Source organism: Tenacibaculum sp. M1.3A, assembly GCF_057732375.1.
Genome location: NZ_JBYJEF010000002.1, coordinates 403,700 through 519,042, shown reverse-complemented (window position 1 = coordinate 519,042; position 115,343 = coordinate 403,700). Strand labels below are relative to the sequence as shown.

The window sequence follows — 115,343 nt, the reverse complement described above, 5'->3', positions numbered from 1 at the left end:
CTTACAAATCATTATCAACAAAAAACCCGTACATCTCTCCTACTCAAAACATACAGCAAACCAACAAGAAATACGATGTCTTTGCCGGAATAAGAGGAAAGTTAGATTTTCAGTTTAGTTATAATTTAAAAGCAAGTTATGCCGATATTGAAAACAATGCTTTTTTTGCTTTAAACCAATCAAAATCTAACGGAAATAACATTGCAGGAACAGATGCTTTTTCTTTCTCGGGATATGATTACGGAAACTCATTTAACACCACGTACGATGATATTAAACAAGTATCTTTCTTTGGTGAAATTGCTTTCGACGGAATTAAAAACTTAAGTGTAGGTTTAAACGGTCAATTCAATAAATTTACATTAACAAACGAATTAGAAGCTTGGAACGCTCCAAAAATAAAAGGAGAGCTTTTCGGTACTTATAAAACAAGAAAGTGGTATGCAGGTGCTAACTTCTTTTTTGTCGGCCAACGAAAAGGAAAATTATACGAAGTATTGCCTTCACAAAATTTCTCGACTGTAGACTTAGATGGTTATTTTGACATTAATTTTAATGGTGGTTATCATTTTAACGACTCGTTTTCTGTGTTTCTAAACCTTAATAATTTGCTAAATAACAGTTACCAAAGATTTAATAATTTTAATGTACAAGGTTTCCAAGCAATGGGAGGTTTAACCTGGAAATTTGATTCACTTTTCTAAAAAAACAATCTAAATATTATTAAGCCTAACTATTTACAAAGAATAGTTAGGGGTAACTTAAAGCAAACAACTACAAATCAAAATCTTTACGATCACTTTACGATTAAAAATATAAAACTTACATTTATGGCACTTTAAAACAGTGTCATAAATGAAAAAATTATCACTCTTATTAATTTCAGGGTTGTTTGTAATTTCTTGTAAAACAGAAAAAAAAGAAACACCTTTAACTTCTAATGTTTTTTCTGTTGAAGAAAAAATAGATTCAACTCAAATAAAACACTTATTCAACGCTGCCTTAACCGAAGGGAAATCTTATGAATGGTTACAAGACTTAACTTCGAATGTAGGTAGCCGTTTATCAGGTTCAGAAGGAGCAGCAAAGTCTGTTGTTTGGAGCGAAAAATTAATGAACGAAGTTGGTTTAGACTCTGTTTGGTTACAACCAGTTATGGTACCACATTGGGTTCGCGGAGAAAAAGAAGTTGCAAATTATAGCTTTAACGGAGCAGAAGTTAATGTTCCTGTTTGTGCTATAGGAGGTTCTATTGCAACACCAACTAACGGAATTACAGCAGAAGTTATCGAAGTAAAAAACTTAGAAGAAGCTGAAAAATTAGGAGATAAAGCCAAGGGTAAAATAGTTTTCTTTAATGGTGCTTTTGACAATACTTTAATTCACACTTTTAAAGCCTACGGCGGATGTGTTGGTCAGCGTTTTGGCGGAGCAGCGGCAGTTGGTAAATTCGGTGCAAAAGCAGTTATCGTTCGCTCTATGACAAACGGAATAGATGATTATCCGCATACCGGATCAATGGGTTATGGAGATATTCCTAAATCAGAATATATTCCTTCTGCAGCAATTAGCTCAAGAGCTGCCGATAACTTAAGCAAGCATTTAAAAGAGAATCCAACACTTAAGTTTTACTTAAAACAAAGCTGCGAAACACTACCTGACGCTCCTTCACACAATGTTGTTGGAGAAATTAAAGGAAGTGAAAATCCTGATAAAATTATGGTTATTGGTGGGCATTTAGATTCTTGGGATTTAGGTGATGGCGCTCATGATGACGGAACAGGAATTGTACAATCGTTAGAAGTAGCTTACTTATTAAAAAAGAACAACATTAAACCTAAAAACACTATTCGTATTGTATTTTTCATGAATGAAGAAAACGGTTTGCGTGGTGCTACAGAATATGCGCGTTTAGCAAAACTGAACAACGAAAATCATATTGGTGCTTTAGAATCTGATTCTGGAGGTCACACGCCTAGAGGTTTCTCTATCGATGCCAATGACAAGAATCTTCAATTATTACAAAGTTGGAAAAAACTATTAGCTCCTTACGGGTTACATGATATTACAGCAGGCGGAAGTGGTGCTGATATTGGTCCTTTAAAAGACGATCATGTTACTTTAGTTGGATACCGACCAGATTCTCAACGTTATTTTGATTATCACCATGCCGCTAGCGATACTTTCGATAAAGTTAACAAACGTGAACTAGAGTTAGGAAGTGCATCAATGGCAAGTATCGTATATTTAATGGACAAGTATTTATATAATAACGAAACCATAAAACCATAACGGATGACAATTTTAGTATTAATTCTTCGTGTAATTTTTGGTTTATTCTTTGCTTACATAGGTGTTATGCATTTTTTAAAACCACGTTTTTTTAATGGTTTTATTCCCAAACCACTTCCTAAACTAGCTGTAAACTATGTTGCAGGTTTTATCGAAGTTGCAATCGGAATAGGTCTTTTATTTAATGCTACTGCAAAAAATGCAGCTATCGGTTTTTTTGTTTTAATGATCATTTTTTTACCATTACATATATGGGATTTATGTAAAGAAAAACCTGCTATAGGATCTAAAAAAATTGCCATTATACGCTTACCCACACAATTTTTACTTTTATATATCGCTTATTTAATATATTCAAATTCATGAGAAATTCATTATTAATCATTGCTATTTCAATCGCTATTACCTCTTGTAAGCAACAAGAAAAAGTAGACACGATTGTTATTAATTCAAACACATATACCGTTAATTCTAATTTCGATAAGGCTGAGAGTTTTGCGATTAAAGACGGTAAATTTATCGCTATAGGAACTAATAAAGAGATACAAGATAAATACACCTCATCAAAAACTATCGATGCTGAAAATAAAGCTATATACCCTGGTTTTATTGATGGCCATTGTCATTTTTACAGATTAGGTTTACAGCAGCAAAAAGTAAACTTAGTCGGTACAAAAAGTTACGATGAAGTATTACAGAAGTTAGTTGAGTTTCAAAAAGAAAAAAATACCACTTTTATAACCGGTCGTGGTTGGGATCAAAATGATTGGGAAACAAAAGAATTCCCTACAAAAGAGAAACTAGATGCTTTATTTCCTAGTATTCCTGTGGCAGTTCGTAGAATTGACGGTCATGCAATGTTGGTAAATCAAGCTGCAATCGATTTAGCAAGTATTACAATTGATACTAAAATTGATGGAGGTGAATTCTTTAAAAAAGATGGAGAACTTACAGGTGTGTTAATTGACAATGCAATGAATTTCATTGAAGTGCCAAAACCGAATAAACAAGAACAGATTCAGGCTTTAAAAGACGCTGAAAAAATTTGTTTCGATTTAGGATTAACAACCGTTGATGATGCTGGTTTAGACAGGCAAGTAATTGAATTGATTGATAGTTTACAACAAACAGGTGATTTAAAAATGCGTATGTACGCAATGATTTCTAACAATAAAGAAAACTTAGATTATTACCTTAATAAAGGTGTTATTAAAACTGATAAATTACATGTTCGTTCGGTAAAAGTATATGCAGACGGAGCTTTAGGTTCTCGTGGAGGAGCTTTAAAAGAGGAATACTCTGATAAAAAAGGGCATTTTGGTGCTTTGGTAAATTCGTACGATGATCTTCAACGTTTAGCTAAAAGAATCGCTAGTTCTGAATATCAAATGAACACGCATGCCATTGGTGATTCTGCTAATTATGTAATGCTTAAAGCTTATAATAAATTCTTAAAAAACAAAGACAATCGTCGCTGGAGAATTGAACATGCTCAGATTGTTGATTTAAAAGATTTTCATTTATTTAAAAACATCATTCCATCTATTCAACCAACACATGCTACAAGTGATATGTATTGGGCAGAAGAACGTGTAGGTTCTGAAAGAATTAAAGGTTCTTATGCTTATAACGATTTATTAAAACAACATGGTATGGTTGCTTTAGGAACCGATTTCCCTATTGAAAACGTAAGTCCGTTACATACCTATTACGCTGCAACTATCAGAAAAGACTTAAAAGGATATCCAGAAAAAGGGTATCAAATGAACAATGCATTATCTAGAGAAAATGCCTTGAAAGGGATGACTATTTGGAATGCTTTTGCTAATTTTGAAGAAGCCGAAAAAGGAAGTATTGAAGTAGGTAAACTTGCTGATTTTATCATCTTAGAAAATGATATTATGACTGTTAAAGGCGACAAAATACCTAATACGAAAGTTTTAGAAACTTTTGTAAATGGAGAAAAAGTAAATTAATTTTTTATCAAACTATAAAAACTCTTTTATGAAATCTTATTTTTATACAGCATTAATCACCCTATTATTTATATCGTGTAGTGAAGATTCTATAAACTACGATGCTAAAAATGAGGCTGATATTATTGAATACATCGCAAATAACAATTTAGATGCTAAAAAAAGCGATTCTGGCTTATATTATGTTGTAAGTAATGAAGGCTCGGGCACAAGGCCTGTAAGCAACTCTAATGTAACCGTTGCGTACAAAGGTTATTACTTAAATGGTAAAACATTTGACCAAAGTGTTAGTGCTGGTATTTCTTTTAACTTACAACAAGTTATTAAAGGATGGACAGAAGGAATCACTTATTTTAAAGAAGGCGGAAGCGGTGTTTTACTAGTTCCTTCTAAACTAGGATATGGTTCTTCTACAACAAAAGGAATACCTGGTGGATCTGTTTTAATATTCGACATCGAGCTTTTAAAGGTTAATTAAAACGCATCTTTTTATATAAAAACTAGTCATCTTATTAAAAAATCATGACTAAATTACAACGTAAACAAGAATATTACAATCAATTAATACTCGCTAAAAAGGCACTTAGAAGCAATCGATTTAAAGTGTCTTTTTATCGTTTAGAAAATACTAATATTTTAGGTCAAAAACATTTATATAGACATGCGCTATCACATTACTGGATGCTTGTTTTCGGAATTAAGACAATAAACATTAAAGAAATAGCAGGTCAGTTCACTAGACTTTTAGCCGCTATTTTATTTACAAATATTTGGATTCCTAAAGGAAATACAGGTGGTTCAAATATTTCACTAATAAAATCAATACCCATTAGAAAAGAGCTACAAAAATACTTCCCTAAATAACTGCATCTTTTCTGATATTTAAAAGTCTATTACATGAATTTAAGAATTAAATATCATGAAATATAAAAACGAATGTACGTGTAATTGTTATGGTTGTAAAACAGGTAATTGCTCTAATTGTACCTGTGAAAATTGCTCTTGCAAAAACTGTAACTGTTAATAACATTTTTGTAAATTTATAGAATGACAACAAATCAAATTTACATAAAATATGCTGATGACGTTAAATATTTTATCTTAAGTAAGGTAAAGGATGAAACGGTTACTGAAGATATTTTACAAGACACGTTTATTAAAATACACACCAAACTTCATACTCTAAAAGACATTACTAAGCTAAAACCTTGGATATTTACCATTGCTAGAAATTCTATAATGGACTATTTTAAAAGCAATAATAAAACTTTTGAATTGGCTAATTCCGAAACAGAAGCAAGCATAGAAACAACCACACATACCGAAAAAGAATGTTTACGTGGTATCTTAGATAGTCTACCGAAAACATATAGAGATCCTTTATTTTTATCAGATATTAAAGGCTTGAAACAACAAGATGTTGCTAATATCTTAAAACAGCGTTTACCTACAACTAAATCGCAAATTCAACGTGCTCGTAAGCTAATAGCACAAGGCTTTATGGATTGCTGTGGATTTGTTTTAAACGAAAACGGCAAGTTAGTTGGTGAAATACAAGACAAAGGTGATTGTAAAGTTTGTGGTTAGGAAATTGCGCTATTTTTAATTCTTTTTTTAATAACTTTACTACTAATTTAGTAAATACTGCTCTTCTTGTTAACACTCAATAATACCACATCAAAATGAAAAAATACATACTACTTTTATTCATAAGTTTTTTAATTTTTAGTTGTAATGAAAAAAAAGCAATCAGTTCTATAAATCCAGAAAACTGGTCTAAAAGGCATGTAGATATAAGCACCAAAGACTCTCTTGAATACGGAAAATCGTACTTATCTATTTATTCACAAATTTATAGTAGTTCAGAACACAAAACACATAATTTAACTGCAATGATAAGCATGCGAAATACTAGCGACACTGATACTATATACTTATTAAAATCAGAGTATTTTGATACACATGGGAAATCTCTTCGCACCTATTTTAATAAACCAATCTATTTGAGCCCGATGGAAACTACCGAAATAATAATTGACGAAATAGATGTTGAAGGAGGAACGGGATCTAACTTTATAATCGAATGGAAAATTCCAAAAAACTGTCCTGAACCTTTGTTCGAAGGTGTAATGAACTCAACTATGGGACAACAAGGTTTATCTTTTACAACGCAATCAAAAAGAATAAAGTAAAACGATTATTTACTTGTAAAACAAATTTTTAAGTGCAACCACAAACTATTGTAATTAAACAAATAAATATTTCTGAAGCATTACCTATTCGTCACAAAATTATGTGGCCTAACAAGCCAATAAGCTATGTTAAATTAGCAGATGATGAAAAAGGAAAACATTTTGGATTGTTTGTAAACGAAGAAATAGCGTCAATTATTTCTTTATTTATATTAGATAACGAAGTACAATTCAGAAAATTTGCCACATTAATTGAATTTCAAGGATTTGGTTACGGGACCATGTTATTAAAAGAAATTATAAAATTGATGAAGAAAGAAGGTGTTAAGAAATTATGGTGCAATGCTAGAGTTGAAAAATCAAAATTCTATGAAAAATTCAATTTAAAAACAACAACCAAAAAGTTTAAAAAAGGTGGAATCGAATACGTTATTATGGAGCTTACTCTTACCTAAGCACACAAGTGTAAATACTTTCCTAAATCATATATAACTAAAAAATCGAGCTGTTTTAACTTAATCAGCTGTCAAAAACAATTAAATATCTAGGCCTCTTTTCAAAAATTCTATTTAATACTTATTTACTTTGTGAAAGTTTGTTTTTTATAATATGTTTGAAAAAAAGAAAAAATCAACAAATTATGAGTAATAACAACTCCAAATTAGATATTTTAAGTAACGAAATATCAATAATGATTCAAAATACCACTAATAGAAGTGATCATAATAAAAAAAAGTCTTTTAGAATTTATATTGGTATTGCTATTTCTTCTGCTTTAATTACCTTTTTAGTAGCTATAGCTAATGATGTCCCTAAAAACCTAAGTACTCCAGTAAAATTTATGACACTCTTTTTTAGTGCATTAACAACAATTTTGGCTTCTTGGGACGGATTTTACAACCATAAGCAACTTTGGGTTAATTACAGTGAAACTAAAGATCTTTTAAAAGAATTACAGTTAAAAATAAAATTAGCTTCCGAAGAAGATAAAAAAAAATCACTATTCATCACATATATACATCAAGAATATCAATCTATTGTTAACAAAAGTAATTTTAAATGGAAAGAATTAAGATTAGATGACAGAATGAGTTAAGCATCCCACCTTCTAATCTATATAACTAATTTTTTCTTTTCTTAGAACCACTCTTAGCCTTAGGAGCTCTATAGTTTTTACTTTTACGCTGATTGAAAGGAACCGCATCATCAAAAGTATTTTTTGTTTCTTTTGCTGATTTATTTTTCTTCCAAGAATTATTTTCAGGTAATAAAACTTTCAATAAATCTTGTCTTCCTACTTTGTTAAGTGTATTACGAATCCAATCTTTATTTTCTTTCTTATACCAGAAGAAAAACTTGTGTTGATCTTCTTTTTCTTTAGCTGTTTTAGGTGTTTTCGTTGGCTTTAAAGTGTACGGATGAAAACCACTATAGTAAATTACCGTTGCAACCGTCATTGGCGTTGGCGTAAAACCTTGCACCTGCTCTAACTGAAATCCCATCTCTTTTGTTTCGGCTGCTAAATTTGCCATGTCCTCTTTTTCACAAGCAGGATGATTAGAGATAAAGTAAGGTATTAACTGTAATTTTAATTTTTTCTTTATATTAATACGGTCAAAACGCTCTTTAAACATATGAAAATATTTAAATGATGGTTTACGCATCAATTTTAAAACAGGATCAGAAGTATGCTCTGGCGCTACTTTTAATCGTCCAGAAATATGTTTTGTCATCACCTCTTCGGTGTAGTCATCTAACTCTTTCGGATCTGCGTTTTTATTAAATTCAGGCACTAACATATCGTGGCGAATTCCACTTCCAATAAACGATTTTTTTATCTTCGGATGCGCATCAACGGCTTGATATAATTTTGTTAATGGCTTGTGTGAAGTATCTAAATTACTACATATTACTGGCGATATACAAGAAGGCGCAACACATTTATCACAGATAGATTGTATTTTCCCCTTCATCTTATACATATTTGCAGATGGCCCACCAATATCAGATAGATATCCTTTAAAATCATCCATTTGGGTAACTTTATCTACCTCTCTTAGAACAGATTCTTCACTACGACTTGCTATAAATTTTCCTTGGTGTGCAGAAATAGTACAAAAACTACATCCTCCAAAACATCCACGATGAATGTTAATAGAAAATTTTATCATTTCAAAAGCCGGAATTGGCCCTCGCTTATTATATTTTGGGTGTGGCAAACGTGTAAAAGGTAAATCGAAAGATCCATCTATTTCCTTTTCCGTCATTGTAGGATAAGGCGGATTTATCATCAACTTTTTATCTCCTACTTTCTGAAAAATACGACGTGCATTTAACTTATTCGACTCCTGCTCTATTACTTTAAAGTTAGAAGCAAATGTTTTTTTATCTTTTAAACAAGCCTCGTGAGAATTAATCTCTATGTCTTCCCAATTTTTATTCTTCGGAATTTCTTCTCCTTTATCAACAAAAACAGCTGTTTGTTTAATTGTTTTTAAGCTAGAAAAAGGCACTCCTTTTTGCAATAGTTCTACAACTTCACGCAAAGGTTGTTCTCCCATTCCGTAAACCAGCATATCTGCTTTAGAAGTTTCTAAAATAGTTGGTAACAACTTATCCGACCAATAATCGTAATGTGTTACTCTTCTTAAAGAAGCTTCAATACCACCAATTAAAATTGGAGTATCTGGAAATTTATCTTTTAATATTCTAGAATATACTGATGTTGCATAATCAGGCCTAAACCCTTTATCTCCGTTTGGTGTATACGCATCTTTATCTCTACGACGCTTACTTGCCGTATAGTTACTCACCATCGGATCCATACATCCGCCAGTTACTCCAAAAAATAATCTTGGTTTACCTAACTTCTCAAAATCCTGTAAATTATCGTTTACACTAGGCTGTGGTACAATTGCAACTCGCAATCCGTAACTTTCTAGTATACGTCCAATTACTGCAGGACCAAATGATGGATGATCTACATATGCATCTCCACTAAAAAGAATTACATCTAATTCTTCCCATCCTCTTAACTTAACCTCCTTATTTGTAGTCGGTAACCAATCTGAAACTCGTCTTATTCCCATGCGCTGCAAAGGTACAAGGTTTTTAGCAATAAAGTCCTCACTTTTAAACAAGTAATAACGTTTCGTTTTTTTCAAATTTTTCGATCTTATATCTAAAAAAAACACTTATTCTTTAACATTTTATTAAGAATAACAATAATTTGATTTAATTAATTTCGGAATTCATAATTCAAGCAAAATACAATGGCACAAAAACTACTTTCAAAAATATTGATTGTAATCTTTTTCTTAAGTTTCTCTGTAAATTCGGAAGCACAACGTAAAAAGAAAAAGAAAAGCGAAAAAAAAACAACAGATACAAAGCCTAAAAGCAAGCCAGATAAAAATGCAATTAAGCCTTATGGTAAAGTTGTAACAAAAAAACATAAAACGGATACCGGTTTATTTAAAGTACATTCAAAAGACAATAATTACTTATTTGAAATTCCAGATTCTTTATTAAATAGAGAAATGTTAATGGTTACCAGAATTGCTAAAACTGCAAGCGGAATTGGTTTTGGTGGTGGTAAACAAAACACACAAGTTTTACGTTGGGAAAAGAAACATAAAAAGATTTTATTACGTGTAGTTTCTCATAATGTTGTGGCCGATTCTATTTTACCAATTCATGAAGCGGTTACAAATTCAAACTTCGAACCTATTCTTTTTGCTTTCCCTATAAAAGCCTTTAGCAAAGATTCTACTGCCACTGTTATTGATGCTACACCTTTATTTTCTTCGGATGTTAAAGCAATCGGATTTCCTCAGTTTAGAAGAAAAGCTTATAAGATTACTAAAATGGATAAAGATCGTTCGTATATCGAACGTATGAGTAGTTACCCTCAAAACATTGAAGTTCGCCATGTAAAAACATACGTTGCAGGTAGCGCTCCATCAAACTCAAGTGTTGGTGCGGTTTCTTTAGAATTAAGTAATTCAATGATTTTATTACCAAAAACACCTATGAAGCGTCGTTATTTCGATGAACGTGTTGGTTGGTTTACAAGTTCGCAAACAGATTATGGTTTAGATACTCAAAAAAGTAAATCTGTTACTTATTTAGACAGATGGCGTTTAGAAGTTAAAGACGAAGATTTAGCGAAGTTTAAAAGAGGTGAATTAGTAGAGCCTAAAAAACAAATCGTTTATTATATTGATAGAGCTACACCTAAAAAATGGAGTAAATACATAAAAGAAGGAATTGAAGATTGGCAAGTTGCCTTTGAAGCTGCCGGTTTTAAAAATGCAATTATTGCTAAAGATGCCCCTACGAAAGAGGAAAATCCAGATTGGAGCCCTGAAGATGTTCGTTATTCTGTAGTACGTTATTTAGCGTCTCCTATTCCGAATGCAAACGGACCTCATGTTAGTGACCCTCGCTCGGGAGAAATTTTAGAATCTGATATCAACTGGTACCATAATGTAATGACTTTATTACATAACTGGTATTTTATTCAAACTGCCGCTATCAATCCTGAAGCTAGAAAAAACAAATTTAAAGATGAAATTATGGGGCGTTTAATACGTTTTGTTTCCTCTCACGAAGTTGGTCACACATTAGGTTTACCTCATAACATGGGAAGCTCTGTAGCATACCCAGTAGACTCTTTACGTTCTGCTAGTTTTACTAAAAAATATGGTACAGCACCATCTATTATGGATTATGCGCGTTTTAACTACGTTGCACAACCTGAAGATAAAAGCGTTGCTTTAATGCCTAACATCGGACCATATGATAAATATGCAATGAATTGGGGATACCGCCCTATATTAAACACAGCTGCTAAAGATGAAAAAGAAATTTTAAATAAATGGATTACTGATAAAAAAGGAGATCCTATTTATAGATTCGGACATCAACAAGTAAGAAATACAATCGATCCTAGTTCTCAAACAGAAGATTTAGGTGATGATGCTATGAAAGCAAGTGCTTATGGTATTAAAAACTTACAACGTATTTTACCTAGGTTAGAAGAATGGACTACCGAAAACGGTGAAGATTATCAAGAGTTAAAAACAATGTATGGTCAATTAGTTGGTCAGTTTAACAGATATATGGGACACGTAAGCTCTAATATTGGTGGGGTTTATGAAACCTTTAAAACTGCCGATCAAGAAGGCGCTGTTTATACGCATACACCAAAAGAACATCAAAAAAGAGCGTTAACTTTTGTGAATAACGAATTGTTTAAAACGCCTACTTGGTTAATCAATCAAAACATTATATCTAAAACGCAATATTCTGGTTCTGTAGATGAAATTAGAAGTTTACAAGTACGTACTTTAAATAAAATTTTAAAGACTGGTCGTTTAACTCGTTTAATTGAAAATGAAATTTTAAACGGTAACAAAGCTTATAGTATTGTAAATATGATGAGTGATCTTAGAAAAGGAGTTTGGTCTGAATTATACAGCAACAAAACAATTGATGGTTACAGAAGAAATTTACAAAGAGCACATTTAGATCGTTTATACTTTTTATTAAACAAAGCTAAAAATCAAAATGGTGTAAGAAGAAACGGTGGATATTTTAAACAAACCGCTGTAAACATTAGTCAGTCTGATATTAAAGCAGTTGTTAGAGGCGAATTAAAAAGAATCCAAAAAGACATTAAAAGAAGTATTCCTAACGCTCGTAACACAATTACGCGTTACCATTTACAGGATGCTAATGATAGAATTAATAGTATTTTAAATCCGAATAAATAATAAATACAACACCCCGAATTCGTTAAAAAACATCAGTAATATATATTACTGGTGTTTTTTTATTCCTTAAAAAAGAATTGCTACTTTTATAATTCGTTAATAATCAACAAAACCGTATGAAACACTTTTTAAAACTTGCTTTTTTACTACTTTTTATAGTAAGCTGTACTAAAAAAGATTTAAAACAAGCAACCACTCAAGCTCCTAAAGACACTTACGTAGCTGATAATTTCACAAAAAAAGAAGTAACCATTAGCATGCGAGATGGTGTTAAGTTACACACTACTATTTACACACCTATAGACACGAGTAAAACCTACCCGATTTTAATGCAAAGAACACCTTACAGTTCTAGGCCTTATGGAGACGGTAAATTTAAAACCAAAATTGGCCCGAATACCATTTTAATGAAAGAAGGGAACATTGTGGTATATCAAGATGTTCGTGGTCGTTGGATGAGTGAAGGTGTGTACGACAATATGCGTGCTTATATTCCTAACAAAACACCAAAGCAGGCTGATGAAACTACCGATACTTATGACACCATTGATTGGTTAATTAATAACACGCCGCATAACAACGGTAAAGTTGGTACTTGGGGAATTTCTTATCCTGGGCATTACGCTACCGTTTCTACTATCGATGCGCATCCAGCTTTAAAAGCTGCATCACCACAAGCTTGTATTGGCGATTTCTTTTTTGATGATTTTCACCACAACGGTGCTTTTTTATTGAGTTATTTCAGAGCTATTTCGTTATTCGGTACTTACAAAGATCAACCAATGGATTCTGCTTGGTATTCTTTTCCTAAAATGGATACACAAGATCAATATCAGTTTTTCTTAGATAAAGGACCTTTAAAAAACCTCAACGAATATTTTCAATATGATAAGTTAGATGTAGCTACAACTGAAAACAAAGACAAAATCGATGATTTTTTCTGGAAAGAAATTGTAGAACATCCAAATTATGATGAAACTTGGCAAAGCAAAGGAATTATTCAACATTTAGATAAAGTTCCGTCTACCGTAGCAACCATGATTGTTGGTGGTTTATTTGATGCTGAAGATTTATATGGCCCTTTAGAAACTTATAAGGGAATCGAAAAAAATCAACCAAATAATTATAACACGTTAGTTTTTGGTCCTTGGGATCACGGCGGATGGGCACGAAATAAAGTAGCCAACAAAGTTGGAAACTATTATTTTGGAGATTCAATTTCGTTAAAGTTTCAAAAGAATATCGAAACTAAATTCTTTAATCATTTCTTAAAAGGCGACGGTTCTAAAAATAGCGGTTTACCTGAAGCATATGTTTTTGATAGCGGTAAAAAAGAATGGAAATCATACGATGTTTGGCCTCCAAAAGAAGCAAAGAAACAATCGTTTTTCTTATCATCAAATCAAGAATTAACAGCATCAAAGAAAGACAATTCTAAAGTTGATTTCATCAGCGACATTAAAAGACCTGTACCTTATTCTGAAGATATTAAAACAGTTTTTACCCCAAGAAAATACATGACCGACGATCAGCGTTTTGCTGCACGTAGACCAGATGTTTTAGTTTATGAAACTGATGTTTTAGCTGATGATTTTACGTTAGCTGGAGATATTTTAGCTAAATTAAAAGTAGCAACAACAGGTTCTGCTGCCGATTGGGTTGTTAAAGTTATTGATGTACACCCTGCAGATTTAAAAAACGACAACAAAGAAATGCAATCACATTTAAAATTAAGCAATTACCATATGATGGTTCGTAGCGAGGTTTTACGTGGTCGTTTTAGAAATAGTTTTTCGAATCCGGAACCGTTTACACCTAACAAAAAAACGGATGTAAATATTAAATTACAAGACGTATTTCACACCTTTAAAAAAGGACATAAATTACAAATACAAGTACAAAGTACATGGTTTCCTTTAATCGATTTGAATCCGCAAACTTATGTAGACAATATCTATAAAGCCGACGCGAAGGATTTTAAAACACAAACACATTCAGTTTTTTCAGATTCTAGTATTGAATTTACGGTATTAAAAAAATAATGATGGCTACAAATCATACCGACGTATTAATTATTGGTGCCGGATTATCGGGTATTGGCGCTGCGTGTCATCTATCAAGAAAAAACCCTAACAAGAGTTATAAAATTCTTGAAATGAGAGCCGAATTAGGCGGAACTTGGTCGTTATTTAAATACCCAGGAATTCGCTCTGATTCGGATATGTATACCTTCGGATATTCTTTTAAAACATGGGATGCTTCTAAATCGTTTGCCGATGCGCCCTCTATTTTAGAATACCTAAACGAAGCTACTGACGAATATAAAGTACGTGATAAAATATGTTATAACGAAAAAGTGATTTCCGTAAATTTTGATACTAAAAAAGCAATTTGGACGGTAATTACTCAGCATCAAAAAAGTAACGAAGAACATACTTATACTGCTAATTTTTTATTTTCATGCAGTGGTTATTACAGCTATAAAAATGGCTACACACCCGATTTTGAAGGCGTAACTAATTTTAAAGGAACGATTATTCATCCGCAGAAATGGCCAGAAAACTTAGATTACACTAACAAAAAAGCAATTGTTATTGGTAGCGGAGCAACAGCTGTTACTTTAGTTCCAGAAATGGCTAAAAAAACAGCGCATGTTACCATGGTACAACGCTCGCCAACCTATATTGGTGCGTTGCCTAATAAAGATAAAGTTGCTGGTTTTCTAAAAAAAGCACTGCCTAAAAAAACGGCTCACAAAGTAATTCGTTTTAAAAACATTCTCTTTTCGATTGCTTTTTACAACACCTCTAAAAAGTTTCCGAATTTTATGAGAAACTTTATAATTAAAGGAGCGAAAAAGCAATTAAAAGGTTTTCCTGTCGAGCCTCATTTTACTCCGAACTACAATCCGTGGGATCAACGTTTTTGTGTGGCGCCTGATGGCGATTTATTTAAAGCCATAAGAGAGAAAAAAGCATCTGTTGAAACCGATCATATTGATTGTTTTACCGAAAATGGATTGCGTTTAAAATCAGGAAAAGAACTTGAAGCTGATATTATTATTACCGCTACAGGTTTGCAATTAGTTGCCTTTGGTGATGCTAAAATTAGTGTTGAGAATGTTCCTTTTAATCCTTCGGATAAATTAACTTATAAAGGTTTAATGTTAAATGACCTGCCTAACTTTATCTTTTTTGCGGGTTACACCAACGCTTCTTGGACCTTAAAAAGCGATTTAACAAGCGAATATGCAAGTCGACTTATTAATTTAATGGATAAAAAAGGACACAAAGTTGTGGTACCTAAAGTTAGTGATATGAATATGGAAACCGTACCACTTATTAATTTAAACTCGGGTTATATTCATCGTTCTACAGCAAATCTACCAAAACAAGGAAGTAAATTTCCGTGGAAATTATATCAAAATTGGATTTATGATTATTTTACATTACGTGTAAAATCGGTTAAAGATGATACTTTAAAGTTCAATTAATAGCTATTTTTAAATTAACTTAAATATCTTTTTCTAAACCTCGTAATTAAAATTACGAGGTTTTTGATTACTAAGTTAGTTTTATTTATATTTTAAAAGTATAACTTCATTAGTCCTTGATATTTAATTAAAAAAGAATATCATAATTAATTTTAAAACATAACCTTATGAATAAAGATATTTCAAATACCTTTTTAGATAAAATAAAAAAAGACATAAGAAGTCTTTTAGAAAAAAAAGACTTCTTATGTGAAAATACTTCACAAGGAATTTTAGAACTATCAGATCACGGATGGTATTTAGGGTATGATACAATGCCTTTAACTGCTTTAGAACTTGATAAAAAACTAAAAAAAGGATATTTAAAAGAAGTTGACGATATCTTAAGTCAATACTATGAAGAAACACTAAATTTTATAGAGAAAAGAGTCGTTTCTCTAAATCCAAATAGAGAGTCTATAATAAAAGAAGCTTTTGATAATCATAGAAATAAGAAATATCATTCTTCAATTGTTTTATTACTAACTCAAGTAGATGGTTTATGCTATGATAAGCATCAAAAATATTTTTTTACTAATAACACAAAACTAAGTAGAAAAAATATATACAAACCACAAGTAGAAGAAAAAATATCGGAAAGAGAAAAAAGAATTCTTAATGGTTTTAAAATTCCTCTACAACAATCAACAGGAATTAACGAACATACTTCAAATCTTTCAAAATTTCCTATTAGACTTAATAGGCACGATATATTACATGGAATGGATTACAATTATGGAACAAAAATAAATTCACTTAAAATTATTTCTTTATTAAATTATATAAATGATATTGTAGTACGTGAATAAAAGTTAATGTAACCTGTAAAAATTAATACAGAATCCACCTACAACATCCTCAAAAAATCATTTCTATCAATTTCACGAGCACCTAAACTTTCTAAGTGTTCGTTATGTACTTGGCAATCTATGAGTTTGTAATCGCCTTTTTTGGCTAAGTGAATAAAAGCAACTTTACTCATATTACTTGCTTTGCTAAACATACTTTCGCCACAAAAAACACCGTTTCCGGTATCAACTCCGTATAAACCAGCTACGAGTTTATCATCCATCCAAACCTCTATAGATTTTGCGATTCCTTTTTCGTGCAAATTAATATAAGCATTTTCCATATCGTCGGTAATCCACGTTCCTAACTGATCATTTCTATCAATATGGCGACAATTAAAAATCACCTCTTTAAACGCTTTATTTTCGGTAATAGCAAAACCTTCTTTTCGCAATACTTGGCGCATCGATTTAGAAACTTTTACCTCTTGCGGAAATAAAACCATGCGTTCTGGTGGCGAATACCAAACAATTGGTTCACCTTCATTAAACCATGGGAAAATTCCGTTTTTATACGCATGTATTAACCTTTTGGCAGATAAATCTCCACCAAATGCCAAAACACCATCTTCATTTGCGAATTCGTAAGGCGGAAACACTATTTCTTCAGGTAACCAAATCATATATCTAATTGTAAATTTTAATAAACGCTGTCAATTCGAGTGAATTTCACGATTAAAATGAGTGAAATTTGTATCGAGAATAAGAGTTTCACTTAAAAAACTAGTTCTCGATACTATTTTATATCGTTTTCACTTTATAAAACCACTCGTACTGACATTACTAAAACCATCGTAGTTAAGTTAATTATAATTGCAAAGATAGCATAGTTAATATCAGAATAACTGATAAAAAAACTGCTTTGATTTCATTTTTTATAATTCTTGCAGAAATAAAAACGTATCAATTCAATTTTGCATAATTTTGCAACATGGTAAAAGAACTTCAACTACGCGTTAATTTAATAGAAGAAAAGAAAGAAGATATCTTAAAAAAGAAAGCTTCTAGAAAATTAGACATCGCTATTACGAATATAACTACTGTAAAAGTGTTGCGTAAATCTATCGATGCGCGTAAAAAAGACGTGATTTTTAATTATAAAGTAGCGGTTTATATTAACGAACCTTTACCAGATACTCCTGATTATCTTTTTGATTATCAAGATGTATCTAACGCAAAAGAAGTTCATATTATTGGTTTCGGGCCAGCAGGAATGTATGCTGCGCTTCGTTGTATAGAACTTGGTTACAAGCCAATTGTTTTAGAGCGTGGTAAAAATGTACAAGATCGTCGTAGAGATTTACGTGCTATTAATCAAGAGCATTTTGTAAATGAAGATTCTAATTACTGTTTTGGTGAAGGTGGTGCCGGAACGTATTCTGACGGAAAATTATATACCCGTAGTTTAAAACGTGGTGATGTTCGTAAAATATTCGAAAATTTGGTACACCATGGTGCTGCTGAAGATATTTTAATTGATGCGCATCCGCATATTGGAACTAACAAATTGCCGAAAATCATTCAGAATATTCGTGAGAATATTATAAAATATGGTGGTGAAGTTCATTTTGATACCCGTGTTACCGATTTTGTTATTAAAAACAGTAAGCTACAAGCCATACAATTGCAAAACGGAAATGAAATGACTGTGAATTCAGTAATTTTAGCAACTGGGCACTCGGCAAGAGATATTTACGAATTGCTTGATAGGAAAAATATTTTATTAAAAGCTAAATCATTTGCAATGGGAGTTCGTGTAGAGCATCCACAAGAAATTATAGATCAAATTCAATACAACTGCTCAGGCCAAAGAGATGAGTTATTACCTGCCGCAGCATATAGTTTAGTACATCAAGTAAATGAAAGAGGCGTATATTCTTTTTGTATGTGTCCTGGTGGATTTATAGTGCCGGCTGCAACTGCAAACGGAGAAGTTGTTGTAAACGGAATGTCGCCTTCGCGTAGAAATAACAAATTTGCCAATTCAGGAATTGTTGTTGAAATTAATATCGACAAAGACTTGTACAAATATGAAAAATTCGGAGCGCTTAAAGGTTTAGAATATCAGAAGGATTTAGAAAAATTAGCTTTTAACGCTGGTGGAAAAAGTCAGGTTGCCCCTGCCCAACGTTTAACCGATTTTGTAGAAGGTAAATTATCATCTAGTTTAAATGAAACTTCTTATCAGCCAGGTTTAAACTCAGCACCAATGCATTCTTTATTGCCAAAGTTTATTGGTAGTAGGTTGCGTAAAGGTTTTGATGCTTTTGGAAGAAAAATGCACGGTTATTATACTGCCGAAGCAAATATTATTGGAGTTGAATCTCGTACCTCATCTCCAGTAAATATCCCTAGAAAAGAAAGCTTAGAACACCCACAAATAGAGGGTTTATTTCCTTGTGGAGAAGGTGGTGGTTATGCAGGCGGAATTATATCAGCAGCAATGGATGGAGAGCGCTGTGCTGAAGCTGCAACTGCTAACTTATAATTAACGATATTTCTTTGATTTATTTCTAATTACCTTGTATTTTTGCATTCTCTAAAAGAGACCCAGAGAAACTAGGAGATGAAAGTTAAGAAAAGAAGAAATAAAAAGAATGTAAAACCACATGTTGAGCGGTTACACAACTACTACCAACGTACTGGTTTTTACATGTTTATTTGGGAAAGTTTAAAAAAAGCTCTTTGGCCAATAGTAGCTGCAGTTTTAGGTATATTTTTATTTAATAAATATGTTTACAATATTAACGACGGTTTACAAACGGTTACCGAAACTTTTTCTAGACTAGGTGTATTAACTACTTTTTTCATTTCTGAAACAATACTAGGTTTAATACCACCAGAAATTTTTATTGCTTGGTCTAAAAAAACAGCAGATCCTGTTTTAAACTTATCATTATTAGCAACACTTTCTTATTTTGGTGGATTAACTGCTTATTTTATAGGGAGAGCTTCTTTAAAAATTGCTTCTGTAAAACTTTACTTAGAGGTTAAAATGGCTAAAAACCTTAAAAACACCAGTAAATGGGGTGGCTTTTTAATTTTAGTAGGTGCATTATTACCATTGCCTTTTGCAATTAGTTGTTTGACAGCAGGTATGATTAAATATCCTTTTAAAAACGTAGTATTATTTGGACTATTTCGTTTTTTACGTTTTGCCATTTACGCTTGGGCCATTTTTAAAATGGTTAATTAAAACAAAAAATATATTATTACTATGGGATTATCTAACAACGATATTTTTAAAAAATTAAGAGTAGCTCACAAATTTCGTGATACTGATATTATTGAAATCTGTGCTTTGGTTGACTTTAAAGTTTCTAAAGGTGAGTTAGGTGCTTTTTTTAGAAATGAAGAGCATCCTAAATATATGGAATGTGGTGATCAAATTCTTAGAAATTTCTTAAACGGATTAGTCATTCACTTAAGAGGACCAATGCCTAAAAAAGAAAAATAAAAATTACATAATATAAAATAATAAAAGCCTTCTGATATAATTATCAGAAGGCTTTTTCCCTTAAACACATTTTTAGTCTCTAGCTAATAAATGATACCTCAAATATATATCAACTTAGCTGTGCAACAAAAGGGATATCCGCATTTAAAAGTGTGGTTTTCCGTAAAATGCAAAAAGAGAGCCTTTAGCTCTCTTTTTTATATGTATTCCTTTTTTATATTAAAAAGGTAAATCGTCTGGTTCGTTAGCAGATAAATCTGGTGCTGGTTGAAACTGATCTACAGGTGGTGTATTTTGAGAAGAAGCTTGTGCTAAACTCTCAATTCTCCATCCTTGAATAGAGTTGAAGTACTTTGCAACTCCTTCTGGGTTAATCCACTCTCTACCTCTTAAGTTAATAGATACTTTTACATCTTGACCAACAGCATAACTATTTAAAACATCACATTTATCCTGTACAAATTCAATCATAATCATTTGTGGATATTGCTCATCTGTAGTAACAACTAATTCACGTTTTCTAAACCCACTTGCTCCAAATGTTTGTGTTTCGTTAATTAATTTAATCTTCCCTATAACTTCCATATTCTTATCTATTTAATTAAAAGCACTTTCCAAGCACTTTCTACATCATTACTCTTTAAATAATCTTGTGCAAATGTATGTTTTTTTTCAGTTGAAAGCGAAACATATTTTGGGTGTTCTTTCGCAAAGTTATTAACAGTTTCCTCATTTGGTAGTTGTTCCACATTACCTAACATCCCTAAATTATTACCTGTTAAAACAGCACTATTTCTAATTTCAATCGGTATTTGATCTACACCAATTCCTAAAGTTGAAATTGGTTTTGCTATTTCAAAAAAACCATCTCTTGCTCTAGAGTAGTAGTTTCCTCCTGCCCTAGCAACTAAGTCTATTTTATGTTGATCTATACTTCCGTCTTCAGCTAAAACATTTTCGTTAATATGTAACTTAACCACTTCGCAAACAATTAAATTTCCTGCGCCTCCTTCGGTTCCTGTATAAATAATATCGGTTACTTTACATTCAAATTGTACTGGCGATTCAGCAACTCTAAAAGGCTTTACTTCATCAGAAGGTAGCATTGTAAATCCTGCTTTTTCAAACTCATTTACACCTTTCGGATACATCGTACTGCTTAACGACATTTGTTGTACAATATTATAATTCACCACATTAATAACCACTTCTCTTGTTTCTTCAGCGTTGTCTAACGTGTGTTTTGTTTTATTACCTCTTACACTTCGTGCTGGAGAAAAAATTAACATTGGCGGATTGGCTCCGAAAACATTAAAAAAACTAAACGGTGATAAATTCGGATTTCCTTCTTTATCAATAGTACTTGCAAAAGCAATAGGTCTTGGTGCTATAGCGCCTAATAAATAACTATGTAATTTACCTACAGGTAATTCTTTAGGATCGAGTGACAACATATATATTCTTTTTAGATGTAAATATACTACCGTTTTACAAATTAAGTTATTGTATAGAATAGTTTATATTTGACTAATGACATTTTTTAAGAATACTTATTGGATAAAACGCCTTACTGTTTTAGTATCTATAGTAATCGTTTCGTTTATTTTATGGAACACTTATGTTTTTTTTCAAAAATTTAAGGAAGAAGAAAGGGGAAAAATAGAAATATTTGCTGCCGCCTTTAAAGAACTTGCCTCTAATCCCGATTTAAACGAAAACACCAACTTAATAAACAAGGTTTATGAAACGATTGAAAACATTCCTACAATTCTTGTAAATAAAGATGGAACAATTGATTTATATAGAAATTTAGATATTGTTAAGTCTAAAGATCTTAAATATCTTCAAGAGCAGTTAGCGCTCATGAAAGATCAGAACGAGCCTATTATTATTGAGTATTTCGGAATTACACAATATCTTTATTATCGAAATTCCGATTTATTATACAAACTTAAATACTATCCGTTAGCATTACTTTTAATACTTGGTCTTTTCTTAACCATTGTTTATATGGTGTATAAATCGAGTAAAGTTGCCGAACAAAATAAACTTTGGACAGGTATGGCCAAGGAAACTGCACATCAAATAGGCACACCGTTATCTTCCTTATTAGGTTGGATTGCTATTTTAAGATCTGAAGATGTAAACGAAGAATATATTGTTGAAATTGAAAAAGATGTTGATCGTTTAAGTACCATTGCCAATCGGTTTTCTAAAATTGGCTCTCTTCCTAAATTAAAAAAATACAATATTGTTTCAGAAACACAAGCAGCCTTTAATTACTTAAAATCTAGAAGTTCTAAACAAATTAATTTTTCTTTTTCTTCGGATAAAGAAACACTTTTGGCGTTGTTAAATATTGAATTGTATGGTTGGGTAATAGAAAATTTAATTAAAAATGCCATTGATGCTATGCAAGGAAAAGGTAGCATTTCACTTGAAATTAAAGAAACCAATAAATTTGTTAAAATTGTAGTTACCGATTCTGGTAAAGGAATTGCAAAATCTCAATTCAAGCAAATATTTAAACCAGGTTTTACCACAAAAAAACGTGGTTGGGGCTTAGGCTTATCGCTCTCTAAACGCATTATTGAAGATTACCATAGCGGAAAAATAATCGTTAAAAAATCTGAAATAAACAAAGGAACTACTTTCGAAATTATGTTAGACAAAGTTTAAAATAATTACTGCTGCTTTGTATCCTCTTCTTTTACATTAACCCGAACTAGTTTCAAGTTCTCCTCATAACCTGGTTGTTTGTAATACTGATGTGATTCTGAAATAAATTCAGATAAAAGCGCTGATACTTAGTTTTGATTCAAATTAGATATTTCTTTTAAGTTTAGTTTTCTTTAAAATCCTTTCTATAAGAATACCCATAAAACACACCTACAGTAAGCCAGATTATCGCTCCAATTAATACTCTCTTTAATATTATTTCCTTCTCTGTAATAAAAGGCAATAATAATTCTCCTACTAAAAACAACTTAAAAGCCATTTTTAATCCTGCTTTCTGCCATTTTTGTAATTTCATATTAACTAAAATTATTAGAAATGTTTTTTGCTATGGTAACAAACTCATCATTTGTTAATTTTTCTTTTTCTATAAATTGAATATCAGCCATGGTGTTTAACGGAATTAAATGCACATGTACATGCGGCACTTCTAATCCGATTACACTCATTCCAACACGTTTACAAGGAATTGTTTTTTCTATCGCTTTTGCTACGCGGTAAGAGAAAGACATCAACCCGCTATATTCTTCTTTCGTTAAATCGAAAATCTTATTTTCTTCTCTCTTAGGAACCACCAAAGTGTGTCCTTTTGCATTTGGATTCACATCTAAAAAAGCGATAAAACTTTCATCTTCTGCGATTTTATATGAAGGAATTTCTCCTAAGATTATTTTGGTGAAAACACTTGCCATAATTTTTGTTTTTTTTGTAAAACTATATATATTTAATTCAAAACTCAATATCAGTACTTCTTTCTAAATTTATTTCAGAATCTCATATAATAAAACAGCTGATCGTAATGAGAACCTGAAACAAGTTCAGGTTCACGTATTAATCAAAAATAAAAAAAGTGCTGCAATTGCAACACTTTTATCAATAAATATTTTTTTAAAAAAAAGAGGTTATCTAGAAATCTCCATAATTTCAAATTTCATTATTCCGTTAGGCACCTGAATTTCGGCGATATCTCCTACTTTATTACCTAACAATCCTTTTCCTATAGGTGAATTTACTGATAATTTTCCGTTTTTTATATCTGTTTCAGAGTCTGCCACCAAAGTATAGGTAAACTCCATACCGTTTGTAGTGTTTTTTAATTTCACTACTGAATGAATCAATATTTTAGAAGTATCTAATTGACTTTCATCAAGAATACGCGCACTTGCTACTACATTTTTAAGTTGTGCAATTTTTGTTTCTAATAACGATTGCTCTTCTTTTGCCGCATGGTACTCTGCATTTTCACTTAAATCTCCTTTATCTATAGCATCACCAATTTCTTGAGAAACTCTTGGTCTTTCAGTATGCTCTAAATGTGACAACTCATCTTTTAATTTCTTTAATCCTTCTGCACTATAATATGATACTTCACTCATAATTTCTAAACTTTAAAAATCTCATACCGATTAGGAATGAGATTGCTCTACAAATATACAAAATATTTGTAAATTCGTACCGTTACCTATATAACTCTATTTTAAAATAATGAAAAAAACACTTTACCTATTTATTATAATAATTACTTTGGGGTGTAGCGACAATACACCTGTTAATAATTGTTTTAGAGGAATAGACATGAATGCTATTATCGACTTAACATTACCTGAATTTCAGGGTTTACTGGTTCCTAGTGGTAGCTCTCAAAACACAATTCAAGGCCGTAATGTTTTCCTTTTTAGAACAGGTATTAATGGTTATAAAGCTTTCGATCAGCAATGTCCTGAAGTTACTTGTAACTCTTTAATGACTTTTAACGGCGTGCAAATTACATGCCCTTGTGACGAAAAACAATACAACTACTTAGCAGATGGCGCACCAATTGATAACGAAGGCTGCTCTGCCCTAATGTATCTTGTTACTAAAGTTAGCGCTTCGCAATTAAGAATATCTCGTTAATTGTATTTATACTATACTTTAGATTCTTATTTTTGCGATAACAACAACACACTAAAATATTTATCTTGAAAAATTATTTTTCTTCAGACTTTAAATTGGGCGTTCTCGGTGGCGGACAATTAGGTAGGATGTTACTTACCGAAACTCAAAAATTTGATATTCATACCTTAATTTTAGATAAAAATCCGGAGGCTCCTTGCGCACAAATATGCAATGAGTTTCATCAAGGAGATTTATTTGATTTTGATACCGTTTACAACTTCGGTAAAAAGGTAGATTTATTAACAATCGAAATAGAAAATGTAAATATTGATGCGCTCGAAAAACTACAGGCAGAAGGTTTAACTATTTATCCGAAGCCCGCTAATTTGAGAATAATTCAAAATAAAGCACGCCAAAAATTATTTTACAAAGATCATCAAATTCCTACTGCCGATTTTTCTCATTATGCTTTTCTAGAAGAGCTAAAACACTCTTATGAAAACAATATTATTGAGTTTCCTTTTGTATGGAAATCTGCACAATTTGGTTATGATGGCACCGGTGTAAAAGTAGTTCGCACTTATGAAGATTTACAATCATTACCCGAAGGAGAATGTATTGCTGAAAAACTGATTCCTTTTAAAAATGAATTAGCCGTTATTGTTGCCAGAAATTCTAATGGATCAGTAAAAACATACCCTGTCGTTGAAATGGAATTTCACCCAGAAGCAAACCAGGTTGAATATGTAATTTGCCCTGCAAGAATAGATTCTAAAGTAGCAGAAAAAGCGAGAGAAATAGCGTTAAAAGTAGCAAGTACTTTCGACTTCGTCGGATTATTAGCTGTTGAAATGTTTCAAACCAATGATGATAAAATCATAGTAAACGAAGTAGCACCAAGAACACATAATTCAGGGCACTATTCAATTGAAGCTAGTTATACAAACCAGTTCGAACAACATGTACGCAGTATTTTAAACCTTCCTTTAGGTAATACAGAAAGTAAAGTTGCCGGGATTATGGTAAACTTAGTAGGAGAAGAAGGTTATACAGGAGATGTAGTTTATGAAAACATGACTGAAATCTTAAAAATAGACGGAGTAACACCACATATTTACGGAAAAAAAACAACCAAGCCTTTTCGGAAAATGGGGCACGTTACTATTGTTAATAAAGACATTAATGAGGCGCGAAAAATAGCGCAACAAGTAAAAGAAACAATTAGAGTAATATCTAAATAATACGTCATTACGAGTATAAACGAAGTAATAATATAACAACAAATTATTTCATCATAGAACGCTCGAAATGATACAAAACATAAAAAATCAAGCTGAATTTATTTCAGCTTCTCACCCAAATTAATGAGATTCTGAAACAAGTTTAGAACCTCATTTTAAAACATAAATTATGGTAGGAATTATAATGGGAAGTGATTCAGATCTTCCAATCATGCAAGAAGCAATCGATATTTTAGAAGGTTTTGATATTCAAATAGAAGTAGATATTGTTTCTGCTCATAGAACACCAGAAAAATTAGTTGATTACTCTAAAAACGCACATACTCGCGGTATAAAAGTAATTATTGCCGGTGCCGGTGGTGCTGCTCATTTACCAGGAATGGTAGCAAGCATGAGTCCGTTACCTATAATCGGAGTTCCTGTAAAAAGCAGAAATTCTATTGATGGATGGGATTCTGTTTTATCAATTTTACAAATGCCAGGTGGTGTTCCTGTTGCAACTGTTGCTTTAGATGGTGCTAAAAATGCAGGTATTTTAGCGGCTCAAATTATTGGTGCTTCAGATAAATGCGTTTTAGATAAAATAATCGCATACAAAGAAGGCTTAAAATTAAAAGTTGAGCAAGCTTCAGAGAGAGTAAGAAAATAATCATTTGTCTCATCGAGCGCAGTCGAGAGGTTCTATTTAGATCTCGACTGCGATCGACCTGACATAAACATTAAAAAATGAATCCACTTTTACAAGATTTTAATACGCCTCCTTTTTCTAAAATTGCAAATGCAGACTATATACCTGCCATTGAAGAAGGAATAAAAATAGCCAAAGCAGAAATTGATTCAATTGTAAATAATACTGAAGCTCCTACTTTTAATAACACCACAGTAGCTTTAGACTTTTCAGGCGAAAAACTAAATAAAATCACCTCTATTTTCTTCAATTTAAACTCAGCAGAAACTAATGATGAAATTCAGAAAATAGCACAAGAAATTTCTCCTTGGCTAAGTGAATTCAGAAATGACATCACATTAAATGAAGCGTTGTTTAATAGAGTGAAAACTGTTTTTGACACGAAAAAAAACTTAGATTTATCTCCTGAACAACACACGTTATTAGACAAACAATATAAAAGTTTTGCTAGAAACGGAGCTAACTTAAACGAGACTGATAAAACTGAATTACGTAGTATTGATGCTGAATTATCTAAACTATCATTAAAATTCGGAGAAAATGTATTGGCAGAAACCAATGCTTTTGAAATGCATTTAACTGATGAGAATGATTTATCTGGTTTACCAGAAAGTGTAAAAGAAGCGGCTAAGGAAATAGCAGCGTCAAAAGAGAAAGATGGTTGGGTTTTCACTTTAGATTACCCAAGTTATATTCCGTTTATGACCTATGCAAACAATAGAGAACTACGTAAAAAATTAGCAATTGCTGCTGGTAAAAAAGGATTTCAACAAAACGAATTTAATAACGAAGAAACTGTTTTAAACATTGTAAAACTTCGTCATAAAAGAGCCAATTTATTAGGCTATAAAACACACGCTCATTTTGTTTTAGAAGAACGAATGGCAGAAACACCTGGGAAAGTTTTATCTTTTTCTAACGATTTATTAGCGAAAGCAAAACCTGCCGCAAAACGTGAATTTGATAATTTAGCCGCTTATGCTAAAAAATTGGATGGCATAACGCAACTTCAAAAATGGGACGGTGCTTATTACGCAGAAAAATTAAAGAAAGAACTATTTTCTTTAGATCAAGAATTGCTAAAACCTTATTTTAAATTAGAAAATGTAATTGACGGTGTTTTTGAAATTGCAAGTAGATTATTCGACTTACAATTTGAAGAAATCAACTCGATTGACACCTATCATGAAGATGTAAAAACGTACAATGTTACCGATATTAACGGAAATTTTGTATCGCATTTTTATGCAGATTTTCATCCGAGACCAGGAAAAAGAAATGGTGCATGGATGACCTCTTATAAATCTCAACAAATTAAAAATGATGTTAATGAGCGTCCGCAAGTTTCTATCGTTTGTAATTTTACTAAACCAACTGAAACAAAGCCTTCTTTATTAACTTTTAACGAGGTTACTACGCTGTTTCATGAATTTGGTCATGCTTTACATGGCATGTTAGCAAACACAACGTATAACAGTTTATCAGGAACTTCGGTTTCTTGGGATTTTGTAGAATTGCCTAGTCAGGTTTTAGAAAATTGGTGTTACGAAAAAGAAGCTTTAGAGTTATTTGCTAAACATTATGAAACCGGTGAAACGATTCCGATGGAATATGTTAAAAAGATAAAAGAATCGGCAAGTTTTCATGAAGGTATGCAAACCTTACGGCAGTTAAGTTTCGGTTTGTTAGACATGCAATGGCACGGTGGTGAATCAGCTGAAACAATTACTTCTGTTAAAGAATTTGAAACAAAAGCTTTTGCTGACACGCAATTATATCCTGATGTTGATGAGAATTGTATGAGTACGGCATTTTCTCATATTTTTCAAGGCGGTTATTCTGCTGGATATTATTCTTATAAATGGGCAGAAGTTTTAGATGCTGATGCTTTTGAGTATTTCTTAGAAGAAGGAATCTTTAATAAAGAAGTTGCCGATAAATTTAAAAATAATGTACTTTCTAAAGGTGGAACCGAAAAACCAATGGAGTTATATAAACGCTTTAGAGGAAAAGAACCAAAACCAGATGCGCTTTTAAAACGTGCTGGACTTTTAGGATAAAATGTCACTTCGAGCGCAGTCTAACTAACTTTACAATTGTAACATTAAAAGTTCTCGACTGCGCTCGAACTGACACTAATTTATAATTACTTGTTCTTCTCTTCAATCCACTTGCTCATGTATTTTGTAGCTTGTAAGGTTTGATGCTGCAATAAACTTCCAAGAAAATTTTGTTGACGATGTTCAATTAAGTTTTCTTGGATTTTTTTTAGTTGATTTATAAAAAACGGTTCAATATTATTTTTATCATAAATAGCATTGATAATTGCTATTCCGTTTAACTGAAACTCTTCCCATAATTTCTCATTAGAATATAATGTAATCGCTTTGTTAGAAAATGCTTCAAAATCATCCTCTATAAAACCATTCCAATCGAAACCATCATGCATTCCTTCTGCTCCGATATTTGTTGTTACACTTGGCGTTCCGCATAGCATCGCTTCGGTAAGTTTCCCTTTTATTCCTGCTCCAAAACGGATAGGCGCTAAAACAACTCTGGAGTTTCTCACAACTTGCATGGCATCTTCAGCAAAGCCTTTTACGATAAAACCTTCTTTTTTATTATGTAACTGATTTATTTGTTGCGTTGCATACGCTCCGTAAATATGAATTTCCGTTTTCGTTAGTTGCTTTCGAATCGATTTCCATAGTAATTTAAGTTGTAAAACAGCATCTACATTTGGTTGATGAAAAAAGTTGCCTATAAAAACAAAATGCTCACGTTCTTTAAAAGGCTTCCAGTTTTCAATAACCTTATCATCAATTTTATCTAATAAAAAAGGAAGATGATAGAGTAAATTTTCATCAATCTTAAAAACCTCTTTAAGTAATTTTACTTCATAAGAAGAAATAATTAAACTTAAATCGCATCGCAATATCGATGCTATTTCTCGTTTTGCATCCGTAGAGTTTAACAAAGCATCCGTAGAAAAAATTGCTCCTTTTTTTAATTGTTGATGACGGGTTTTACGCAAAAAATGTAAATCTTCAGTATCCAAAATTCTTAAAGCATCCGGACAATTTTCTGCCACACGCCACCCGAATTGTTCCTCCATCATAAAACGATCAAACAGCACCATAGACGGATTTAATTCAGAGATATAATCATCAAAAGAAGTATTATTCAATTCAATTGAAACTTCATTTACACCTAACTCAGTTAAATGAATTGCTTTTTCACTTTTTTGTGCTGGCGAAGCAAATGTTATTTTATAATTATTCTTTAAAAACAATTCAATTAATTGCAACATTCTACTTCCTGCCGCAGAAGAACTTGGCTCTACCCAAACATACCCAATAATTAATAGTTGTTTCATATTGGTTTCAAAGTTAAAATAATTAATGTTATTTATTGATAAAAAGTAATCGAAAACATACTTCAGCAAATCAACTATTATGTGTAATTTTGCAGTTATTATTCTGAAAAACAAAATATAAACTGATAAAACGTTAAATTTTATCAGACAAACATAAACAATAAAAACACGACTTATGAAATACGATTTAATCGTTATTGGTTCTGGTCCAGGTGGATATATTGCTGCCATTAGAGCCGCTCAATTAGGATCTAAAGTAGCTATCATCGAAAAATATTCAACTTTAGGTGGTACCTGTTTAAACGTAGGATGTATTCCTTCTAAAGCTTTATTAGATTCTTCTCATCATTATTACGATGCTGTACATCATTTTGAAGAACACGGAATTACTGTTGAAAAGCCTTCTTTCGATTTCGGAAAAATGGTAGACCGTAAAGCTAATGTTGTAGAAACTACCACAGGCGGAATTAAATATTTAATGGACAAGAATGATATTACTGTTCATGAAGGTCTAGGTTCTTTTGAAGATGCAACACATGTAAAGGTTACTAAAAACGACGGAACTTCTGAAGTTATTGAAGGTACAAACATTATTATTGCTACAGGTTCTAAACCATCTACATTGCCTTTTATCTCTTTAGATAAAGAGCGCGTTATAACATCAACAGAAGCTTTAAAACTTAAAGAAGTACCAAAACACTTATTAGTAATTGGTGGTGGAGTAATCGGTTTAGAATTAGGTTCTGTTTACAAGCGCTTAGGTGCTGATGTAACTGTAATTGAATATGCTCCGAAAATTACACCTACCATGGATGCTGACATTTCTAAAGAACTTCAAAAAGTTTTAAAGAAACAAGGTATGAAGTTTAACACCAGCCATGGTGTTACTTCTGTAGAAAGAAACGGAGATGAAGTTGTTGTAAAAGCAACCAATAAAAAAGGTGAAGAAGTTACTTTTAACGGAGACTATTGTTTAGTTGCTGTTGGTCGTAAAGCTTTTACAAAAGGATTAGGATTAGAGAAAGCAGGCGTTAAGCTTACTGACAAAGGAATGGTTGATGTAAATGAGCATTTACAAACTAGTGTTTCTAATATTTTTGCTATTGGTGATGTTGTTCGTGGAGCAATGTTAGCGCATAAAGCTGAAGAAGAAGGTGTTGTTGTTGCTGAATTTTTAGCAGGACAAAAACCACATATCGATTATAACTTAATTCCTGGTATTGTGTATACATGGCCAGAAGTTGCTGCTGTTGGAAAAACAGAACAAGACTTAAAAGATGCTGGTGTTGCCTACAAAGCTGGTAAATTTTCTATGCGTGCTTTAGGAAGATCTAGAGCAAGTGGAGATACTGACGGATTTGTTAAAGTATTGGCTGATAAAAATACGGATGAAGTATTAGGAGTTCATATGGTTGGTGCACGTGTAGCCGATTTAATTATGGAAGCTGCCGTAGCAATGGAATTTAGAGCTTCTGCTGAAGATTTAGCAAGAATATGTCATGGGCATCCAACATATTCAGAAGCTGTTAAAGAAGCTGCAAAAGCTGCTTGGGACGGAAAACCTTTAAACGCTTAACACAAAGCTTTAAAATATATTTTTAAAAAAGCAATCTCGTTTGAGATTGCTTTTTTTTGGTTTATTATTATTATTGCCAATAAATAAATTGTTACAAACTATAAAACTTGAGTTATGAAAACTAAAAAAATAAATTACTGGCATGTTTTAATCGCTTTTATAGCCATTATGCTAATAACTGGCTATGCTTTTGACCTTGGAGAAGCTTTGGGAAAAGCGATGGCTAGTTAAAGCTTATTAGCTAAGAAGAGCTCCTAAAAATAGATAAGTTATAACTTTATAATAAAGCACAAAAAAAATCCGAACTCAATGAGTTCGGATTTTTTATATTTTAACTTTTCTGACTACTGAATTCCGTAAAAAGAACTCATGTTATCTTCAATATTAGAAGCTTTTTTAATTGCTTCATACATTTGAAAAGATTTGTTTTTTCTTTCGTTTACTAAACGTTTTCTATAAGAATCGTAATTTGGCAAAGCTGTTGGTAATGTTTTTGATGTTACCTCAAAAGCAAATACCCCTTTATCTCCTGCCACGTTTTTAACAACAGTGTTTTCTTTAGCGTTTAACATTGCCCCTACTACTTTAGGCTCAAACCCTACACCCGAAATTGTTGGTGATTGTAAGTTAACATCTGCAGCATTTTTAACATTTACATCTACAGATTTAGCTATTTCTGCTAACGTAGCTCCGCTAATTTTAGCTTCTATTAATTTTGCTTTTCTTTGGTTTGTTAAAATAGGACGAACTCTTGAAATTGCTTTTTCAACTGGCATTAAACCTTTTTCAGTTTTACCTGTTAAAACAGCTACTACATATCCTCCATCAACATCAAAACGCTTAGAAGCTCCTTCGTTTACCTCTGTATCAAAAGACCAAGTAATAATTTGTCTTTCGTTACCAATTCCTGGTACAACTTCATCTAAAGGTTTTAAACCAACTGCTGGCTGAGAAACTAAATTCTTTTCTTTTATAACTTCATCAAAGTTTTTACCGTTTGATAAATCTAAAGAAAAAGTTTCAGCATTTTGAAAAATTGCATTTTCTGTAGCTTCTGATGCTTCAATCTTACGTGCAAATGTTGCTAATTTTACAACTGTTTGAAAATTCTTCTGACCATCAACTTTCATTACGTGAAAACCAAATTGAGATTGTACAACGCTCATATCTCCTTTTTCGCCTTCAAAAGCAAAGTCTCTAAAAGCTGGCACCATTCTGTTGTAACCGAACCAGTCGTAGAAACCTTCTTTGTCAGCAGAACCTTTATCTGAAGAAAACTCTTTTGCTAAAGCTCCAAATTTAGATTTGTTAGCTTTTAAAACAGTTAATAAACTATCAGCAGTATTCTTAGCTTCTTCTTCTGTTTGTGTTACCGTTGCATCTGCACTAGCTGAACCCACAAAAGGAATTAAGATATGACTTGCCTGAGCTGAATCTGGTAATTGAACAACCTTTGTAATTTTAGATAATTTAAAGTGGTTTGCGTCTTTATATGGCCCGAAAACATCGCCTTCTTTACCATTAAAAATTTCTTCAGCAATTACTTGTGGTACTTGAACCTTAAACTTGTAATTGTTATCTAAAGCGATATCAGAATCGTTTTCTGATAAAAACTCAGCATAATTAGTAGTGTTCTTTAATCCTTTAACAGCTATGTTAGCACCTGTTACTGAATCTTCAATTAACTTAGCAACTTCTGCTTTAACAGCAACTTCATCTTCAGCTGTAGGTTTGATATCAAACTTTACAAATTTAATATCTCTAGATGCTGTTACCTGAAATTGATTTTCGTACTTACTTATGTAATTTTTAATGTCGCTTTGTTTTAAAACAACTAAATCATCAGCAATTGTAGTATAAGGTACGTAAACATATTTACCAGAAACCTTTGTGTTTTCAGTTAAATATTGCGCTTCACCTTCTTTTAAAGAAGCTCCTAAACCTGCAGATACTAAAGTATCGTATGCTGCTTTTTCAAGTTCGTTCTTTAAAGAAAACATATAGTTTTGCCAATTACTCCAATCAGCTCCGTTTTCTTCTTTAATAGTTGCTAAGAACTCTTTAAGTTTATTTTTATCTAAAAGACCTGCACTTTGAAATCTTGGGTCGTTTTGAATAAACGGAGTTTCATACAATCTATTCATTATATCAGCATCACCAACAGTAACTCCTGCTTCTTCTAACTGAGTTTTGTATATTTTTTGTCTGATAATGTTATTCCAAACAGTTTTTGCTGCTTGCATTTCAGAAACGCTATTGCCTGTTTGTGCTTTATAAGCATCTAAAGCTTCTGCAAATTCTTGGCGTGAAACAGCTTCACCGTTTACTTCACCAATTTCATTTACTTTACTCGCATTAAAAAAATCTGATATTGTAGAAGGGTCTAATACAAAAGCAAAAAGTGCTAAACCAATTACAAGAATTAAGAACATTGAACGTTCTCTAATTTTCGATAAAATTGCCATACGTTATTTATTTTATTTACAGTGAGCGAAAATACAATTTCATAGTAAACAAAGCAATGTTTTTTTAAGCTGTTTTTTTTTGATTAAGAATCTATGCAGAAAAGCACGTTTTAATCTTCTATATCGACCACCTTTAAGTACAGATCATCAATTTTTGTAGCGCTTACTTTTAGTATTTTAATATAAAATTTATCGATGTGTAAAATTTCATCTTGCTCAGGTATCGTTTCGGTATGATCAATAATAAAACCACCCAACGTTTCATAAGCTTCTTCTTTAGGTATATTTAAATCGTATTCTTCATTTAAATAATCAACTTCTAATCGTGCAGAAAATTTAAATTCTTGTTCGCTTATTTTTTCTTCTAATAATTCTTGACTATCATGCTCGTCTTCAATCTCACCAAATAATTCTTCTACAACATCTTCTACTGTTATAATTCCTGATGTACCACCATATTCATCAACCACTATTGCAATACTTTTTCTTTTCTTTATTAAGCCATTTAAAACATCGTTAATAATCATCGATTCTGGCACAAATTCTACCGGTAATAATATTGATTTAATAGAAATCGGATTTTTAAATAATTCGAAAGCACTTACATAACCTAAAATATCGTCAAAAGAATTTTTATATACCAAGATCTTAGATAAACCTGTTGCTATAAACATATTTTTTAGATTCTCGACAGACTCATGTATATCAATTGCCATAATTTCTGTACGAGGCACCATAATTTCTCTGGCTTTTACCTTGTGAAATCCTAATGCATTTTGAAAAATTTGGATTTCTAAATCAATTTTATCCTCGTCGTTTCCCCCATCTAGTTGTTCAGAAATATAATTCCCTAATTCTTCTTTACTAAATTCTTTTTTAGCTTCTGCTTCTCTTATTCTAAAAAAAACAAATAAGAAAAAATCTGAAATCTTGGTGATAACCCAAGTTATCCCGTAAAACAATAAATAAAAAACATACGCTGGTACCACAAAAAGCTTAAGCATTTCATTTGCGTAAATTCTAAATATAGTTTTGGGTAAAAACTCTGCCGTTACTAATATAATAAGGGTAGAGATTATTGTTTGTGTAAAAAGATTTAAATCATCTAACAAATAATTTATTAATGTAATATTTGTAGGCAATGCTGTTTGAAACCAATTCATTAACAACTGCCCCATAAAGTAACTATATATTACCAATGCTACATTATTACCTACCAACATCGTTGTTATAAATTTCGATGATTTTCGGGTAAGAATTGTTAATATTTTAGGTAAAAAACCTTCTCTCTTTTTCTCTAGCTCAATATGTAATTTATTAGCTGAAACAAAGGCTATTTCCATACCAGAAAAAAAGGCTGAAAATAGTATAGAACTAAGAATTATAATGATTTCAAATTCCATTAACGTTGTTGATTTCTCTTTTCAACTTTTCTTCTAAAATGACGTTTAAAGAAGAATATTAAAGTTATAAAGATACCAAATCCAAATCGAATAAGCGCATCTTGTTTGCTTGTACTCCACTGAAAGGCTCCTTCAATAAAAAACAATGCACCAATTACTAGGTAACCGTACTGTAAATACTTCCAAAATGTATTCATTCTATTTTATTTTTGATTCGTTTGAATTTCACCTGTAATGTCTTTTGCTATCCATTTTGTAAGGCTTTCTTCAGATTCAAAACCAAAACCATTAACAGTATCTCTTAATGTTGTTAACCTAAAGCCATCTTCAGTAAAAAAGTAATGTTCTTTTTGATCCCAAAACAATTGATTGGTTTCTAACTTTCTGTTTCCAGAATGATTTAAGATTACCACATTTCCTTTAATTTCAGAAACACCCGTTTTACTATATGATAACGCATAGTTACCGGTGATTGTAGTAGAGTCTTTTCCTGTTTTATCAATAGTAACAATTTTTATTCCTTTAGGAAATTCGCTATATGGATGCTCCTCTCTATTAGAAAAATCATAAAAAAGAGATGCTTTTGTTTTTGAAGTAATTTTACCAGAATCTTTTTTAATGTGATAAATATTTATTGCCTTTCCTACAGGCATATTTTTATCCGCTAAAAAATCTCGTACTTCTTGTTTTGAATTTACACAAGAAAAAAGCATTGCCACCAAAAAAATGGCAGCAATGCTTTTATGTATATTTATTGAGTATGATTTCATCTAACTCTATTATGGTACACGAACTGTTTCACCAATCCAACAACCAATTTTATGACTAGCTCCTGAAGCAATACCTTTTTGAAATATTAATTTCTTTGATGGTACATTTTTAGTATAACTAGAAATATATCTATTCGCACCACAACCTGGATCAACTCTTTTAGCTTTTAATGCTTTATTTAAAGCTGCTACGTAAACCATTCTTTTTTCAAATTCATCACTACCACAAGAGTTTGCACTATTCTGATATAAACTTGCAATAAATAAGTACGCTTTACCCATGTTTGGGTTATATCTTAATGCTTCGTAAGCTAAAGATCTTGCTCTACTTCCGCTAGTATTCTGCGCTTCTCTTAATTTATACTTTGCCTTTACAAAAGGATCTGTTTCTAAATCAAATGCTTTCTTTTTCATTTCAGCTGCACCACTTCTATCTCCATTTTTAGCCAAAACCCCAGCTAAGAAGTTGTAAGCATCAGAAGACTGTGTAGTTTCAGCATAAGCATTTGCTAACTTCTCAAATAAAGGATCTGTTTGACAACCTTTGTTATACATTCTAGAAACTGCTCTTTTTAACCAAACACCATCTGTTTTTTTACCTTCAAAATCTCTAGTGTAAATAGGAATTAATCGTTCACAAGTAGCTATTTTAGAAATCATAGCATCTAAACCACCCTCAACCTGTCCTAAAGAACTAGAGTTGATTGTAAAAGCTTTTAAATTTCTTTTCTCTCTAGCACTAATAGTCCCTAAAGAATCCTTTTCTTGTAATTTAGCTACTTTCTTGTTATAGTCCTCTAATTTCTCTTCTACAGATTCCATTACATCATCATAAGTATCAAATACTTTTTGAGGATCGGTATCTTTATTTACCTCTGCTATAGTTTCAAAATATCTAAAGATATTTTTAACACCCATATCTTTAGGTGAAATATCATATGCTTTTTTTAAGATTTCGAAAACTTCTTCGTCTGTTGCTAATTTATTTTCAATTAAATAACTTGCATAATCACTATGTAATTTTGCAGCTCCATTTTCAGGGAAGTTTACTAATCTTGTTTCATAAACTTTCTTTGCTAATACAGGGTCTTTTAATTTCTCTGCTACTCGCTCTCCATACTTGTATATATTAACTGACAGCTTAGGGCAGTTGGTTAATAAATAATCTAAATTTTCTTTAGCAGCTGCATACTTCCCTGTAGTTGCATCACCTTTAAAAAGATTATACTTTACGTTACATTCTTGACTAGCTTGTGCTTTAACACCATTTACGGCTACGAACAAAAATAAACCTGTTAGTAAATACGTAATTTTTTTCATCTTGTATCAGTTTTTTTTATTAATCTATTTCTCTTTTCTGGAACCAATTAAGGTCATTTAATGATAAACTTAATCTAACATTAAAATACTCTTCTTTTACTAAGCTATTGCTTGATGTTCCTTTTTGCCCATATTCAAATCCAATATTTACATTAGATAATTGTCTTGGCAATGGTAATCCTAACCCAACATTTATGCCAAAGTCGTTAATTGAAGTAAAATCATTTGTAGTCTTAACTAGCAAACCGGTTTCCTCAAAACGCAAACCTGCCCTATAAGTAACTCTATCCCAATAACTTGATATTGAATTTACTTTTGGAATATAATAACCTCCTATTGACAATTTATTTGAATCATCATATTTGTAACCTCCACCATCTGAAATTAATGAGCTGTTACTACTTAACGCACTTTGAAATTGCTGGTTAATACCTACATACCATTTGTTCTCCTTTCCTAAACCTACTCCGAAAACAGTTTTTACAGGAATGTTTATATCTCCGCTTACAGCTCTATTAAAAAGTTCATCTCTTTGAATATCTTGTCCAGAAAACGAATACATTCTTTCGTTACCATTTGCAGATAAATCGCTATTTAAAGTAATTGATGCCCCAGTAAAAAAGTTTAATTTATTCTTCAACTCTCTTCTGTATTGAGCACCTAATTTAAACTGACCTCCTCTTATATTTACAGACTCTTCATGCTTTGTGCCTAAAGCAACATCAGCTCTTTGATTTATAATGCTATTATCAAGATTACCAAAAATATACCCTGCTTCAATACCTAACGAAAGTCCCTCTAAAACATACATACCAAAACTAGCATATATTTTATTAGTACCTCCTTCTCCTCTAAATAGGGTAACCTCTTCATCATTCTGATTATTTAATAAAGAATAACCAACTGATGAAAATGGTTGTAACCCAACAGAAACCCCTGCTTTTTCCCCTAACGGAAAACCTAAAGAGATATAACGCAAATTGGTTGACTTACCAGATTGTGATGCATTTCCTTCTTTTATAGTTAGAAAACTCATATTTCCTCCTATACCATATGTAGCCGCTCTTAAATCTGCATTTGAAGCTGGGTTTGTAAAATTTAAGTGGTGATTATCTTTTAATGCAACTCCAATACCTCCCATAGATGCTTGCTCTACAGTAACTGCTTCAAAATTTTCTCCAATTCCAAAATAAGAATAAGGTGACGCACTATTTCTTTGTGCTGATATTGTTACTGCGCTAAGCACAAGTATTCCTAATATAAATCTCTTAATCATTCGTTAAATTATATGTCAAAACGGTATGTAATCCTTCCAAAACAAAATTTGGATGGGCAAATATGCCACTTTTTAATTGCTTAGCCAAGAAATATGTGTCTCCTCCTGTTAAAACAATTGTTAAATCTCCATACTTTTTTTGATATTGATTGATAACGCCTTCAATTTCATTAATTACGCCGTTTACAACACCCGAATGTATTGATGTGTTTGTGTTTGTGCCTATAAAACTAAATACTTCACTCAACCCTAGCAATGGTAATTTAGCTGTATAATCATGTAATGCCTTATACCTCATTGAAATACCTAAAGAAATTGCGCCACCTAAATATTCGTTTTTATTATTGATAAAATCGAAAGTAATGCAAGTTCCTGCATCAATAATTAAAACATTTTTTTGTGGATATTTTTCTGCTGCTGCTGCTGCTAATGCAATTCTATCAACCCCTAAAGTTTTTGGTGTTTCGTATTTATTTATAAAAGGAATTTTAATATCGGAGTTTAAAAAGATCGGATTTAACAAATCAGTGATTTCTTTTAGTGATTTTTCTGATATATTAGACACAGAAGACACAATAGAACTTGAAATTGAAAAAGTTTTAATAATTTTTTTCAATTCAAATACAATTTCTGCCTTGCTAAAAACAAAAACTTCTTTGATTGTATTCAACTCAAAAACAGCTGCTTTAACTCTTGTATTGCCAACATCGATAATTAAATTCATCTTTACATTTCTTAGAATTCAAATTTACAATACATTTTTTTTAAAACAAATGCTTTGTATAATTAAAAAACGGTTGTATATTTGCATCCGCTTAACGAAAGTAGCAAACTGGTGCCTTAGCTCAGTTGGTAGAGCAAAGGACTGAAAATCCTTGTGTCCCTGGTTCGATTCCTGGAGGCACCACTATAATTTTCTCAATTTAATTGTGAATTTTATTTTGTTACTTAAATAAGCATTCAACGGTGCCTTAGCTCAGTTGGTAGAGCAAAGGACTGAAAATCCTTGTGTCCCTGGTTCGATTCCTGGAGGCACCACCGAAAAAACCCGAACATTTGTTCGGGTTTTTTGTTTTTGAAACATAAAAAAACTCATTGTTATAGCAATGAGTTTTTAAGTTTTATTTTAATCTGAATTGCATTTCTACGGGTAAATGGTCTGAAGCTTGCTCAAAATCATTCAATACTTTTCCACTTACATATTCAATAGAGTTTTCTGTATAAAAAATATAATCTATTCGCTCGAAAGGATTTTTACTATTAAATGTATTTGAAGGATTTACAGCGTTAAAAGCTGCGTTTCCTATTCCGTCCATTTTAAATATTTTTTGAACTGCTGAATTCTCATCTCTTGCGCTTGAATTAAAATCGCCTAATAATATTGTTGGATATTTATCTTTATATTGATTAAACAGCTCTAAAACATACTCAAACTGACGCACTCGTGTTGACTTATCAAAAGCCTCTAAATGAATGTTTATTAACACCACTTCTTTTCCTTCTAGAACAACTTTTACAACTTGCGCCAATCTTTCTAAATACAAAGCGTCTCTATAAAAAGGATTGTCTGGTACACGTTCTAAAACAATGCGTTCGTACTCTTTTAATTTATATTTACTGATAATTGATTGCCCTGAGATTACTTTTCCGAAATGCATGCTTGGTGGCCAATACGGAAAAGGTACATAACGCTCATCCCAATTTACACCTCTTGCCGCATAATTATATCCTAAATTCATAAACGCTTCTTCCTGATCTACGTTATAAGATCTTGAAGCCTTATAGTCAATTTCCTGAAAAGCAATAATATCCGGATTTACTTTTTTAAGTTCACTTTCTACCTTTTGCTGATTTTTATCAAACAACTCTTTTGGTTTTGCTACCGGTAAGTTATTTGTCATTCCACTTAAATAACCAACATTATAAGTTACAATACTATATATTGAATCATTTTTTACAACTGGCGAGTTTTCTTTTTCTATTAATTTAGTATACTCTTTTTCATCTATTGATGGTGATGATGCCCAGAAAAAAAAGAGCACAGAACCTACAAACATTAATAAAAGCAGCTTTAATAAAAATTTGACTGTATTTTTCATAAAAATTAAAGAAATGTTAAAGTTACTTTCAAATTTAAACTTTTTTAAAGAAGCATAGTCATAGATGTATAAATAATTAAAAAACTTAAATTTTATAAATATGAAAAAATTAGTAACAGTATTGGTTTTAGCAATTGGGTTTACATTAACAACTCAAGCTCAAAAAGGAAAAAGAAGTAACGTAGCGCAATTAACTGTGCAACAACAAACTGAGTTAGCGGTTAAGAAAATGACTTTAAAGTTGGATTTAACAGCTTCTCAGCAGCGAGATATTGCTCCTTTATTAACTGAAAAAATTGCAAAACGTAAAGAAATGCATCAGAAAAGAAAGGCAATGAAGGAAAGTGGCGAAAAAAGAGCCAAACTATCTACCAATGAACGTTTTGAAAAACAAAATAAAATGCTTGATGCTCAAATTGCTTTTAAAGCTGAAATGAAACGTATTTTAAACAAACAACAATACGAACGTTTCGAAAAAATGAGTGCAAAGAAAAAGCATAATGCTAAAAGGAAAACGAAACACAGAAAAGGTTTAAAAAAAGAACATAGAGAAAACCAAGAAAAATAATATTGATTGATAGTAGGTTAGTTTTGATTAAAAGCTCAGTTTTGGAAACAAAACTGAGCTTTTTTATGCGTTGTTGTGAGGTTTGCGTTAGGGATTGAAGTGACATCCTTTTTTGAGGCACGAAAAAAAGATATAACGTAAAGCCCGACCTTTAGGTAACGCCCAACGACTACTCTTTAAACCAACTTGAATATTTTACGTAATTATTAGCAATTCGATCGATTTCTCCTGAAATTAATTCTTTAGAAACATCTTTAATTTTTTTGGCTGGCACACCGGCATAAACACTTCCGCTTTTTACAATTGTATTTTTAGAAACCACGGCACCGGCTGCTATTATCGAGTTTGACTCTACAACACAATCATCCATAATTATGCTACCCATACCTATTAAAACATTGTCGTGAATGGTACAACCGTGCACGATTGCATTATGCCCAACAGAAACGTTATTACCAATTGTTGTAGGTGATTTTTGATAGGTTGCATGGATTATTGCGCCATCTTGAATATTTACTTTATTACCCATTTTTATATAGTGTACATCGCCTCTTATTACGGCGTTAAACCAAACGCTGCACTCTTTTCCCATTTGCACGTCGCCTACAATTGTGGCGTTTTCTGCTATGTAACAATCTTCAGGTATTTGAGGAGATTTACCGTTTACTGCTTTTATAATTTTCATTCTTTTTTATTTAAAATATGATAATAAATTTGCTTTTTTTGATGCGGATACCATTACTTCTTTTCCGTTAGATAAAAGTACGCTTCCGCCCTTACCTTTTTTATATTTTACAACTTCGTTTACGTTTACCAAATACGATTTATGCACACGTACAAAACCACTTTCTTTTAAAAGATCATCAAAGTGTTTTAAGGTTTTACTAACTACTTTCTTCGTGTTTTCGAAATAGATTTCGGTGTAATTATCATCTGCCTTGCAAAATAAAATATCTGTAACTGAAATAACTTCAAAACCATCTTGTTGCGGAATCGTTATCTTATTTAAATTAGCAATGCTTTTAGTCGTTAAAACAGTATTTTCTAGCGTTTGTTCTTTTGTTTTAATTTCTTCAACTAAGTTTACTGCTTTAATCAATTCATCTATAGAAATAGGTTTTAATAAATAATACGTTGCTTGATTGTTTAAAGCTTCTATTGCATAATGATCGTAGGCGGTTACAAAAATGGTTTCGAAGGTTTGGTTTTCTATTTTCTCTAACAAATCAAATCCGTTTCCGTAAGGCATTTCTACATCTAAAAACACCAAATCTAATTCGTGTTCTTCTATTAATGCTTGTCCGTCTTTTATATTATCCGCTTCTCCTAACAGCTGAACATTTGGGCAATATTTTGCTATATAATTGCGCAAAATATCTCTACCAATAGCTTCATCTTCTATAATGATTGCTTTTAACTTCATCTTTAATTTTTCTTTAAAATCAATTCGACTTTTGTTCCGCTTCCGTCTTCAAAAACATTCGAAACTGTAACATCAATTTTATCTTTGTACATACTATTTAAAATAGCAATTCTGTTTTCGATAGTACTTATTCCTTTCGATTTTTGCTTTAGCTGATGCTTTGTTTTCATTTCCATCGATTTCTTTCTACCAACTCCGTCATCTTGCACTGTTATTAAAATCGCATTCGCTGTTTGCTGACGCATAGAAATTTCTAGGTTCCCTTTTTCTTTTTTATAACGGAGTCCGTGCCAAATAGCATTTTCTATATAAGGCTGCAATAACATTGGCGGAATAGAAAAGTTTTCTTTTTTGATTTTTTCATCAATAAACATTACATAATCAAACTTGTCTTTAAATCGATTATGCTCTAATTTTACATACAATTCTAACAGTTCTATTTCTTTTGCTAACGGAATAAAATCTTCATCAGAATTTTCTAAAACCGATCGCATTAATACTGAGAATTCTGACAAATAACGATTCGCACTTCGCTCATCATTTAAAGCTATAAAATTATTTACCGAGTTTAGTGCATTGAATATAAAATGCGGATTCATTTGAGATCGCATCGATTTTAATGCCAATAAATTATTCGCTAATTTTTGTTGTTTATTGGTTCGAAACATAAAATATGCCAACAAACTCATTAAAAAGAAACCTCCGATTAATGAATAAATAATCAGTTTTTGCTGTTTATTACTTTCCTGTATTAATTGCTGATCTTTATATGCCAAGCTAATTTTACTATCGCTTAATTGCTTGTCTTTTTCTAAACTTCGGATTCGATTTTGATTATTTGCTATTTTTTTTCCGAATCTTTTTACTTGTTGAATTTCTTGTTCTTTTTTAGAATATAAAGTATCCACCAACTTCACATAATCTTGATAACTCTCTAACGCTTTTGTATAATCTCCCACAGTTGCATATACTTCTGATAGTTTACGCGTTGCATCTTTTTCGATAATTAAATCTTCTTTACTATTGGCGTCTTTTATACTTTTCTTTAAAAAAGGAATAGCTTCGTTATAAGATTCTTTTTGAATATAGGCGTTACCTATTTTGTAATTTATTTTTTGAGAAGTAATAGAATCTACCAACGATTCTTTTTCTTCCGTTTCTATAACAATATCATCTGTGGCAACTAAACTTTGTTTTCGCAATTGAATTTCATCATCATACCTACGAGATTCATTATAAAAATCAGCTACTTTTTGTTGTTCTTTTAAGGCTCTTTTTTTATTTTCTTTGGATGCTAATTTTAAAGAATTCTGAAAATAACCATCTGCTTTCTTTGTTTTACCCTGAGCAGCAAAAACTTCTGCCAACTTAGAGTTTAAATCTGTTATTTTAGGTGTTACATAATCGTTTTTTGCAATTTTTAAAGCTTTGGTATAATTAGTAGTAGCTTTAGCATAATTTTTCTTTGCCATAAATACATCACCTAAACCTTCATAGCCTTTTAACTTTTCGTAATTGGTTAGTTCTCCTTCTAAACTTTCTTGATAATTCTTTTCACTATTATCAAATTTATTTACTAAAAACTGTGTTTTAGCCAATAACAAACGAACACTTGCTTTGTTATCTTCTTTTAAAGACACGCTATAATTCTCAACTGCTAAATCATATTGTTTCCAGTAAAAATAAACATCTCCCAACTCTTTATAAGTAGTTGCTTTTCGGCTTTTAGACGATGAGTTTAAAAGCATTTTTTCAATAGCTGCTAAACTTTTATCAATATCTTTTTTCTTGTAAAAATTTACAGAATCTAAATACTTCGGATATATATCTACTTTTTTTTGACCATAAGAACTTCGTTTTGATTTTCTCTTCTGATTAAAATCTTCAACCAATACTTTAACATCTTCATCATCTATAATTGTATAATAAATAGTTTCGAAACCAGCATGCGACATTTCTAATTCACTTCCCTTTTTAGCCTCTACAACATAACTGCCTTTTGTATTTAAAAACTTAAAAACACGGCCGTTTACCGCAACTCTCGCGTCTTTAATTTGCTGACGCGTATTTTCATCTACCACCTGAACTTTTACAGTAAACTCACGTTCTCTTTCTTTAATTTCTTGAGAAAAAACAGAAGATAACGTAAGTAACAACCCTGCAAATACTATTTTAAAAAATCTATTCATCTTTTATATATTACTGTAAACATACACACAAAAACTGAGTTCAAAAAATGAGATTCTTTAAATAATAACACTTTTTAATACTAAATAGTTGCTTTCACTCATTTTACAAACCACTTCACTCATTCGTTTTACCCACATACTCATTCGCTGTTTTATAAAAAGATAGTTCCTTGTAGATTTGACAGTATAAAACAACAAATTATGAAAATATTAAAACTTATTATCCTCCTTTTTTTAACAGTATCCACTTTTAGTCAAACTGTAAATAACAATAAACCAATTATTGAAGTTACCGGAAGAGCTGAGTTAGAAATTAGTCCTGATGAAATTTACATAAATCTTTATTTAAAAGAAAAAATGAAAAATGGTAAAAAAATAACACTTACCTCTTTAGAAGACTCTCTAAAAAGGGCATTAGCAACTATTGAAATACCAAAAACAGATTTATTTATTTCTGATATTAACTCTACAATTGCTAAAACAGGTTGGTTTAGCGAAGAGGTTTTATCTACTGGAAAATATTCGTTAAAAATTACGAGTGCAAAAAAACTTAAAAAAGTATTTGAAATTTTCAAGAGGCTTAAAATCACTGACACCGAAATTACAAAAGCAACACATTCTAAATTAGACTTCTACAAAAAGAAAAATAGAATTTCGGCAATTAAAGCCGCAAAAGAGAAAGCTAACTATCTATTAAATGCTATAAATACAACCACAGGAAAACCTTTAAAAGTAAATGAAACAGAACATCAACTACAAAACTTCGCGCAATTAAATCACTTAAATGTAGCCTCTGAATATAGTAGTATATCTAAAATGAAAAATTACAGAAAAGATATTGTACAGTTCGAAAATATCAAATTAACCTCTTCTATTTATGTTGTTTTTGAAATTAAATAAAAACAATATAATTAAAAATACTTTAAACAATTTAAAACATAAAATCATGAAAAACTACATCTTAAAAACAATCTGCATTTTTACTTTTTTAATATCAATAACAAGTTATGCTGCTAATCCTAAGAAAAACATCAAAAAACAAACAACCAAAGTAGCCTTGTTACTAGACACAAGTAGTAGTATGGACGGACTAATAAATCAAGCAAAAGCACAATTATGGGAAATTATAAATGAATTATCGCATGCTAAATGCGAAGGAATAACTCCTAAATTAGAAATCGCTTTATATGAATACGGTAACAGCAAACTTTCATCTAACGAAGGTTATATTCGTCAGGTTTTACAATTCACAAGTGATTTGGATGATATCTCTGAGCATTTATTTTCTTTAACTACCAATGGTGGTAGCGAGTTTTGTGGACAAGCAATTCAGACTTCGTTAAATGAATTAGAATGGGGAAATAATAAACGTGATTTAAAAATGATTTTTATTGCAGGAAACGAACCTTTTACACAAGGAAAATTAAATTATAAAGATGCAATTACCAACGCCAAAGAAAATGACATTACTGTAAATACTATTTTCTGCGGTGATTACAACCAAGGTGTTTCTGGCATGTGGCAAGACGGAGCAGTTTACGGTGGTGGAGATTATATGACTATTAATCATACAAAGAACATTGTACACATTGTAACGCCATACGATAACGATATTATTATTTTAAATAAGCGATTAAACAAAACGTACATCCATTATGGAAGTGCTGGGTATTCTAAATACACAAATCAAGCGAAACAAGATGCTAATGCCGAAACTTTAGATGAAGTTGTTGTTGTAAAACGTGCTGTTAGTAAAAGTTCTAAATTATATAATAATGCCGAATGGGATTTGGTTGATGCATCTAAAGAAAAAGAAATGGATTATAGTAAATTAAAGAAAAAACAACTCCCAAAAAACCTACAAACAAAATCATCAAAAGAAATAAAAAAATATGTTGATGCCAAACGCAAAGAGCGTAATGAAATTCAACAAGAAATTCAGCTATTAGATAAAAAAAGAAAACAATATGTTGCTATAAAACAACGAGAAAACAGCTCTAAAAACGAATTAGAAAGTGTAATGATTAAAGCAATAAAAAAACAAGCTAAAAAGAAAAAATACTCTTGGTAATCGCTAACAAAAAAAGCGTCATTCTTAGCAAAGCGCTAAAAATGATGCTTTTTTATTATAAAAGACAAGCCTTTTATTTTACTAATAAATCTTGCCCAATACTAATTTCATTCGTGTTTAGTTCATTAATTTTTTTCAACTCACTTACCGATAAATCATATCTCCTTGCTATCGAATATAAAGTATCACCTTTTTCTACCTTATGGTAATCGTTTTCTATTGTCGCTTTGGTGATGGTAGTATTTTTAAGTTTAATTCTGTCGTATTTTGTTAAATTGTATTTATTTATAATCGATATTAATTTTTGTGGATATCGTTTATCTGTCGCATAACCTGCTCTTCTTAATCCGTAAGCCCAACCTTTATAATTTGTATGACCAAGTTTAAATAAACTAGCATAACGACTTCTTGTGATTAAAAACTGCGAATGATCTTCGTATGATGTTTGCGGGTATTTGTATTTTCTAAAACATTCTCCTTTTTCATCATCATCATGAGTTACACTTTTTCCTTGCCAACCTTTATGGCATTTTATACCAAAATGATTGTTAGATCTAATTGCCAAAGCACTTCTACCACTACCCGATTCTAAAACTCCTTGCGCCAAAGTAATACTGGCAGGAATGTTATGCTCATACATTTTCTTTACTGCAATTGGTGCAAATTTTTCAATGTATGCAACTGTATGATTTGAGCTTGTTTTTAAGGGTTTATTTACTTGTTCTAACTGAGGCATTACAGGATATACTTCTTCTCTTTCTTGTAACGCCACTTTTTTGCGATTTTTAGTAACCACATTTTTGTTAGAACCACAACTTATAAAAAAAAGAGTACTTATTGCTATGTATAAAACTGATTTTATTTTCATTAAATTTTTATTAATGCTTGATTTTTATTTTTTAATTTCTGATTACACCCTACAATTCCTTGTAAACCTCCTGTATGAATTGCTACAATTTTACTGTTTTCTGGAAACTCATTCTTTTTAATCATTTCTATAATTCCGAAAAGCATTTTACTTGTATAAATAGGGTCTAACTGAATTTTTGTTAGCTCATTAAACTCGTTTATAAAACGAATTAAACCTGTATTATATTTTCCATAACCCCCAAAATGATACTCGGTTTGTAAACTCCAATTATCTTTACTTATTGTCAATTTCTCAATTTCTTTCTGTAAGAAATCACCTTTTAAGGCAGGAAAACCAATTACTTTCTGATGCTTTTTCGCGGCATTTATCAACCCTGAAATTGTTCCACCAGTACCGATAGCACAACAAATATAATCGAAATTCTTATCTTCTTCTGTTAAGATCTCTTCGCATCCTTTAATTGCCAGCTCATTCGTTCCGCCTTCTGGAATTAAATAGAAGTCGCCAAACTCATTTTTTAAATCACTTATAAATTCTTCGGATGTTTTATTTCGATACGCTTCTCTCGAAACAAACTTAAAATACATTCCGTTTTTATAGGCTTCTTTTAAAGTTGAATTTCCTGCCAACGTTTTTTCGAAATTCTTACCCAACTCATCTCCACGAATAATGCCGATAGTTTTAAAACCAGATAAATTCCCGGCAACAGCTGTTGCTACAATATGATTAGAAAAAGCGCCTCCAAAAGTTAACAACACTTTTTTATCTTGATTTTTTGCAGCTTCAATATTATATTTCAATTTACGAAACTTATTTCCCGAAACAAAGGGATGTATTTTATCTTCTCTTTTTATAAAGAGTTCAACTTTTTTCTCTTCTAAAACAGGAAGAAATATTTGTTGATTTTCACTTGTAAAAACCTGACTAAATAAAAGATTATTAATATTGTTCAACTCATAAATTTTAATGACGTAAAAATAAGAGAAAGGTTTGTTAATAAACGACTATTTTAAAGTTGATTTTATAATAGAAAAACACAAACTTAGTTAACAATATCTCTAAGTCGTTTTTAAAAAATTAGTTGTTTTAACTTTACAAAAAAGAAGTTATTTATCGAGAAATTTAAGCTCTATAATAATTTTAAAAAGTAACAGCGGTTTTGTTTAAAACAAAACCGCTGTTACTTTTAGAAGAAAAAATGGATAAACTACTAAAAATCAGAAACCTGTTCTTCTATTCTCTCCCAGTCAGCCATTAATTTTTCTAAACTTGCTTTTTTAGCTTTATATTTTTCAAAGAAATTAGGACGAGCAGAAACTTCATCATAATTATTTGCTAATTCTAAATCTATTTTTTCAATATCTTTTTCTAAATCAGCAATATCTTTTTCAGTCTTAGAAAGTTTGTTTTTAAGTTTTTTTAACTCTTTTTCTTGCTCTCTAGATAACTCTTGTGCTTCTTTTTTAGCTGTTGGTTTTTCAGCTTTAACAACTGTTCTTTTTTCCGCTTCTCTAAGGTTTTCCATCTTATGTTGATCTAAGAAATAATCAATATCTCCTAAATACTCTTTAATAACCTTATCTTTAAATCCGTAAACAGTTGATGTTAATCCTTGTAAAAAATCTCTATCGTGAGAAACTACAATTAAAGTTCCGTCAAAGTTTTTTAAAGCTGTTTTTAATACCGTTTTAGAGGCAATATCTAAGTGGTTTGTTGGCTCATCCATTATTAACACGTTAAACGGTGATAATAACAATTTACATAAAGCTAAACGGTTACGTTCTCCACCCGATAGTACTTTTGCCTTTTTATCTACAGCATCTCCACCGAATAAAAACGATCCTAACATATCTCTAACGCGCATTCGGTTTGTATCCGAAGCAGCATCTTCCATAATCTCTAAAACTGTTTTTTCTGGTGGTAATTCTTCTGATTGATTTTGTGCAAAATATCCTATTTCTACATTATGTCCTAGTTTTAAATTCCCTATAAACGGAATTTCTCCAACCATTATTTTTGCTAAAGTAGATTTTCCTTGTCCGTTTTGACCAACAAAAGCAATTTTACTGTTACGTTCAATCATTAAATCAACATCTTCTAAAACATGCTTATCTCCGTAACTTTTACTTAAACCATCAGCTTCAACAATAATTTTACCTGGTTCTTTAGAGATATTAAAACGCACATTCATTGCCGCATTATCATCTCCATCAACCTCAATAAGTTCTACTTTATCTAATTGCTTCATTAACGATTGCGCCATCGAAGCTTTACTCGCTTTGGCTTTAAACTTATTAATTAAGTGTTGCTTTTGCTTAATTTCTTTTTCTTGATTCTTCTGTGCTTGTAATTGCTTTTCTTTTATTTCGGCTCTTAAAACCAAAAATTCAGAATATGGTTTTTTATAATCATAAATCTGCCCTAGAGAAATTTCAATCGTACGGTTGGTAACATTATCTAAAAACATTTTATCGTGCGAAACCAATACGATTGCACCAGAATATGATTTTAAAAAGTTCTCTAACCAAATAATAGATTCAATATCTAAGTGGTTTGTTGGCTCATCTAATAGTAAAATATCATTATTTTGTAATAATAATTTTGCCAATTCGATACGCATTCTCCATCCACCAGAAAAAGTGTTGGTTAATTTATCAAAATCTTCACGCTGAAAACCTAAACCTTGTAAAATTTTCTCTGTATCTCCTTGGTAATTATACCCACCTAAAAGCTCATATCGCTCTGTAAGATCCGTTAAATCTATAATTAACTGGCTATATCCTTCACTTTCATAATCGGTTCTTGTAGCTAGTTGATTGTTAATATCGTCTAACTTTAACTCGATTTCTTTTATTTCTTCAAACGCCTGATATGCTTCTTCTAAAATAGTTCTTCCTTCTACGAAATCAATGTCCTGACGTAAAAACCCCATTCGAATATCTTTATCAAAAGCCATCGTACCTCCACTGGTTTCAATGTCTTTAGAAAGCACTTTTAAAAGCGTAGATTTTCCGGCTCCATTCTTACCAATCAATCCGATTCTATCACCTTTATTTAATTTAAAAGTAATTCCTGAAAACAAATCAGTTCCCATAAAAGAGACTGATAAATTGTGTACGTTTAACATATTATTTGCGTAAATTTGAAAAGCGCAAAGCTACTTAAATTATGATTAGGAAAGGAACAAAGTTATACAGTGTTTTAAAAGGTAAATGCCCACGTTGCCACGAAGGTGAATTCTTTAAGCATAACATTACAATTAACCCTAAAAAAGTAACACAGTTGCATGATAATTGCCCTAGTTGCAACTTAAAATATATGATGGAACCTTCTTTTTTCTTTGGTGCCATGTATGTAAACTATGGCTTATCGGTTGCTTTGTTTGTAGGTGTTTTTATTATTTCTAAAATGATTTTTGGCTTAACAATACTGCAAAGCTTTATTTCAATCATTATAGTTTCTTTATTATTGATACCTTTTACGTTGCGTTTATCTAGAATTATTTGGATAAATATTTTTATTGGATATAATAAAGACGCGAAAGAACTGCAGACTGAAAAATAATTAATCTACAAATCTTTTTATATCAGTATCTTTATCTAGTTCATCTCCTTTTTCTAGGTGATTAAATAGGTTTTTAGCAATTGTTGGCCCAATCATAACGCCACGTGTTCCTAAACCGTTTAAAACAACTAACTGCTTGTGTTTTGGGTGAACACCTATCATTGGTCTTCTATCGCTTACAGTTGGTCTAATTCCTGCGGTATGGTCTTTTATAGTGTAAGGAACTGTAATTATTTTCTTTAATTTCTCTTCTAACTCATTCTTAGCTTCTACTGTCGGATCACATGTTTTATCTGTCCAATTAAATGTAGCTCCAACTTTATAGTTATCATTACCAATTGGCATTACAAAAAAACCTGATTTTAATAAAAAATCTATTTTTAAAGTCGGCGCATGAATTACGATCGACTCTCCTTTTACCTCGTTTAACGGTAAATAATTAAAAAATGGATTCTTTTTTATTCCAAACCCTTCACAAAAAACTATTTTATTCGCTTTTATATGCTGATATTTAACACCATCATGTGAAACTTCTAATTGATCATATTCAAAAGACTTTTCTATTAATCTATTCGAATTTTTAATATAATCTCTATATGATTTTACTAGTAAAGCAGTATCTATCCTACCAGTTCCTGTTAGTTCTCCAAAACCAAATTCACCAATAACACCTTCAATCTTTTCTTTACTAATTATAGGATTCATATAATGTAATAACGTTGGTTTATCTAAAGCTGAAAACCAATTATTACCATCACCAACACTTGTAAATGCTTTTTTTATAGAAAACTTGTAATCTAATTTTACACCTAACTTATCTTCTAAAGTTTTATAAAAAGGTAGTGCCGTTTTTATTTGTTCATGCCCATTCCATGCAGCATTAAAACGTTTTAATATAACTGGATTATATACACCTCCTGCAACTAAAGAAGAAGTTTGCGAGCTGTTTTCAAAAATCACAAACGATTTGTTTGCGAGCTGTAACTCTTCTGCAAAAGCGATTCCTGCCAAACCTAAACCTACAATAATATAATCTACATCAATATTCATGCTCCAAAAATACTATTTATTACAACAAAAAAGAGCTTGCATAGCAAGCTCTTTTTAAATTTTATAAGAAGTATGAAATTAGTAATTCCACATATCCATTTCACGGTCACGAATACTTTCTTTAACTCTATCCGCTTCTAATAACTGAAATAAAGAATTACCTCTAACATAATCTTTAATAGACCTGTCTCCGTAAATATTCTCTTCTTTCATTATAGTAGAAGTAAACCTTCTAGCGTTTAACAAGTTGTCATACGATAATGGATGCGCTGAGTTTTTAGGATTAAATACTTTTGAAGCATGCAATGTTTCTCTTGCATCTGGAAAAAATACCCAGAATAATTCGTAAACATTTTCTTTATCATCAATTTCTTCAACACCTAAAACTTGCACATCCGGTCCCATAGGCGCTAATGCAAGCATACGATACTTTAATTCTCCTCCACGCTTATCGAAATACCAAAGACCTTTAATTAAGTATCCTTTAATATCCGCAGATTTTATTGAGTAGGTATCCATATTTCCGTAACCATCGTCACGTTCATTAGAAGTTACTTTATCAATATCTTCCATCGCTATTTTAGTAGTAAAATAAGAATCACTATAAACCTCTTTAATTTCTCCATTACTGATACCTTTTAATAAGGTATCAAACAATGAACGTCTTGTTAAACCAGCATTTGTAGTATCAATTGGGTAATAATAAGGTAAATTAATTTTTTGATTTAAATCTACATATTCCCACACCACTTTAGACCATAACACATCTCTATCGCTTATATAGCCATAAGGAAGTGGTTTATCATCTTCTGAAGCAATTTGGGCTTCAGATTTAAATCCAATCTCTTCAACCTTTTGAGAATTTAAGAGGTTAGCTTGTGCACCTACAAAACTTGTTGTTGCAAGGGCAAATAAAACCATATAAAAACGCTTCCAATTCATACTTTTAATTTTTACTTATTAATTAGTAATCTCAATACTTACAGGTAATACTTTCTTAATCTTGTAGTTAGAACCTGAAACTGATGCTTTAATATCGTAAATAGTAATTACATCATTTCTTCTAGCTTTGTTAAGCGCCTGTTTTGCTCTAGCTGTTAAAGCTCTACCAGTTACTGGAATAGCTAACTGCCCTGGAACTTTAATTTTAAAACTAGATACATTTAATTTTAAATCGAATAAGAAATCAGGTAAACCTGCTGCAACACTAATTCTAGCAACACTTGCCTTAGGCATTTTCACTGTACCATACTGACCTCTTACCATACCTACCGCTGGTGGTATGTCTTTAATTCTGTATTTCTTAGGAGTACTAATTTTTCCTCCTCCTGGTAATGTTGCAGAAACTCTAATAGTTACTTCTGTTCCTTTACCTGGGTTCATAACATATTTATCTCCTTTAACTCTTCTTAAACCTGGTGCAGATGCAGAAACTTTGTTTCCTGAAACTCCTGGTACAGATATTGTTAATGGATTAGATAACCCACGGTATACAACATTCATTTTATCAGCAGAAACAACTGCTTCATTTGGCTTAGGAATAACTGAATAACCTCCTAAAATAGGAATTGTTACTAAAGAATCGTTTTCCATAAACTGAAACTCTCCTTTTAATTCCTTATCTCCTACAGAACCTGCTGGCCCATCTAAGATAACCTGACCTGCTTGAATTTTATCAGCTGGCATTTCTTCACCGTTAACGATAACTTTTTCTGCCGTTAAGTTAGGATCATTTTTTCCTAAAACAATTCTACCAGATAATTTTTCACCAGGATAGTAAGCATTTTTATCAAAAATAACCATGGCATCATAGTTCGTCATTGATACTGCACTTTCTAACTCACCTTGTAACAATGCTGTTAAAGCATCAGCCTCAGTAGTTTTAATATCTGCCTGAATTTGTGTTAACTTTGTTAATGATGCAATTAAAGGAAACCCTTCATAATTATACTTTAACCAGTTTTTTGTTACTCCCTGACTTTTAACATCATTTGTATTAAAACGAGCTGCTACTACACTAGATAATTCCGATTGTCCTAAAACAGCTAAAGATTGTTCTCTAAACTGATTCATTTTATCTACAAATTCTTTTCCTTTAGGGGTAATTTTTCCACCTGCGAAAAAGTATTGATCTAAAAACCCAGACTTATCCATAGATTCATAAGCTTTCTTATCTTCTATCTCTGTAGTCATTTGAGTTTTCAAATCTCCTATATAGACAAAAAACTCATCAGCCATAGCTCTAAGCTTATCTGTTTTCTCTTTTGCCTCACCATATTGCTTTGCTTGTTCAGCTGCTTTAAGTGCTAAAAGATCGTACGATGCTTTATTTTTCTCGGTTGCTCTAATATTAGATTCCGATAATTTTTCATTCATTAATCCAAATGCTGATAAAACTTCTTTACTCATATTCATTGCTAACATCGCAATAAACACAAGATACATTAAGTTTACCATCCTTTGCCTTGGTGACTGTTTTCCTCCTGCCATCTTTAATTAGTTTGTTTAGTTAATAAAAATTAGATAAAACTAATTAATTATTTAGTTGACATTGCCGTTAACATTCCACCATATACTCCGTTTAAAGAAGATAAGTTAGTTGCTAATGATTGCATTTGTTCTTGTAAACGTTGAGAATTCTCTACTAAAGAAGAGTTTAAATCTGCTTGTTTACCTGCATTTTCTACTTGTGTAGTATACAATCCGTTTAAAGATTCTAATTTTGCAGCTGCCATAGACATTTGCTCGTTATACTGGTTTGTAGAAGATACTGTTTTAGAGGTAGCTGTTAATCCTTCTGCAGCTCCTTGGAAATTTTTAATACTATCTCCTAAACTAGAAATTAAAGTTGCATCTAATTTTGCTTCTTTTAAAATACCATCTAATTTTTGAGATAACATACTTTGTGCTTCTTCTGGTGAAGCTTCTTTTCCTTTTTTACCTAAAGATTGTCCGTCTGATAATTCTGGATACACTTTTGTCCAATCTAATTCATCTTCAATAGGTTCAAATGCCGAAATAGCAAAAACTAATGCTTCTACAACAAGACCTAAAGTAAGTATCATACCTCCTGTAATTGGTCCGAATGAAAAGTGCTGAATCTTACAAAGAGCTCCTATAATTACTACAGCTGCTCCTAGTCCATAGACCATGTTAAAAATTTTCTTAGTTGATTTTGATTGTGACATAATTTTTTTGATTTTTTTGGGGATTGTTATATTTATTCTTGTTTATTTACTTACTCTTATTTGTTCCTAAATAATCTTGTACAGTTCTAAAACCAATGTAACTTCTAGCAGTATCAGCATATTCCCAGTCACGAGAACTTACTTCTAAAAAGTATGCTACATCTTTCCAAGAACCACCTCTAATTATTTTTCTTCGATTTTCTTTAATCTCTACATTAGGATTCATTGTTGACCCCATGTAGTAAGACATTTGATTGTACGCTGTATTTGTCCATTCGGCAACGTTACCAGCCATATTATACAATCCGTATTCATTCGGATTAAAAGAAACAGCTTCTACAGTATATAAAGCGCCATCAGCAGCATAATCTCCACGAACTGGTTTAAAGTTTGCTAAAAAACAACCTCTATCACTTGTAGTACTAGGTCCACCCCAAGGGTATTTACCATAATTTAATCCACCACGAGCGGCATATTCCCATTCCGCTTCAGTAGGTAATCTAAAAGAAGGAACTAATCCTAATTTCTTTCTAGAACGTTGAAAATTATTTTTTGTTTGAGTTCTCCAGTGACAAAATGCTTTTGCTTGGTTCCAAGTTACACCAACTACAGGATAGTTTTCATAAGCTTTGTGTGCAAAATATTCTTGGTGCATCGGATCATTATAAGAATAATTAAAATCTTTAATCCAAACAGTAGTATCAGGATATACATTAATAACTTCATCTTTCATAAAGTCTTTTCTGTTTTTACCTGTTTTTGCAGCTTGTTCGTTATCGAACCAATAATATCTATAATTTAATAACTTCGTGTTAAATGTTCTTATTCCGTTTAAAGCTTCGTCTTTTTTAAGATATAAAGAATCCATCACTTCAACATAATCAACATCTGGATATTCTTGCTGTTCCCAAATAAGTTCTTCTTGCCAGTTTAATGGTTTTAAAGAATCTAATCCTTCACCTAACTCATAATAATTTTCACGCATATACTTTGCATATGGTGATTCGTTAATTGTATCTGACGAGGCAAATGCATATAACTGAATACCTTCTGGATTTTTACCTGCATTAGCAGGATCTATGTCTCCTCCTGAAGCAAATTCAGCTTGGTACGCTAATTTTGTTCTTGTAATAGAATCTCTTACCCAAAACACAAATTGCTTGTATTCACTATTAGTAATTTCAGATTCATCCATATAAAAAGGCTGCACTGTAACTGTTTTAGTTGGTGCATTCATAGCTCCTAATGGGTCTTCATCTTGCTTACCCATAGTAAAAGAACCTCCAGGGATCTTAGCCATTCCGAAAGGTTTTTCTGCAAACCATTTTCTTTTCGACTTCTCTCCTACTAACTCTCCTCTATCTCCACTTGAACCACAAGCGTAAATCAGAGATACTAACAATGCAAATACTACTATTTTTTTCATATTATTCCTTTCTTATAAAAGAGGTCGTAAACCTATTATTTTTTTTATTAAAAAACAATTACGTGCTATAATTTTTTCAAAAACAAATACAAGTAGGTTTTTAAACAAGCTTTTGCTGTGCTTTAAACCACCTATTAGGCATTTTACCTTTCAATGCCTGCTCGTAATCTTTATAGTTACATGGTATTAACGCATGTCTTTTGTGTTTATTATTTGATATTAAATTTATTTCCATCCACCAACGACCACTTTTATCACTTTTATAAAAGTTTATTGGGTCATCATCACTTAAAAGCACCGTGAATTTCTGATAATTTTCTTTTGTTACAAACGGATAATCTTTTGCTCTGGCATTAACTCCTTCAATAAAATACCAAATCATCTGAGCAATTAAGCTTGCTGTTTGATTATTTGAATCTAACCTATGATTGTATTCATAAATACCAAAAGAGGTTACCTTATCGCTAATTCCTGCATATCTTGTGATTGCACAAATTTCTTCTCCGTAAAAACCATTTGGTGATGCATTATTATTTGCCGGCGCTTCGCTTTGACGAACACAACCAATATCGATACTAACAATATCCGCATCTCTCATTATAGGTTCCACTAAAGTTACATCTTTTACTTCACCTAACCTAAAAGCATCAAAATATAATTTATCAAGTAGTTGTATTTCTTCTTGCGAATTAAAATACGTTTGATAGCCAATATTACTATAATTAAACAAATTATTTGGCTGCTCCATAATCACTTTACTTAAAAATGATTTAGAAGACAACTCCTCATCTATAGAACCAATATCAAATCTACTATCTACAGACACTAAGTTTACCGTTTGCTCTAAAGAATCGTAAGCTCTATAATTTGCGTACGTTATATCTTGACTTCCGCCAATTAATATAGGGATTATATTTTTCTTTAATAAAGCTTCAACAGATGATGCTACTGCAAAACATGTATCTTTTGGAGTACTACCTTGTTCTATATTTCCTAAATCGGCTATTTGAGTATGCCAATTACCAGGGAATAATTCATATAGTTTTTTACGAACAGATTGTAATTCTTCTCCACAACCGTCATTTTGATGAGCTCCTGTACCATCTTTAACACCTATGATGGCTATATTTACTTTAGATAAATCAGGAAATCCTTTTTCTTGTGTATGTATCTCAATATTATGACCCAAAGATGGCGTAGATTGCGACATTAAATGTGCAACCACGGTACTTTTTATAGGTGTAATAAAATTAAAACTCATTTTTTGGGGATTAGGGAACTCGCAATATACTAAACTCTTTTTCTTAAAAAAGTACTTTATTTCTTTTTCACTACTTTCTTCTTAACAACTTTCTTTTTGGCTGCTTTCTTTTTAGGGGTTTTAGCCTCTATTAACTTTACCGCTTCTTCTTTCTTCATCTTCTCTATCTCTGTAGTTTTAGGCAATTCAACTTTAATTTTACCTTTAATCACGTTGAAACGCCCCCAACGTGCTTTTTCTACTCGAATACCAACATCTTCCCAATTATGAAGAACTTTATCTATTTCTTTCTGCTTTTTAGCTTCGATCAACTCAATAATATCTTCATCAGAAAGATTATCGAAATCGTATTTTTTACTTACGTTGATAAAAATTGAGTTCCATTTTAAGAAAGGACCAAAACGACCTACTCCTTTTTGAACTGGTAAATCTTCGTAATGATAAATTGGCGCATCCGCTTTTTGTTTTGCAACAATCAACTCTTCTGCTCTTGGTAAATCTACTTCCATCGGATTTTCGCCTTTGTCTAAAGACACGAACATTGCTCCGAATTTAATATACGGCCCAAAACGACCGTTAGAAACAATTACTTCTTCATCCTGAAAAGACCCTAAGTTTTTCGGAAGCAAAAACAATTCTAATGCTTCTTCCATAGTTATCGTACCAAGGTTTTGGTCTTTATTTAAACTTGCAAATTGCTTTTCTTCATCTTCGGGAGCACCAATTTGTGCTATCGGACCAAATTTACCTAAACGTACTAAAACTGTTTTTCCAGATTCTGGATGTTTTCCTAAAATACGTTCTCCGCTTTCTCTCTCTGCATTTTCTTTAACATCTTCTACATTTTCATGAAATTTAGTGTAGAAACCTTTTATCATTTCTATCCAATCTTCATCCCCTTCAGAAATATCATCAAAAGAATTTTCAACCCTTGCTGTAAATCCGAAGTCAAGAATATTTGAAAAATTAGCTACCAAGAAATCATTTACAATATTACCTATATCTGTAGGAATTAATTTATTTTTATTTGAACCCGTTTTTTCGGTCAACATTTCACTTTCTACAGTTCCGTTCGACAAAATCATTTGTTCATAATTCCTCTCTAATCCTTCGTTTTCTCCTTTCTCTACATAACCTCTTCGCTGAACGGTAGAAATTGTTGGTGCATACGTAGATGGCCTACCAATACCTAGTTCTTCTAACTGCTTAACTAAAGAAGCTTCAGTAAAACGGTAAGGTGCACTTGTAAAACGTTGTGTTGCGTTTATAAATGTATATTCTAAGCTTTCACCTGTTTTTAAATTTGGCAGCATTCCTGCCTGCTCTTCTTCTTCGTTATCTGTTCCTTCTAAATACACTTTTAAGAAACCATCAAACTTTATCATTTCACCGTTTGCAGTGAATATCTTTTCGTTATCTGAGTTCTCTATTTTAACGTTAGTACGCTCTAATTGTGCATCACTCATTTGAGAAGCCAACGTTCTTTTCCATATTAAATCATACAACCTTGTTTGATCGTATTCACTATTTATAGCATGTTTTTTCATCTCTGTAGGACGAATTGCTTCATGGGCTTCTTGAGCTCCTTTTGCCTTTGACTTAAAAACACGTTGCTTACTATATTCTTTTCCGTAATAATTACTAATTTCTTCTTCGGCTGCATTTCTAGCATCTACAGATAAGTTTACACTATCTGTTCTCATATAAGTAATTAAACCGGCTTCGTATAAACGCTGTGCTACTTGCATGGTTTTCGCTACAGGAAAACCTAATTTCCTAGAAGCTTCTTGCTGCAATGTTGATGTTGTAAATGGTGCTGCTGGAGATTTTTTTGCTGGTTTTTTAGTTAAATCAGCAATAGAGAAATCTGCTTTTGCACAAGACTTTAAGAAATCTTCAGCTGATTTTTTTGAATCGAAATTCTTCGGAATCGTTGCTTTAAAAGTTTTTCCTTCTGTATTAGAAAACTGAGCAACTACCTTATAATGAGTTTCTGATTTAAAATCAAGAATGCTTCGTTCTCTTTCTACAATTAAACGAACTGCTACAGATTGTACTCTACCTGCTGATAAACCTCCTTTTACTTTACGCCATAAAACAGGTGATAATTCATACCCAACAAGCCTGTCTAAAACTCTACGTGCTTGTTGTGCGTTTACCATATTATAATCGATATCTCTTGGATTTTCGACTGCTTTTAAAATGGCGTTTTTTGTTATTTCATGAAAAACAATACGTTTTGTATTATCATCATTTAATTTTAATTGTTCTTTTAAATGCCAAGCAATTGCTTCACCCTCTCGATCCTCATCACTCGCTAACCAAACAGTTTCTGCTTTTTTCGCTAAGGCTTTTAACTTCTTAACAATGGGTTTCTTATCATCAGAAACAATGTATTTCGGACTAAAATCGCCATCAACATCAATTCCTAATTCTTTCGAAGGTAAATCTGCGATATGACCATAGCTAGATTCTACTTGAAAATCTTTACCTAAAAATTTCTCAATTGTTTTTGCCTTTGCAGGTGACTCAACTATAACTAAATTCTTTGCCATATCTCTTTTCAATTATCTCTTTTTACATCACATATATAATGATGCTTGGAATTTGCAAAAGTAGAATGTTTTTTTTAAAAAAAAACTTTTTGTTGCATTTAAGGTTTAAAATCGATTATAAATTAACAATAAATTTCTGCCAATTTGTCATAATTTTTATATTTTGGTTGTATCTTTGCCTCCATTTTTAATATGAATATGGAGCACACTGAGAAGGTTATAGATGAAAAAGTACAAGGGCAAGCTCTTGTTACTGAAACGAAAAAAGAGAACACTAAAAAATTATTTATAGAAAGTTACGGTTGTCAAATGAATATGAACGACAGCGAAATTGTAGCTTCTATTTTAGCAGAACAAGGTTTTAACACCACACAAGTTCTAGAAGAAGCCGATTTGGTTTTAGTAAATACGTGTTCTATTAGAGAAAAAGCCGAAACTACAATTCGTAAACGTTTACAAAAATACAACGCTGTTAAAAAAGTAAATCCTAACATGAAAGTGGGGGTTTTAGGTTGTATGGCCGAACGTTTAAAAGAAAAATTTTTAGAGGAAGAAAAAATTGTTGATTTGGTTGTTGGACCAGATGCATATAGAGATTTACCAAATTTATTAGAAGAAATTGATGCTGGTAGAGATGCCATAAACGTAATTTTATCTAAAGAAGAAACTTATGGTGATGTTGCTCCTGTTCGTTTAAACTCTAACGGAGTTTCTGCATTTGTATCTATTACTCGTGGTTGCGATAATATGTGTACTTTTTGTGTAGTTCCGTTTACACGTGGTCGCGAAAGAAGTAGAGATCCTAAAAGTGTTTTAGAGGAAATTAAATCGATGCATGATCAAAACTTTAAAGAGATTACTTTACTTGGTCAAAATGTAGATAGCTATTTATGGTATGGTGGCGGATTGAAAAAAGACTTCACGAAAGCTTCTGAAATGGCACAAGCTACTGCAGTAGATTTTGCTCAATTATTAGATATGTGTGCTACTGAGTTTCCTAAAATGAGATTCCGTTTTGCAACTTCTAATCCACAAGACATGAGTTTAGATGTAATTCATACCATGGCAAAACATAAAAACATTTGTAAATACCTTCACTTACCTGTTCAAAGTGGAAGTAACGCCATGTTAAAGGCCATGAACCGCCAACACACACGTGAAGAATACAAAGAGCTGGTTGACAATATCTTTAAAATAATTCCAGAAATGTCTTTATCGCAAGATATGATTGTTGGTTTTTGTGGTGAAACAGAAGAAGATCATCAAGATACTTTAGATTTAATGAGGTATGTAAAATATGACTTCGGTTTTATGTTTGCTTACTCTGAAAGACCTGGTACATTGGCTGCTAAGAAAATGCCAGATGATGTACCATTTGCAACAAAGAAAAGACGTTTACAAGAAATTATCGATTTACAGCAAGAACACGCTTTATATAGAACACAACAACATTTAGGTAAAACGGAAGAATTCTTAATTGAAGGAACTTCTAAAAAAAACCCGAATGAATGGAAAGCGAGAAACACGCAGAATACCGTATGTGTTTTTCCTAAAGAAAACTATAAGTTAGGTGAATTTGTAATGATAAAAATAGAAGATTGTACTTCAGCTACCTTAAAAGGAACTGTGCTTGGCTATTCAGATAATAATTAATTTTTAGAAAAGAGAAGCAAGAGAAAAGACCCGCTCTTTTCTCCCTATTCTTTTTTCTCTATTCTAAAGAAAAAATATGGAAAACCTACAAGCTATAAAACAACGTTTTGGAATTATCGGTAACGATACACAATTAAACCGTGCTATAGAAAAATCTATTCGTGTGGCTCCTACTGATATTTCGGTTTTAGTTACCGGAGAAAGTGGTGTAGGTAAAGAAAATATTCCTAGAATAATTCATCAATTATCACACAGAAAACACGCTAAATATATTGCAGTAAACTGTGGTGCAATTCCTGAAGGAACAATTGACAGTGAACTTTTCGGGCACGAAAAAGGTGCTTTTACAGGAGCTACTGCTGCTCGTAAAGGATATTTTGAGGTTGCCGATGGCGGAACCATTTTTTTGGACGAAGTAGGTGAATTACCGTTAACAACACAAGTACGTTTATTACGTGTTTTAGAAAATGGTGAATTTATAAAAGTAGGATCATCACAAGTACAAAAAACAGATGTTCGTATCGTTGCTGCTACCAATGTAAACATGCAACAAGCTATTTCGAAAGAAAAATTTAGAGAAGATTTATATTATCGTTTAAGCACTATTGAAATCGATTTACCTGCTTTACGCGACCGTAATGAAGATATTCACTTGCTTTTTAGAAAATTTGCTTCAGATTTTGCTCAAAAGTACCGAATGCCAACAATTCGCTTAGATGATAATGCTACAAAAGTATTATTAAACTATCGCTTTCCAGGTAACATTCGTCAACTAAGAAACTTAGCTGAACAAATTTCTGTTGTAGAAGAAAGTCGTTTAATTACTGCCGAAAAACTAGTACAATACCTTCCAAAGAACAATGGAAATCTACCTGCAGTAATCGGTAATCAATCTAGCAATTCTGATTTTGCGAACGAACGAGACATCATGTATAAAATCTTGTTTGATATGCGTAACGACATTAACGATCTAAAAAAATTAACCTTAGATTTAATGCAAAACGGAGATGCTGAACAGGTGAAAGAAGAAAATCACGGATTAATAGAACGTATTTATCAAGAAACAGAAAAACCAGAAGACCATAACTTCGAGGTTGTTAAAATTCCGCAATCATCATCTTCTACTCAAAATAATTACGAGTATGCTGAAACAATTGAGGAAGACGAAAACTTATCACTACAAGAAAAAGAAATTGAAATGATTCGAAAATCGTTAGAAAAAAACAGCAACAAACGTAAGTTAGCCGCTAAAGAATTAGGTATTTCTGAACGAACTTTATACCGAAAAATAAAACAATACGATTTATAAAATATTCGTTAAAATTATATTCTTTGAATTGTTTACTTTTGATTTTATGAAAAAACTTTTTTACAATATTCTTTTTATTACCACATCAATTATATTAATAAGTTGTGGTGCCTATTCGTTTACCGGAGGAAATACAGGAAATGCTAAAACCATTCAGATTGATTTTTTCCCGAACCAGGCTCCTTTAATAGAACCAACCTTAAGTCAGGAATTTACACAAAATCTTCGCGATTTATTTACTCGTCAAACAAATTTAACTTTAGTTAGCTCTAACGGAGATTTGCATTTTTCTGGTGAAATAATCGATTATCGAATTACACCAATGAGTGCTACAGCGAATCAAACAGCAGCACAAAACCGTTTAACAATTTCAGTAAACGTTATTTATGAAAACAAGTTAGAAGAAAAAGATAATTTCGAAAAGCGTTTTTCTTTTTACTATGATTACGGTGCTACACAGCAACTGTCTGCCGGTGTATTAGACACTGCTTTAAAAGAGATTTTAGAAAGAATAACACAAGATATTTTCAATGCATCTGTTGCTAAGTGGTAAATAATTGGATAAAAAAAAATACATACATGTTTTAGAGAAGCCTGGTGCTATTTCGCAAGAAATTAGTCCTGAGCTTAAGAATATTATACAACAATACCCCTATTTTCAATCGGCAAGAGCTTTAGAGTTAAAAATTTTAAAAAATAAAGACAGTTTTAAATATAATAACGAATTAAAAACAACAGCAGCTTACACCACAGATCGCAGTGTTTTATTTGACTTTATTACGTCAAAGTCTTTTAAAGAAACCTCTCATCTGAAAGAGAAAAAAGCAAGCTTAAAAGAAATTCTTTATCCTAAGAAAAAAGAAATTAAAAGTATTGAAGAAGATTTAGCGATAGGCAAACCTTTAGCTTTTACTAAAAACGAATCATTTTCATTTAACCAGTGGTTACAAATTTCATCTAAAAAGGTAATTACAAGAGATACTGTTTCAAGTGAAAAAGAGGTAATTACTCCCGAAAACCTAGTAAAAAATGCAATTATTGAGCGTTTTATAGAGAAATCACCTAAAATATCTCGCCCAAGTAAAACAAATCCATATGAGATTAAAGCCACTTTAAGCAAGCAAAACTCACAATTAGCAACAGAAACATTAGCTAAAGTTTACCTTGAACAAAAGAAATATGAAAGTGCTATACAAGCTTATAAAATATTAAGTTTGAAATATCCAGAAAAAAGTGGTTTCTTTGCAGACCAAATTAAAAGAATACAAATTTTACAAAAAAATAAATAATGACAACTTATACTCTACTTTTGGTGTTAATATTGATTGTTGCAATAGCATTAATCTTAATCGTAATGGTACAAAACCCTAAAGGTGGCGGATTATCTTCTTCTTTTGGAGGTGGTGGAGCTCAAAACATTGGTGGTGTACAAAACACTAATAGTTTTTTAGACAAAGCTACTTGGACTTTAGCAATTACAATGTTTGCTTTAATTTTAATCGCAAACTTCGCTATTCCTAGAGGAAATTCAGCAGATGCTCCTCAATTAGATAGTACTTTAGAAAATGTAGAAACTACAGCTCCTGTTGCAGCTCCTACAACAAACGATACTACAAAAGATAGTGTAAACTAATCTTAACAACATATAATATCAAATGCCAACGTAATGACACGTTGGCATTTTTTTTATGTATAATTTTCATTGATTTAGAAAAAGTGGCATATAATTTTTAATGGCATAATTTCTGACTATTTTTAACCAATAATAACAACTACTTAATCATAACTTATATAAAAATGGGATTAAATATTAAACCTTTAGCAGATAGAGTTCTTATAGAACCAGCTGCAGCAGAAACCAAGACAGCATCTGGACTTATAATTCCTGATAACGCCAAGGAAAAACCACAAAAAGGTACTGTTGTTGCCGCAGGAAACGGAACCAAAGATGAGCCTTTAACGGTAAAAGTTGGCGATACTGTTTTATACGGAAAGTATGCTGGTACAGAATTAAAGCATGAAGGAAGTGATTATTTAATTATGAGAGAAAGCGACATTTTCGCTATCATATAATTTATTCACTCACCTAATAATTAATAAAAAATAGATCATAAAATGGCAAAAGATATAAAATTTGATGTAGACGCTCGTGACGGTTTAAAACGTGGAGTAGATGCATTAGCAAATGCAGTAAAAGTAACTTTAGGACCTAAAGGGCGTAATGTAATTATTTCTAAATCTTTCGGTGCACCACATGTAACTAAAGATGGTGTTACTGTTGCAAAAGAAATTGAGCTAGAAGATCCTTTAGAGAACATGGGAGCTCAAATGGTAAAAGAAGTAGCTTCTAAAACCAACGATTTAGCTGGTGACGGAACTACAACTGCAACTGTATTAGCACAAGCAATCGTAAAGGAAGGTTTAAAAAACGTTGCTGCTGGTGCTAACCCAATGGATTTAAAGCGTGGTATTGACAAAGCAGTTGCTGCAATTACTGAAGACTTAGCGAAACAAGCTCAAGAAGTTGGTAACTCATCAGAAAAAATACAACAAGTAGCTTCTATCTCAGCAAACAACGATAATGTTATTGGTGATTTAATCGCTACCGCTTTTGGTAAAGTTGGTAAAGAAGGAGTAATTACTGTTGAAGAAGCTAAAGGAATGGAAACGTATGTTGACGTTGTGGAAGGAATGCAATTCGACCGCGGATATTTATCTCCGTACTTCGTTACTGATGCCGATAAAATGGTAGCTACTTTAGAGAATCCTTATATTTTATTATTCGATAAAAAGATTTCTAACTTACAAGAAATTTTACCAATATTAGAACCTGTTTCTCAATCTGGAAGACCTTTATTAATTATTGCTGAAGATGTTGACGGACAAGCATTGGCTACTTTAGTTGTTAATAAATTACGTGGTGGTTTAAAAATTGCTGCAGTAAAAGCTCCTGGATTTGGTGATCGTAGAAAAGCAATGTTAGAAGATATTTCTATCTTAACTGGTGGAACTGTTATTTCTGAAGAAAGAGGTTTTTCTTTAGAAAATGCAACTTTAGATTTATTAGGAACTGCTGAGACAGTTACCATCGATAAAGACAACACGACAATAATTAATGGTTCAGGTAATGAAGAGCTAATTAAAGGTCGTGTAAACCAAATTAAAGCGCAAATTGAAACTACTACTTCTGATTACGATCGTGAGAAATTACAAGAGCGTTTAGCGAAGTTAGCTGGTGGTGTTGCTGTTTTATACGTTGGTGCTGCTTCTGAAGTAGAAATGAAAGAAAAGAAAGATCGTGTTGATGATGCTTTACATGCAACTCGTGCTGCTGTAGAAGAAGGTATTGTTGCCGGTGGTGGTGTTGCCTTAGTGCGTGCTAAAAAAGTACTAGAATCATTAGTTACTGAAAACTTAGACGAAACTACAGGTGTACAAATCGTTAATAAAGCTATTGAAGCGCCTTTAAGAACAATTGTTGAGAACGCTGGCGGCGAAGGATCTGTTGTTATTAATAAAGTGTTAGAAGGCAAAAAAGATTTTGGTTACGATGCTAAAGCCGAAGTATATGTTGATATGCTAGAAGCCGGAATCATCGACCCTAAAAAAGTTACTCGTGTAGCGTTAGAAAATGCCGCTTCTGTAGCTGGTATGATCTTAACTACCGAATGTGCTTTAATCGATATTAAAGAAGATGCTCCTGCAATGCCTCCAATGGGTGGGGGGATGCCAGGAATGATGTAATGGCGAGTCGCCATAGACAATTATAGAAAAACCTCGATAATTAATTATCGAGGTTTTTACTTTTTACTGAAAAATTAATCATTTCCAAAAGAGTACTTCTTTTAGTTTTTTTTGTATAATTGACATAAAAAAAAGAAGCTATGGATAATAATAAAATAAAAGAAGACATACGCCATTATAAATTATATAAAATTCAAATAACAGATCAAAAAATACGCGAATTTGAAAACACTTTTAAAGACATAGAAGAAAAATCTATCTATAGGATTATTAAAGGTTTTTCTTTAAAATCTATCAAAATAATTTTATCCTTATTAGCAATTTTAACCACAAGTTTCTCTCTAACATTCTTCTTTCCTGAGCTTATAATTTCCGTAATAGAAGAATCAATAGACTCCTTTATCACACAAGACAATAAGACTATTGTCTCTTTAAATCACAACATGTTTTCTTACATTTTCTTTACTATTAGTATACTACTATTTGTTTTAGCATATACTGTAAATAAAAATATAAAAAATAGAAATTACACTTTTAAGTTACATCTATTAACAAGTGATATAATAAACCACTTAAAAGACATATCAAAAGATGAAAAAACAAAATATGAAGCATATGTAGAAAACTCCAAATAACTACATAAAAACGTTTATGTTAAACAATTATATTTTACGTTCTACAACATAATCAATCATTTGTTGCAATGAGTTTTTGTATTCTGAATTTGGAAAGTTATTTAATATAGCTAATGCCTTATTTTTATAACTATGCATTTTAGTTGTTGCATACTCTAAGCCGCCATTGGTATTTACAAAAGCAATTACTTCTTTTACACGTTTTTTATTGGTGTTATGCTTTTTTACAGAGTTGATCAACCAAGATTTTTCTTTTTTAGAACAGTTGTTTAAGGTATAAATTAACGGCAATGTCATTTTCTGCTCCTTAATATCTATTCCTGTAGGCTTCCCTATTTCATCTTCGGTATAATCAAATAAATCATCTTTAATTTGAAAAGAAATTCCGATATACTCTCCAAACTTTCGCATTTGTTGCACAACATCATTGCTTGCGCCAACCGATGCAGCGCCAATACCACAACAAGCTGCAATTAAGGTTGCTGTTTTCTGTCGGATGATTTCAAAATAAATTTCTTCGGTAATATCTAGTTTTCGTGCTTTTTCTATCTGTAATAACTCACCTTCACTCATTTCACGCACTGCGATAGAAATCAGTTTAAGAATATCAAAATCTTCATTATCTATAGAAAGCAACAATCCTTTCGACAATAAAAAATCACCTACTAAAACGGCAATTTTATTTTTCCACAGCGCATTTATAGAAAAAAATCCACGACGACGATTGCTATCATCTACCACATCATCATGTACTAAAGTTGCAGTATGAATCAATTCTACTACAGAAGCTCCACGATATGTTCGTTCATCAAAACCACCATCAGAAACCATTTTGGCTACTAAAAAAACAAACATCGGTCGCATTTGTTTTCCTTTTCTACGAACGATATAATAGGTGATTCTATTTAATAAGGGAACTTTTGATAACATCGAATCTTTGAACTTAGTTTCAAAGAGTTCCATCTCATTTTTAATAGGAAGTTTAATTTGTTCTACTGGTTTCATTGTTTATCAAAAATAAGAATTTTTTAGTTTTCAATAGCTCTAATTCTTTTTAATCTAGCCCAGGCTAATTTATGTCTTCTTTTATAAAAAGACATGGTTCCTCTATCTAATCCATAATAAAACAAACAAATTCCTGAAGGAGGGTTACCACTTGGCAAAAACTCAAAAGTATTAAATGCAATTTTTGGCCAAGACCAAGTATTTAATGAGGTTCCTATAAGTTCTGCATACACAACTACAACATACATTGTTAAATAAAACAATTTTTCTTTAGGATACTTTCGTAATAAATAGAAAACCAGAAGAGTCATAACAAAACCAAAAACATCGTTTTTAAATACTAAAAAAACGAATGCATATATAACTATGAATATGGTTAGAAAAAGGTTTATTTTTTTTGCATTTAATTTTACTTTAGATTTTTTTGAAAAGCTATAAACTCCCAAAAATACTAATGCATGTCCAAAAGGAATATAATGTGGTATATTATACAACCTGTAAGAATACATCCCTAAAATTAATGAAAAAAAATATTCTCCAATTACGCCAATAAATAATGCATAAATAAGCTGTTCTTTAATTCTTGATGTGCCATTATAATAACAATAAATAAAAACTAAAATTACACAGACAGTATTAATCCATTGAGAGTGTTCAAAATAATTTTCTGAAAAAAAAATACTATCAAAAAACAACCCTAAAAAAAGGATAAAAAGAATCCAGCCTAAAGACTGGAACGTTTGACCTAATAGAGTTTTTGAATTCATTACGATTTATTAGCTAATTGGCCACAAGCTGCATCGATATCTTTTCCTCTTGAACGACGAACATTTACCGTAATATCATTCATTTCTAAATTCGAGATGTAATTATTTATAGCTTCTGGGCTAGCTTGTTGAAACTCGCCATCATCAATAGGATTATATTCGATTAAATTAACCTTACAAGGAACGTATTTACAAAATTGAATTAAGGCATTGATATCTTCTTTTCTATCGTTAATTCCGCCCCAAACTACATATTCGTAAGTAATCATTCTCTGGGTCTTCTCATACCAATACTCTAACGCCTCTTTTAAGTCTTTTAAAGGAAAAGTTGCATTAAATGGCATGATAGACGTACGAACCTCATCAATAGCAGAATGTAATGAAACAGCTAAGTTAAACTTAACCTCATCATCTGCCATTTTCTTAATTATTTTAGGCACACCTGATGTAGAAACTGTAATACGTTTAGGAGACATTCCTAAACCTTCTGGAGAAGTAATTTTATCGATTGATTTAATTACATTATTATAATTCATCAAAGGTTCTCCCATTCCCATAAAAACAATATTAGATAGCTTTCTATCATAATATAATAGGCTTTCTTTGTTAATGGCTGCTACTTGATCATAAATCTCATCTGGATTTAAGTTTCGCATTCTTTTTAAACGAGATGTTGCACAAAAACGACAATCTAAACTACAACCAACTTGGCTAGATACACAAGCAGTTGTTCGTGTTTTTGTTGGTATTAAAACCGACTCTACCACTAAACCATCGTGTAAACGAACTGCATTTTTTACGGTACCGTCTTTACTACGCTGCATATTATCAACCTTAATATGGTTAATTACAAAGTTTTCGTCTAGCATTTTACGAGTATCTTTTGATAAACTCGTCATATCATCAAATGAATGTGCCGATTTACTCCACAACCATTCATATATCTGATTACCACGAAATGCCTTATCTCCGTTTGCCACAAAAAAATCACGTAATTGTTCTTTTGTTAATGCGCGTATGTCTTTTTTCTTAACTTCCATTGGGTACAAAAATACATAAAACCTCACAAGTAATCTTGTGAGGTTTTATAATTCATTTAAATCTATAGTACTATAAAATCAACATCGCATCTCCGTACGAGTGAAATTTATATTTTTCTTTAATTGCTTCTTGATATGCTTCCATCATAAAATCGTGTCCTGCAAAAGCAGAAACATTCATCATTAATGTTGATTTTGGTGTATGAAAGTTTGTAATCATGCAGTTTGCAACACTAAAATCAAACGGAGGAAAAATAAATTTATTTGTCCAACCTTCAAACTCTTTTAATTTACCTTTAGATGTAATTGCAGATTCTGTTGCTCTCATTACAGTAGTACCAACAGCACAAACTCTTTTCTTTTTAGCTAAGGCTTCGTTTACCATACCTGCAGTGGCTTGCGTTACATTAATCTTTTCAGAATCCATTTTATGTTTTGATAAATCTTCTACTTCAACCGGATTAAAAGTACCTAAACCTACATGCAACGTAATTTCTGCAAACTCAATTCCTTTAATTTCTAGACGCTTCATTAAGTGTTTAGAAAAATGCAAACCTGCTGCTGGTGCTGCTACAGCTCCTTCATGTTTTGCGTAAATTGTTTGGTAACGGTCTTCATCCGAAGCTTCTACTTCACGCTTTATATATTTAGGCAATGGTGTTTCGCCTAACTTTACTAACTTTTCTCTAAACTCTTCGTAAGGACCGTCGTATAAGAAACGTAATGTTCTACCACGAGATGTTGTATTATCAATAACCTCAGCAACTAAACTTTCATCATCACCAAAAAACAATTTGTTTCCGATTCTAATCTTTCTTGCTGGATCTACTAATACATCCCACAAACGATTTTCAGCATTTAATTCACGTAATAAAAATACTTCAATACGTGCCCCAGTTTTTTCTTTATTCCCGTACATACGAGCAGGAAAAACCTTTGTATTGTTTAGCATCATTACATCTCCTTCATCAAAATAATTGATTAAATCTTTAAATAATTTATGCTCAATTTTTTGAGTATCTCTATGCAACACCATTAAACGTGCTTCATCTCTATGCTCTGATGGATATTCTGCTAATAATTCATCTGGTAATTCAAAACTAAAATTCGATAACTTCATAAATCTTTTTTTCGTAAGTGCAAATATACGATTTGGACATAGGCCTTGTCAAGTGATTCACCTTTTATTTTCCTTTAATCGTTTCAATTCCCACTTGTTGCATGTCTTCCCAAAAATTACAGTATGATTTTGTTACCACTTTGGCATCTAAAATAACAATTGGTACTTTTAATGCTAAAGGCGCAAATGCCATTGCCATTCTATGATCGTTATAAGTTGCAATATTTATATTTTTATTGATGCTATTTGCAACCTTTAAATGCAAACTATGATTAGTTATACTAATATTTGCTCCTAACTTAGTTAATTCTGCTTTTAAAGCTTCTAATCGATCGGTTTCTTTTATTTTTAAGGTATGTAATCCTGATAAATCACAAGCAATTCCTAACCCAAAACAAGTTACTGTAATCGTCTGAGCAATATCTGGCGCATTTTTTAAATCTTCATTTAAGATAGCTGTATTATGTACTGCTACTTTAGTTAAAATAATGGTATTTTCTTTAAACGTTGTTACAACTCCAAAATGATTATAAATCCTAGCCAGGCAACTATCTCCTTGTAAACTATCTTTTTTATAGGCCGATAATTTAACTGATGCTCCTATTTTACCCAACGCTATTAACGAATAAAAATAAGAAGCAGAACTCCAATCTGATTCTACTACGATATTATGAGTTGAAACTTTAATTTGGTGTTTAATGGTAATAACATTGTCCTCAAACTTTGCAGAAACACCTATTTGATGTAACAAAGTTAATGTCATTTTTATATACGGAATGGAAGTAATATCTCCTTTCAATTCAATTGTTAATCCGTTTTTTAAACTTGGTGCAATTAACATTAAGGCAGAAATATACTGACTACTTACATTGCCATCAATAACAACTTTAGCTATCAATAATTCTTTTCCTATAATTTTTATTGGCGGATATCCGTCTTCTTCTAAATACTCAATATCGGCACCTAAATCGCGTAATGCATTTACGAGAATTTTAATCGGTCGATTATGCATTCTGTCGGATCCTTGCAAAGTTTTTACAGCACCTTTTTTACTTGCAAAAAAAGCAGTTAAAAAACGCATTGCAGTACCTGCATGACCAATATCTGTAATTTCATTTTCTGACGACAACGCCTCTTGTAAATGGTGTGTGTCATCAGAGTCTGATAAATTCTGAATAACAATATCCGGATATAATTGTTGTAAAATTAATAACCTGTTAGATTCACTTTTTGAACCCGAAATAGTTACTTCTGTATTGATTTCTGAAGCTTTATTAGTCGCTAGATGTAAATTCATAAAAACTATTTTGTTCTTTTATTTACCACATATATGGCGTAAAAAATACTAACGGTTACTTTAGTTAACCAAAAACGTTTCCATTTTCCTTCTGAAAAATTAATAGTATGTACAGTTTCAAAATCCGCAGAAAATAAAGCTTCTCCACTATTTACTAATAATGAAAATATTGCTACAACCACTAAAAAAGGAACACCTACTTTAAGTACATTAATCCAAAAAGATCCTTTTTGTATATTTTTAATAAGACTCATCTATTTTAATTTTTCGTTGTTGTGATGACGATCGTGATCACGTTTTGTTTTTATATCTAACTTTTTATCGAAAGCCTCCTGAAGATTTATACCTGTTTGATTTGCCAAACACAACACCACAAATAGTACATCTGCTAATTCTTCACCTAAGTCTTTATTTTTATCACTCTCTTTTTCACTTTGTTCTCCATAACGGCGTGCAATAATTCTTGCTACCTCTCCTACTTCTTCCGTTAATTGCGCCATGTTTGTTAACTCGTTAAAATAACGAACTCCATGATTTTTAATCCAATTGTCAACTTCTTTTTGAGCGTCTTGTATATTCATTTTTACTTCAGAATTTAAAATTCAAATATAAATATTTCTTTTGGGCTAATTAATTCGCCAAGGCGGATTTTTTCTATTCTTTCCTGCTTTAAACAAAATAATCTTATTCCCATCTAGATCTAACAAATGAGCTTCTCTCCATAACCATATTTCATCTTTTGGCAATTGCGTAAAAACGATTCCTTTTTCTTGAAGATTATTAACTAACTTATCTATGTTTTCATCTTCAAAATACACATTTACGCCATTCCCTTTTGGTAAATCTGCTACTTTGTGAATAGAAAAAGTAGCAACTCCATCAGGAACTTGAAAACGAACATATTTAGGACTTGCATCTACAATAAGATGTAAGCCTAATTTTATATAAAATTTTGTAGATTCTTCTACATTTAAAGACGGAATTGTAACTTGATTTAAATTCATGCGTTTGTCTTTTCTTTACTTACAACGTTACTCAACATCAACAAGAAAAACAATCCTATTACCGACATAAAAGTAATGACCCACCATGTTTTATCAAAACCTAAAGCAGCTACCATTTGCATTCCTGAATTGTGTCCGAAAATATGAGCCAAAGAAAAAGCAATGCTATAATATGCCATGTATTCTCCTTGATTTCCTTTTTTAGCTCTCTCCATTACGAAGGCATTCGAAAACGGAAAAGCAATCATTTCACCAATCGTCATAAATAACATTCCTACAATTAAAATACCTGTCCAACCTGTTAGATTTAACACTAAAAAACTTATTCCTGTTAAGAATAATCCAACAAACATTAAGCGTTCTTTTGAATATTTACTTTCTTCTAACCATTTAATTAATGGCATTTCTAATAAGAAAATTAAAAAACCATTCATTCCCATTAACAAACCAATTTCTAATTCTGATAAATGATGTGTATCTTTATAATATAATGGTATGGTTGAAAAATATTGTAAAAACACAAATCCGAAAATAAACATCGCTACAAAAAACACCCAAAATGCCTTGTCAGAAAATACCGAAACAGGATTATCAACCTTCATTTCATCTAAAACTTTTGCCTTTTTAGGATTCAATACTTTTACAAGTAATAATGTTGCTAAAATACATGTAACACCATCAACCCAAAACAATCCGCTATAACTTAAAGTGGTTATAATGATTCCTCCAACCGCTGGTCCTGCAGAAAAACCTAAGTTAATTGCCAAACGAATTAAAGTAACCGAACGCGTTTTATTTTCTGGCTTACTATAAGCACTTAAAGCAACAAACATTGCGGGTCTAAAAGTATCGGCTACTAACATTACTAGAAAAATACCAATACAAAAGCCGTAAAATGTAGTTACAAACTGTAAGGCTAAAAAAAGTAAACCGGTTAAAAACAAACTAGTCTTCATTACTTTATAAGATCCTATTTGGTCTGTTAGTTTTCCTCCTAGCCAAGATCCAAAAACTGACCCAAGACCAAAGCAACTCATAATCCAACCTACATCTTTTAAGCTAAAATCTAAATTTTTAGTCAAATACAACGATAAGAACGGAATTACCATCGTACCTGCTCTATTTATTAAGGTAATTAAAGCAAGCCACCAAACTTCGGTAGAGAGCCCTTTAAATGTCTCGATATAATTAAAGTATAATTTTTTCATAATATTTGGTTTAGTAGTTTTTGGTACTCTTAAAAATAAAAAGTCCGACTGTGAAGTCGGACTTTTTATAATTGATATATTTTATACTTAAATAATCATAATACATAAATAGCCCAACATGTTCCGTATCTCACGGTCCATTTACATTGCTTGTATGTATAAAAATTTGTCATTTTATTATTTAATTGAATTGTAAAATTATAAAAAAAATAAATAGGTTTTACAAAACGTTATTTTAAAATCTTATTTCATACTGATTCTAAATAAATTAACTATAAATTTTATATACTACTTAGTATATAAACTGCTAAGATTCCTTCATTCCTCGCAATGACCAATCTAATTAAATTACCTCATATAAAATAGGTTTGCTTGGAGTTGCATCATTTTCAAAAGGAGCAACCATTAAATTTAAAAAATATGCTCCGTCTTTTATTGATTCTTTTACATAGATAAATTCTGTGATCGTTGCATCAAAACGAATTTCATTCGCAGTATTCCAAAAAGCATTGTGAGCTAATAATTTCCCTTCATCTTTTTCTTTATCTACCGAAGGTAAATCAATTAATAAATGCTTCACTCCTATTTCTTTTAAATAAGCAGCGGCAGCTTCTAATACATAGGGCGGATTTGTATTTGAATATCGTGCCGTCGTTTTTTTATCTGAATTTGGCAGAGTTCTAATTACAACTGCTTCTCTACCTTTACCTTTTAAAGCTATTTCTAATTGTTTTTTTGTTATTACAAAATCTCCGTTTTCTAACTCCTTAGGTATAATTGTTATTACCTCAGCTAAAAAAAAGAATTTGTTTAAATTTTTATTTACAGAATGTACTTGTTTTGTAATATGCCCAACACACTCGGTATGTGTTATATGCGCATGCGGGTTAAAAGAAATATTGTTAAAATTAACATCTGCTCCTTTAGAAACACTACCTACCCAATCACCTTCTTTTACTGGCTTAATTTCAGGTTCACCAACATACCATGCATTGATATTTTCTTTTAAAACATCTATTGAAATAGAAATATCTAAGGGTTTTGATAAATCTATTTTATGTTTTTCTGAATTGTAAGTTATCTCTGCAATCATGTTTTTATCATTTAATTATAAATAATTCTGATGCCAAACCATCAGCTAAAAATTTTCCCTTTGGGGTTGTTTTTAATACCCTGTCGTCATTACGAGGAGATAACGACGAGGTAATCTGATTAAAACCTACAGATTGCTTCGTTTCTCTCTCAATGACAAGCAAACCTTCATCTATAAACTTTTTGGACGAGGTTAGTAATTGCTCTTTAAAATCTTCATCAATCTTATTTAATGATACTCCCCAAATAGTTCGCAAACCAGTCATTAAGTATTCATTAAATTGATCTTCTTTTGTTAGTTCTTCACTTTCGTTTGGTAGGTTTCCCTCTTGAAGTTCTTTTACATATTTTGTGTTATTTGCTATATTCCAACTACGATGCGTTTTACTAAACGAATGCGCAGACGGACCGATACCTATATATTTTTTACCCAACCAATAACTTGTATTGTGTTTCGAAAAGTAATCCGCTTTTCCGAAATTTGAAATTTCGTAATGTATAAACCCGCTTCTGGCAGTTTCTGCTACTAAAATATCAAAATGTTCTTTTGCTTCAGTTTCATCAGGTGCAGGGTATTTTCCGTTTTTAACAAAGCTATCCAACACTGTTTTTGGCTCAACCGTTAATGCGTAGCTTGAAATATGATTCACGCCAAAATCGAACGCTATTTGTAAGTTCTCTTTCCAGCGTTCATTACTCATATTCGGAACACCATAAATTAAATCGACCGTAATATTATCAAAATGGCAGGTCGCCATAGATAAGCATTCTTTTGCTTCTTTTGAATTATGTGCGCGATTCATGCTTTTTAAATCTTCTTCAAAAAAAGATTGCACGCCAATACTTAATCTATTAATTGGTGATTTTGCTAATTCTAAAATTTTAGCTTCAGATAAATCATCTGGATTCGCTTCTAAAGTAATCTCTGGGTTTTCAATTACGGTATAATTCTGATGAATCGCATTTAATAAAATTTCTATTTCTTCTTTTGATAATAAAGAAGGAGTTCCTCCTCCGAAATAAATAGTTTCTATCCTTTCGTTTGATAATTCTTCTTTCCGTATTTCAAGCTCTTTTAACATGCATAAAACCAAATCATCTTTCTTTTTTAAAGATGTTGAGAAGTGGAAATCGCAATAAAAACATGCTTGCTTACAAAACGGTATGTGTAGATAGATTCCTGCCAAATTAAATTACTTTTTAACTCTTTTTTCATTCTGCTTCACAAAACTTGCCCAACCTGTATAATTTTTACCCCCAACAACTCTTCCTGAATTGTAATGATGGCAAACTGCTGCCGCTAAACCATCGGTTGCATCTAAATTTTTAGGTAATGTTTTTAAATTTAATAACGATTTTAGCATTAACGCGACTTGCTCTTTACTTGATTTTCCATTACCTGTTATTGCCATTTTTATTTTTAAAGGAGCATACTCTGTTACTGGTATTTCACGTGACAATGCTGCTGCCATAGCAACCCCTTGCGCACGTCCTAACTTTAGCATCGACTGTACGTTTTTACCAAAAAAAGGAGCTTCTAAAGCAACTTCATCTGGGTGATACGTATCTATTAATTCAATTGTACGCTCAAAAATTAATTTTAGTTTTATATAATGGTCGTCATATTTTTTTAACATCAATTCATTCATCTGAACGAATTCCATTTTCTTTCCCACCACTTTTATAATTCCGAATCCCATAATAGAAGTTCCGGGATCAATTCCTAAAATAATTTTTTCTGTCTTCAAATTTTAATTTCTATAAAGCTAAACTAATCAACTAAATAATGATTTTATTAAGTAGTATTTTACTGAACTTCTAAAGAAGTAAACTTAAATGTATTTCCGTCAAACAATCCTTTATCAGATAATTTTAACGCTGGTATTACCAACAATGCCATAAAAGATAAACTCATATATGGTGCTCGTAATTTACTTCCCATTTGTTTTGCCATTGCATCTAATTCAGCATACGCTTTACCTATTTCTTCAGCTGACTTATCAGACATGATTCCTGCTACAGGCAATGAAACTATTTTTTCTTCGGATGCTGAAACGGCACAAACTCCTCCTTTATTTGCTATCAATAAATTTACGGCTTTGCAAATAGCTTCGTCAGAAACTCCGACTGCTATAATATTATGAGAATCATGCCCTACTGAACTAGCAATTGCCCCTTCTTTTAATCCGAATTTCTTTATAAATGCGATTGATGGCTCAGCATTTTTATAACGATTCACAACCGTCATTTTTAACACATCTGTTTCTGTGTTAGAAACTAAATTACCCTCTTTTATCAAAGCATCCGCTTTAACTTCATTCGTTACCAATTCACCATCTAACGCTTCAATAACTCTAATTTTTGCAGCAGCAGATTTAAACTCAAAATCAGCTACTTCCTTTTTATCTGTATTAAAATTATTCAACACTTTAAAAGGAACTGACTTTACAAACGATTTTCCGTTTTCAGCAACCAACTCTCCATTAATATATGTTTGTAAAACATTAAAACTCATTAAATCTTTAACTACGATAAAATCTGCGTCATCTCCTTGTTCTAACAAACCAACATCTAAATTATAGTGTTTTACAGGATTTATACAAGCTGCCTGTAAAACTTTAAAAACATCAATGCCTTTTGCTACTGCACGCTCACATAACTCATTTAAATGACCTAATAATAAATCATCCGGATGCTTATCATCAGAACAAAACATCATATTTTCGAAATGCTCAGGTAATAAATCAATCAATGCTTCGAAATTTTTCGCAGCACTTCCTTCACGAATAATTACTTTCATTCCTTTCTGAAGTTTCTCTAAAGCCTCATCATAAGTAAAGCATTCGTGGTCGGTAGAAATTCCTGCCGATATATATTTAGTAACATCATCGCCTCTTAAACCTGGCGCATGACCATCAATAGGTTTGTTATTATTTTTTGCATGTTGAATCTTTTTTAAAACCTCTTCATCATCAAACAAAACTCCAGGATAATTCATCATTTCTGCTAAATACTTGATATCAGGATTTTCTAGCATCAATTTAATATCTTCAGAATCGATAATTGCTCCTGCACTCTCAAAAGAAGTTGCAGGCACACAACTTGGTGCTCCAAAATTAAACTTCAACGGAACTTTCTTTCCGTTTTCAATCATAAAATCGACTCCCTTTACCCCTAAAACATTTGCTATTTCATGCGGATCAGAAACAGTTGCAACCGTACCATGAACAACTGCTATTTTAGCAAATTCTGAAGGCACTAACATTGAACTTTCAATATGAATATGAGCATCTACAAAACCAGGAATAATATAATTCTCTACAGCATGATTTACCTCTCTTACTGCTATTATTTTTCCGTTTTCAACCTCAACCTCTCCTTTATAGATTCGTTTATTTTGTATGTCAACTATATTTCCTTGTACAATCATGCTATTAGTTTTAAAGCTACAAAAATAGGTAGTATTTACGCATAAAAAAAGCATCCTTTCGGATGCTTTTAATTATTTATTTTTTAACATTTGGTGGTCCACCTGCTAAAATTTCAGCATTTGCATTTTCTTCAAATTTCTTAAAGTTTTCTCTAAATGAATCTGCTAATTTGTGTGCTGTTTTATAATACTCTTCATCATTATCCCAAGCTTTTCTTTGGCTTAACATTTCAGAAGGTACTCCTGGACACTGTCTTGGCTGTGCTAAACCAAATACTGAATGTGTGTGATAATTTTCTTCGTTTACATCTCCTAAAGCTCCGCTTAATGCTGCATTAATCATAGCACGCGTATACTTTAATTTCATTCTGTGACCAATCCCGTAAGGACCTGCTGTCCATCCAGTATTTACCAACCAAACATTTACATCTGATGCTTTCATTTTTTCGCTTAACATTTCTGCATAACGAGTTGGATGTAACGGCATAAATGGTGCACCGAAACAAGCTGAAAAACTTGGTAATGGCTCTGTAACACCTGCTTCTGTACCTGCAACTTTAGCTGTATAACCAGAAATAAAGTGATATGCTGCTTGCCCTGGCGTTAACCTAGATATTGGAGGCAATACTCCGAAAGCATCTGCCGTTAAGAAAAATATATTTTTAGGATTTTTTCCTGTTGATGGTGTTTGAATATTTTCGATATGATGTATTGGGTAACTTACACGTGTATTTTGTGTAATTGATGTATCATGAAAATCTACATTTCCTTCAGCATCCATTGCAACGTTTTCTAGGATTGCTCCTCTTTTAATGGCTGCATGAATTTCTGGTTCTTTATCTTTAGATAAGTCGATTACTTTTGCGTAACAACCTCCTTCAAAATTAAAAACAGTGTTTTCAGAAGTCCAACCATGTTCATCATCACCAATCAAACTACGGTTTGGGTCTGTAGATAAAGTTGTTTTTCCTGTACCTGATAATCCGAAGAAAATAGCCGTATCACCTTTTTCACCAACGTTTGCAGAACAGTGCATTGGTAAGGTATTTTTAAATACTGGTAAGATAAAGTTTAAAGCAGAGAAAATTCCTTTTTTGATTTCACCAGTATAACCAGTTCCTCCTATTAAAGCAATCTTTCTCTCGAAGTTTAAAATAGCAAAGTTGTGCTGACGTGTTCCGTCAACTGCTGGATCTGCCATAAAACCTGGTGCATTAACTACTGTCCATTCTGGAGAAAAATCTTTTAATTCTTCTTCAGTTGGGCGTAAAAACATGTTATATGCAAACATGTTACTCCAAGGATATTCGTTTACAACTCTAATATTTAACTTATAATCCTCATCTGCACATGCATAGCTATCACGCACAAAAACCTCTTTATTAGAAAGGTAGCTAGTTACTTTATCGTAAAGTTTATCGAATTTAGCAGAATCGAAAGGTATGTTTATATCTCCCCACCAAATTTCATCTTTTGTAATATCGTCTTTAACGATAAAACGATCCATTGGTGAACGACCTGTAAACTCTCCTGTTTCAACAGCTAATGCTCCAAAACTTGTGTTTACACCTTGTTCTTTTTCTATAGTAATATCTTGTAATTCGTCTGAAGTTAATTGATAACGAATCGTAGCGTCCTTAATACCTAAGTTATCTAATGATATCGTTTTCTTATCAATATTTGTCATCTTAAATTAATTTAGTTGTGTTTAATTTCTCACAAAAATAGAACTTTTTGATTAAAATCATTAGTCATTGAAAAGTTTTATCAACTATTATTGATTAATAACTTTTTTTTTAAGAAATGAAAAACCATCAAAGACCAACCTATAATTAGCATAACTCCTCCTAACGGAGTTGCAAACCAAATTGATTTTGCGGGCACTTCTAATAAGTATATTGCGTAAATTGAGCCTGAAAAAAGCAATATTCCACCAATTAAAAATAAACTAATAGTGTTTTTCTGTTTTAATGTAAAATCCTTAAACATATTTATAAACAGTAATAATAAAACATGAATAAACTGATATCTTACTGCTGTTTCAAAGCTTTGCATTGCTTCTGCGCCTAATGTTGCTTTTAATGCGTGCGCACCAAAAGCTCCTAAAATTACTGCGATACCTCCTAATACGGATGCTATTGTTAAATTTTTATACATTTACGTTGTTTTTGTTTAAAATTAAACTTTTTTAGCGATATTGTGCTTTTAAATTTTTAAGACAACAAAAGTACATTATAAATGAGAAAAATATTAATTATTGGCGCTGGTAGATCTTGTTCATCTCTTATAAGATATTTATTAGATAAATCTACACAAGAAAACCTACATATAACTATTGGTGATGTTTCTATAGAAAATGCTAAAAACCAAATTAACAACCATAAAAATGCAACGGCCGTTGTATTAGATGTTTTTAATGCAGCACAACGTGTTGATGCTATTAAAAATGCCGACATTGTTATCTCTATGCTTCCTGCTCGTTTTCATATCGAAGTAGCAAAAGATTGTGTTACTCACAATAAACACATGGTTACAGCTTCGTATGTTTCTGATGAAATGAAAGCTTTAGATACCGAGGTTAAAGCAAAAGGATTAGTGTTTATGAATGAGATCGGTTTAGATCCTGGGATTGACCATATGAGCGCAATGCAAATAATTGATAAAATTCATGATGAAGGTGCTGAAATGTTACTTTTCGAATCTTTTACTGGTGGATTGGTTGCTCCTGAAAGTGACACCAACTTATGGAACTATAAGTTTACATGGAACCCAAGAAACGTAGTATTAGCAGGACAAGGAGGCGCTGCTATGTTTATTCAAGAAAACACCTATAAATACATACCTTATCACAAACTTTTTAGAAGAACCGAATTTTTAAATATTGATGGTTACGGGAAATTTGAAGGCTATGCAAATCGAGATTCTTTAAAATATAGAAGTATTTATAATTTAGAAAACGTGCCAACAATGTATAGAGGTACGATTAGAAAAGTTGGTTTTTCTAGAGCTTGGAATGTATTTGTTCAGTTAGGTATGACAGATGACTCTTACACTATTGAAGATTCTAAAAATTTAAGCTACCGCGATTTTACTAATTTATTTTTAGCGTATTCTCCTACAGATTCTGTTGAGTTAAAATTCCGTTCTTATCTAAAAATAGATCAAGATGATATTATGTGGGATAAATTTTTAGAGTTAGATATTTTTAATGCTGATAAAAAAATAAGTCTTACAAATGCTACTCCTGCCCAAATATTACAAGAAATATTATCAGAAAAATGGACTCTTGAAGCTACTGATAAAGATATGATTGTAATGCATCATAAATTTGGGTACGAACTTAACAATGAAAAACATCAAATAGAAAGTAGTATGGTTATTAAAGGTGATGACCAAACTTATACTGCAATGGCAAAAACTGTTGGTTTACCTGTAGCAATGGCTACTCTACGTATTTTAAATGGTGACATTACAACTCCTGGTGTTCAGCTACCTATTACAAAAGAAGTGTATGCGCCTATTTTAAAAGAACTAGAGGAATACGGAATTACTTTTGTAGAGAAAAAAGTACCCTATTTAGGCTACAACCCAGAAACTATAAAGGGGTAAATTAAACTTTATACTGTATTTATTTTCTAATAACTTAGCTAACTATTGATATGGCGAATTAAAATTCGTCATATCATTAAAGCTATTAATACTATTCGAAAATGAAAAAAAAAGTAAAAAAACCAATTCATAAAAGAAAGCGTTACATAATTCCTGCAACCTTAATTATATTATTGATAAGTTTTAGACTCTATTTACCAACGTTAGTTAAAAACTATGTCAATAAAAATTTAGCAGAAATACCTGGTTTTTACGGTCAGGCTAAAGAAATCGATATTTCTTTATATCGTGGCGCTTATATTATTGATGGATTGTATTTAAATAAAGTAAACGCCAAAACACAAGTTCCTTTTTTAAAATTCCCAAAAACTGATATTTCTGTAGAGTGGAAATCTTTATTTGAAGGAAAAATTGTAGCGGAAATAATAATGGATAATGCAGAAATTATCTATGTTTTCGAAGATCAAGAAACAATACCTGAAGAAGGAATAGCAGATGTAGATGATTGGACTAAAGTTTTAACAGATTTAGTTCCTTTAAAAATAAACCGTTTTGAGATGCACAACGGAAAGTTTGCCTTTGTGCAATTATCTGCAGACCCAAACATTGATTTATCAATTAGTAAGGTTAAACTTACTGCTAAAAACTTACGCAATGTTGCCGAAAAAGGAAGAACGTTACCATCAACAATAAATATTACGGGAGTTTCATTTGGTGGCGGTGACTTAAAACTTGAAGGTAAAATGAATATCATAAAAGAGATACCAGATATGGATATCGCTTTTTCTCTTAAAAATGCAGATGCTAAAGCATTAAATGATTTTACAAATTTTTATGCTGGCATAGACTTTGAAAGTGGTAAAGCAGAACTATACAGTGAAATAGCAATCGCAGACGGATATTTAAAAGGTTATATGAAGCCGCTTCTAACAAACAGCAAATTTATTGGCAAGGAAGATGGTTTTTTAGAAACACTATGGGAAGGTTTTGTTGTCTTTTTTAAAACCATATTAAAAAACCACAGCACAGATACAATTGCTACAGAAATTCCGATTGAAGGTGACTTAAATAATGTTAAAGCCAGGATATTTCCCATTATTGGTGGAATTTTTAAAAATGCCTGGATTAACGCTTTTAAAGGAGAAACTGATGGTTCTATAGAGTTTAAAGATGCTTTTAAAGAAAGTAAAGAGTCAAAAGAAAAACTTAAAAGTAAAAAATAATATTCATAAATTATACTACACTCAAAAAATTAAAGTTTTAAAAAAAAGATATCAATATATTGATATCTTTTTCAGTTAACTTCAAATAACTTAAAGAATATATAGTTTGATTTTTAAATATATTAAAGTTAATTTTGCATCCCCTGAATTCTACTAATTAAAACAATATCATAACTTTAACACCTTTCCGTTAAAATTCAAAAATCAACAATGAAAAAATCAACTTTTCTTTTATTCGCTTTCTTTCTTTTAATTTTCCAATCTAAAACAACCACCGCACAAGACAATTTCAAAACCCCTTATGGTAACAACAAAGAAGTTGGTAAATATGTTAAAATAAATGGCGCTAAAATTTATTATGAACAATACGGAAAAGGAGAACCGTTATTAATAATACATAGTTGTGGTACTGACATTAAGGCGATGGAATATCAAATTGATTATTTTAAAGACAAATACAGAGTAATTGCTGCCGATAGTAGAGGGCAAGGAAAATCTGAATTAAAAACGAAGTCTTTAACATATCTTAAAATGGCAAAAGATTTAGAAGGTCTTGCCAAACATTTAAACTTAACTTCTATAAACATTCTTGGTTGGAGTGATGGTGGAATTATTGGTTTAAAAATGGGTATTAGAAACAAAGTAAAAATTAATAAAATTGTTACTATGGGTCCGAATTTAAGATTCGACAATACTGCGGTTAACGATTGGGCTATTCAGCAAGTTAAAGACATGCATACTGAAACCTTAAAAATGATAAAAAAAGGTGACACCTCTAAAAACTGGAAAAAAGAATTACAGTTAGATGAATTACTTTTAAATCAACCCGACATAAGTCATGCTGATTTACAAAAAATAACGGCACCTGTCTTAATTACAATTGGTGATAGAGATATTATTAAAAATCAACACGCTGTTGAGATTTTTAATAATATTAAAAAATCTCAATTATGTATTGTTCCGGGTGCAAACCATGGAATACCTCGTAACAGTGCAAAAAACTTTAATGAAATAGCTGAGAAATTTCTAACAAATGATTTTGATTATAGCGATAAAAACTAACTATAAAAGTTACATTTTTAAATAAAAATCTTTAGTAAGGGTAATATAGGCATCAGTATACTGGTGCCTTTCTTTTTCTATAACTAAATCTTCTTTTACTATCTCTTTTTGCTCAAAAGAGAAGGACAATAAACTTCTTTTTACTTCGGTCTTTTCGTTACCTTTTACATGGCAAACTTTACTTAAAAACAAGTTGCAAGTATTCGCAAGTTTCACAAAATTTTCTTCTTCTTTAAAAGGAATCACAACAGAGAAAACTCCTTGCTTAGATAAAATTTTAGAAACCCCAGTTAGCAATTCTTCAAAAGTTAATGACGAAGTAAAACGAGCTTTGTTACGAGCTTCATTTTCAGTTTGAAAATCATCCGTATAAAATGGCGGATTAGAAACAATAACATCGTACAGTTCTTCCTCTTCTTCCATTTCTTCTACAAAATGATTAAAAGAGGCATTATAACAAAACAAACGATCTCCCCAATCTGATTGCTCAAAATTTTCTACTGTTTGTTCATAAGCATTTTCATCGATTTCAACAGCATCAATAGTCATTGCAACACTTCGTTGTGCTAACATTAACGCAATAACACCTGTACCAGATCCGATATCTAAAATAGCATCCGGGTATTCTCCTAAAGAACACCAAGCTCCTAATAAAACGGCATCTGTACCAATTTTCATGGCTGTTTTATCTTGATTTACTGTAAACTCCTTAAATTGAAATGGTTTCATTTAGAAAAATCTTCCGATTATTTTATCTGCATTAAAAAACAAGTACAATATAACAACTAAAACTAGCATTAGATACAATCCTTTTTTTGGTTTTGTTTCTCTATTCTTACCAAAACGTCTTTTAAATTTCATTTTTATTATATTTTATGATGAACAAAAATCTCACGAATCTACTCTGCTCTTAAAATGAGCAAAATAATTTTAATTTGCAGGTTTTGTTGCTCGCAACATTTCTCTTTTACCAGGAGGGCCAGGCAAACGCTCTACAGTAAAGCCTACTGCTTGCATTGCTCTACGCACACTTCCTTTGGCTGAATAAGTAACTAAAATTCCGTTTTCTTTCAACGCTTCAAACATACGTTTAAAAATATCCTCTGTCCATAAATCTGGTTGATGCTCTGCTCCGAATGCATCAAAATACACTAAATCAAATGCTTTTTTATCTTCTATATCTTTAAAAAACTGTTGACGCTTTGTTAAATAAAAGTCTTTCGTAATTTCATGTTTATCTTCCCAAGATAGCGAATGCATCTTATCGAAAACCGCTTGTTTACTTGTTGCCTTTAACTCAGCAACATAATTTAACTTTGCAACTTCCTCACTTACTACCGGATATGCTTCTACACCTACATAGTTAACTATTTTATCACTTTCTAAAAAAGTGATAAAACAGTTTAAACCTGTACCAAAACCTATTTCTAAAATAGAAATTTCTGATTTATTTTGCAGCGCTAGTCCGCTTTTTATAAAAACATGATATGCTTCTTGTATTGCACCATGTTTAGAATGGTAATGCTCGTTCCAGTCTGGCAAATGGATCGTTGTAGAACCATCAGACGTAATTATAATTTCTCTTTTAATAATAAAAAATTTATTTTATTAACACTCCGTGCGCTAAAAAAGCATATTCTTTTTTAGGAACCGTAATTTTTGCTATTTCTTCTTTTGTCTTACCTGCATCTTCTGCATAATGGCGTAATTCTTCAACAGGTGTTTCTTTTACAAATGCTTTTCCTTCAACAATAACTTCACTTCCTTGGCTATCTAAAGGCATAAAAAAACCATAATCTTTAAATTTAACCATTGTTTCTTTATCCGCCGCAGGCAAAACCATCCAACATCCTTTTTTTGTACAAACTTCCCTTATTTTAGATGCAAACTTTACGTTTATTGTGTCTCCCATTTTTAAGGCATCAAACTTTGCAGACATTTGTGCTTCAGAGAGCGCATTTGCACTTTCTATTTTTTCACCAAACGATGTATATTCGGTTTTAACGGTTTCATTTTCTTTTACTTCTTGTTTCTTTTCTGCTTTACAAGCTATTAACAGGAAACTTAAAAACAGGCAATAAGTTAGTATTCTTTTCATTATCAAAAGATTAAAATTAATTTATAGCAAATATAATTATAATTAGTGAAGTGGTTACTTTTAACAAATCTTTATGTTCTTGTTTTTGTATCTTTGCAGCACTGCAAAAACAGGATTTTATGAACATAGATATTCAGCAAATAGCACAATCAAAAATAGCTTCAGTAGATTTTAACAACTTAACTTTTGGTCGCACATTTTCAGACCACATGTTTGTTTGTGACTTTTCTGATGGAGAATGGAAAAACGCTACAATAAAGCCTTATGGCCCAATGTTGTTTGAACCATCGGCTAGAGTATTTCATTATGGTCAAGCTGTTTTTGAAGGTATGAAAGCTTTTAAGGATGATAATGATGATGTTTTTTTGTTTAGACCTGAAGATAATTTTGATAGAATAAATGCTTCTGCAAATCGTTTAGCAATGCCATCTGTACCTAAAGAGGTGTTTTTAGAAGGATTAAACGCTCTTTTAAAGTTAGATAAAGAATGGATAAAAAAAGGATTAGGTAACTCTCTTTATATACGTCCGTTTATAATTGCTACCGAAGGTGCTATCGCAGCTTCACCTGCCGACGAATATAAATTTATAATTATATGTTCGCCTGCACAATCATACTATGCTGGTGAAGTTAGAGTTTTATTTGCTGAAGAATATAGCCGTTCTGCAAATGGTGGTGTTGGTTTTGCAAAAGCTGCAGGTAATTATGCTGCACAGTTTTACCCTACACAATTAGCAAACAAAGAAGGTTTTCAACAAATAATTTGGACAGATGCTGATACACACGAGTATTTAGAGGAAGCTGGTACCATGAATATCTTTTTTAGAGTTGGTAATACGTTAATTACAACACCTACTAATGATCGTATTTTAGACGGAATTACTCGTAAATCTATCATACAACTAGCTGAAGACAATAATATTAAAGTAGAAGTTCGTAGAGTATCTGTAGCTGAAATTAAAGAAGCTGCTCGCTTAGGTGAATTAAAAGAAATTTTTGGTTCAGGAACTGCAGCTGTTATAAACCCTATAAAAGGATTTAAACACCAAGAAGATGTTTTTGAATTACCTAATATTGATGATTCTTATGCTACTCTTTTTAAAGAAAAGCTTGTAAACATACAATATAATAAAGCCGAAGACAAGCATAATTGGAGAGTTAAGATTTAAGGTTAATCAAAAAAAAAACTATCTTAGTAATTCAGAATCAGATTTTTAAAAAATTATATGAGAGGAATTAAAAATATTATACCAGCTTTATTATCTATTATTGTAGGTTTTGTTTTGTCTTTTTTTGTTTTAAATACTTATTTCAATACAACTGAAAAAGTAGATAAACCAGAGACAGTTACCGAAACAATAGAAGAACCTAAAGAAGAAGCTGTTGTAGATGAAGATGAAAGTGATAATGAAGATGAATCAACTATAGATACTGAGAGTGAAGACGAGGCTGCTATTAATACTGAAAATAAAGATGAAGTAACTACCGAGATCGAAACAGAAGATAAAGTTACAGAATCAGAAAGTACTACAGGAGATGAAAGCACTCCTTTAGAAACTATAAACATAGATGATATTCAGAACAGTTTTGATAACTGGAATAGCTACAACAAGAGAAACATCGACTTAATGTCAACCTTTAATCCTCTTGATAATATGGGGGCGATTATGGAAAAAGGAATGTTCTTAACACTATTAAGAACAGGTGGCTATATTGCTGTTAAATCTGAAAAGGAAGGTAAAATTCAATATCAATTAACAAATATTGAAGGAGATGATCAGGAAAAAATAAAAAAATCAATTGTAAGTAAAGCTACAATTGCGCATCAATATTTTAAGATGGAAGGTAAAAAAATTCCTAGTTATGATTTTGTTGATTTAAAAGGTAAATCTCATAACAAAGCAGATACTAAAGGGAAAATAGTTGTTTTAAAATGTTGGTTTATTACCTGTAAAGTTTGTGTTGAAGAGTTTCCTCAACTAAACAATTTGGTAGATAAATATAAAGATGACAATATTGAGTTTATTAGTTTAGCTTTTGATGAAAAAGAAAAATTAATTGAGTTTCTAAAAACAAAACCTTTTAAATATGTTACTGTACCAAATCAAAAAAAGTACATGGCTAAGAAATTAAAAGTAAAACAATACCCTACGCATCTTATTGTAGATGCTAACGGAATTATTATTAAAATGGTTAACAATGTAAAAACCTTAACGTCAGAATTAGAACGTATTTTAGGTAAGTAACAGACTATACAATATTGCAAAAAAAAGTTCCTCATTTAAAAATGAGGAACTTTTTTGTTATTCTAGAATCTCTTTTATATTTGGTTTAAAGTAATTTGGCCCTTTTAAAACTTTACCATCTTTACGATAAATAGGATTACCATCTTCACCCAACTTACTCATATTACTTCGTTGAATTTCATTAAAAACTTCTTCTATTTTATCTTGCATTCCGTGTTCTATAATCGTTCCGCATAAAATATATAGCATATCTCCCAAAGCATCAGCAACCTCAACTAAATCATTGTTTTTAGCAGCCTCTAAATACTCTTCGTTCTCTTCTTTCATTAACTCAAATCGCAACTGTTTTCTATCATCTGTAATAGCAACCGTTGGTTTATTTTGAATATTTAATTTAAACGCTGAATGAAATTCATGCACTGCTTTTATTTTGTTCTTCATTTTAAATAACTTTAGTTCTTTTATATTTTAATTACGTTCGAATAATTAGTTTAATTTTCTCCGTTATAAAATCATTCTTTAACTTTGCTAAAAATATAATTTTATGTTTAATCTTATCGCTGCAAAAATGTTTACTCCTGGCAGAATTGTTTTTGCTAGTATATTTGTTATCGCTTTTATCATTTTAATGATTTATAGCTACAAAAAAGATGCAAGAAACAATAATAAATATTACAAAAATGCTGCTATTTATGTTGCTATAGGAATATTGAGTTTAATCGTTCTTTTATTTCTTGCTAAATTTTTGATTAAAGGTTAATCCATTTTTTGCACTTCACTTAATTTATCGTGATTTAAAATTGTATAACCTTCCTCATCAAAATAAGAAGAAGAGGCATATTTCATATCTATTTCTAAATTAGAAAAATTATATGAGGTTGCTTGATATACTTTTTGCCCAAAAGATTCTTCGTAATATTTAAGTAAAATATATACTTGCCCATCCATTTCTTTTATTTGCTCTTTTGTGTATTTGAATAGCGGACTTTCTTTACCTATTTCATGTACAACCGTCCAAATTGTTGGTAAATACATTATACTATCTCTTTCTAATTTTAATTCATAAAATTCTCGTTTATAATCTCCTTCTTTATTTTCTTCATTCAAAACCAATGTAACTTTAATTTCTGGCTCAATCATTACCGTTTTTCGGTTATTCATTAATCGAAACATCAATGCTTTGTGTTCTTTAAAATCTCTTAAAACTAAATTATCACTAAAACGGATGGCTGCCTTTGGTTTAGAAAACCGACCATATAATAGCCCCGTAATAAAAGAAAAGGATAACAAACCTAGCATTGCCTCGAAAGAAGCAACTACATTAGATGCTATTCCTTGCGGAGCAATACCACCATAACCAACAGTTGTTAATGTTTGTGCACTAAAAAAGAATCCATTTAAAAAATCATATAAAAAAAATTCATTGGGTTGTGTAATTTCTTCAATACCTATTAAAGTATATACCAATCCGAAAAAAATATTTAAAAAAGTGTATCCTGAAAAAACTAAAAAGAAAAATTTACCCCAAGACATTTCAACAAAATAAGTGTATAAATCGTCTATATTAACGTTTTTGTTTACATGAATTACATTAGAACTTCCGTCTTTATTAATAAGACCTCTACTGTTTTCTTGAGAATTATAACCCAATCCTGGGTCTTTAATTTTTCTTGCCATTACATTATTTTACTTTGTAAAAATACAAAAACCGATTCTTTATTAAAGAATCGGTTTTTTATGAATGAATTAAACTATTTACTTAGTTTTTTTCTGATAAAAAATTATAGTTTTTAGCGTAAAAATTCATTTGCTCTTCAAATGTTGTAGGCTGTGTAACTTTTACATCTGTAATATTACCTTCTTCATCCACTTCTGTTACTAAAACAGGATTTACAAATCCGCTATAAGGAGCAGATGTAAATTTTTCATTACGAGCTAAAACCTCTTTATGAATTGCCTGATTTACTTTAACACCGTAACCTTCTACTAATGCTTTAGCTGCTTCAAAATCTCCTTCAGATTTAATTCTTTGCGTTTCTTTTAATAAACGCCCAAAAATTTCACGAAGTTTCGTGTAGTCATTTACAACAAAATAAGTTTTACCGTCTTTGGTAACTTTCTCTATTACGTTTTCTTTTTGTCCTTGCTCAAAAGACCAAGCAGAAACCCATTGGCGATTTACCATGTGATCTTCTTCAATATCATCTCCTAATTTAATACGAATTAATTGTGCCATTAATCCGTTTCTGATATAGCCATCATAAGCTGCCTTACCAACTTTTTCCCAATCACTTACCAAGCCTAATTCTTGTAATTTAGGGTCCATTAAATAATATAAACCAACTAAATCTGCTCTACCCTCTTCCATCGTAGATGCATAGTTTTTTAATGTTTCTTTTGGCTGTCCTACTCCTTCATTTATCTGACCCGAAGCATGACCTATTACTTCATGTAAAGCAGTGTGTAACTTATCGGCTAATTTTCCGTATTCAAGTTCTAATTTCACTTCTTCTTCACTATATGCAAACTCTTTTAATCTACCAGAACCACCAGCATTGTTATAAGCACCAATAATGTTTCCTAATGAAACTGATTTAGAACCGTGCTCTTGACGAATCCAATTATTGTTTGGTAAATTCACTCCAATTGGTGTACTTGGCGATGCATCACCAGCTTCACCAGCAACATTTACTGTTTTATAAGAAACTCCTACTACGTTTTTCTTTTTATGATTTTCATCTAACGGAGAATTATCTTCAAACCATTGTGCGTTGTCAGATAAAACTTTCATCTTTTTAGACATATCGAAATCTTTAATCTGCACAACCGTTTCGTAAGAACCTCTATATCCTTTAGGATCATTATACACTTCTATAAAACCGTTTATCCAATCAATATTTCCTTCTGTTGACGTAGCCCAAGAAATACAATATTTATCCCAAACATCTAAACTTCCTGTTTTGTAATACTCTATTAACAACCCTAAAGTTTCTCCTTGCTTTTCATTTTCTGCAACACCCTGAGCCTTCTCTAACCAATACACAATTTTATCGATCGCAACACCGTACATTCCGCCCGATTTCCATACTTTTTCTACTAATTTCCCGTTTTCACGAACTAGTTTAGAGTTTAATCCAGCTTCTATCGGTTGTCCTTTTGATCCTTTATATGCTGTTTTATAAAAAGTTTCAACATCTTTACTTGTAATATCTGGCCCGTAAAAATTAATTGCTGACGCTAACACATTATCAACTCCTGCTTTTTTATTTACCTTTTTAGCATCCTTTTCATTAAAAATAACATCTAAAGCTTCTGTAGATAAAGTAACATTCACTTCTTTTAATAAACCAACTAAATAATCTTTAGAAAAAATAGGCTTAATTTTATCGTTAGAATAATGGTGATGAATTCCGTTTGAAAACCAAACACGCTTTAAATAAGTGGTAAATTCTTTAAAGTCTTCCGAGTTTTTATCTCCTTTATAATTAGTGTTTACGTTCTCTAAAGCAGTTCTAATCTCTAAATTATGACGGTAGTTTTGATCCCACATAATATCCCGACCCGATAAACCTGCTTGCGTTAAATAGTACACTAACTTTTTTTCTTTTAAGGTTAATTCCTCAAACCCCGGAATTTGATATCTTAAAACTTTTATATCCGCAAATTGCTCAACCTCATGGTTAAACTTCACTTCAGTTTTCACTTCTTCTTTTGTTTCTTTAGCTTCTTTTTTATTTTCCACTCCACAAGAAACCAATAAGCTAACTGCAGCTGCAGTATAAAGCATTTGTTTTAATTTCATTTTTATAGTTTTAAATTGATTTTTCAGTTGATAAATGTACAAATTTTAAATTTCGTTATATCTAAAACAATCGGTTGTATGATCGTTCACCATACCTGTAGCCTGCATATAAGCATACATAACCGTAGAGCCCACAAACTTGAATCCGCGTTTTTTTAAATCTTTTGATATTTTATCTGACAATGCTGTTGTTGCGGGAACGTCTTCTCGCTTATCGAAACTATTTTTAATTGGCTTACCATCAACAAACCCCCAAATATATTTCGAAAAAGAACCAAATTCTTTTTGAACATCTATAAAAAGCTGTGCGTTAGAAATTGCCGATTTAATTTTTAACTTATTCCTTATAATTCCGCTATTCAATAGCAGCTCATTATATTTATGTTCATTATAAGCTGCAATTTTTTTATAATCAAAATCATCAAATGCTTCTCTAAAGTTTTCTCTTTTCTTTAAAATGGTAATCCAACTTAAACCTGCCTGAAAGGTTTCTAAAATTAAAAACTCAAATAAGGCTTTATCATCATAAACAGGAACGCCCCACTCTTTGTCGTGATATAATACATATAACGGATCATCACTTACCCAAAAACATCTTTTCTTCATTTTCTTGTCTTTAAAGTTGAAAATTACTGTTAAACAAACTAAAAATCAATGAAAACCGGAAAAATTTTTGCAACTTTATAGGTATATAATTTACAGATTATGAAAACTTTAAAATATTTTTCGACAGTAATCATCTTAATAATTTTATTTTATGCTTGTGGTAGTTCGCCTATAAAAAGTAAAACTATTGTAAAAGAAGAACCTGTTGTTATTAAAAATGACAGCTTAGAATATGAAATTACCATTATTGATATTGGCTTTACAACTTACTTAAACACCATTGCAAGACCGCCAGGATTTCATTCTCAGTTTTATTTAGAAAACAAAAACCGTGTTTATGTTTCTATATGGAACTCTAGAGTTAATAACCCTATTAATTTTAATAATAACATTTACGAAAACAATATTGATTACAACTTAAACGTTAATTACGGCTACGATGTAAACTATAAACTTTTTAATTATTTTGAGTTTGCACAACGTAAATACCGAATGACTTTACGATAAAAAATGAATCATCTTGTAAAAATGTATATTTGCCAAAAATTAACAGCATAATATGAAGTTTTTACGAAATTTACTAGCATCTATTCTTGGTTTTTTTATAGCCATTTTTTTAATCTTTGCCTTTTTTATTGCCATCGCCTCTATTGTTGGCTCTGACGAAGAAATTGTCGTAAAATCGAATTCTATTTTAGAATTAGATTTATCAGCAACTGTAAAAGATTACGCTCCTAAAGACGATAATCCGTTAGCCGAAATTTTAGAGTTAACAGATGAAAAGCTAGCTTTAAATAAAATAATAAACGCTATCGAAAATGCTAAAACAGATAGTAATATTAAAGGAATAAGTATTAAAACAGCACTAGTAAACGCAGGTGTAGCACAAACGCAAGCCATCAGAAATAAAATTGAAGATTTTAAAGAGAGTGGTAAATTTGTATATGCCTACAACGATGTATATTCACAAAAAAACTATTATTTAAGTTCGGTTGCCGATAGTTTATTTTTAAACCCTGTTGGTGCTATTGATTTTAAAGGTTTATCTACCGAAGTTTTATATTATAAAGATTTTGAAGATAAATACGGAATTAAAATGGAAGTGATTCGTCACGGAAAATACAAAAGTGCGGTTGAGCCATATTTAACGAATAAAATGAGTGATGCTAACCGAGAGCAAACTACTTCTCTTTTAAAATCTATCTGGTCAGAAATTACAGACGATATTAGTAAAAGCAGAAATATAACTACCGAACAATTAAATTTAATTGCCGATAATGCCAATGGTAGAAATGCAATAATGGCTAAAGATCATAAATTAATTGATGCAATTATTTATGAAGATGAATACGAAGCAAAACTAGCCTTAAATGCTGATAAAAAAATAAACACAATCTCTTTAGCTGATTATATTAAGTCTGGAAAAGGAAGAATTTCTTCTACAGCAAAAAACAAAATTGCTGTAATTTATGCACAAGGAGAAATAATGTATACTGAAGGAAATGAAAATATTATTGGTCAAGGAATTATAAACAAAGCTTTGCGCAAGGCAAGAAAAGATAAAAATGTAAAAGCAATTGTTTTACGTGTTAATTCACCTGGAGGTAGCGCTTTAGCCTCTGAATTAATTTGGCGCGAGTTGGAGTTAACCAAAAAAGAAAAACCTTTAGTAGTTTCTATGGGTAACGTAGCCGCTTCTGGTGGTTATTATATTGCTTGTAATGCTGATAAAATACTAGCAGAACCTACTACAATTACTGGGTCTATAGGTGTATTTGGTGCGATTCCGAATTTTAACAAATTTGCAGATAATATTGGTATTAATGCCGAGCAAGTATCTACAAACAGTAATCCTAACTATAGTGTTTTTGAACCTATGGATAAAAAATTCTACGATGTTACTAAAGAAGGTGTCGAATACATTTATACGACTTTTGTAAATCGCGTTGCCGTTGGACGTAACATGACTTTCGAACAAGTAAATGAAATTGCCCAAGGAAGAGTTTGGACAGGTAAAGAAGCGCTTGAAAATGGTTTAGTTGATAAGCTAGGAAACCTAAATGATGCGATTAAAATTGCAGCTGAATTAGCTAAAGTTGAAACATATAAAGTTCGTAATTACCCTAATTATAAAAAAGATTTAAAGGAAGCTTTTAATTTTTCTCCTTTTGCAAAAGCTTCTAAAGAAGAAATTTTAAAAGAAACATTAGGTGATGAAAACTACCAACTATACAACAATATCAATCAGATGAAAAAACTAAAAGGAATTCAGGCGAGAATGCCTTATATTCTTCAAATAAAATAAACATAATAAAAAAGCCTTGACAATGTCAAGGCTTTTTTATTATAAGTAATTTCTAATTGTTTTTATAAACCGAAACTCTCTTTTACTTTCGCTACATAATCTAGCTTTTCCCAAGTAAATGTTTCAATTTCTCGCTCAACAATTTCTCCCATAGGGTTAGAAAATGTTACCGTTTTCTTTTCTGGTGTTCTCCCCATATGCCCATATGCGGCAGTTTCAGAATAAATAGGTGATCTTAGCTTTAAACGTTGCTCGATGAAGTATGGACGCATATCAAAAATAGTTTCTACTATTTTACTAATCTCTCCGTCTGTTTTATCAATCGTTGCAGTACCATATGTTTCTACATTAATACTTGTTGGCTTTGCAACACCAATAGCATAAGAAACTTGCACTAAAACTTCTTTACATAATCCTGCGGCAACTAAATTCTTTGCAATATGACGTGTTGCATAAGCTCCAGAACGATCTACTTTAGAAGGATCTTTTCCTGAAAATGCTCCACCTCCGTGTGCTCCTTTTCCACCATAAGTATCTACAATAATTTTACGTCCTGTTAAACCAGTATCTCCATGAGGACCACCAATTACAAAAACTCCTGTTGGGTTAATGTGGTACGTAATACTATCTGTAAATAATTTCTGAATATTAGCAGGCAATTTAGCTACAACTCTAGGTATTAAAATCGAAACAATATCTGTTTTGATTTTAGCTAACATTACATCATCATTCTCATCAAAATCATCATGTTGTGTAGAAATAACAATCGCATCAATTCTTTGCGGTACGTTATCATCAGAATACTCAATAGTTACCTGAGATTTAGCATCTGGTCGTAAATAAGTAATATTGCTATTCTCTCTACGCAACTCAGCTAACTCAATTAACAAACGATGAGATAGTTCTAATGCCAACGGCATATAGTTTTCAGTTTCATCGGTTGCGTAACCAAACATCATTCCTTGATCTCCTGCTCCTTGATCTTCTGGATTTGCTCTTACAACACCTTGGTTAATATCTGGTGATTGCTCATGAATTGCAGAAAAAACTCCACAAGAACTGCCATCAAACATATATTCGCTTTTGGTATACCCTATTTTATTAATTACATCTCTTGCAATTTGCTGAACATCTAAATATGTTTTAGACTTCACTTCTCCTGCCAACACTACCTGACCTGTAGTAACTAATGTTTCACAAGCAACTTTCGATGTAGGATCAAAAGCTAAAAAATTATCGATTAAAGCATCAGAAATCTGATCCGCTATTTTATCCGGATGTCCCTCAGAAACACTTTCTGAAGTAAATAAATATGACATAAAAATTCTTTTTAAAAATTAAATAAAAGAAAAACTTGGATTGCTTGGTCGCTTAAAGGAGTAGATAATTACTGCTTTAGCTTTTTATTTATGAACTCACGCTCAAAGAGGTTGCAATCAGTCAAATTTTTCCTCAAAATTATATTGCAAAGTTATGCATTATTTAACACACAGAAAAACAAACGGCTAAGGAAATAGAAACTATTGATGCTACGATAATAAAAAGTAATTTTCGTAAAATTGTTTTGGTCATTTTTTTGATTACTTTTGTAATGTAGAAAACAAGACATTAACTTAATTAAAACATAACAAAATGGCATTAGAAATTACAGATGCAAACTTCGAAGAAGTAGTATTAAAATCAGACAAACCAGTATTAGTTGATTTTTGGGCAGCTTGGTGTGGACCTTGTAGAATGGTTGGGCCTATTGTAGATGAAATTCATACTGAATACGACGGTAAAGCAGTTGTTGGTAAGGTTGATGTTGACAACAATCAAGAATTTGCAGCTAAATACGGTGTAAGAAACATACCTACTGTATTAATCTTTAAAAACGGAGAAGTTGTAGACAAGCAAGTTGGTGCAGCTCCTAAAAAAGCATATACTGATAAAATTGATGCTGCTATATAAATAGTACATTCATAATATATTATTAAAAAAGGTTTGGCTAACGCTAAACCTTTTTTTATTTTAGAGGTATATGATTGATTTAAACAATACTTCATCAGAAATAAAAAACTTAGAGCTACTTGCCAAACAAGTTGTTGAAGGTTTTATTACAGGAATGCATAAAAGTCCGTTTCACGGATTCTCTGTAGAGTTTTCAGAACACAAACTATATAATAAAGGAGAAAGCACCCGCCATATAGATTGGAAGTTATTTGCAAAGACCGAAAAACTATATATTAAGAAGTACGAAGAGGAAACCAATTTACGTTGTCATTTAATTATAGACAATTCTGCTTCGATGCACTACCCTATTCTTAAAACCCAATCTATACACAATTTAAATAAAATTGGTTTTTCTGCGGTTGCTGCTGCATCGTTAATGGAAATTTTAAAAAAACAACGAGATGCGGTAGGTTTAAGTATTTATTCTGACACTTACGAATACTATGCTCCAGAAAAAGGAAGCGAGCGTCACCGTAAGATGTTATTAAACCAATTAGAAAGTTTACTTACCTCTAATTCTAAAGCATCAACAGAAACCTATAAGTATTTGCATGAAATTGCAGAAAACATTCATAGACGTTCTTTAATATTTCTTTTTACGGATATGTTTCAAACATCAAAAGATGATAATGAACTTTTCGATGCCCTAAAACACTTAAAATTTAACAAACACGAAGTGATATTGTTTCATACTTATGATAAAAAAACAGAATTCTCGTTCGATTTCGACAATAAACCTAAAAAATTTATTGATGTAGAAACTGGAGATGAAATAAATTTACATGCCGAAAATATTCAAGAAGATTACACAAACCTAAGCTCTAAATTTTTCAATAATCTAAAAAACAAATGCTTACAATACAAAATAGATTACATACCTGTTGATATAAATGAAGGGTACAATAAAGTACTAACCGCTTATCTTATCAGTAGACAAAAAAAATATAATTAATTTCTTTTTTATTTAATAAAAGGTCTTATATTTGCAACCGCTTAGAGCAATTAGCAACGGTCTGGTAGTTCAGCTGGTTAGAATACCTGCCTGTCACGCAGGGGGTCGCGGGTTCGAGTCCCGTCCAGACCGCAAAAAGCTTCTCATTTATTTGAGGAGCTTTTTTAGTTTTAAAAAATTTATTTTTCTTAGCAAAAATACTTTTTAACTTAAATATTTGTTTTTCTCATTTTAATCTTTAGATTTGTTTCGTACAAGAAATACAAAAATGACGTTACAAAATACTTGGCAAGGTTTCTATTTTTACTTTTATTTTTTAAATAAGAGCTGAGACTTTATACCATATTTTTAACCAACAATATAAACTATAAAGCCTCGATGTATCGAGGCTTTTTTTTTGACCAAAAATGAAACAAACAATCGCTATTCAAGGAGCAGAAGGATCTAATCATCATAAAGTTGCTCGCAATTTTTACGGTACAACAATTCAATTAAAAGAATGTATGTCTTTTGATATTTTGGTACATAGTTTATTAGACAAAACAGCTACTATTGGTATTATGGCGCTAGAAAACACAATTGCTGGCTCTATAATTCCAAACTACGCTTTAATTGATAAAAATAATTTACACATCGTAGGAGAAGAATATTTAAATATTCACCATCATTTAATGGCGCTTCCAAATCAAAAAATTACAGATATTAAAGAAGTTTGTTCGCATCCAATGGCACTATTACAATGCAAAGAATTCTTTAAAAAACATCCACATATAAAATTAGTAGAAGATGTAGATACTGCTGAAGTTGCTAAAAGAATTTCAATAAATAAATTAAAAGGAATTGCCGCAATTGCTCCAAAAATTGCAGCCGATATTTTTGATTTACATATTATCGAAGATGAAATTCAGACTATAAAAGACAACGCTACACGATTTGTAATTATACAAACAACAGCTCCTAATAACGGAATAGATCAAATAAACAAAGCCTCTTTAAAATTTCAGTTAGATCATAAAAGAGGAAGTTTAGCTGCCATTTTAAATGTGTTGAGCGACTGCAAAATGAATTTAACAAAAATACAATCGCTACCGGTAATAGAATCACCATGGAAATATTCATTCTTTGTTGATGTTACTTTTAATGATTACAAAGATTACCAAAAAGCAATCGCTATTATAAAAATTATGGCATTAGAAACAAAAGTATTAGGAACCTACAAAAACGGAAGGAAATGATTCAACCAGCAAAAAGATTAGAAACCGTTCAGGAATACTATTTCTCTAAAAAATTAAGAGAAGTAAGAGCGTTAGCCGCTGCCGGAAAACCTATAATTAATATCGGAATTGGAAGTCCGGATTTGCAACCACCGACTAAAGTTATAACTGCAATTCAACAAAGCTTTAACGATGCCGCTGCTCATAAATACCAAAGTTACCAAGGCTTACCTGAGTTAAGAAATGCAATTAGTAAATTCTACCAACTGCAGTTTAAAGTTACTTTAAGTCCCGAAAACGAAATACTTCCTTTAATGGGAAGTAAAGAGGGTGTAATGCATATTTCTATGGCTTTTTTAAATGAAGGCGATAAAGTTTTAATTCCGAATCCGGGATACCCAACCTATACTTCTGTCACAAAATTAATAGGTGCCGAACCTATTTTTTATAATTTAAGTGATCAGAATGATTGGCAGCCAAATTTTGAGGAATTAGAAAGGTTAGATTTAGCTGATGTAAAAATTATGTGGGTAAACTACCCGCATATGCCAACAGGTGTAAACGCAACTATAGCAACTTTTAAAAAACTAATTGCATTCGGAAAAAAACATCAAATTTTAATTGTAAACGACAATCCGTATAGTTTTATTTTAAATGATAAACCTCTTAGTATTTTACAAATTGATGGTGCTAAAGAAACTGCTTTAGAATTAAATTCTTTAAGCAAAACCTTTAACATGGCTGGTTGGCGAGTTGGTATGGTTTTAGGAAACGCTAATTTTATCAATCAGATACTAAAAGTAAAAAGCAATATGGATTCTGGTATGTTTTACGGAATTCAAAAAGGAGCAATTGAAGCCTTACAATTATCTGATGATTGGTTTTCAGAACAAAATAAAATTTATGAAGAACGTAGAGGTTTAGTATTTCAACTAGCAGATAAATTAAACTGTACTTATAACAAAAACTCAACAGGATTATTTGTTTGGGCAAAAATTCCCGAAGGAAAAACATCCGAAGAAATTGCTGATGAAATTTTATATCAAAAAGATATTTTTATCGCTCCCGGAACCATTTTTGGTTCTCAAGGAGAAGGCTTCATACGATTTTCATTATGTGTATCAAAAGAAATAATTAAAGAAGCTATCAATAGAATTTAGCTATCAATGATACGCTACCTGACAATTCAATTGTCCTTTCGAGCGGAATCGAAAATAAAAAACAAAAAAATGAATGTATTTGTAATCGGTGTTGGTTTAATTGGCGGAAGCATGGTTTTAGATATTCAAAGAGAATATTCTGAAGCTGTTATTTACGGAATTGATGCGAACGAAAATCATTTAAACAAAGCTGAAGAGGTTGGTGTAATTCATCATAAAGCAACATTTAGCGATTTAAAAAAGGCGGCTATTGTAATTATTTCTGTTCCTGTTGATGTTCAGTTAGAAATACTTCCTAAAGTATTAGATACAATTTCTGATACTTGCTTGGTTTTAGATGTCGGCTCTACAAAATCTCAAGTATGTGAAGTTGTTAAAAACCATCCGAAGAGAAGAAACTTTTTAGCAACCCATCCTATTGCCGGAACAGAGTTTTCAGGACCAACAGCTGCTCATGAAAATTTGTTTCAACAAAAAACAAATATCATTTGCGAAGTAGAAAAAACAGCTTTTAAACTGCAAGAAATTGCTTTAGAAATATTCTCTAAACTAGGAATGCGAATTCGATATATGGATGCAAAATCACACGACAAGCACATTGCTTATGTATCTCACCTATCACACATAAGTGCTTTTATGCTTGGAAAAACCGTGATAGAGAAAGAAAAAAATGAACGCGATATTTTTGATATGGCAGGTTCGGGTTTTGCCTCTACCGTTCGTTTAGCTAAAAGTTCGCCTGCCATGTGGACACCCATTTTTAAACAAAATAAAGAGAATGTAATTGAAACATTAGATGAATATATTAACAATTTACAGCAATTTAAAAAATTGATGTTACAAGACGATTTTACTGAAATTTATAATGAAATGGAAAGTACAAATCACATAAAAAAAATATTAAACGGTATAAAATAAAAGACCAAAATAGTTGTAATTTTGAGCTTTCTTTTGAGTCTAATATACTTTGATTCAAAAAACAAAGTTTGCTTAAAAAAGCAGCACAAATAATTAATTAGAATGGAGAATACAAAAGAGTTAAGAACCTGGTTAAACGACATGAAACTTGCGCACCCATTGGTAATCGCAGGACCTTGTAGTGCAGAAACTGAAGAACAAGTTTTAAAAATTGCTCACGAATTAAAAGATTCTGATGTAAATTATTTTCGTGCTGGAATTTGGAAACCAAGAACTAGACCTGGAAACTTTGAAGGTGTAGGTGCATTAGGCTTAAAATGGTTGCAAAAAGTAAAGGCAGAAACAGGTATGAAAACCTGTACAGAAGTTGCAAACGCCGCACACGTAAAGTTAGCTTTAGAGCACGATATCGATTTATTATGGATCGGAGCACGATCTACAGTTTCTCCTTTTATAATGCAAGAAATTGCTGATGCTTTACAAGGAACCGATAAAATTGTTTTGGTTAAAAACCCTGTAAATCCCGATTTAGCTTTATGGTTAGGTGGAATTGAAAGATTATATACTGCCGGAATTAAAAATTTAGGTGCAATTCACAGAGGATTTTCTACTTACGAGAAATCAAAATATAGAAATATTCCTGAATGGCAATTGGCTATTGAATTTCAAAACAGATTTCCTGATTTGCCTTTAATTTGCGATCCTTCCCATATTACGGGTAACAGAGATATGATTTTTGATGTTTCGCAAACTGCCTTAGATTTAAATTTTGATGGCTTAATGATTGAAACACATTTCGATCCTGAAAATGCTTGGTCTGACGCTGCCCAGCAAGTAACGCCTGCTAAATTAAAGGATATTATGGAAGATTTAAAAATCCGTAAAGAAACCGAAACCGACTCTTCTTACAGAGAATCTTTAAGTAATTTAAGGGCTCAAATAAATGTTATTGATGATCAGCTTATAGAAATGATGAGTAAAAGAATGAAGGTTGCTGATAAAATCGGACTTTTAAAGAAAGAGAAAAATGTGGCCGTTTTACAATCTAGACGTTGGAATGAAATTTTAGGAAAAATGATTTTAGAAGGTGAAACAAGAGGTTTAAGTGAAGAGTTTGTTTTAAAAATGTTTAAGGCAATTCACCAAGAATCTATCAATCATCAAGAAAAAATTATTAAAGGATAGTTTTAGAGCGTTACCACAAGGGTCAGGCTTTCGTTACTCGCTTTTTTTGCTTTTTAAGCAAACAAAAAAGAGCTCAAACAAGTCACTAAATCCTTAACGCGTAACACTTTTTAACAACGTAAATTTTTAACATAAAAAAGATCCTTTAGGCATAAAAAACCTAAAGGATTTTTTTTATATTATAATTACATCGTTTTCATAAATATTCGTTTGGATTCATAATTTAATATTAATGCGTCATTCTTAATTTATTTCAGAATCACATCCTCATAATAAACAATAAATTCTAATGAGAACCTGAAACAAGATTAGAAATCCGTAAAGTGAGTATTTATAAATTACACACAATCATTTTTTTGTTATAAAATTGAAAATCAATAGAAGTGTCACCATTATTTTTTAAAAATTTCTCATCTTTGCAATATGACAGGAACGGTATATAAATCTACAGGAAGTTGGTATTTGGTTAAGTGTGAACAGGTTTTATACAAATGCCGTATTAAAGGTAAATTTCGTTTAAAAGACATTAAAAGCACGAATCCTATTGCTGTTGGCGACAAGGTAGATTTTGATCTTGAAACTAAAAACAATGAAGAAACTGGTGTAATTACCAATATTCACGAACGCGATAACTTTATTGTTCGTAAATCTGTTAACTTATCCAAGCAAACACATATTATTGCATCTAACATCGATCAGGTTTTTTTATTAATTACCATTAACAACCCACCTACTTTTACCACTTTTATCGATCGTTTTTTAGTTTCAACAAGAGCTTATCGAATCGATACTATTTTAGTTTTTAACAAAATAGATTCTTACGAAATAGAAGAACGTGGAGAGATTTTATACTTAAAAGATATTTACGAAACTATCGGTTATAAATGTATAGAAGTATCTGCAAAAGAAAATACAAACGTTGATCTGATTAAAAAAATAATGCTCGAAAAAACATCTATGTTTGTAGGGCATTCAGGAGTAGGAAAAACAACTTTAGTAAATGCAATTGATGCTTCTTTAAATTTAAAAACCAAAGAAATTTCTGACCAGCATAATCAAGGGAAACACACTACTACATTTGCTGAAATGTTCGATTTAAATCTCGAAAACTCGCAAGATGCAAGAATTATTGACACTCCGGGTATTAAAGGTTTTGGTGTTGTTGATATTGATAAAGAAGAGTTAGGCGATTATTTCCCAGAATTTTTTGCATTAAAACAAGATTGTAAATTCAATAATTGCATTCATGTTAACGAACCAAAATGTGCTGTAAAAGATGCTTTAGAAGAAGATACTGTTTCATGGTCTCGCTATAAAAGTTATTTGCAAATTTTAGAAGGAGAAGAAGAACATTATCGTACTGATATTTGGGAAAAAGATCAAGAATAAATGAAAGCAGTTATTCAAAGAGTATCTAAAGCAAGTGTAACTATTGAAGGTAAAAAAGTTGCTGATATTAAAAGCGGATTACTTATTCTTTTAGGTATTACGAATGACGATGCGAAAGAAGATATTGATTGGTTGTCTAAAAAAATAAACAATCTTCGGGTTTTTAATGATGCCGATGGCGTTATGAATAAATCGTTAATTGATAGCTTAGGAGACGCTATTATTGTAAGTCAGTTTACTTTACAAGCTTCTACTAAAAAAGGCAATCGCCCAAGTTACATGCAAGCTGCAAAACCAGAAATTGCAATACCTTTATATAAAGAATTCATTCATCAGTTTGAACAAGATTTAGGTAAAAAAGTACAAACAGGTGAGTTTGGTGCCGATATGAAAGTTGAATTATTAAACGACGGTCCTGTTACTATTATTATCGATACTAAAGACAAAGTATAAAAACGTTGATTATGAAATTTATCAACGTACATACGCATCATAAACCTGGCGACAATTCAACCATATCAATTTTAAATTGCGAGCCCAACTCAACAGATTTTAGCATTCCTTTTTCTATTGGAATTCATCCATGGAATATTAATGAGGAAGAGATTGATTCCGAAATTCATTTTATCAAACAACAATTACAACTTAAAAACTGTTTTGCTATTGGCGAATGTGGTTTAGATAAGTTATGTAAAACGGATTATGAACTTCAATTAACAGTTTTTAAAAAACAGGTTCATTTATCAGAAAAATATCAAAAACCATTAATTATACATTGTGTAAAATCATTTGAAGAGCTATTTCATTTAAAAAAGACACTAAAACCTCAACAAAAATGGATTATCCATGGTTTTAACAAAAATAGTCAAGTGGCTTTATCACTTATAAAAAATGGCTGTTTTTTATCCTTCGGAAAAGCATTAACTACTGCTACTAAATTGCAAAAAACTTTTAAAGATATTTCTTTAGATACTGTTTTTTTAGAAACTGATTCCGATGAAATTGATATTAGTGCTATTTATCAAAAAGCAGCTTCAATAAAAGCGCTAAAAATTGAAGAATTAACAAGAAAAATACATCAAAATTTTAATACGTTATTTATAAAATGAGTTGGTTAGAGAGAACGGAATTATTAGTTAAGAAAGAAGGAATTGAAAAGCTTCACAAAGCAAATATTTTAATTGTTGGTTTAGGTGGTGTTGGTTCATTTGCTGCAGAATTCATAGCAAGAGCTGGTGTTGGAAAAATGACAATTGTAGATGGTGATGCTTTTGATGAAACGAATATAAACAGACAATTACCTGCTTTAAAAAGCACCATTGGCAAATCGAAAACAGCTGTAATAGCTAACAGGATTAAAGATATAAATCCTGAAATAGAACTAAAGGTGTTAGAAGAATTTTTATCCCCTGAAAGGGCTTTTGAAATAGTAAGCAAGGAATACGATTACGTTTTAGATTGTATCGATAGCATTACGCCTAAAATTAATTTAATTGTTGCGGCTAGAAGAAAAAAAGTAAAGCTAATTAGCGCAATGGGTGCTGGCGGAAAGCTAGATGCAAGCAAAGTTGTTGTTAAAGATATTAGTAAAACTAAAAATTGCAAAATGGCACGCGCACTTAAAAAGAGATTAAAAAAATTAAATGTAAACAAAGGTGTGATGGCTGTTTATTCTGAAGAAGTTCAGATTCCAGAAAGTTTACAACTTACAAACGGTACAAATTTTAAAAAATCGTTTTACGGAACTATTAGTTATATGCCTGCTGCTTTTGGCCTACAAGCAAGTTCTTTTGTTATAAATAAAATCTTAACAAAAAAATAACTTCCACGGAAACTATTTTTTAATTACATTTGTAGTCAATAAAATCAATAATTAAAAATCAATCATAATGAAAAAATCAATTTTAGCCATTGCTCTTATCGCAATTACTGCTATTTCTTGTAAATCAGAAAAAAACAAAGTAACTGCTAACGAAGAAGTTAAAGATGTAAAAAAAGTAGAAAATGTAATTAATTCTTACAAAGCAAACATTGCTGAATCTACTGTTACTTGGAAAGGAAATAAACCAACAGGTTCTCATAACGGAGTTGTTAGTATCGAAAAAGGTTTATTTGATATTAAAGATGGTGTACTTAATTCAGGTGAATTTGTTATTAACATGAATTCTATTTCTTGTTTAGATTTAGAAGCTGGTAACGGTAAAGAAGATTTAGAAAAGCATTTAAAAAATGAAGACTTTTTTGATGTAGCTAAATTTCCTACTGCTAAATTTGTAGTTGCTAGTTCAGAAACTAAAGATGGTAAATTACATGTAACTGGTAATTTAACACTTAGAGGAACTACAAAAAGCATTACAATACCTGCTACAGTATCTGAAAACGAAGGTACTGCTACTTTTAAAAGTGATGTTTTTAGTATTGACAGAACTGATTTTGGTGTTACTTATAAGTCTAAGAAAATTGATGCTGCCTTAAAAGATAAATTCATTAACGACTTAATGGAACTTTCTTTTGATATTAAAGCTCAAAAATAATTTTAGAATTCCACATAAAAAAAGGGTTGACAATGTCAACCCTTTTTTTATGCTTTAATATATTCTTCAACCTCGAAGAGTGCTTTAAAATGTTTTAATATTTTTTCTTTTACTTCTTCTTCTGATATTTTTTTACCGAGTTCAACTTCCATAGAAGTAACCGCTTTACCTCTAATTCCACACGGAATAATATTATCGAAATACCCTAAGTTTACATTTACATTTAAAGCAAAACCATGCATGGTAACCCACCTACTTGCACGAATTCCCATAGCGCAAATTTTTCTAGCAAATGGTGTTCCAACTCCAAGCCAAACTCCGGTTTCACCTTCACTACGCTCTCCTTTTAAGCCATATTCTGCTATTGTTAATATAATCGCTTCTTCTAGTAAACGCAAGTATTTATGAATATCTGTAAAGAAATTCTCTAAGTCGATAATAGGATATCCCACTATTTGTCCAGGACCGTGATATGTTATATCTCCTCCCCTATTAATTTTATAAAAAGTAGCATTTTTTTCTTTTAATCCTTCTTCATTTAACAATAAGTTACTCATGTCTCCAGATTTACCTAGTGTATAAACATGGGGATGTTCAACAAATAAAAAATGATTTGGTGTTATAACTCCATCTATATTATTTCTTTTTTCTCTTTTTAAGGAAACAATTTCATCTAACAGCTGAGCTTGGTAATTCCAGGCTTCCTTATAATCTTTTTGTCCTAAATCACTGACTCTTATTTTTTTATTCATAAATTTGTATCTAAACAAGTCCCCAAAGGTAGGGAAAATTAGCTTTAAGCTGTTATATTCTATACCGATTAACTAGATAATTATGATTAAAAAGACCACGCTTTTAGTAGTATTAATTTTTACTTTTTTTGCAAGTAATTCATTCTCTCAAAATTTTTGGAATAGCACAGCACAAAAAGCCGGCTCTTTTCAAAAGAACGAAATTCTTGCTAGAGACAACAACCCTGATAAATACGCTTTAGCATCTTTAAACTTAAGTGGCTTTACAAATCATTTGGCTAGTTTAAAATCAAAAAATAGTAAAAACATAATTACACTTCCTAATTCTAAAGGAGAGTTAAAAAGATTTTCTATTGTAGAAACATCATATTTAGCGCCTAGATTAGCCGCAAAATTCCCGATGATTAAATCATATTCTGCTCAAGGAATTGATGATCCTACTGCAGTAGCTAAAATTAGTATTGGTACCAATGGTTTTCATGCGTTAATTCATTCAGGAAAAGAAAGTACCATATATATCGATCCGTTTACGAAAGACAAAAAACAATATCTTGTTTATAAGCGAGAAGATTTAACTGCTACTAAAAATGATTTTTCATGTGAAATTAAAACATCCGCTAATAAAATAGTAGCATCAACAAACTTAAAAAGAAATGCCAACGATGGTAAATTAAGAACTTTTAGAATTGCTATTGCTTCTACTGGTGAATATTCTCAGTTTCATATTAATAGAGAAGGTGTTCCAAACACAGCAACTGATGCTGTAAAAAAAGCAACCGTTTTATCAGCAATGAACACAACTATAACTAGAGTAAACGCAGTTTATGAAAAAGATTTAGCTGTTAGAATGGTTATAGTAAACGACAACGATAAATTAATATTTTTAGATGCTGCTACTGATGATTTAAGTAATAATGACGCAGATAGTTTAATTGATGAGAGTCAACTAAAGTGTGACAATATAATTGGTGATGCTAATTACGATATTGGCCATACATTTAGTACTGGTGGTGGTGGATTAGCCTCATTAAGATCTGTTTGTGCTCCTGGCCTTAAAGCTAGTGGTATTACCGGAAGCGGTCAACCAATTAATGACCCCTTTGATATTGATTATGTAGCACATGAATTAGGGCATCAATTTGGAGCTACACATACATTTAACGGAACAGCAGGTAATTGCGGTGGTAACATTGGTGCTACCTCTGTAGAACCAGGAAGTGGTACAACTATTATGGCCTATGCAGGTATTTGTTCTCCGCAAAATGTACAAAACAGAAGTGATGATTATTTTCACGCCGTAAGTATTGCACAAATGTGGGCACATGTTCAAAATACAGGTAATTGTGCTACTCAAACAGATACCAATAATGATGCTCCTGTTGCAAATGCTGGTGCAAACTTTAATATTCCAAAATCTACTCCTTTTATATTAAAAGCAACAGCTACCGATGCTCAGGGACTTGCTAGTTTAACATACAATTGGGAACAAATAGACACAGAATCTGCTAGTATCCCTTTAGAATCGACAAGTACAGCAGGACCTGCGTTTAGATCTTTACCTTCAAGTACTTCTCCTAACAGATATTTACCTACATTAACAAATGTTGTAAGTGGAGGTTCAGATGAATGGATTGTTTTGCCTTCTGTTGCTAGAGAATTAAATTTTGCACTTACCGTTAGAGACAATAACGCTGGTGGTGGTAGTTCTGATAGAGATGATATGACAGTTACTGTTACAGATGCTGAAGCTTTTACAGTTACTGCTCCTAACACTAGCGTGACTTGGGGTATTGGCTCTTCGCAAACAATAACCTGGAATAAAGGAACGTCAGATCAAGCTCCTATAAATTGTAGTAATGTTAACATTAGACTTTCTATCGATGGCGGAGTTACTTTTCCTATATTATTAAAAGAAAATATAATTAATGATGGTACTGAAGATATTACCATCCCAAATAACCCTACAACTACTGCCCGTATACTGGTAGAAGCTGCTGATAATATTTTTTATAACGTAAACGCAACAAACTTTACAATTAATGATGCAGGACCTACATTTTTAGTATCAAATGAAACCAATCAACAAACGGTTTGTAATACAGGAGGTAACACTGTTGAGTATACTTTAAACTTTCAATTTATTAATGGTTTTTCTGAAACGGCTACTTTATCTGCTTCGAATTTACCTACAGGTGCTAATGTTGTTTTTTCTCCTACTACTATTGATGCTAATGGGAATGTTGTTATGACCATAAGCAACTTAGACGGAACAGCTCAACAAGATTATACAGTTGTTGTAAATGCTGAATCTCCTTCTGTTTCTCAAACTGTAAATGCTGCGTTAAAGATAATTGGAACAGATTTTTCAACTATATCTTTAACAAGACCTACAAATACTGCTACAGACATAAGTGTGAGCCCTAGTTTTGAATGGGTAGCCGATGCAAATGCTACTTCTTATAATATTGAGGTTGCTACAGATGCTGGTTTTACAGCAACGGCAATTAACGAAACAGTAACAACTAACACCTATATTCCTTCTACTCCTTTAAGCGGTATTACAAAATACTTTTGGCGAGTAAAACCTATAAATGAATGTGGTGAAGGTGCTAACTCAACTACAAGTGAATTCACAACAGAAATACCTTCTTATTGTACTTCTACATTTACGGATGAAGCTGGCGGATCAGAACATATAACAAATGTAACTTTTAATAGTATTAATAATAATTCTGGGAATGATACTGTAGATGGATATGAAGATTTTACTTCTATCTCTACAGCTATTAAAAGAACCCAAAGTCATCAAGTTAATGTAACCTTTAACACTGCTGGTTACCAAGATCATTGTTATGTTTTTATCGATTGGAACCAAGATTATAAATTCGACAATACAACAGAAAGATATGACTTAGGTAACAAATTAGAAGATGTTGCAACTGCTGCGTTAAACATAAGAGTTCCTGATGATGCTGTGCTAGGAGAAACTCGAATGAGAGTTATTATTGAGTATTTCCAAGATGGAGCTCCTAATGGTGAAGGTGCTTGTGATGCTGATCATACAAGTGAATGGGGAGAAACTGAAGATTATACGATTATAGTTGAAGAAGAACCGCAACCAGATTTTACCTTAACCAATACAACCGGTAATTTATCTATTTGTAATCAAGCTGTAGAAGAACAAGTTTTTACTATTGATTATAAAACATTGTTTGGTTTCAACGAAAATGTTAGTTTTTCTGTTACTGGAATTCCAACAAGTGCTACAAGCTCGTTTAGTCCGACATCTGTAAATACTAGTGGCTCTATAGATTTAACGCTTTCTAATTTAAACAATGCAACTATTGGTGATTATACCATGACGGTAACAGCAACATCAGCTTCTGTTACAAAATCTATCGATATTCTTTTTAATGTAAATGATACTATTTGTAAATCCGAAGGAAATACAATCTCTTTAATCGGTACAACTCTTGTTAATTTTGGAACGATAAATAACAGTTCTGCAAAAACAGCTGGGTATTCTGATTTTAAATCAATAGCTACAGAAGTAATAATAGGAAACAGCTATAATTTAACTGTTAATGCAAATTCTGACGGTAATAACACTACAAAAACGTTTGCTTGGATAGATTGGAACCAAAACTGTTTATTTGATACTGGTGAACAATATGATTTAGGAAATGTAACTAACGCCAATACAGCAACTAGTAATAGTGGCCTGGCAATTGCTATTCCTGAAGATGCTTTGCCAGGTACTACAACCTTAAGAGTTACTACAAAGCCGGCAAACGATAGGGATCCTAGCACTTGCGAATTAGGTTTTAATGGTGAAGTTGAAGATTACACAATTACAATTACACCAGATTTTACCATAGAGAACACAACAGGTGGTGGTTCTGTTTGTAATAAAGCAACCAATGAATTTATTTACACAATAGATTATAAAACTTTTAATAATTTTAATGAAACGGTAACTTTTACAACCTCTGATCTTCCTGCAAATGCAAGTGTAACATTTAGTACTGCAACTGTTAACGCGAACAATAGCGTTACAGTTACTATTACCAACTTAAATAATGTTGAAAAAGGAGATTACATCTTTAAATTAACAGGAACTTCATCAATAACTAAATCGATTGACATTGTATTAAACGTTAATGATGATCTTTGTAAATCATCTGGTAATATAACTTCTCAAATAAGCATTACCAATGTTACTTTTGGTGAAATTGATAATACCTCAACAAAAACAAGTGGATATTCTGATTTTAAATCAATAGCTACAGGTGTTGTAAGAGGAGAAAGTTATGATATAAACACAACTATTAATTCAGATGGAAATAGTAATGTAAAAACATATGCTTGGATCGATTGGAACCAAAACTGTTTATTTGATGCTGATGAAGCTTACGACATAACATCTAACAGAGAAGCAATATCAGTTCCTGACGATGCCTTAATTGGTACAACTACCTTAAGAGTTTCTACAAAATTAAATGAATTTGCAAGATCTTGTGAATTAGATTTTAACGGTGAGGTTGAAGATTATACGATAAATGTTGAAGAAAGTTTTGCTACAGATAAAAGTTTATTTACCGATTTAAACTTATATCCTATACCTTCTGAAGGAACAATTACTGTCGATTTTAAAGTAAAATCTAAAGATTTAACCGTTGTTAGATTATTCGATTTCGCAGGTAATTTATTAGACACTCAAAGTTTCTCTACTATTTCAAGTAAATTCAATGAAGAAATTCAATTTCCTAAAGTAAGTAGTGGTTTGTATTTACTACAAGTTCAAAATGATGGAAAGCTTACAACAAGAAAAATAATAATTAAGTAATTATTACTACAAATAAAAAAAGCGAGCTTAATAGCTCGCTTTTTCTTTTTAATAAAATGGATTACTATAAATTATACTTTATGGTAAACATCGCTATTCTTGGTTGAATTACATAAGTAGAGTTACTTACAAAAATATCGTTACTACTGTTTTGATTTAATCCGGCTGAGTCTAATAAATTGGTAGCACTTAGCTTGTATTCCCAATTACTATCTTTTTTCTGATAGGTTAAATCAGCTCTTAAAAATCCGTATTCATCAATAGTTCTTCCTTCATTAATTACTTTATTAAAAGTATATTTAGATGTAAAGATAAATTCTTTTAAAAAGAAGATATCTAAGTTCGCATAAGGACTGTGGGTGGTAAACGAATTTTTAATTCCTCCAATATCAGAGTTATTTATTGATACGTTATAACCTACATCAAAATTTGGTGCATTTTTAAAGTTTGTACTAAACCTTGATGTGTATGATTGTGTAAATGTTTTTGTTAACCGGTTTGTAGCTACACTTGTTTGACGGTTGGTAATTAAACTGTTCGACTTAGCATGTGATACATTACCTCCTAAACGTACTTTAAACTTTCTAAAACTTTTTTGAAAATTTGCTCTTGCCGAAATTGTTTCATCAGGAAAAGCAGAATTAACAGATGTTCTAACACTATTTACATCAATAAACTGTGTGTTACTTTTTATTACATCTATACGTTTGCTGTAATTTACAGAACCAAAAATATTGGTGTAATTAAACATATTAAAACTAAAATAATTCAAACTTACATTGTGATATAAAGAATTTTCTAGCTCTCTATTTCCAGAATACAAACTATTGTAATTATTAAATACATAACCTTCTGCTAACTGATTTACATCTGTAAAGCTTGTTTGCATATTATATCTTAATCGTAATGTTTCAGATTTTTTTAAGCTAATTTTGATCGAAGCATCAGGTAAAATTTTTGTAAAACTATTTTTCACTTCAGAACCTAACTGCGTATTTTTAGAAGTGTAATTATGCGCTGTAAAACCTTGATCAAAAGTAAAAACACCTATTATAAATTTATAATGTAAACCTGCGTA

Annotated in this window: 110 protein-coding genes and 3 tRNA genes (2 of these 113 running past the window's edge); 58 read left to right on the top strand and 55 right to left on the bottom strand. The window is 31.5% G+C overall.

Translation table 11 applies throughout. The features are described 5' to 3' along the window. The 10 genes from AC28QF_RS05085 to AC28QF_RS05040 all read left to right on the top strand — a co-directional run. Positions 1-704: the 3' portion of a hypothetical protein gene (locus tag AC28QF_RS05085; protein ID WP_488200454.1), read on the top strand. 1,078 nt of this gene lie to the left of the window's left edge; only the last 704 of its 1,782 coding nucleotides appear in the window; its start codon lies beyond the left edge, outside the window; its stop codon occupies positions 702-704. A gap of 151 nt (positions 705-855) precedes the next feature. After that, positions 856-2,292: a M20/M25/M40 family metallo-hydrolase gene (locus AC28QF_RS05080; RefSeq protein ID WP_488200455.1), complete on the top strand. Its 1,437-nt coding sequence runs from the start codon at positions 856-858 to the stop codon at positions 2,290-2,292. 3 nt (positions 2,293-2,295) lie between these two features. After that, complete coding sequence (locus AC28QF_RS05075) at positions 2,296-2,658, top strand: DoxX family membrane protein (RefSeq protein WP_488200456.1); 363 nt, start codon at positions 2,296-2,298, stop codon at positions 2,656-2,658. Next, on the top strand, positions 2,655-4,268 hold the full coding sequence (locus AC28QF_RS05070) for an amidohydrolase (protein ID WP_488200457.1): 1,614 nt from the start codon (positions 2,655-2,657) through the stop codon (positions 4,266-4,268). The genes AC28QF_RS05075 and AC28QF_RS05070 overlap by 4 nt, the downstream gene beginning before the upstream one ends. 28 nt (positions 4,269-4,296) lie before the next feature. After that, positions 4,297-4,746 (top strand): FKBP-type peptidyl-prolyl cis-trans isomerase, encoded by a 450-nt coding sequence (locus tag AC28QF_RS05065; protein ID WP_488200458.1) that lies wholly within the window; start codon positions 4,297-4,299, stop codon positions 4,744-4,746. Between the two features lie 44 nt (positions 4,747-4,790). Beyond that, positions 4,791-5,132, top strand: coding sequence for a DUF3703 domain-containing protein (locus AC28QF_RS05060; protein ID WP_488200459.1), 342 nt, complete (start codon positions 4,791-4,793; stop codon positions 5,130-5,132). Positions 5,133-5,315: 183 nt separating this feature from the next. After that, on the top strand, positions 5,316-5,855 hold the full coding sequence (locus AC28QF_RS05055; RefSeq protein ID WP_488200460.1) for a sigma-70 family RNA polymerase sigma factor: 540 nt from the start codon (positions 5,316-5,318) through the stop codon (positions 5,853-5,855). A 95-nt stretch (positions 5,856-5,950) separates the two neighbouring features. Next, positions 5,951-6,460, top strand: coding sequence for a DUF3124 domain-containing protein (locus AC28QF_RS05050; RefSeq protein WP_488200461.1), 510 nt, complete (start codon positions 5,951-5,953; stop codon positions 6,458-6,460). A 32-nt stretch (positions 6,461-6,492) separates the two neighbouring features. Continuing rightward, on the top strand, positions 6,493-6,915 hold the full coding sequence (locus tag AC28QF_RS05045) for a GNAT family N-acetyltransferase (protein ID WP_488200462.1): 423 nt from the start codon (positions 6,493-6,495) through the stop codon (positions 6,913-6,915). A gap of 185 nt (positions 6,916-7,100) precedes the next feature. Next, positions 7,101-7,556: a DUF4231 domain-containing protein gene (locus AC28QF_RS05040; RefSeq protein WP_488200463.1), complete on the top strand. Its 456-nt coding sequence runs from the start codon at positions 7,101-7,103 to the stop codon at positions 7,554-7,556. A 25-nt stretch (positions 7,557-7,581) separates the two neighbouring features. On the opposite strand, the gene AC28QF_RS05035 is transcribed toward AC28QF_RS05040, so the two are convergent. Next, positions 7,582-9,549, bottom strand: a complete 1,968-nt coding sequence (locus AC28QF_RS05035; RefSeq protein WP_488200464.1) for a YgiQ family radical SAM protein — start codon at positions 9,547-9,549, stop codon at positions 7,582-7,584. Positions 9,550-9,732: 183 nt separating this feature from the next. On the opposite strand from AC28QF_RS05035, the gene AC28QF_RS05030 reads away from it, so the two are divergent. The 4 genes from AC28QF_RS05030 (at position 9,733) to AC28QF_RS05015 (ending at position 16,578) form a co-directional block, all read left to right on the top strand. Beyond that, positions 9,733-12,237, top strand: coding sequence for a zinc-dependent metalloprotease (locus tag AC28QF_RS05030; protein WP_488200465.1), 2,505 nt, complete (start codon positions 9,733-9,735; stop codon positions 12,235-12,237). A 116-nt stretch (positions 12,238-12,353) separates the two neighbouring features. After that, on the top strand, positions 12,354-14,279 hold the full coding sequence (locus tag AC28QF_RS05025) for a CocE/NonD family hydrolase (RefSeq protein WP_488200466.1): 1,926 nt from the start codon (positions 12,354-12,356) through the stop codon (positions 14,277-14,279). Beyond that, the gene (locus AC28QF_RS05020) at positions 14,279-15,730 is read left to right on the top strand and encodes a flavin-containing monooxygenase (protein WP_488202409.1); all 1,452 of its coding nucleotides are present in this window, start codon (positions 14,279-14,281) and stop codon (positions 15,728-15,730) included. Before AC28QF_RS05025 ends, AC28QF_RS05020 begins: the two co-directional genes overlap by 1 nt. A gap of 167 nt (positions 15,731-15,897) precedes the next feature. Beyond that, entirely contained in the window at positions 15,898-16,578 is a 681-nt protein-coding gene (locus AC28QF_RS05015) for a hypothetical protein (RefSeq protein WP_488200468.1), read from the top strand. A 38-nt stretch (positions 16,579-16,616) separates the two neighbouring features. Here AC28QF_RS05015 and aat read toward each other — a convergent pair whose 3' ends face one another. After that, positions 16,617-17,240 carry a leucyl/phenylalanyl-tRNA--protein transferase gene (gene aat, locus AC28QF_RS05010; protein ID WP_488200469.1) on the bottom strand — a complete coding sequence of 208 codons (624 nt, stop codon included), beginning with the start codon at positions 17,238-17,240 and terminating at the stop codon, positions 16,617-16,619. A 308-nt stretch (positions 17,241-17,548) separates the two neighbouring features. Between aat and AC28QF_RS05005 the strand changes: the two genes are divergently transcribed. The 3 genes from AC28QF_RS05005 to AC28QF_RS04995 all read left to right on the top strand — a co-directional run bounded on the left by AC28QF_RS05005 (position 17,549) and on the right by AC28QF_RS04995 (position 20,074). Beyond that, positions 17,549-19,105, top strand: a complete 1,557-nt coding sequence (locus AC28QF_RS05005) for an NAD(P)/FAD-dependent oxidoreductase (RefSeq protein ID WP_488200470.1) — start codon at positions 17,549-17,551, stop codon at positions 19,103-19,105. Positions 19,106-19,183: 78 nt separating this feature from the next. Then, on the top strand, positions 19,184-19,813 hold the full coding sequence (locus AC28QF_RS05000) for a YqaA family protein (protein ID WP_488200471.1): 630 nt from the start codon (positions 19,184-19,186) through the stop codon (positions 19,811-19,813). 21 nt (positions 19,814-19,834) lie between these two features. Continuing rightward, complete coding sequence (locus tag AC28QF_RS04995; protein WP_483706943.1) at positions 19,835-20,074, top strand: DUF1456 family protein; 240 nt, start codon at positions 19,835-19,837, stop codon at positions 20,072-20,074. Between the two features lie 219 nt (positions 20,075-20,293). Here the strand turns inward: AC28QF_RS04995 and AC28QF_RS04990 are convergent, their stop codons facing one another. Together AC28QF_RS04990 and AC28QF_RS04985 are read right to left on the bottom strand one after the other, a co-directional pair. Then, on the bottom strand, positions 20,294-20,659 hold the full coding sequence (locus AC28QF_RS04990) for a DUF3127 domain-containing protein (RefSeq protein WP_488200472.1): 366 nt from the start codon (positions 20,657-20,659) through the stop codon (positions 20,294-20,296). Positions 20,660-20,667: 8 nt separating this feature from the next. Next, positions 20,668-21,528, bottom strand: coding sequence for a flavin reductase family protein (locus AC28QF_RS04985; protein ID WP_488200473.1), 861 nt, complete (start codon positions 21,526-21,528; stop codon positions 20,668-20,670). Between the two features lie 76 nt (positions 21,529-21,604). On the opposite strand from AC28QF_RS04985, the gene AC28QF_RS04980 reads away from it, so the two are divergent. Continuing rightward, a complete protein-coding gene (locus AC28QF_RS04980; RefSeq protein ID WP_488200474.1) occupies positions 21,605-22,753 on the top strand; it encodes a sensor histidine kinase in 1,149 nt (382 codons plus the stop codon). Between the two features lie 163 nt (positions 22,754-22,916). Here the strand turns inward: AC28QF_RS04980 and AC28QF_RS04975 are convergent, their stop codons facing one another. From AC28QF_RS04975 to greA, 3 genes are all read right to left on the bottom strand, one after another. Next, positions 22,917-23,108: a hypothetical protein gene (locus AC28QF_RS04975; protein WP_488200475.1), complete on the bottom strand. Its 192-nt coding sequence runs from the start codon at positions 23,106-23,108 to the stop codon at positions 22,917-22,919. Position 23,109: 1 nt separating this feature from the next. Then, positions 23,110-23,502 (bottom strand): HIT family protein, encoded by a 393-nt coding sequence (locus AC28QF_RS04970; RefSeq protein WP_488200476.1) that lies wholly within the window; start codon positions 23,500-23,502, stop codon positions 23,110-23,112. A 210-nt stretch (positions 23,503-23,712) separates the two neighbouring features. Next, complete coding sequence (gene greA / locus AC28QF_RS04965) at positions 23,713-24,186, bottom strand: transcription elongation factor GreA (protein ID WP_488200477.1); 474 nt, start codon at positions 24,184-24,186, stop codon at positions 23,713-23,715. A 109-nt stretch (positions 24,187-24,295) separates the two neighbouring features. On the opposite strand from greA, the gene AC28QF_RS04960 reads away from it, so the two are divergent. From AC28QF_RS04960 to AC28QF_RS04945, 4 genes are all read left to right on the top strand, one after another. Further along, positions 24,296-24,706 carry a Rieske (2Fe-2S) protein gene (locus AC28QF_RS04960; RefSeq protein WP_488200478.1) on the top strand — a complete coding sequence of 137 codons (411 nt, stop codon included), beginning with the start codon at positions 24,296-24,298 and terminating at the stop codon, positions 24,704-24,706. A gap of 65 nt (positions 24,707-24,771) precedes the next feature. After that, complete coding sequence (locus tag AC28QF_RS04955; RefSeq protein WP_488200479.1) at positions 24,772-25,929, top strand: 5-(carboxyamino)imidazole ribonucleotide synthase; 1,158 nt, start codon at positions 24,772-24,774, stop codon at positions 25,927-25,929. A gap of 169 nt (positions 25,930-26,098) precedes the next feature. Next, a complete protein-coding gene (gene purE, locus AC28QF_RS04950) occupies positions 26,099-26,578 on the top strand; it encodes a 5-(carboxyamino)imidazole ribonucleotide mutase (RefSeq protein ID WP_488200480.1) in 480 nt (159 codons plus the stop codon). A 77-nt stretch (positions 26,579-26,655) separates the two neighbouring features. Continuing rightward, positions 26,656-28,677 carry a M3 family metallopeptidase gene (locus tag AC28QF_RS04945; protein ID WP_488200481.1) on the top strand — a complete coding sequence of 674 codons (2,022 nt, stop codon included), beginning with the start codon at positions 26,656-26,658 and terminating at the stop codon, positions 28,675-28,677. Positions 28,678-28,763: 86 nt separating this feature from the next. On the opposite strand, the gene AC28QF_RS04940 is transcribed toward AC28QF_RS04945, so the two are convergent. Then, a complete protein-coding gene (locus AC28QF_RS04940) occupies positions 28,764-29,993 on the bottom strand; it encodes a glycosyltransferase (protein WP_488200482.1) in 1,230 nt (409 codons plus the stop codon). Between the two features lie 175 nt (positions 29,994-30,168). On the opposite strand from AC28QF_RS04940, the gene lpdA reads away from it, so the two are divergent. Further along, entirely contained in the window at positions 30,169-31,569 is a 1,401-nt protein-coding gene (gene lpdA / locus AC28QF_RS04935; protein ID WP_488200483.1) for a dihydrolipoyl dehydrogenase, read from the top strand. 344 nt (positions 31,570-31,913) lie between these two features. Here the strand turns inward: lpdA and AC28QF_RS04930 are convergent, their stop codons facing one another. The 7 genes from AC28QF_RS04930 to AC28QF_RS04900 form a co-directional block, all read right to left on the bottom strand. Further along, positions 31,914-34,034, bottom strand: coding sequence for a peptidylprolyl isomerase (locus AC28QF_RS04930; protein ID WP_488200484.1), 2,121 nt, complete (start codon positions 34,032-34,034; stop codon positions 31,914-31,916). Positions 34,035-34,144: 110 nt separating this feature from the next. Further along, the gene (locus tag AC28QF_RS04925; protein WP_488200485.1) at positions 34,145-35,437 is read right to left on the bottom strand and encodes a hemolysin family protein; all 1,293 of its coding nucleotides are present in this window, start codon (positions 35,435-35,437) and stop codon (positions 34,145-34,147) included. Continuing rightward, the gene (locus AC28QF_RS04920) at positions 35,437-35,634 is read right to left on the bottom strand and encodes a hypothetical protein (protein WP_488200486.1); all 198 of its coding nucleotides are present in this window, start codon (positions 35,632-35,634) and stop codon (positions 35,437-35,439) included. Before AC28QF_RS04920 ends, AC28QF_RS04925 begins: the two co-directional genes overlap by 1 nt. A gap of 6 nt (positions 35,635-35,640) precedes the next feature. Beyond that, on the bottom strand, positions 35,641-36,207 hold the full coding sequence (lptC, locus tag AC28QF_RS04915; protein ID WP_488200487.1) for an LPS export ABC transporter periplasmic protein LptC: 567 nt from the start codon (positions 36,205-36,207) through the stop codon (positions 35,641-35,643). A gap of 9 nt (positions 36,208-36,216) precedes the next feature. Next, a complete protein-coding gene (locus tag AC28QF_RS04910; RefSeq protein ID WP_488200488.1) occupies positions 36,217-37,527 on the bottom strand; it encodes a hypothetical protein in 1,311 nt (436 codons plus the stop codon). A gap of 19 nt (positions 37,528-37,546) precedes the next feature. Continuing rightward, entirely contained in the window at positions 37,547-38,803 is a 1,257-nt protein-coding gene (bamG, locus tag AC28QF_RS04905) for a BamG family beta-barrel-assembly machinery protein (RefSeq protein ID WP_488200489.1), read from the bottom strand. After that, positions 38,796-39,527, bottom strand: a complete 732-nt coding sequence (locus AC28QF_RS04900) for a type III pantothenate kinase (RefSeq protein ID WP_488200490.1) — start codon at positions 39,525-39,527, stop codon at positions 38,796-38,798. Before AC28QF_RS04900 ends, bamG begins: the two co-directional genes overlap by 8 nt. A gap of 110 nt (positions 39,528-39,637) precedes the next feature. Between AC28QF_RS04900 and AC28QF_RS04895 the strand changes: the two genes are divergently transcribed. Together AC28QF_RS04895 and AC28QF_RS04890 are read left to right on the top strand one after the other, a co-directional pair. Beyond that, positions 39,638-39,710, top strand: a tRNA-Phe gene (locus AC28QF_RS04895). 58 nt (positions 39,711-39,768) lie between these two features. Then, positions 39,769-39,841, top strand: a tRNA-Phe gene (locus tag AC28QF_RS04890). Positions 39,842-39,924: 83 nt separating this feature from the next. Here the strand turns inward: AC28QF_RS04890 and AC28QF_RS04885 are convergent. Beyond that, on the bottom strand, positions 39,925-40,902 hold the full coding sequence (locus AC28QF_RS04885) for an endonuclease/exonuclease/phosphatase family protein (RefSeq protein ID WP_488200491.1): 978 nt from the start codon (positions 40,900-40,902) through the stop codon (positions 39,925-39,927). Positions 40,903-41,002: 100 nt separating this feature from the next. On the opposite strand from AC28QF_RS04885, the gene AC28QF_RS04880 reads away from it, so the two are divergent. Continuing rightward, positions 41,003-41,470: a hypothetical protein gene (locus tag AC28QF_RS04880; RefSeq protein ID WP_488200492.1), complete on the top strand. Its 468-nt coding sequence runs from the start codon at positions 41,003-41,005 to the stop codon at positions 41,468-41,470. Positions 41,471-41,639: 169 nt separating this feature from the next. Here AC28QF_RS04880 and AC28QF_RS04875 read toward each other — a convergent pair whose 3' ends face one another. From AC28QF_RS04875 to AC28QF_RS04865, 3 genes are read right to left on the bottom strand one after another with little or no spacing between them, the layout of a single operon-like run. Continuing rightward, positions 41,640-42,155, bottom strand: coding sequence for a gamma carbonic anhydrase family protein (locus tag AC28QF_RS04875; protein WP_488200493.1), 516 nt, complete (start codon positions 42,153-42,155; stop codon positions 41,640-41,642). A 6-nt stretch (positions 42,156-42,161) separates the two neighbouring features. After that, the gene (locus tag AC28QF_RS04870) at positions 42,162-42,893 is read right to left on the bottom strand and encodes a LytR/AlgR family response regulator transcription factor (protein WP_488200494.1); all 732 of its coding nucleotides are present in this window, start codon (positions 42,891-42,893) and stop codon (positions 42,162-42,164) included. Between the two features lie 2 nt (positions 42,894-42,895). Continuing rightward, positions 42,896-45,082 (bottom strand): tetratricopeptide repeat-containing sensor histidine kinase, encoded by a 2,187-nt coding sequence (locus AC28QF_RS04865; RefSeq protein WP_488200495.1) that lies wholly within the window; start codon positions 45,080-45,082, stop codon positions 42,896-42,898. Positions 45,083-45,283: 201 nt separating this feature from the next. Between AC28QF_RS04865 and AC28QF_RS04860 the strand changes: the two genes are divergently transcribed. Then, positions 45,284-45,982: an SIMPL domain-containing protein gene (locus AC28QF_RS04860; protein WP_488200496.1), complete on the top strand. Its 699-nt coding sequence runs from the start codon at positions 45,284-45,286 to the stop codon at positions 45,980-45,982. Positions 45,983-46,028: 46 nt separating this feature from the next. Further along, positions 46,029-47,153: a vWA domain-containing protein gene (locus AC28QF_RS04855; protein WP_488200497.1), complete on the top strand. Its 1,125-nt coding sequence runs from the start codon at positions 46,029-46,031 to the stop codon at positions 47,151-47,153. Positions 47,154-47,226: 73 nt separating this feature from the next. On the opposite strand, the gene AC28QF_RS04850 is transcribed toward AC28QF_RS04855, so the two are convergent. The 3 genes from AC28QF_RS04850 to AC28QF_RS04840 all read right to left on the bottom strand — a co-directional run bounded on the left by AC28QF_RS04850 (position 47,227) and on the right by AC28QF_RS04840 (position 51,151). Beyond that, positions 47,227-48,021 (bottom strand): glucosaminidase domain-containing protein, encoded by a 795-nt coding sequence (locus AC28QF_RS04850; RefSeq protein ID WP_488200498.1) that lies wholly within the window; start codon positions 48,019-48,021, stop codon positions 47,227-47,229. Next, a complete protein-coding gene (locus AC28QF_RS04845; RefSeq protein WP_488200499.1) occupies positions 48,021-48,977 on the bottom strand; it encodes a 1-aminocyclopropane-1-carboxylate deaminase/D-cysteine desulfhydrase in 957 nt (318 codons plus the stop codon). The genes AC28QF_RS04850 and AC28QF_RS04845 overlap by 1 nt, the downstream gene beginning before the upstream one ends. Positions 48,978-49,234: 257 nt before the next feature. Next, positions 49,235-51,151, bottom strand: a complete 1,917-nt coding sequence (locus AC28QF_RS04840) for an ABC-F family ATP-binding cassette domain-containing protein (RefSeq protein ID WP_488200500.1) — start codon at positions 51,149-51,151, stop codon at positions 49,235-49,237. A 41-nt stretch (positions 51,152-51,192) separates the two neighbouring features. Here AC28QF_RS04840 and AC28QF_RS04835 point away from each other — a divergent pair, with 41 nt between their 5' ends. Then, positions 51,193-51,588 (top strand): DUF983 domain-containing protein, encoded by a 396-nt coding sequence (locus AC28QF_RS04835; protein WP_488200501.1) that lies wholly within the window; start codon positions 51,193-51,195, stop codon positions 51,586-51,588. On the opposite strand, the gene AC28QF_RS04830 is transcribed toward AC28QF_RS04835, so the two are convergent. The 7 genes from AC28QF_RS04830 to topA form a co-directional block, all read right to left on the bottom strand. Continuing rightward, positions 51,589-52,638, bottom strand: coding sequence for an NAD(P)/FAD-dependent oxidoreductase (locus tag AC28QF_RS04830; protein ID WP_488200502.1), 1,050 nt, complete (start codon positions 52,636-52,638; stop codon positions 51,589-51,591). Positions 52,639-52,716: 78 nt separating this feature from the next. Continuing rightward, entirely contained in the window at positions 52,717-53,580 is an 864-nt protein-coding gene (gene porN / locus AC28QF_RS04825) for a type IX secretion system ring subunit PorN/GldN (protein WP_488200503.1), read from the bottom strand. A gap of 18 nt (positions 53,581-53,598) precedes the next feature. Continuing rightward, complete coding sequence (gene porM, locus AC28QF_RS04820; protein ID WP_488200504.1) at positions 53,599-55,128, bottom strand: type IX secretion system motor protein PorM/GldM; 1,530 nt, start codon at positions 55,126-55,128, stop codon at positions 53,599-53,601. A gap of 47 nt (positions 55,129-55,175) precedes the next feature. Further along, complete coding sequence (porL, locus tag AC28QF_RS04815) at positions 55,176-55,826, bottom strand: type IX secretion system motor protein PorL/GldL (RefSeq protein ID WP_488200505.1); 651 nt, start codon at positions 55,824-55,826, stop codon at positions 55,176-55,178. Positions 55,827-55,872: 46 nt separating this feature from the next. Then, positions 55,873-57,252, bottom strand: a complete 1,380-nt coding sequence (gene porK, locus AC28QF_RS04810) for a T9SS ring complex lipoprotein PorK/GldK (protein ID WP_488200506.1) — start codon at positions 57,250-57,252, stop codon at positions 55,873-55,875. Between the two features lie 100 nt (positions 57,253-57,352). After that, positions 57,353-58,513: a formimidoylglutamase gene (locus AC28QF_RS04805; RefSeq protein ID WP_488200507.1), complete on the bottom strand. Its 1,161-nt coding sequence runs from the start codon at positions 58,511-58,513 to the stop codon at positions 57,353-57,355. A 56-nt stretch (positions 58,514-58,569) separates the two neighbouring features. Beyond that, positions 58,570-61,068 (bottom strand): type I DNA topoisomerase, encoded by a 2,499-nt coding sequence (topA, locus tag AC28QF_RS04800; RefSeq protein WP_488200508.1) that lies wholly within the window; start codon positions 61,066-61,068, stop codon positions 58,570-58,572. A 198-nt stretch (positions 61,069-61,266) separates the two neighbouring features. On the opposite strand from topA, the gene miaB reads away from it, so the two are divergent. The 8 genes from miaB (at position 61,267) to AC28QF_RS04760 (ending at position 68,409) form a co-directional block, all read left to right on the top strand. Next, entirely contained in the window at positions 61,267-62,721 is a 1,455-nt protein-coding gene (gene miaB, locus AC28QF_RS04795; protein ID WP_488200908.1) for a tRNA (N6-isopentenyl adenosine(37)-C2)-methylthiotransferase MiaB, read from the top strand. A 76-nt stretch (positions 62,722-62,797) separates the two neighbouring features. Then, the gene (locus AC28QF_RS04790; protein WP_488200509.1) at positions 62,798-64,030 is read left to right on the top strand and encodes a sigma 54-interacting transcriptional regulator; all 1,233 of its coding nucleotides are present in this window, start codon (positions 62,798-62,800) and stop codon (positions 64,028-64,030) included. 46 nt (positions 64,031-64,076) lie between these two features. Then, on the top strand, positions 64,077-64,583 hold the full coding sequence (locus tag AC28QF_RS04785) for an LptE family protein (RefSeq protein WP_488200510.1): 507 nt from the start codon (positions 64,077-64,079) through the stop codon (positions 64,581-64,583). A 4-nt stretch (positions 64,584-64,587) separates the two neighbouring features. After that, a complete protein-coding gene (locus AC28QF_RS04780) occupies positions 64,588-65,319 on the top strand; it encodes a hypothetical protein (RefSeq protein ID WP_488200511.1) in 732 nt (243 codons plus the stop codon). After that, entirely contained in the window at positions 65,319-65,663 is a 345-nt protein-coding gene (secG, locus tag AC28QF_RS04775) for a preprotein translocase subunit SecG (RefSeq protein WP_488200512.1), read from the top strand. Before AC28QF_RS04780 ends, secG begins: the two co-directional genes overlap by 1 nt. 164 nt (positions 65,664-65,827) lie before the next feature. Continuing rightward, complete coding sequence (locus AC28QF_RS04770) at positions 65,828-66,103, top strand: co-chaperone GroES (RefSeq protein WP_488200513.1); 276 nt, start codon at positions 65,828-65,830, stop codon at positions 66,101-66,103. Positions 66,104-66,145: 42 nt separating this feature from the next. Further along, complete coding sequence (groL, locus tag AC28QF_RS04765; protein ID WP_488200514.1) at positions 66,146-67,774, top strand: chaperonin GroEL; 1,629 nt, start codon at positions 66,146-66,148, stop codon at positions 67,772-67,774. A 140-nt stretch (positions 67,775-67,914) separates the two neighbouring features. Further along, on the top strand, positions 67,915-68,409 hold the full coding sequence (locus AC28QF_RS04760; protein ID WP_488200515.1) for a hypothetical protein: 495 nt from the start codon (positions 67,915-67,917) through the stop codon (positions 68,407-68,409). Positions 68,410-68,436: 27 nt separating this feature from the next. Here the strand turns inward: AC28QF_RS04760 and AC28QF_RS04755 are convergent, their stop codons facing one another. The 15 genes from AC28QF_RS04755 to AC28QF_RS04685 form a co-directional block, all read right to left on the bottom strand. After that, a complete protein-coding gene (locus AC28QF_RS04755) occupies positions 68,437-69,414 on the bottom strand; it encodes a polyprenyl synthetase family protein (RefSeq protein ID WP_488200516.1) in 978 nt (325 codons plus the stop codon). Between the two features lie 23 nt (positions 69,415-69,437). Then, positions 69,438-70,181, bottom strand: coding sequence for a hypothetical protein (locus tag AC28QF_RS04750; protein WP_488200517.1), 744 nt, complete (start codon positions 70,179-70,181; stop codon positions 69,438-69,440). Continuing rightward, positions 70,181-71,221, bottom strand: coding sequence for a dual-specificity RNA methyltransferase RlmN (rlmN, locus tag AC28QF_RS04745; RefSeq protein ID WP_488200518.1), 1,041 nt, complete (start codon positions 71,219-71,221; stop codon positions 70,181-70,183). Before rlmN ends, AC28QF_RS04750 begins: the two co-directional genes overlap by 1 nt. A 70-nt stretch (positions 71,222-71,291) precedes the next feature. Next, positions 71,292-72,341 (bottom strand): tRNA preQ1(34) S-adenosylmethionine ribosyltransferase-isomerase QueA, encoded by a 1,050-nt coding sequence (queA, locus tag AC28QF_RS04740; RefSeq protein ID WP_488200519.1) that lies wholly within the window; start codon positions 72,339-72,341, stop codon positions 71,292-71,294. 64 nt (positions 72,342-72,405) lie between these two features. Then, complete coding sequence (locus AC28QF_RS04735; RefSeq protein WP_488200520.1) at positions 72,406-73,638, bottom strand: 3-phosphoshikimate 1-carboxyvinyltransferase; 1,233 nt, start codon at positions 73,636-73,638, stop codon at positions 72,406-72,408. Positions 73,639-73,643: 5 nt separating this feature from the next. Beyond that, a complete protein-coding gene (locus tag AC28QF_RS04730; RefSeq protein ID WP_488200521.1) occupies positions 73,644-73,892 on the bottom strand; it encodes a hypothetical protein in 249 nt (82 codons plus the stop codon). Further along, positions 73,893-74,219: a nucleotide pyrophosphohydrolase gene (locus AC28QF_RS04725; protein WP_488200522.1), complete on the bottom strand. Its 327-nt coding sequence runs from the start codon at positions 74,217-74,219 to the stop codon at positions 73,893-73,895. Positions 74,220-74,264: 45 nt separating this feature from the next. After that, positions 74,265-74,642: a VOC family protein gene (locus tag AC28QF_RS04720; RefSeq protein ID WP_488200523.1), complete on the bottom strand. Its 378-nt coding sequence runs from the start codon at positions 74,640-74,642 to the stop codon at positions 74,265-74,267. Continuing rightward, complete coding sequence (locus tag AC28QF_RS04715; protein ID WP_488200524.1) at positions 74,639-75,850, bottom strand: MDR family MFS transporter; 1,212 nt, start codon at positions 75,848-75,850, stop codon at positions 74,639-74,641. Before AC28QF_RS04715 ends, AC28QF_RS04720 begins: the two co-directional genes overlap by 4 nt. A gap of 343 nt (positions 75,851-76,193) precedes the next feature. Continuing rightward, entirely contained in the window at positions 76,194-76,943 is a 750-nt protein-coding gene (locus AC28QF_RS04710; protein ID WP_488200525.1) for a cyclase family protein, read from the bottom strand. A gap of 7 nt (positions 76,944-76,950) precedes the next feature. Further along, complete coding sequence (gene hemW, locus AC28QF_RS04705; protein ID WP_488200526.1) at positions 76,951-78,129, bottom strand: radical SAM family heme chaperone HemW; 1,179 nt, start codon at positions 78,127-78,129, stop codon at positions 76,951-76,953. A gap of 6 nt (positions 78,130-78,135) precedes the next feature. Then, positions 78,136-78,690 carry a crossover junction endodeoxyribonuclease RuvC gene (ruvC, locus tag AC28QF_RS04700; protein WP_488200527.1) on the bottom strand — a complete coding sequence of 185 codons (555 nt, stop codon included), beginning with the start codon at positions 78,688-78,690 and terminating at the stop codon, positions 78,136-78,138. A 59-nt stretch (positions 78,691-78,749) separates the two neighbouring features. Further along, positions 78,750-80,372, bottom strand: a complete 1,623-nt coding sequence (ade, locus tag AC28QF_RS04695; protein WP_488200528.1) for an adenine deaminase — start codon at positions 80,370-80,372, stop codon at positions 78,750-78,752. Positions 80,373-80,448: 76 nt separating this feature from the next. After that, positions 80,449-82,059 (bottom strand): phosphoenolpyruvate carboxykinase (ATP), encoded by a 1,611-nt coding sequence (gene pckA / locus AC28QF_RS04690; protein ID WP_488200529.1) that lies wholly within the window; start codon positions 82,057-82,059, stop codon positions 80,449-80,451. An 80-nt stretch (positions 82,060-82,139) separates the two neighbouring features. Continuing rightward, positions 82,140-82,529 (bottom strand): DUF423 domain-containing protein, encoded by a 390-nt coding sequence (locus AC28QF_RS04685; protein WP_488200530.1) that lies wholly within the window; start codon positions 82,527-82,529, stop codon positions 82,140-82,142. Positions 82,530-82,610: 81 nt separating this feature from the next. Here AC28QF_RS04685 and AC28QF_RS04680 point away from each other — a divergent pair, with 81 nt between their 5' ends. The 3 genes from AC28QF_RS04680 to AC28QF_RS04670 all read left to right on the top strand — a co-directional run bounded on the left by AC28QF_RS04680 (position 82,611) and on the right by AC28QF_RS04670 (position 86,266). Further along, positions 82,611-83,981 (top strand): saccharopine dehydrogenase family protein, encoded by a 1,371-nt coding sequence (locus tag AC28QF_RS04680; protein WP_488200531.1) that lies wholly within the window; start codon positions 82,611-82,613, stop codon positions 83,979-83,981. A 101-nt stretch (positions 83,982-84,082) separates the two neighbouring features. After that, complete coding sequence (locus AC28QF_RS04675; protein WP_488200532.1) at positions 84,083-85,204, top strand: DUF748 domain-containing protein; 1,122 nt, start codon at positions 84,083-84,085, stop codon at positions 85,202-85,204. Positions 85,205-85,414: 210 nt separating this feature from the next. Beyond that, entirely contained in the window at positions 85,415-86,266 is an 852-nt protein-coding gene (locus AC28QF_RS04670) for an alpha/beta fold hydrolase (protein ID WP_488200533.1), read from the top strand. A 9-nt stretch (positions 86,267-86,275) separates the two neighbouring features. Here the strand turns inward: AC28QF_RS04670 and AC28QF_RS04665 are convergent, their stop codons facing one another. The 4 genes from AC28QF_RS04665 to AC28QF_RS04650 form a co-directional block, all read right to left on the bottom strand. Next, positions 86,276-86,995 carry a tRNA1(Val) (adenine(37)-N6)-methyltransferase gene (locus AC28QF_RS04665; RefSeq protein WP_488200534.1) on the bottom strand — a complete coding sequence of 240 codons (720 nt, stop codon included), beginning with the start codon at positions 86,993-86,995 and terminating at the stop codon, positions 86,276-86,278. After that, a complete protein-coding gene (locus AC28QF_RS04660; protein ID WP_488200535.1) occupies positions 86,996-87,127 on the bottom strand; it encodes a hypothetical protein in 132 nt (43 codons plus the stop codon). Between the two features lie 69 nt (positions 87,128-87,196). Beyond that, positions 87,197-87,856 (bottom strand): tRNA (5-methylaminomethyl-2-thiouridine)(34)-methyltransferase MnmC2, encoded by a 660-nt coding sequence (mnmC2, locus tag AC28QF_RS04655; RefSeq protein WP_488200909.1) that lies wholly within the window; start codon positions 87,854-87,856, stop codon positions 87,197-87,199. 10 nt (positions 87,857-87,866) lie between these two features. Next, a complete protein-coding gene (locus AC28QF_RS04650; protein ID WP_488200536.1) occupies positions 87,867-88,364 on the bottom strand; it encodes a DUF4920 domain-containing protein in 498 nt (165 codons plus the stop codon). Between the two features lie 119 nt (positions 88,365-88,483). Between AC28QF_RS04650 and AC28QF_RS04645 the strand changes: the two genes are divergently transcribed. Together AC28QF_RS04645 and AC28QF_RS04640 are read left to right on the top strand one after the other, a co-directional pair. Next, positions 88,484-89,533 (top strand): branched-chain amino acid aminotransferase, encoded by a 1,050-nt coding sequence (locus AC28QF_RS04645; RefSeq protein WP_488200537.1) that lies wholly within the window; start codon positions 88,484-88,486, stop codon positions 89,531-89,533. A gap of 57 nt (positions 89,534-89,590) precedes the next feature. Then, positions 89,591-90,610: a TlpA family protein disulfide reductase gene (locus tag AC28QF_RS04640; protein WP_488200538.1), complete on the top strand. Its 1,020-nt coding sequence runs from the start codon at positions 89,591-89,593 to the stop codon at positions 90,608-90,610. 57 nt (positions 90,611-90,667) lie between these two features. On the opposite strand, the gene AC28QF_RS04635 is transcribed toward AC28QF_RS04640, so the two are convergent. Continuing rightward, positions 90,668-91,051 carry a pyrophosphohydrolase domain-containing protein gene (locus AC28QF_RS04635; protein ID WP_488200539.1) on the bottom strand — a complete coding sequence of 128 codons (384 nt, stop codon included), beginning with the start codon at positions 91,049-91,051 and terminating at the stop codon, positions 90,668-90,670. Positions 91,052-91,154: 103 nt separating this feature from the next. Here AC28QF_RS04635 and AC28QF_RS04630 point away from each other — a divergent pair, with 103 nt between their 5' ends. After that, the gene (locus tag AC28QF_RS04630) at positions 91,155-91,370 is read left to right on the top strand and encodes a hypothetical protein (protein WP_488200540.1); all 216 of its coding nucleotides are present in this window, start codon (positions 91,155-91,157) and stop codon (positions 91,368-91,370) included. Here AC28QF_RS04630 and AC28QF_RS04625 read toward each other — a convergent pair. The 3 genes from AC28QF_RS04625 to AC28QF_RS04615 form a co-directional block, all read right to left on the bottom strand. Continuing rightward, positions 91,367-92,287 (bottom strand): ion channel, encoded by a 921-nt coding sequence (locus AC28QF_RS04625; RefSeq protein ID WP_488200541.1) that lies wholly within the window; start codon positions 92,285-92,287, stop codon positions 91,367-91,369. The genes AC28QF_RS04630 and AC28QF_RS04625 overlap by 4 nt on opposite strands. A gap of 82 nt (positions 92,288-92,369) precedes the next feature. Continuing rightward, positions 92,370-94,412 (bottom strand): dipeptidyl-peptidase 3 family protein, encoded by a 2,043-nt coding sequence (locus AC28QF_RS04620; RefSeq protein ID WP_488200542.1) that lies wholly within the window; start codon positions 94,410-94,412, stop codon positions 92,370-92,372. Between the two features lie 45 nt (positions 94,413-94,457). Further along, complete coding sequence (locus AC28QF_RS04615) at positions 94,458-95,018, bottom strand: DNA-3-methyladenine glycosylase I (protein WP_488200543.1); 561 nt, start codon at positions 95,016-95,018, stop codon at positions 94,458-94,460. 99 nt (positions 95,019-95,117) lie between these two features. Here AC28QF_RS04615 and AC28QF_RS04610 point away from each other — a divergent pair, with 99 nt between their 5' ends. Both AC28QF_RS04610 and sppA read left to right on the top strand, forming a co-directional pair. Beyond that, complete coding sequence (locus AC28QF_RS04610; protein ID WP_488200544.1) at positions 95,118-95,525, top strand: DUF6146 family protein; 408 nt, start codon at positions 95,118-95,120, stop codon at positions 95,523-95,525. Positions 95,526-95,577: 52 nt separating this feature from the next. Then, positions 95,578-97,323, top strand: a complete 1,746-nt coding sequence (gene sppA, locus AC28QF_RS04605; RefSeq protein ID WP_488200545.1) for a signal peptide peptidase SppA — start codon at positions 95,578-95,580, stop codon at positions 97,321-97,323. 62 nt (positions 97,324-97,385) lie between these two features. On the opposite strand, the gene metK is transcribed toward sppA, so the two are convergent. Further along, complete coding sequence (gene metK, locus AC28QF_RS04600) at positions 97,386-98,642, bottom strand: methionine adenosyltransferase (protein WP_488200546.1); 1,257 nt, start codon at positions 98,640-98,642, stop codon at positions 97,386-97,388. Between the two features lie 313 nt (positions 98,643-98,955). Between metK and trxA the strand changes: the two genes are divergently transcribed. The 12 genes from trxA to AC28QF_RS04540 all read left to right on the top strand — a co-directional run bounded on the left by trxA (position 98,956) and on the right by AC28QF_RS04540 (position 108,667). Beyond that, entirely contained in the window at positions 98,956-99,273 is a 318-nt protein-coding gene (trxA, locus tag AC28QF_RS04595) for a thioredoxin (protein ID WP_218771404.1), read from the top strand. Positions 99,274-99,343: 70 nt separating this feature from the next. Next, a complete protein-coding gene (locus AC28QF_RS04590) occupies positions 99,344-100,267 on the top strand; it encodes a DUF58 domain-containing protein (RefSeq protein WP_488200547.1) in 924 nt (307 codons plus the stop codon). Positions 100,268-100,325: 58 nt separating this feature from the next. Beyond that, positions 100,326-100,399: transfer RNA gene (locus AC28QF_RS04585), tRNA-Asp, on the top strand. A 275-nt stretch (positions 100,400-100,674) separates the two neighbouring features. Then, positions 100,675-101,502, top strand: coding sequence for a prephenate dehydratase (locus AC28QF_RS04580; protein WP_488200548.1), 828 nt, complete (start codon positions 100,675-100,677; stop codon positions 101,500-101,502). Beyond that, positions 101,499-102,641, top strand: coding sequence for a pyridoxal phosphate-dependent aminotransferase (locus AC28QF_RS04575; protein WP_488200549.1), 1,143 nt, complete (start codon positions 101,499-101,501; stop codon positions 102,639-102,641). The genes AC28QF_RS04580 and AC28QF_RS04575 overlap by 4 nt, the downstream gene beginning before the upstream one ends. Before the next feature lie 69 nt (positions 102,642-102,710). Continuing rightward, positions 102,711-103,559, top strand: a complete 849-nt coding sequence (locus AC28QF_RS04570; RefSeq protein ID WP_488200550.1) for a prephenate dehydrogenase — start codon at positions 102,711-102,713, stop codon at positions 103,557-103,559. Positions 103,560-103,661: 102 nt separating this feature from the next. Further along, positions 103,662-104,744 (top strand): chorismate mutase, encoded by a 1,083-nt coding sequence (locus tag AC28QF_RS04565; RefSeq protein ID WP_488200551.1) that lies wholly within the window; start codon positions 103,662-103,664, stop codon positions 104,742-104,744. A 423-nt stretch (positions 104,745-105,167) separates the two neighbouring features. Further along, positions 105,168-106,133: a ribosome small subunit-dependent GTPase A gene (gene rsgA / locus AC28QF_RS04560; RefSeq protein WP_488200552.1), complete on the top strand. Its 966-nt coding sequence runs from the start codon at positions 105,168-105,170 to the stop codon at positions 106,131-106,133. Beyond that, on the top strand, positions 106,134-106,586 hold the full coding sequence (gene dtd, locus AC28QF_RS04555; protein ID WP_488200553.1) for a D-aminoacyl-tRNA deacylase: 453 nt from the start codon (positions 106,134-106,136) through the stop codon (positions 106,584-106,586). It abuts the gene before it with no gap. 11 nt (positions 106,587-106,597) lie between these two features. After that, the gene (locus AC28QF_RS04550) at positions 106,598-107,242 is read left to right on the top strand and encodes a TatD family hydrolase (protein ID WP_488200554.1); all 645 of its coding nucleotides are present in this window, start codon (positions 106,598-106,600) and stop codon (positions 107,240-107,242) included. Further along, entirely contained in the window at positions 107,239-107,955 is a 717-nt protein-coding gene (locus tag AC28QF_RS04545; RefSeq protein ID WP_488200555.1) for a tRNA threonylcarbamoyladenosine dehydratase, read from the top strand. The genes AC28QF_RS04550 and AC28QF_RS04545 overlap by 4 nt, the downstream gene beginning before the upstream one ends. 67 nt (positions 107,956-108,022) lie before the next feature. Next, positions 108,023-108,667, top strand: coding sequence for a YceI family protein (locus AC28QF_RS04540; protein WP_488200556.1), 645 nt, complete (start codon positions 108,023-108,025; stop codon positions 108,665-108,667). Between the two features lie 47 nt (positions 108,668-108,714). Here the strand turns inward: AC28QF_RS04540 and lipB are convergent, their stop codons facing one another. Continuing rightward, positions 108,715-109,419, bottom strand: a complete 705-nt coding sequence (gene lipB, locus AC28QF_RS04535; protein ID WP_488200557.1) for a lipoyl(octanoyl) transferase LipB — start codon at positions 109,417-109,419, stop codon at positions 108,715-108,717. 82 nt (positions 109,420-109,501) lie between these two features. Here lipB and AC28QF_RS04530 point away from each other — a divergent pair, with 82 nt between their 5' ends. Further along, positions 109,502-114,265 carry a GEVED domain-containing protein gene (locus tag AC28QF_RS04530; protein ID WP_488200558.1) on the top strand — a complete coding sequence of 1,588 codons (4,764 nt, stop codon included), beginning with the start codon at positions 109,502-109,504 and terminating at the stop codon, positions 114,263-114,265. Positions 114,266-114,329: 64 nt separating this feature from the next. Here AC28QF_RS04530 and AC28QF_RS04525 read toward each other — a convergent pair whose 3' ends face one another. Continuing rightward, positions 114,330-115,343, bottom strand: partial view of a TonB-dependent receptor gene (locus tag AC28QF_RS04525; protein WP_488200559.1) — the end only. Its footprint extends 1,755 nt past the window's final position; 1,014 of the gene's 2,769 nt are visible here — the last part of the coding sequence; its start codon lies off the right edge, out of view; the stop codon is at positions 114,330-114,332.

Coding starts and splice junctions, on each gene's coding strand:
- AC28QF_RS04855 (WP_488200497.1), top strand. CDS start 46,029: ATGAAAAACTACATCTTAAAAACAATCTGCATTTTTACTTTTTTAATA.
- AC28QF_RS04650 (WP_488200536.1), bottom strand. CDS start 88,364: ATGAAAAGAATACTAACTTATTGCCTGTTTTTAAGTTTCCTGTTAATA.
- AC28QF_RS04960 (WP_488200478.1), top strand. CDS start 24,296: ATGAAAAAAACACTTTACCTATTTATTATAATAATTACTTTGGGGTGT.
- AC28QF_RS04835 (WP_488200501.1), top strand. CDS start 51,193: ATGATTAGGAAAGGAACAAAGTTATACAGTGTTTTAAAAGGTAAATGC.
- AC28QF_RS04750 (WP_488200517.1), bottom strand. CDS start 70,181: ATGAATTCAAAAACTCTATTAGGTCAAACGTTCCAGTCTTTAGGCTGG.
- AC28QF_RS04930 (WP_488200484.1), bottom strand. CDS start 34,034: ATGGCAATTTTATCGAAAATTAGAGAACGTTCAATGTTCTTAATTCTT.
- AC28QF_RS04675 (WP_488200532.1), top strand. CDS start 84,083: ATGAAAAAAAAAGTAAAAAAACCAATTCATAAAAGAAAGCGTTACATA.
- AC28QF_RS05005 (WP_488200470.1), top strand. CDS start 17,549: ATGGTAAAAGAACTTCAACTACGCGTTAATTTAATAGAAGAAAAGAAA.
- AC28QF_RS04620 (WP_488200542.1), bottom strand. CDS start 94,412: ATGAAATTAAAACAAATGCTTTATACTGCAGCTGCAGTTAGCTTATTG.
- miaB (WP_488200908.1), top strand. CDS start 61,267: ATGGAGCACACTGAGAAGGTTATAGATGAAAAAGTACAAGGGCAAGCT.
- AC28QF_RS04990 (WP_488200472.1), bottom strand. CDS start 20,659: ATGGAAGTTATAGGGAAGATTAAATTAATTAACGAAACACAAACATTT.
- AC28QF_RS04735 (WP_488200520.1), bottom strand. CDS start 73,638: ATGAATTTACATCTAGCGACTAATAAAGCTTCAGAAATCAATACAGAA.
- AC28QF_RS04755 (WP_488200516.1), bottom strand. CDS start 69,414: ATGAAACCAGTAGAACAAATTAAACTTCCTATTAAAAATGAGATGGAA.
- AC28QF_RS04720 (WP_488200523.1), bottom strand. CDS start 74,642: ATGAATTTAAATCAAGTTACAATTCCGTCTTTAAATGTAGAAGAATCT.
- AC28QF_RS04970 (WP_488200476.1), bottom strand. CDS start 23,502: ATGGCAAGTGTTTTCACCAAAATAATCTTAGGAGAAATTCCTTCATAT.
- lipB (WP_488200557.1), bottom strand. CDS start 109,419: ATGAATAAAAAAATAAGAGTCAGTGATTTAGGACAAAAAGATTATAAG.
- AC28QF_RS04635 (WP_488200539.1), bottom strand. CDS start 91,051: ATGAAGAACAAAATAAAAGCAGTGCATGAATTTCATTCAGCGTTTAAA.
- AC28QF_RS04575 (WP_488200549.1), top strand. CDS start 101,499: ATGATTCAACCAGCAAAAAGATTAGAAACCGTTCAGGAATACTATTTC.
- queA (WP_488200519.1), bottom strand. CDS start 72,341: ATGAAGTTATCGAATTTTAGTTTTGAATTACCAGATGAATTATTAGCA.
- AC28QF_RS05080 (WP_488200455.1), top strand. CDS start 856: ATGAAAAAATTATCACTCTTATTAATTTCAGGGTTGTTTGTAATTTCT.
- AC28QF_RS04900 (WP_488200490.1), bottom strand. CDS start 39,527: ATGAATTTAATTATCGATGTTGGCAATACAAGAGTTAAAGCAGCTGTT.
- AC28QF_RS05030 (WP_488200465.1), top strand. CDS start 9,733: ATGGCACAAAAACTACTTTCAAAAATATTGATTGTAATCTTTTTCTTA.
- AC28QF_RS04760 (WP_488200515.1), top strand. CDS start 67,915: ATGGATAATAATAAAATAAAAGAAGACATACGCCATTATAAATTATAT.
- rlmN (WP_488200518.1), bottom strand. CDS start 71,221: ATGGAAGTTAAGAAAAAAGACATACGCGCATTAACAAAAGAACAATTA.
- dtd (WP_488200553.1), top strand. CDS start 106,134: ATGAAAGCAGTTATTCAAAGAGTATCTAAAGCAAGTGTAACTATTGAA.
- purE (WP_488200480.1), top strand. CDS start 26,099: ATGGTAGGAATTATAATGGGAAGTGATTCAGATCTTCCAATCATGCAA.
- AC28QF_RS04770 (WP_488200513.1), top strand. CDS start 65,828: ATGGGATTAAATATTAAACCTTTAGCAGATAGAGTTCTTATAGAACCA.
- greA (WP_488200477.1), bottom strand. CDS start 24,186: ATGAGTGAAGTATCATATTATAGTGCAGAAGGATTAAAGAAATTAAAA.
- AC28QF_RS04925 (WP_488200485.1), bottom strand. CDS start 35,437: ATGGAATTTGAAATCATTATAATTCTTAGTTCTATACTATTTTCAGCC.
- lptC (WP_488200487.1), bottom strand. CDS start 36,207: ATGAAATCATACTCAATAAATATACATAAAAGCATTGCTGCCATTTTT.
- AC28QF_RS04640 (WP_488200538.1), top strand. CDS start 89,591: ATGAGAGGAATTAAAAATATTATACCAGCTTTATTATCTATTATTGTA.
- porL (WP_488200505.1), bottom strand. CDS start 55,826: ATGTCACAATCAAAATCAACTAAGAAAATTTTTAACATGGTCTATGGA.
- AC28QF_RS05000 (WP_488200471.1), top strand. CDS start 19,184: ATGAAAGTTAAGAAAAGAAGAAATAAAAAGAATGTAAAACCACATGTT.
- AC28QF_RS04565 (WP_488200551.1), top strand. CDS start 103,662: ATGGAGAATACAAAAGAGTTAAGAACCTGGTTAAACGACATGAAACTT.
- AC28QF_RS04725 (WP_488200522.1), bottom strand. CDS start 74,219: ATGAATATACAAGACGCTCAAAAAGAAGTTGACAATTGGATTAAAAAT.
- AC28QF_RS04985 (WP_488200473.1), bottom strand. CDS start 21,528: ATGTTGTCACTCGATCCTAAAGAATTACCTGTAGGTAAATTACATAGT.
- pckA (WP_488200529.1), bottom strand. CDS start 82,059: ATGACAAATATTGATAAGAAAACGATATCATTAGATAACTTAGGTATT.
- AC28QF_RS05060 (WP_488200459.1), top strand. CDS start 4,791: ATGACTAAATTACAACGTAAACAAGAATATTACAATCAATTAATACTC.
- AC28QF_RS05025 (WP_488200466.1), top strand. CDS start 12,354: ATGAAACACTTTTTAAAACTTGCTTTTTTACTACTTTTTATAGTAAGC.
- AC28QF_RS05050 (WP_488200461.1), top strand. CDS start 5,951: ATGAAAAAATACATACTACTTTTATTCATAAGTTTTTTAATTTTTAGT.
- AC28QF_RS04830 (WP_488200502.1), bottom strand. CDS start 52,638: ATGAATATTGATGTAGATTATATTATTGTAGGTTTAGGTTTGGCAGGA.
- AC28QF_RS04785 (WP_488200510.1), top strand. CDS start 64,077: ATGAAAAAACTTTTTTACAATATTCTTTTTATTACCACATCAATTATA.
- lpdA (WP_488200483.1), top strand. CDS start 30,169: ATGAAATACGATTTAATCGTTATTGGTTCTGGTCCAGGTGGATATATT.
- metK (WP_488200546.1), bottom strand. CDS start 98,642: ATGTCATATTTATTTACTTCAGAAAGTGTTTCTGAGGGACATCCGGAT.
- groL (WP_488200514.1), top strand. CDS start 66,146: ATGGCAAAAGATATAAAATTTGATGTAGACGCTCGTGACGGTTTAAAA.
- AC28QF_RS04980 (WP_488200474.1), top strand. CDS start 21,605: ATGACATTTTTTAAGAATACTTATTGGATAAAACGCCTTACTGTTTTA.
- AC28QF_RS04615 (WP_488200543.1), bottom strand. CDS start 95,018: ATGAAGAAAAGATGTTTTTGGGTAAGTGATGATCCGTTATATGTATTA.
- AC28QF_RS04940 (WP_488200482.1), bottom strand. CDS start 29,993: ATGAAACAACTATTAATTATTGGGTATGTTTGGGTAGAGCCAAGTTCT.
- AC28QF_RS04880 (WP_488200492.1), top strand. CDS start 41,003: ATGAAAAAATTAGTAACAGTATTGGTTTTAGCAATTGGGTTTACATTA.
- ade (WP_488200528.1), bottom strand. CDS start 80,372: ATGATTGTACAAGGAAATATAGTTGACATACAAAATAAACGAATCTAT.
- AC28QF_RS05040 (WP_488200463.1), top strand. CDS start 7,101: ATGAGTAATAACAACTCCAAATTAGATATTTTAAGTAACGAAATATCA.
- AC28QF_RS04580 (WP_488200548.1), top strand. CDS start 100,675: ATGAAACAAACAATCGCTATTCAAGGAGCAGAAGGATCTAATCATCAT.
- AC28QF_RS04710 (WP_488200525.1), bottom strand. CDS start 76,943: ATGATTGCAGAGATAACTTACAATTCAGAAAAACATAAAATAGATTTA.
- AC28QF_RS04885 (WP_488200491.1), bottom strand. CDS start 40,902: ATGAAAAATACAGTCAAATTTTTATTAAAGCTGCTTTTATTAATGTTT.
- porM (WP_488200504.1), bottom strand. CDS start 55,128: ATGGCAGGAGGAAAACAGTCACCAAGGCAAAGGATGGTAAACTTAATG.
- secG (WP_488200512.1), top strand. CDS start 65,319: ATGACAACTTATACTCTACTTTTGGTGTTAATATTGATTGTTGCAATA.
- AC28QF_RS04665 (WP_488200534.1), bottom strand. CDS start 86,995: ATGAAACCATTTCAATTTAAGGAGTTTACAGTAAATCAAGATAAAACA.
- AC28QF_RS04840 (WP_488200500.1), bottom strand. CDS start 51,151: ATGTTAAACGTACACAATTTATCAGTCTCTTTTATGGGAACTGATTTG.
- AC28QF_RS04805 (WP_488200507.1), bottom strand. CDS start 58,513: ATGAGTTTTAATTTTATTACACCTATAAAAAGTACCGTGGTTGCACAT.
- AC28QF_RS04625 (WP_488200541.1), bottom strand. CDS start 92,287: ATGGCAAGAAAAATTAAAGACCCAGGATTGGGTTATAATTCTCAAGAA.
- AC28QF_RS04645 (WP_488200537.1), top strand. CDS start 88,484: ATGAACATAGATATTCAGCAAATAGCACAATCAAAAATAGCTTCAGTA.
- AC28QF_RS04590 (WP_488200547.1), top strand. CDS start 99,344: ATGATTGATTTAAACAATACTTCATCAGAAATAAAAAACTTAGAGCTA.
- AC28QF_RS04540 (WP_488200556.1), top strand. CDS start 108,023: ATGAAAAAATCAATTTTAGCCATTGCTCTTATCGCAATTACTGCTATT.
- AC28QF_RS04850 (WP_488200498.1), bottom strand. CDS start 48,021: ATGAAAATAAAATCAGTTTTATACATAGCAATAAGTACTCTTTTTTTT.
- AC28QF_RS04945 (WP_488200481.1), top strand. CDS start 26,656: ATGAATCCACTTTTACAAGATTTTAATACGCCTCCTTTTTCTAAAATT.
- porK (WP_488200506.1), bottom strand. CDS start 57,252: ATGAAAAAAATAGTAGTATTTGCATTGTTAGTATCTCTGATTTACGCT.
- AC28QF_RS04975 (WP_488200475.1), bottom strand. CDS start 23,108: ATGAAATTACAAAAATGGCAGAAAGCAGGATTAAAAATGGCTTTTAAG.
- AC28QF_RS04715 (WP_488200524.1), bottom strand. CDS start 75,850: ATGAAAAAATTATACTTTAATTATATCGAGACATTTAAAGGGCTCTCT.
- aat (WP_488200469.1), bottom strand. CDS start 17,240: ATGATTTGGTTACCTGAAGAAATAGTGTTTCCGCCTTACGAATTCGCA.
- AC28QF_RS04570 (WP_488200550.1), top strand. CDS start 102,711: ATGAATGTATTTGTAATCGGTGTTGGTTTAATTGGCGGAAGCATGGTT.
- AC28QF_RS04790 (WP_488200509.1), top strand. CDS start 62,798: ATGGAAAACCTACAAGCTATAAAACAACGTTTTGGAATTATCGGTAAC.
- AC28QF_RS04920 (WP_488200486.1), bottom strand. CDS start 35,634: ATGAATACATTTTGGAAGTATTTACAGTACGGTTACCTAGTAATTGGT.
- rsgA (WP_488200552.1), top strand. CDS start 105,168: ATGACAGGAACGGTATATAAATCTACAGGAAGTTGGTATTTGGTTAAG.
- AC28QF_RS05015 (WP_488200468.1), top strand. CDS start 15,898: ATGAATAAAGATATTTCAAATACCTTTTTAGATAAAATAAAAAAAGAC.
- AC28QF_RS04730 (WP_488200521.1), bottom strand. CDS start 73,892: ATGAGTCTTATTAAAAATATACAAAAAGGATCTTTTTGGATTAATGTA.
- topA (WP_488200508.1), bottom strand. CDS start 61,068: ATGGCAAAGAATTTAGTTATAGTTGAGTCACCTGCAAAGGCAAAAACA.
- AC28QF_RS04550 (WP_488200554.1), top strand. CDS start 106,598: ATGAAATTTATCAACGTACATACGCATCATAAACCTGGCGACAATTCA.
- AC28QF_RS04680 (WP_488200531.1), top strand. CDS start 82,611: ATGAGAAAAATATTAATTATTGGCGCTGGTAGATCTTGTTCATCTCTT.
- AC28QF_RS05070 (WP_488200457.1), top strand. CDS start 2,655: ATGAGAAATTCATTATTAATCATTGCTATTTCAATCGCTATTACCTCT.
- AC28QF_RS04870 (WP_488200494.1), bottom strand. CDS start 42,893: ATGAAGTTAAAAGCAATCATTATAGAAGATGAAGCTATTGGTAGAGAT.
- AC28QF_RS05075 (WP_488200456.1), top strand. CDS start 2,296: ATGACAATTTTAGTATTAATTCTTCGTGTAATTTTTGGTTTATTCTTT.
- AC28QF_RS05065 (WP_488200458.1), top strand. CDS start 4,297: ATGAAATCTTATTTTTATACAGCATTAATCACCCTATTATTTATATCG.
- trxA (WP_218771404.1), top strand. CDS start 98,956: ATGGCATTAGAAATTACAGATGCAAACTTCGAAGAAGTAGTATTAAAA.
- AC28QF_RS04865 (WP_488200495.1), bottom strand. CDS start 45,082: ATGAATAGATTTTTTAAAATAGTATTTGCAGGGTTGTTACTTACGTTA.
- AC28QF_RS04530 (WP_488200558.1), top strand. CDS start 109,502: ATGATTAAAAAGACCACGCTTTTAGTAGTATTAATTTTTACTTTTTTT.
- AC28QF_RS05035 (WP_488200464.1), bottom strand. CDS start 9,549: ATGGGAATAAGACGAGTTTCAGATTGGTTACCGACTACAAATAAGGAG.
- AC28QF_RS04630 (WP_488200540.1), top strand. CDS start 91,155: ATGTTTAATCTTATCGCTGCAAAAATGTTTACTCCTGGCAGAATTGTT.
- AC28QF_RS05055 (WP_488200460.1), top strand. CDS start 5,316: ATGACAACAAATCAAATTTACATAAAATATGCTGATGACGTTAAATAT.
- bamG (WP_488200489.1), bottom strand. CDS start 38,803: ATGATTAAGAGATTTATATTAGGAATACTTGTGCTTAGCGCAGTAACA.
- AC28QF_RS04660 (WP_488200535.1), bottom strand. CDS start 87,127: ATGAAATTTAAAAGACGTTTTGGTAAGAATAGAGAAACAAAACCAAAA.
- AC28QF_RS04875 (WP_488200493.1), bottom strand. CDS start 42,155: ATGAAAATTATAAAAGCAGTAAACGGTAAATCTCCTCAAATACCTGAA.
- AC28QF_RS04860 (WP_488200496.1), top strand. CDS start 45,284: ATGAAAATATTAAAACTTATTATCCTCCTTTTTTTAACAGTATCCACT.
- porN (WP_488200503.1), bottom strand. CDS start 53,580: ATGAATTGGAAGCGTTTTTATATGGTTTTATTTGCCCTTGCAACAACA.
- AC28QF_RS04670 (WP_488200533.1), top strand. CDS start 85,415: ATGAAAAAATCAACTTTTCTTTTATTCGCTTTCTTTCTTTTAATTTTC.
- sppA (WP_488200545.1), top strand. CDS start 95,578: ATGAAGTTTTTACGAAATTTACTAGCATCTATTCTTGGTTTTTTTATA.
- AC28QF_RS04995 (WP_483706943.1), top strand. CDS start 19,835: ATGGGATTATCTAACAACGATATTTTTAAAAAATTAAGAGTAGCTCAC.
- AC28QF_RS04545 (WP_488200555.1), top strand. CDS start 107,239: ATGAGTTGGTTAGAGAGAACGGAATTATTAGTTAAGAAAGAAGGAATT.
- AC28QF_RS04910 (WP_488200488.1), bottom strand. CDS start 37,527: ATGAAAAAAATTACGTATTTACTAACAGGTTTATTTTTGTTCGTAGCC.
- AC28QF_RS04685 (WP_488200530.1), bottom strand. CDS start 82,529: ATGTATAAAAATTTAACAATAGCATCCGTATTAGGAGGTATCGCAGTA.
- AC28QF_RS04610 (WP_488200544.1), top strand. CDS start 95,118: ATGAAAACTTTAAAATATTTTTCGACAGTAATCATCTTAATAATTTTA.
- AC28QF_RS05020 (WP_488202409.1), top strand. CDS start 14,279: ATGATGGCTACAAATCATACCGACGTATTAATTATTGGTGCCGGATTA.